General features: G+C 48.9%; 97 protein-coding genes (2 of these 97 only partly in view). 54 read left to right on the forward strand and 43 right to left on the reverse strand.

Annotated elements, in window-relative coordinates; translation table 11 throughout:
* Window positions 1–336, forward strand: partial view of an RNA polymerase sigma factor gene (locus H5715_RS13685; protein WP_075188233.1) — the 3' portion only. Its footprint begins 213 nt before the window's first position; 336 of the gene's 549 nt are visible here — the last part of the coding sequence; its start codon lies beyond the left edge, outside the window; the stop codon is at window positions 334–336.
* Window positions 337–1,347, forward strand: a complete 1,011-nt coding sequence (locus H5715_RS13690) for a FecR family protein (RefSeq protein ID WP_075188234.1) — start codon at window positions 337–339, stop codon at window positions 1,345–1,347.
* A 77-nt stretch (window positions 1,348–1,424) separates the two neighbouring features.
* Here H5715_RS13690 and H5715_RS13695 read toward each other — a convergent pair whose 3' ends face one another.
* From H5715_RS13695 to H5715_RS13720, 6 genes are all read right to left on the reverse strand, one after another.
* A complete protein-coding gene (locus tag H5715_RS13695; protein ID WP_075188235.1) occupies window positions 1,425–4,265 on the reverse strand; it encodes a TonB-dependent receptor domain-containing protein in 2,841 nt (946 codons plus the stop codon).
* A 195-nt stretch (window positions 4,266–4,460) separates the two neighbouring features.
* Window positions 4,461–5,675 (reverse strand): hypothetical protein, encoded by a 1,215-nt coding sequence (locus H5715_RS13700; RefSeq protein ID WP_075188236.1) that lies wholly within the window; start codon window positions 5,673–5,675, stop codon window positions 4,461–4,463.
* Between the two features lie 96 nt (window positions 5,676–5,771).
* Window positions 5,772–7,007 carry a hypothetical protein gene (locus tag H5715_RS13705; RefSeq protein ID WP_075188237.1) on the reverse strand — a complete coding sequence of 412 codons (1,236 nt, stop codon included), beginning with the start codon at window positions 7,005–7,007 and terminating at the stop codon, window positions 5,772–5,774.
* A gap of 501 nt (window positions 7,008–7,508) precedes the next feature.
* The gene (locus H5715_RS13710; protein ID WP_139309952.1) at window positions 7,509–12,017 is read right to left on the reverse strand and encodes a hypothetical protein; all 4,509 of its coding nucleotides are present in this window, start codon (window positions 12,015–12,017) and stop codon (window positions 7,509–7,511) included.
* Window positions 12,018–12,099: 82 nt separating this feature from the next.
* A complete protein-coding gene (locus H5715_RS13715) occupies window positions 12,100–15,369 on the reverse strand; it encodes a TonB-dependent receptor (protein WP_075188239.1) in 3,270 nt (1,089 codons plus the stop codon).
* 772 nt (window positions 15,370–16,141) lie between these two features.
* Complete coding sequence (locus H5715_RS13720) at window positions 16,142–17,971, reverse strand: ABC transporter ATP-binding protein (RefSeq protein ID WP_075188240.1); 1,830 nt, start codon at window positions 17,969–17,971, stop codon at window positions 16,142–16,144.
* 185 nt (window positions 17,972–18,156) lie between these two features.
* Between H5715_RS13720 and H5715_RS13725 the strand changes: the two genes are divergently transcribed.
* From H5715_RS13725 to H5715_RS13735, 3 genes are all read left to right on the forward strand, one after another.
* Complete coding sequence (locus tag H5715_RS13725) at window positions 18,157–18,564, forward strand: secondary thiamine-phosphate synthase enzyme YjbQ (RefSeq protein ID WP_075188241.1); 408 nt, start codon at window positions 18,157–18,159, stop codon at window positions 18,562–18,564.
* Between the two features lies 1 nt (window position 18,565).
* Window positions 18,566–19,297 (forward strand): M48 family metallopeptidase, encoded by a 732-nt coding sequence (locus H5715_RS13730; RefSeq protein ID WP_083608279.1) that lies wholly within the window; start codon window positions 18,566–18,568, stop codon window positions 19,295–19,297.
* Between the two features lie 70 nt (window positions 19,298–19,367).
* Window positions 19,368–21,797, forward strand: a complete 2,430-nt coding sequence (locus H5715_RS13735) for a M48 family metalloprotease (protein ID WP_075188242.1) — start codon at window positions 19,368–19,370, stop codon at window positions 21,795–21,797.
* 9 nt (window positions 21,798–21,806) lie between these two features.
* Here H5715_RS13735 and H5715_RS13740 read toward each other — a convergent pair whose 3' ends face one another.
* Window positions 21,807–22,154 (reverse strand): hypothetical protein, encoded by a 348-nt coding sequence (locus H5715_RS13740; protein WP_246434546.1) that lies wholly within the window; start codon window positions 22,152–22,154, stop codon window positions 21,807–21,809.
* A gap of 178 nt (window positions 22,155–22,332) precedes the next feature.
* On the opposite strand from H5715_RS13740, the gene H5715_RS13745 reads away from it, so the two are divergent.
* The 9 genes from H5715_RS13745 to H5715_RS13785 all read left to right on the forward strand — a co-directional run bounded on the left by H5715_RS13745 (window position 22,333) and on the right by H5715_RS13785 (window position 31,781).
* A complete protein-coding gene (locus H5715_RS13745; RefSeq protein WP_075188244.1) occupies window positions 22,333–24,114 on the forward strand; it encodes an ABCB family ABC transporter ATP-binding protein/permease in 1,782 nt (593 codons plus the stop codon).
* 54 nt (window positions 24,115–24,168) lie between these two features.
* Complete coding sequence (locus H5715_RS13750) at window positions 24,169–24,738, forward strand: SixA phosphatase family protein (RefSeq protein WP_075188245.1); 570 nt, start codon at window positions 24,169–24,171, stop codon at window positions 24,736–24,738.
* 532 nt (window positions 24,739–25,270) lie between these two features.
* Complete coding sequence (locus H5715_RS13755) at window positions 25,271–25,705, forward strand: type IV pilin protein (RefSeq protein WP_075188246.1); 435 nt, start codon at window positions 25,271–25,273, stop codon at window positions 25,703–25,705.
* A complete protein-coding gene (locus tag H5715_RS13760; RefSeq protein ID WP_075188247.1) occupies window positions 25,702–26,166 on the forward strand; it encodes a pilus assembly FimT family protein in 465 nt (154 codons plus the stop codon). The genes H5715_RS13755 and H5715_RS13760 overlap by 4 nt, the downstream gene beginning before the upstream one ends.
* The gene (locus tag H5715_RS13765) at window positions 26,144–26,575 is read left to right on the forward strand and encodes a type IV pilus modification PilV family protein (RefSeq protein WP_075188248.1); all 432 of its coding nucleotides are present in this window, start codon (window positions 26,144–26,146) and stop codon (window positions 26,573–26,575) included. Before H5715_RS13760 ends, H5715_RS13765 begins: the two co-directional genes overlap by 23 nt.
* On the forward strand, window positions 26,575–27,252 hold the full coding sequence (locus H5715_RS13770; RefSeq protein WP_075188249.1) for a hypothetical protein: 678 nt from the start codon (window positions 26,575–26,577) through the stop codon (window positions 27,250–27,252). Before H5715_RS13765 ends, H5715_RS13770 begins: the two co-directional genes overlap by 1 nt.
* A 30-nt stretch (window positions 27,253–27,282) precedes the next feature.
* A complete protein-coding gene (locus tag H5715_RS13775; protein ID WP_246434547.1) occupies window positions 27,283–29,295 on the forward strand; it encodes a hypothetical protein in 2,013 nt (670 codons plus the stop codon).
* Between the two features lie 217 nt (window positions 29,296–29,512).
* Window positions 29,513–30,238 carry a SapC family protein gene (locus H5715_RS13780; RefSeq protein WP_246434549.1) on the forward strand — a complete coding sequence of 242 codons (726 nt, stop codon included), beginning with the start codon at window positions 29,513–29,515 and terminating at the stop codon, window positions 30,236–30,238.
* A gap of 310 nt (window positions 30,239–30,548) precedes the next feature.
* Window positions 30,549–31,781, forward strand: coding sequence for an EAL domain-containing response regulator (locus H5715_RS13785; protein WP_246434550.1), 1,233 nt, complete (start codon window positions 30,549–30,551; stop codon window positions 31,779–31,781).
* Between the two features lie 146 nt (window positions 31,782–31,927).
* On the opposite strand, the gene H5715_RS13790 is transcribed toward H5715_RS13785, so the two are convergent.
* Window positions 31,928–33,379: an HD-GYP domain-containing protein gene (locus tag H5715_RS13790; protein WP_075188252.1), complete on the reverse strand. Its 1,452-nt coding sequence runs from the start codon at window positions 33,377–33,379 to the stop codon at window positions 31,928–31,930.
* 244 nt (window positions 33,380–33,623) lie between these two features.
* On the opposite strand from H5715_RS13790, the gene H5715_RS13795 reads away from it, so the two are divergent.
* The gene (locus tag H5715_RS13795; RefSeq protein ID WP_075188253.1) at window positions 33,624–36,353 is read left to right on the forward strand and encodes a cation-transporting P-type ATPase; all 2,730 of its coding nucleotides are present in this window, start codon (window positions 33,624–33,626) and stop codon (window positions 36,351–36,353) included.
* A 103-nt stretch (window positions 36,354–36,456) separates the two neighbouring features.
* Here the strand turns inward: H5715_RS13795 and ribA are convergent, their stop codons facing one another.
* The 10 genes from ribA to nrdR form a co-directional block, all read right to left on the reverse strand.
* Window positions 36,457–37,050 (reverse strand): GTP cyclohydrolase II, encoded by a 594-nt coding sequence (ribA, locus tag H5715_RS13800; protein ID WP_075188254.1) that lies wholly within the window; start codon window positions 37,048–37,050, stop codon window positions 36,457–36,459.
* Between the two features lie 28 nt (window positions 37,051–37,078).
* A complete protein-coding gene (locus tag H5715_RS13805) occupies window positions 37,079–37,732 on the reverse strand; it encodes a retropepsin-like aspartic protease family protein (RefSeq protein ID WP_075188255.1) in 654 nt (217 codons plus the stop codon).
* Window positions 37,733–37,758: 26 nt separating this feature from the next.
* Window positions 37,759–38,241 (reverse strand): phosphatidylglycerophosphatase A family protein, encoded by a 483-nt coding sequence (locus tag H5715_RS13810; protein ID WP_075188256.1) that lies wholly within the window; start codon window positions 38,239–38,241, stop codon window positions 37,759–37,761.
* Window positions 38,234–39,187: a thiamine-phosphate kinase gene (gene thiL / locus H5715_RS13815; RefSeq protein ID WP_075188257.1), complete on the reverse strand. Its 954-nt coding sequence runs from the start codon at window positions 39,185–39,187 to the stop codon at window positions 38,234–38,236. Before thiL ends, H5715_RS13810 begins: the two co-directional genes overlap by 8 nt.
* Window positions 39,188–39,196: 9 nt before the next feature.
* The gene (gene nusB, locus H5715_RS13820) at window positions 39,197–39,640 is read right to left on the reverse strand and encodes a transcription antitermination factor NusB (protein ID WP_075188258.1); all 444 of its coding nucleotides are present in this window, start codon (window positions 39,638–39,640) and stop codon (window positions 39,197–39,199) included.
* Between the two features lie 127 nt (window positions 39,641–39,767).
* The gene (gene ribH, locus H5715_RS13825; RefSeq protein WP_075188316.1) at window positions 39,768–40,235 is read right to left on the reverse strand and encodes a 6,7-dimethyl-8-ribityllumazine synthase; all 468 of its coding nucleotides are present in this window, start codon (window positions 40,233–40,235) and stop codon (window positions 39,768–39,770) included.
* A gap of 13 nt (window positions 40,236–40,248) precedes the next feature.
* Window positions 40,249–41,358: a bifunctional 3,4-dihydroxy-2-butanone-4-phosphate synthase/GTP cyclohydrolase II gene (ribBA, locus tag H5715_RS13830; protein WP_075188259.1), complete on the reverse strand. Its 1,110-nt coding sequence runs from the start codon at window positions 41,356–41,358 to the stop codon at window positions 40,249–40,251.
* 333 nt (window positions 41,359–41,691) lie between these two features.
* Complete coding sequence (locus H5715_RS13835) at window positions 41,692–42,354, reverse strand: riboflavin synthase (RefSeq protein WP_075188260.1); 663 nt, start codon at window positions 42,352–42,354, stop codon at window positions 41,692–41,694.
* 16 nt (window positions 42,355–42,370) lie between these two features.
* Window positions 42,371–43,462, reverse strand: coding sequence for a bifunctional diaminohydroxyphosphoribosylaminopyrimidine deaminase/5-amino-6-(5-phosphoribosylamino)uracil reductase RibD (ribD, locus tag H5715_RS13840; RefSeq protein ID WP_075188261.1), 1,092 nt, complete (start codon window positions 43,460–43,462; stop codon window positions 42,371–42,373).
* Complete coding sequence (gene nrdR / locus H5715_RS13845; protein WP_075188262.1) at window positions 43,459–43,929, reverse strand: transcriptional regulator NrdR; 471 nt, start codon at window positions 43,927–43,929, stop codon at window positions 43,459–43,461. Before nrdR ends, ribD begins: the two co-directional genes overlap by 4 nt.
* A gap of 256 nt (window positions 43,930–44,185) precedes the next feature.
* Here nrdR and rimK point away from each other — a divergent pair, with 256 nt between their 5' ends.
* From rimK to H5715_RS13870, 5 genes are read left to right on the forward strand one after another with little or no spacing between them, the layout of a single operon-like run.
* Window positions 44,186–45,091: a 30S ribosomal protein S6--L-glutamate ligase gene (gene rimK / locus H5715_RS13850; RefSeq protein WP_075188263.1), complete on the forward strand. Its 906-nt coding sequence runs from the start codon at window positions 44,186–44,188 to the stop codon at window positions 45,089–45,091.
* Between the two features lie 15 nt (window positions 45,092–45,106).
* The gene (locus H5715_RS13855) at window positions 45,107–46,132 is read left to right on the forward strand and encodes a succinylglutamate desuccinylase/aspartoacylase family protein (RefSeq protein ID WP_075188264.1); all 1,026 of its coding nucleotides are present in this window, start codon (window positions 45,107–45,109) and stop codon (window positions 46,130–46,132) included.
* The gene (locus H5715_RS13860) at window positions 46,129–46,692 is read left to right on the forward strand and encodes a mechanosensitive ion channel family protein (protein WP_075188265.1); all 564 of its coding nucleotides are present in this window, start codon (window positions 46,129–46,131) and stop codon (window positions 46,690–46,692) included. The genes H5715_RS13855 and H5715_RS13860 overlap by 4 nt, the downstream gene beginning before the upstream one ends.
* An 8-nt stretch (window positions 46,693–46,700) precedes the next feature.
* Complete coding sequence (locus H5715_RS13865) at window positions 46,701–47,771, forward strand: peptidase M42 (RefSeq protein WP_075188266.1); 1,071 nt, start codon at window positions 46,701–46,703, stop codon at window positions 47,769–47,771.
* 16 nt (window positions 47,772–47,787) lie between these two features.
* The gene (locus H5715_RS13870) at window positions 47,788–49,242 is read left to right on the forward strand and encodes a RimK family protein (RefSeq protein WP_075188267.1); all 1,455 of its coding nucleotides are present in this window, start codon (window positions 47,788–47,790) and stop codon (window positions 49,240–49,242) included.
* A 33-nt stretch (window positions 49,243–49,275) separates the two neighbouring features.
* On the opposite strand, the gene H5715_RS13875 is transcribed toward H5715_RS13870, so the two are convergent.
* The 6 genes from H5715_RS13875 to H5715_RS13900 form a co-directional block, all read right to left on the reverse strand.
* A complete protein-coding gene (locus H5715_RS13875) occupies window positions 49,276–50,082 on the reverse strand; it encodes an RMD1 family protein (protein WP_083608282.1) in 807 nt (268 codons plus the stop codon).
* Complete coding sequence (locus tag H5715_RS13880) at window positions 50,082–51,194, reverse strand: GNAT family N-acetyltransferase/peptidase C39 family protein (protein ID WP_075188268.1); 1,113 nt, start codon at window positions 51,192–51,194, stop codon at window positions 50,082–50,084. The genes H5715_RS13875 and H5715_RS13880 overlap by 1 nt, the downstream gene beginning before the upstream one ends.
* Before the next feature lie 100 nt (window positions 51,195–51,294).
* Window positions 51,295–52,170 (reverse strand): mechanosensitive ion channel family protein, encoded by an 876-nt coding sequence (locus H5715_RS13885; protein WP_075188269.1) that lies wholly within the window; start codon window positions 52,168–52,170, stop codon window positions 51,295–51,297.
* A gap of 12 nt (window positions 52,171–52,182) precedes the next feature.
* Entirely contained in the window at window positions 52,183–53,190 is a 1,008-nt protein-coding gene (locus H5715_RS13890; RefSeq protein WP_075188270.1) for a magnesium transporter CorA family protein, read from the reverse strand.
* 16 nt (window positions 53,191–53,206) lie between these two features.
* Complete coding sequence (locus H5715_RS13895; RefSeq protein WP_075188271.1) at window positions 53,207–54,256, reverse strand: DUF21 domain-containing protein; 1,050 nt, start codon at window positions 54,254–54,256, stop codon at window positions 53,207–53,209.
* A gap of 10 nt (window positions 54,257–54,266) precedes the next feature.
* Entirely contained in the window at window positions 54,267–55,604 is a 1,338-nt protein-coding gene (locus H5715_RS13900) for a magnesium transporter (protein ID WP_075188272.1), read from the reverse strand.
* A gap of 153 nt (window positions 55,605–55,757) precedes the next feature.
* Between H5715_RS13900 and H5715_RS13905 the strand changes: the two genes are divergently transcribed.
* Genes H5715_RS13905 through H5715_RS13915 form a run of 3 tightly spaced genes read left to right on the forward strand, consistent with a single transcriptional unit; the run spans window position 55,758 to window position 57,409 of the window.
* Window positions 55,758–56,009 (forward strand): hypothetical protein, encoded by a 252-nt coding sequence (locus tag H5715_RS13905; protein WP_075188273.1) that lies wholly within the window; start codon window positions 55,758–55,760, stop codon window positions 56,007–56,009.
* Window positions 55,993–56,826, forward strand: coding sequence for a mechanosensitive ion channel family protein (locus tag H5715_RS13910; protein ID WP_075188274.1), 834 nt, complete (start codon window positions 55,993–55,995; stop codon window positions 56,824–56,826). The genes H5715_RS13905 and H5715_RS13910 overlap by 17 nt, the downstream gene beginning before the upstream one ends.
* Before the next feature lie 10 nt (window positions 56,827–56,836).
* On the forward strand, window positions 56,837–57,409 hold the full coding sequence (locus H5715_RS13915; RefSeq protein WP_075188275.1) for an RNA polymerase sigma factor: 573 nt from the start codon (window positions 56,837–56,839) through the stop codon (window positions 57,407–57,409).
* On the opposite strand, the gene H5715_RS13920 is transcribed toward H5715_RS13915, so the two are convergent.
* From H5715_RS13920 to H5715_RS13930, 3 genes are all read right to left on the reverse strand, one after another.
* Window positions 57,406–57,843, reverse strand: a complete 438-nt coding sequence (locus H5715_RS13920) for an ATP-dependent zinc protease family protein (RefSeq protein ID WP_075188276.1) — start codon at window positions 57,841–57,843, stop codon at window positions 57,406–57,408. The genes H5715_RS13915 and H5715_RS13920 overlap by 4 nt on opposite strands.
* Window positions 57,844–58,318: 475 nt before the next feature.
* A complete protein-coding gene (gene rsgA, locus H5715_RS13925) occupies window positions 58,319–59,365 on the reverse strand; it encodes a ribosome small subunit-dependent GTPase A (protein WP_221892295.1) in 1,047 nt (348 codons plus the stop codon).
* A 95-nt stretch (window positions 59,366–59,460) separates the two neighbouring features.
* Complete coding sequence (locus H5715_RS13930; protein WP_075188277.1) at window positions 59,461–59,673, reverse strand: hypothetical protein; 213 nt, start codon at window positions 59,671–59,673, stop codon at window positions 59,461–59,463.
* A 163-nt stretch (window positions 59,674–59,836) separates the two neighbouring features.
* Between H5715_RS13930 and H5715_RS20615 the strand changes: the two genes are divergently transcribed.
* Window positions 59,837–60,082, forward strand: a complete 246-nt coding sequence (locus H5715_RS20615) for a PEP-CTERM sorting domain-containing protein (RefSeq protein WP_425507044.1) — start codon at window positions 59,837–59,839, stop codon at window positions 60,080–60,082.
* A 67-nt stretch (window positions 60,083–60,149) separates the two neighbouring features.
* Here the strand turns inward: H5715_RS20615 and glyA are convergent, their stop codons facing one another.
* Both glyA and H5715_RS13945 read right to left on the reverse strand, forming a co-directional pair.
* Window positions 60,150–61,415: a serine hydroxymethyltransferase gene (gene glyA / locus H5715_RS13940; protein ID WP_075188279.1), complete on the reverse strand. Its 1,266-nt coding sequence runs from the start codon at window positions 61,413–61,415 to the stop codon at window positions 60,150–60,152.
* 148 nt (window positions 61,416–61,563) lie between these two features.
* Window positions 61,564–61,962: a hypothetical protein gene (locus tag H5715_RS13945; protein WP_075188280.1), complete on the reverse strand. Its 399-nt coding sequence runs from the start codon at window positions 61,960–61,962 to the stop codon at window positions 61,564–61,566.
* Between the two features lie 194 nt (window positions 61,963–62,156).
* Here H5715_RS13945 and ettA point away from each other — a divergent pair, with 194 nt between their 5' ends.
* From ettA to creD, 4 genes are all read left to right on the forward strand, one after another.
* Window positions 62,157–63,818, forward strand: coding sequence for an energy-dependent translational throttle protein EttA (gene ettA / locus H5715_RS13950; RefSeq protein WP_075188281.1), 1,662 nt, complete (start codon window positions 62,157–62,159; stop codon window positions 63,816–63,818).
* Between the two features lie 119 nt (window positions 63,819–63,937).
* Entirely contained in the window at window positions 63,938–64,306 is a 369-nt protein-coding gene (locus tag H5715_RS13955; protein ID WP_075188282.1) for a PilZ domain-containing protein, read from the forward strand.
* Window positions 64,307–64,320: 14 nt separating this feature from the next.
* Window positions 64,321–64,668, forward strand: coding sequence for a PilZ domain-containing protein (locus H5715_RS13960; RefSeq protein ID WP_075188283.1), 348 nt, complete (start codon window positions 64,321–64,323; stop codon window positions 64,666–64,668).
* A gap of 132 nt (window positions 64,669–64,800) precedes the next feature.
* Window positions 64,801–66,126 (forward strand): cell envelope integrity protein CreD, encoded by a 1,326-nt coding sequence (creD, locus tag H5715_RS13965; RefSeq protein ID WP_075188284.1) that lies wholly within the window; start codon window positions 64,801–64,803, stop codon window positions 66,124–66,126.
* Between the two features lie 66 nt (window positions 66,127–66,192).
* Here creD and H5715_RS13970 read toward each other — a convergent pair whose 3' ends face one another.
* The 3 genes from H5715_RS13970 to ybiA all read right to left on the reverse strand — a co-directional run bounded on the left by H5715_RS13970 (window position 66,193) and on the right by ybiA (window position 68,827).
* The gene (locus H5715_RS13970; protein WP_175574352.1) at window positions 66,193–66,867 is read right to left on the reverse strand and encodes a DUF3313 family protein; all 675 of its coding nucleotides are present in this window, start codon (window positions 66,865–66,867) and stop codon (window positions 66,193–66,195) included.
* 108 nt (window positions 66,868–66,975) lie between these two features.
* Window positions 66,976–68,346, reverse strand: a complete 1,371-nt coding sequence (radA, locus tag H5715_RS13975; protein WP_075188286.1) for a DNA repair protein RadA — start codon at window positions 68,344–68,346, stop codon at window positions 66,976–66,978.
* Complete coding sequence (ybiA, locus tag H5715_RS13980) at window positions 68,339–68,827, reverse strand: riboflavin biosynthesis intermediates N-glycosidase (protein ID WP_075188287.1); 489 nt, start codon at window positions 68,825–68,827, stop codon at window positions 68,339–68,341. The genes radA and ybiA overlap by 8 nt, the downstream gene beginning before the upstream one ends.
* A gap of 83 nt (window positions 68,828–68,910) precedes the next feature.
* On the opposite strand from ybiA, the gene H5715_RS13985 reads away from it, so the two are divergent.
* From H5715_RS13985 to H5715_RS14010, 6 genes are all read left to right on the forward strand, one after another.
* The gene (locus H5715_RS13985; protein ID WP_075188288.1) at window positions 68,911–69,384 is read left to right on the forward strand and encodes a YchJ family protein; all 474 of its coding nucleotides are present in this window, start codon (window positions 68,911–68,913) and stop codon (window positions 69,382–69,384) included.
* 35 nt (window positions 69,385–69,419) lie between these two features.
* Window positions 69,420–69,959 (forward strand): RNA polymerase sigma factor, encoded by a 540-nt coding sequence (locus H5715_RS13990; protein WP_075188289.1) that lies wholly within the window; start codon window positions 69,420–69,422, stop codon window positions 69,957–69,959.
* On the forward strand, window positions 69,952–72,039 hold the full coding sequence (locus H5715_RS13995; protein WP_075188290.1) for a vWA domain-containing protein: 2,088 nt from the start codon (window positions 69,952–69,954) through the stop codon (window positions 72,037–72,039). Before H5715_RS13990 ends, H5715_RS13995 begins: the two co-directional genes overlap by 8 nt.
* A 238-nt stretch (window positions 72,040–72,277) precedes the next feature.
* Window positions 72,278–73,393 carry a DnaT-like ssDNA-binding domain-containing protein gene (locus H5715_RS14000; RefSeq protein WP_075188291.1) on the forward strand — a complete coding sequence of 372 codons (1,116 nt, stop codon included), beginning with the start codon at window positions 72,278–72,280 and terminating at the stop codon, window positions 73,391–73,393.
* A complete protein-coding gene (locus tag H5715_RS14005) occupies window positions 73,356–73,961 on the forward strand; it encodes a replication protein P (RefSeq protein ID WP_075188292.1) in 606 nt (201 codons plus the stop codon). Before H5715_RS14000 ends, H5715_RS14005 begins: the two co-directional genes overlap by 38 nt.
* Window positions 73,962–73,971: 10 nt before the next feature.
* On the forward strand, window positions 73,972–74,739 hold the full coding sequence (locus H5715_RS14010) for a glucosaminidase domain-containing protein (RefSeq protein ID WP_246434552.1): 768 nt from the start codon (window positions 73,972–73,974) through the stop codon (window positions 74,737–74,739).
* 98 nt (window positions 74,740–74,837) lie between these two features.
* Here the strand turns inward: H5715_RS14010 and H5715_RS14015 are convergent, their stop codons facing one another.
* Window positions 74,838–75,098: a PilZ domain-containing protein gene (locus tag H5715_RS14015; protein WP_075188293.1), complete on the reverse strand. Its 261-nt coding sequence runs from the start codon at window positions 75,096–75,098 to the stop codon at window positions 74,838–74,840.
* A 170-nt stretch (window positions 75,099–75,268) separates the two neighbouring features.
* The gene (parC, locus tag H5715_RS14020; protein WP_075188294.1) at window positions 75,269–77,518 is read right to left on the reverse strand and encodes a DNA topoisomerase IV subunit A; all 2,250 of its coding nucleotides are present in this window, start codon (window positions 77,516–77,518) and stop codon (window positions 75,269–75,271) included.
* 118 nt (window positions 77,519–77,636) lie between these two features.
* Between parC and H5715_RS14025 the strand changes: the two genes are divergently transcribed.
* Complete coding sequence (locus H5715_RS14025) at window positions 77,637–78,443, forward strand: GNAT family N-acetyltransferase (protein WP_083608283.1); 807 nt, start codon at window positions 77,637–77,639, stop codon at window positions 78,441–78,443.
* Between the two features lie 18 nt (window positions 78,444–78,461).
* Window positions 78,462–78,995 carry a TlpA family protein disulfide reductase gene (locus H5715_RS14030; RefSeq protein ID WP_075188295.1) on the forward strand — a complete coding sequence of 178 codons (534 nt, stop codon included), beginning with the start codon at window positions 78,462–78,464 and terminating at the stop codon, window positions 78,993–78,995.
* A gap of 4 nt (window positions 78,996–78,999) precedes the next feature.
* On the opposite strand, the gene H5715_RS14035 is transcribed toward H5715_RS14030, so the two are convergent.
* The gene (locus H5715_RS14035; RefSeq protein ID WP_075188296.1) at window positions 79,000–79,383 is read right to left on the reverse strand and encodes a DUF2750 domain-containing protein; all 384 of its coding nucleotides are present in this window, start codon (window positions 79,381–79,383) and stop codon (window positions 79,000–79,002) included.
* A 124-nt stretch (window positions 79,384–79,507) separates the two neighbouring features.
* On the reverse strand, window positions 79,508–80,155 hold the full coding sequence (locus H5715_RS14040; protein WP_075188297.1) for an MBL fold metallo-hydrolase: 648 nt from the start codon (window positions 80,153–80,155) through the stop codon (window positions 79,508–79,510).
* Window positions 80,156–80,284: 129 nt separating this feature from the next.
* On the opposite strand from H5715_RS14040, the gene H5715_RS14045 reads away from it, so the two are divergent.
* The 10 genes from H5715_RS14045 to H5715_RS14090 all read left to right on the forward strand — a co-directional run bounded on the left by H5715_RS14045 (window position 80,285) and on the right by H5715_RS14090 (window position 97,033).
* Entirely contained in the window at window positions 80,285–80,896 is a 612-nt protein-coding gene (locus H5715_RS14045; protein ID WP_075188298.1) for a histidine kinase, read from the forward strand.
* A 33-nt stretch (window positions 80,897–80,929) separates the two neighbouring features.
* On the forward strand, window positions 80,930–81,889 hold the full coding sequence (locus tag H5715_RS14050; RefSeq protein WP_075188299.1) for a sensor domain-containing diguanylate cyclase: 960 nt from the start codon (window positions 80,930–80,932) through the stop codon (window positions 81,887–81,889).
* Window positions 81,890–82,037: 148 nt separating this feature from the next.
* The gene (locus tag H5715_RS14055) at window positions 82,038–83,534 is read left to right on the forward strand and encodes a methyl-accepting chemotaxis protein (protein WP_075188300.1); all 1,497 of its coding nucleotides are present in this window, start codon (window positions 82,038–82,040) and stop codon (window positions 83,532–83,534) included.
* A gap of 124 nt (window positions 83,535–83,658) precedes the next feature.
* A complete protein-coding gene (gene glnE / locus H5715_RS14060; RefSeq protein ID WP_075188301.1) occupies window positions 83,659–86,622 on the forward strand; it encodes a bifunctional [glutamate--ammonia ligase]-adenylyl-L-tyrosine phosphorylase/[glutamate--ammonia-ligase] adenylyltransferase in 2,964 nt (987 codons plus the stop codon).
* 183 nt (window positions 86,623–86,805) lie between these two features.
* On the forward strand, window positions 86,806–87,732 hold the full coding sequence (locus tag H5715_RS14065) for a branched-chain amino acid transaminase (protein ID WP_075188303.1): 927 nt from the start codon (window positions 86,806–86,808) through the stop codon (window positions 87,730–87,732).
* A gap of 95 nt (window positions 87,733–87,827) precedes the next feature.
* The gene (gene msbA / locus H5715_RS14070) at window positions 87,828–89,591 is read left to right on the forward strand and encodes a lipid A export permease/ATP-binding protein MsbA (protein WP_075188304.1); all 1,764 of its coding nucleotides are present in this window, start codon (window positions 87,828–87,830) and stop codon (window positions 89,589–89,591) included.
* Between the two features lie 8 nt (window positions 89,592–89,599).
* Window positions 89,600–90,904 (forward strand): lipid IV(A) 3-deoxy-D-manno-octulosonic acid transferase, encoded by a 1,305-nt coding sequence (waaA, locus tag H5715_RS14075; protein WP_075188305.1) that lies wholly within the window; start codon window positions 89,600–89,602, stop codon window positions 90,902–90,904.
* A gap of 76 nt (window positions 90,905–90,980) precedes the next feature.
* The gene (locus tag H5715_RS14080) at window positions 90,981–91,850 is read left to right on the forward strand and encodes a delta-class carbonic anhydrase (protein ID WP_075188306.1); all 870 of its coding nucleotides are present in this window, start codon (window positions 90,981–90,983) and stop codon (window positions 91,848–91,850) included.
* A gap of 785 nt (window positions 91,851–92,635) precedes the next feature.
* Complete coding sequence (locus tag H5715_RS14085; protein ID WP_075188307.1) at window positions 92,636–93,853, forward strand: efflux RND transporter periplasmic adaptor subunit; 1,218 nt, start codon at window positions 92,636–92,638, stop codon at window positions 93,851–93,853.
* Window positions 93,854–93,856: 3 nt separating this feature from the next.
* Window positions 93,857–97,033: an efflux RND transporter permease subunit gene (locus H5715_RS14090; protein ID WP_075188308.1), complete on the forward strand. Its 3,177-nt coding sequence runs from the start codon at window positions 93,857–93,859 to the stop codon at window positions 97,031–97,033.
* A gap of 128 nt (window positions 97,034–97,161) precedes the next feature.
* On the opposite strand, the gene H5715_RS20275 is transcribed toward H5715_RS14090, so the two are convergent.
* From H5715_RS20275 to H5715_RS20285, 3 genes are read right to left on the reverse strand one after another with little or no spacing between them, the layout of a single operon-like run.
* The gene (locus H5715_RS20275) at window positions 97,162–97,629 is read right to left on the reverse strand and encodes an IS66 family transposase (protein ID WP_343044319.1); all 468 of its coding nucleotides are present in this window, start codon (window positions 97,627–97,629) and stop codon (window positions 97,162–97,164) included.
* A gap of 10 nt (window positions 97,630–97,639) precedes the next feature.
* Window positions 97,640–98,125, reverse strand: a complete 486-nt coding sequence (locus tag H5715_RS20280; RefSeq protein WP_075188310.1) for an IS66 family transposase — start codon at window positions 98,123–98,125, stop codon at window positions 97,640–97,642.
* Window positions 98,077–98,367, reverse strand: coding sequence for an IS66 family transposase (locus H5715_RS20285; protein ID WP_425507045.1), 291 nt, complete (start codon window positions 98,365–98,367; stop codon window positions 98,077–98,079). Before H5715_RS20285 ends, H5715_RS20280 begins: the two co-directional genes overlap by 49 nt.
* An 87-nt stretch (window positions 98,368–98,454) precedes the next feature.
* Here H5715_RS20285 and H5715_RS14100 point away from each other — a divergent pair, with 87 nt between their 5' ends.
* Complete coding sequence (locus H5715_RS14100; RefSeq protein ID WP_185906541.1) at window positions 98,455–98,844, forward strand: transposase; 390 nt, start codon at window positions 98,455–98,457, stop codon at window positions 98,842–98,844.
* 941 nt (window positions 98,845–99,785) lie between these two features.
* Here H5715_RS14100 and H5715_RS14105 read toward each other — a convergent pair.
* Complete coding sequence (locus H5715_RS14105; RefSeq protein WP_075186936.1) at window positions 99,786–101,069, reverse strand: RHS repeat domain-containing protein; 1,284 nt, start codon at window positions 101,067–101,069, stop codon at window positions 99,786–99,788.
* Window positions 101,070–101,136: 67 nt separating this feature from the next.
* Between H5715_RS14105 and H5715_RS14110 the strand changes: the two genes are divergently transcribed.
* The 3 genes from H5715_RS14110 (at window position 101,137) to H5715_RS14120 (ending at window position 102,873) form a co-directional block, all read left to right on the forward strand.
* Entirely contained in the window at window positions 101,137–101,334 is a 198-nt protein-coding gene (locus tag H5715_RS14110) for a PIN domain-containing protein (protein WP_185906542.1), read from the forward strand.
* A gap of 487 nt (window positions 101,335–101,821) precedes the next feature.
* Complete coding sequence (locus H5715_RS14115; protein WP_075186939.1) at window positions 101,822–102,250, forward strand: hypothetical protein; 429 nt, start codon at window positions 101,822–101,824, stop codon at window positions 102,248–102,250.
* Window positions 102,247–102,873 carry a hypothetical protein gene (locus H5715_RS14120; protein ID WP_075186940.1) on the forward strand — a complete coding sequence of 209 codons (627 nt, stop codon included), beginning with the start codon at window positions 102,247–102,249 and terminating at the stop codon, window positions 102,871–102,873. The genes H5715_RS14115 and H5715_RS14120 overlap by 4 nt, the downstream gene beginning before the upstream one ends.
* 342 nt (window positions 102,874–103,215) lie before the next feature.
* Here H5715_RS14120 and H5715_RS14125 read toward each other — a convergent pair whose 3' ends face one another.
* Window positions 103,216–107,481 (reverse strand): RHS repeat-associated core domain-containing protein, encoded by a 4,266-nt coding sequence (locus H5715_RS14125; RefSeq protein ID WP_075186941.1) that lies wholly within the window; start codon window positions 107,479–107,481, stop codon window positions 103,216–103,218.
* A 1,712-nt stretch (window positions 107,482–109,193) separates the two neighbouring features.
* On the opposite strand from H5715_RS14125, the gene H5715_RS14130 reads away from it, so the two are divergent.
* Complete coding sequence (locus H5715_RS14130; protein ID WP_075186943.1) at window positions 109,194–110,687, forward strand: SulP family inorganic anion transporter; 1,494 nt, start codon at window positions 109,194–109,196, stop codon at window positions 110,685–110,687.
* The gene (locus H5715_RS14135) at window positions 110,687–111,550 is read left to right on the forward strand and encodes a universal stress protein (RefSeq protein WP_075186944.1); all 864 of its coding nucleotides are present in this window, start codon (window positions 110,687–110,689) and stop codon (window positions 111,548–111,550) included. Before H5715_RS14130 ends, H5715_RS14135 begins: the two co-directional genes overlap by 1 nt.
* 24 nt (window positions 111,551–111,574) lie before the next feature.
* Here H5715_RS14135 and H5715_RS14140 read toward each other — a convergent pair whose 3' ends face one another.
* Window positions 111,575–112,027, reverse strand: coding sequence for a YaiI/YqxD family protein (locus tag H5715_RS14140; protein ID WP_075186945.1), 453 nt, complete (start codon window positions 112,025–112,027; stop codon window positions 111,575–111,577).
* A gap of 166 nt (window positions 112,028–112,193) precedes the next feature.
* On the opposite strand from H5715_RS14140, the gene H5715_RS14145 reads away from it, so the two are divergent.
* Window positions 112,194–113,531 (forward strand): MFS transporter, encoded by a 1,338-nt coding sequence (locus H5715_RS14145; RefSeq protein WP_075186946.1) that lies wholly within the window; start codon window positions 112,194–112,196, stop codon window positions 113,529–113,531.
* A 334-nt stretch (window positions 113,532–113,865) separates the two neighbouring features.
* Here H5715_RS14145 and H5715_RS14150 read toward each other — a convergent pair whose 3' ends face one another.
* Window positions 113,866–115,032: a glycoside hydrolase family 27 protein gene (locus tag H5715_RS14150; protein WP_075186947.1), complete on the reverse strand. Its 1,167-nt coding sequence runs from the start codon at window positions 115,030–115,032 to the stop codon at window positions 113,866–113,868.
* A gap of 212 nt (window positions 115,033–115,244) precedes the next feature.
* Between H5715_RS14150 and H5715_RS14155 the strand changes: the two genes are divergently transcribed.
* Window positions 115,245–115,343, forward strand: the 5' portion of a protein-coding gene (locus H5715_RS14155; protein ID WP_075186948.1) for a hypothetical protein. The gene runs 291 nt beyond the window's last position; the window shows 99 of its 390 coding nt (coding positions 1–99); its start codon is at window positions 115,245–115,247; its stop codon lies beyond the right edge, outside the window.

Genomic DNA, 115,343 nt, shown 5'->3' on the forward strand with positions numbered 1-115,343 from the left:
AACGATAGCTACCGAAAAGAGGGCAAACAGGAAAAACACGAAGCCCTCACCGAAGATATTGAATGCCCCATTCCTCAGCCCGACAAACAACTGGAAACACAACAACGGCTCCAATTATTTGTCTCGTGCCTTAACACATTGCCCGATGAAATTCGCCACATCATTGTCCTGCGAAAATTACACGGGTTATCCAATGCAGAGATTGGTCGTCGCCTGGGAAGATCAGATAAGGCGATCGAAAAAAGACTTAACCGGGCACTGAAAACCATCGAGCAATTAATGGCGACAAGTATTGCGCGACCTGCAGAGCACCAAACGCAGAAAAAGGCCACGTGAATGAATGTTGAACACAAACTTAACGAACAGGACGAGCAGCGCCTCTACCGCTGGTTAATTCACGGCGACAGGGAAGCTGCAGACGCATCTCAGCAGCGGGAGTTTACCCAGTGGCTCGCAGCCAACCCCCACCGGCAGCAGAAAGCCGACGCCATTAGCGGCGTCTGGAATTCTCAAGAATTCATCACCGCCTTGCAGCAGAGCGCAAGCGAAGAAGCGCTTTCCTCGCCGTCCTCGCTCACAAATACAAAGGCCGCCGCAGACCGAAGAGAAAACCTCTTCTCTCCAAAATGGCTGACTGCTCTGGGCATTGCCGCAAGCATTTTATTCGCCACTTTTGTGCTCGATTGGCAGCCGCACATGGAGCCGGTGATGCAGGTTTACCAGACTCAGCGCCAACAGGTGGACCAGGCTCTTCTCGAAGATGGCACCACCCTGTTGCTCGGCAGCGCCTCTCGAGTAAACGTTGCCTACCAAACACAGACGCGTCATGTCGAGCTGTTAAGCGGCGAGGCGCTATTTCAGGTGCAAAAAGACAAGACCCGGCCATTTGTAGTAGAAACAGCGCATGTACGCATGGAAGCGCTTGGCACCAGCTTTAACGTCTATCACCGGGAATCAGCGACAGAACTGCGAGTACTGGAGGGACAAGTGGCTGTCAATCTACTAGCACAGCCTGACAACCACCTTGTTCTCCACGCCGGAGAGCAGATATTGGTAAGCGCAAAAAAGCTCGGAGTAACCACCCATTTCGATCCTCAAAACAGCCGATCTTGGCGTCAGGGTTGGCTGCATACCAAAAACATGCGGCTGCAGGAACTACTCATCGAGCTAAACCGTTATGCGCCAAAGGACGTTATTGCGGGTAGCCGGGCGGTCGAAAACCTGCCTATTAAAGGTAGTTTCGATTTGGCCAATACCGATAAAAATCTTGAGATTATCGCCGCTCTCCACCACCTGGAAATACAGCGTCTGTCAGGTCAGATCGTACTGAAACTATCCGCTCACTAGGCGCGTTTAGCGCCCTTTAAGGTGTTTTTTTAGCGCAGACCCTCTTGGGCTGGTGCTAACGCTCCCGAACGCTGGAGTCAGAAGTCTGCAGCAAAAAGCAACGTTAGCTCCCGCCCACTACTGAACTGCAGAAAAGGTTGGCCCCCTTGGTCGTAGCGGTCTTCATCGTCCAACAGATTTTCGAGGGTAAATGTCACGGAAATATCCGTTGATAACGCACGGCTGTATGCCAGCCGAAGATCGCTGTGCGGCTCCCGATAAACCTCCGGTAATCCCGGTGTATCACTGGTGATAAATAGCTCGCGACCAACTCGCTTAAAAAAAAGCGACCACGTATTTTGGTCAAAGCGGTATTGTAGTTGCAGCGCCGCAATAATGTCCGGCTGCCCCTGCAACACCCGTTTTCCAGCATATTCAGCCTTTTGTTTAACGTGAACGTGTGAATAGACCTTCGCAACCCGCAACTGTGTCACCAGCTCTTGGCCTTTAGGCAGTTGCAGCATATGATCTGCTTCCAGTTCAGCACCCCAAACTTTGGCTTCGGCCATATTGCGAAAAGTGTAATTATTGTAGGGGTGCTTTTCGTCTTGCGGATCAAAAAAAACACCCTCAATGGCATTCCCAATAGATTTATAAAACACCGCCATATCCAATTGAACTCCCGCACCCTTATCGTAACGCCAGCGCACATCCCAATTGTCGGCATTGGCCACCTCCAGCAAAGGGTTCCCAACCACCGACACCCTTGTGTCCAACTCTTCATAGCGCATGGGCATCAACTCATTTACCGCTGGCCATACTACCGTTCGGCTATAGCCTAGCAACCACTGTTGTGTCTGCCGCGGGGCGTAACCCAAAGCAAACGATGGCAGGCCTTTGTTACCGTCCAAAAGTGTCAGTGATGTTGCAGGGGCGGTATTCCACATTTCTCCCTGTATAACGCGCGTCTCCCAGCGCATTCCAGCAACGAGATGCCAGTGGTCCAGTAATCGCGTTTCCACAAGCAAATATGATCCAAGGTGTCTTTGATTTACACGATAAAAACGCCCTGCCAGAGCTGCGGAATTGTCTTCGGGAGCCAAGTCGTCGACCAACAAAAATCCCGGCTTATCTGGCCCGCCAACAATATTGGCGTCACTGAGTATCCAGGTGGGGTTAGCAAGCTCGGTGATCCCCCGAACCTCCCCAGCCCCCCCCTCTGCGGAAAATGAATAGGGCAGGTCATAACCGCTTCGATCAGCCTCGTAGCGCTCCAAACCCGCTTTAAAGTCCACACGCGGCAGCCATTGATAATCCAATTGCATACTGCCGCTGGACGTATGTTCTCGCATTCTGCGCCAATGCAGCTGCAATTGATCAAACCCAAAACCCAACTGATAAGGAGCGTACATAGCCCTGCTCGTATAGCGGTAACTGACGTCAAACGGCTGCCTGTATTTGGATACCGCGTGAGAAAACTGCCAATTCAGCTTAAGCTGAGAGGAAAATTGGCTGAGGCCGTAAATCTGCTGCTGCTGCAGTTGTCGCTCGGACCAGTTGAACAGTCCACGCTTTGTAAGCGGGCCTATTGATTCATTCTGCTCATCCAACCAATGAGTATCAATCCATTCGGTGTAATGCCGACTCTGGCGCAGTAACAGCAAATTCAGCCCCAGGTAGTGCTCCCCGAAAGATACGCCGCTGGTGAATAAACCATTGGAATCAACAGTATTCACGACTCGATCATTACTCGCCAGTTGGTTCGCTCTTAGCCACCACTCCCCGTCGTTACTTCCTACCCGATTAAATAGTCGCGACTGTAGTAATTGACGCTGCCAATCGTTGCTGTAACCGAGCGAAAGACTCCCTCCCCACTGGTAATCGCCGCTTTCCCAGGAACGCCCAGCACTTAGGCCAGACAGCAAATTAGCATCTGCGCGGCCGTGATATATCCCCATATCAGCCACCACGGCCTGCTCGCCTGCCAGCTCTCTCTCTGCTTCGTTTAGGGTATCCAATCCGCCCTGTCGCGCCGCTTTGTGCAGTAACGAGGGCAGCGCGCGCGTACCATCATCTTGTCCCTGCCAATCGCTATTGTTGCGGTAACCTTGGAATACAGTTTCAAAACTGGTGCCCTCGATACCCCCGACCCCCGCCAACATCTGAAAAAAAGGCTCATCGGGAATGCGCATAGTTTCAATATTGATCATACCTCCAGTGGCGCTACCGGGAGCATCAGCCAATACCGATTTACGCAAATCCACAGCATTAAGAATATTCACGGGAAAAACATCTAAGGGGAATCCCTGGCCACTGGGGTCGAGGCTCGGGATTACACCACCGTTTATTCGCACCGCTTGATAACGGCCAGTCATACCCCGTATAACCATAAAACGGTTGTCTTCCACCTTAACACCCGAGACCAGTTCCAGTGCAGAGCCCAGAGAGGTAATTCCCAGTTGTTTCAACTGCTGCTGGTCAATCGTGAACTCAGAATCACCGGTAATACCAGCAAATATGGAAGTCGTGCTTTGCCGCTGCGGGCTTCCTGTCACCACAACTTCACTGTAATCCCAGGTGTTCATATCTGTGGCCACGGATGAATCGCTGGCGACAGGGGCAGCGACAATACGAGGGAATACAACCAAGGTATCCCCGACCAACTGATACTCCAGCTCCAGCGGTGGTAACAAGCGCACAAGCCATTGTGCCAGGGACGCACATCCCTCGCCGGCAAAAACCGCTTGCTCGGCGACCGCTTGCGGATCAGTCACAAGCTGATAAGTAAATACCTCTGCTAGATTCGCTAGCGTCTCGGCAATACCCGTTTCCGATGTTTGGAAATATCGTGCATCCGCCGCGGTACAATCTGCACCCCAACAATGGGCAGAGGCGAACACCAGCACGGTAAACCAAAGACAAAATATGCTCGCGCGCATATCAGTTCCACGTCACCTGTATTCAAAAAATACCTACAGACATTACCATGGAGATATGGCAAAAAAACGAACACTAAACACGCGATCAGTATTAGCGCGCGAAAAGAGGAAGACGTCAGACTAATACGGGGTTGCACATCGAGCACGGCTAACCATTAATGTGCCCGATATGATAAAACTACCGCGTGATGAACATTAACAACCAGGATTACCCTGCTCAGTCGTCCAGAAACTGTCGGTGCTAAAACCTACTGCAGTACTGTCGGAGGGCGGCAGCAAACCGTTGTCGTTAACGCAATCATAGCTGATGGTGGAAAAATCTCCGCTCTCAACCAGATGAGAACCTTCTTTGGTGCAGCGCTGCCACGCATAGCCGCTAATGACCATATTGGTGAATGTACCATCTGTACCGTATTTCAGGTTCAGCGGTTCACTCACATAAAGTCCATCTACAAAGCGGATCGATGCAGAATCGACGGTTCCGTTGCTTTCCGGAGTAGCGCCGTTATCCCTAATATTATTGGCTAAATCAAAAGCGCTGTCGGCAACGAACTGCTGCGTAATATTAACGTTCTGTACCAGACCTGTGTAGCCATATCGCCAGGCAACACTGTCATCCAGGTTACAGCTCAGCCAAGCTTTGTTCAGCCGTACATCCCCTCCAAAGAATTCAACACCATCACCCAAAGAACCCTGGATATGGATATCCGTAATATTAGTGCTGCTGCCAACAGCATACAGACTAAGGCCGTTATTGAGCTGCAGGCCTCTCCCGAGAGGATAATTAGGTGTAACACTACCCGCCTCGGCTATAACCACATATTTCATTTGACCGCTGCTCAATTGAGTATTGCTGCCGCCGTAGTAATAGCTTCCGCTACCAATTGTTTTAATAACGCACTCCTCTTCACCGCAGTCGTTACTTTCGCCAAAGCCGGCAAGTACAACACCGGCCCACTCACCTTTACCGGTAAAGTTATCATCCAGCGAGGAGAAAATAATGGGGCGAGTGGAACGACCAGAGGCGTAAATACTTGCACCACGGCTAATTACCAGTGCAGAACGCAAGCTGGCTCCAGCTAGACGAGCACCGGCCTTAATCGTTAATTCGGTTTTATCAACCGTTGCAGGGTTTGCACCTTCTACGTAACCGTTTCCAACCGTTACTACGCCATCCATTACCCATAAAATGGGCTGATCGTCTGCATTGTCTACTGCCAATTTCACTTCGTCATTAACAGCAATAAATGCGGGCAGTTGGCAGTAGACGTATTCGCTGCCCTGCCACGAATAGTCGGCAGTAATTGCAGTACCGTTATAATTACAGGCAGCGTCCAGACCAAGATCAGTTTCCGCTTTAACGGCTGTAGAAAACACCAGTGCGGCTGTGATTAAAACTATTTTTTTCATTGTTTTCTCCTATTTCAACATATTTGGAACAAATAATTAAAGAGAGGAAAAACGCGCAGGCAGTGCCTGCGCATCAAGGTAAGGGAGATAATTTAATTAATTACAAGCAGGCGCGTCTGCCCAGAAAGTTGGCGCTGAAAAACCGGCCTGAGAAGTAGAAACAGGCAGGAGGCCCGTTGCATTATTACAATCGTATAGAACACCGTTAAAGTCGGTTGTTGTTACGGAGTGTATCTGTCCAGGCACTTCACAATTAATTCCCGCATAACCACTGACAACCACGTTTTTAAAAGAAGCATCAGTACCTTCTTTTAATTTAAACGGTACATCAACCGCTCCACCAGCCAATACAACGGTAGCATTTTCAACGCTACCATTTGAGCGGGGTAAGGCGTTGTCATCGTCCGGATTATTAGCCAGTTCAAAAGCGTGATCCTGACCATTCGCTTGCACAACACTCACATTGGTAATATCACCGGTATAACCGAAATCCCAATCCACGCTGTCGTCACCGTTACAGGTTAACCACAAGTTGGTTACGTCAACATCACCACCAAAAAATTCAATACCATCGTCATCATTTTCGTTTACATGAACACCAAAAATCGAGGTGGTATCATTAACGGCGTAGAGTGTCAGACCGTTAATTTCATCACCGCTATTACTGTTGGGGTCTGGGTCACCGTCAGTGTCCACCTGTACTTCATGACCACCTTCGGTAATAACCACATAGCTCAGACTACCGCTGCTATGGGTCGTATCGGCACTACCACCGTAATAAAAGGTACCGTCACTAACACCTTCCATGGTGCAGGTATCGGCACCACTATTACAGCCGTTGGCCACACCAAAACCGGAAATAATCAGACCGCCCCATTCGCCAGCGCCGGCAAAGCCTTCATCCAGCGAAGAGAACACAACAGGATGGTTGGAAGAACCAGCGGCTTCAATAGAGGCCCCGCGGGTAATAACCAATGCAGAATTACCAATTGCTCCAACAATATTGGCACCACCTTCAATAATTAGGCGGGTATCATCAGCCGTCGCTGGCAGCGCTCCCTGTACTTGGCCATCACCTACCACTACAACCTGGGGTAAAACCCAGAGGATTTTATAGCCATCATCATTTTCAACAAGCAGCTCAACAGCATCGCCAACGGCAATATCCGCCGGCAGCTCACAGTAAACATAGCTGTCCCCGTTCCATGAGTAGCTATCGTCTACCAAAAAACCGTTATCCAAACAATCATCATCGCCAGTACCCAGTGTTGTTAGCGCATTCACACTGGCTGCTGCCGCCATCATTACTATAGCTAATACTAATTTTTTCATAATATACTCCGTTAGTTAACGACCATTACGAATCAATTTAAAAAAATATTTTTACCTTTCTAAAAATTACCCTTATTTCTAAAAGCGGATAACAAAAACATATAGTGGGCAAATACAATTCAACTGCACACTGAAAAAACCGGTAATTACCGGTTAACTCCGGATAGCCCGGATGCGTTTAATATCCTTTATTTTTATGACACAAGATGGGCGGAAACTATATTTATTATCTATAAATAGCTATTCACGCATAACAATAAAAACTAAACTTTTAATCGAATTGACACAGAAGAGTTTCGCTCTAACAAGGATCTTTCTAGCTACAAAAATAACTTTAACAAAAATTTTTAGCTTGAACCCACCTCTAACAAGAAAACGATTATTTAAATAAAATAAAAATCCGCCCGAGTAGCGGGTGGCTGTTTGTTAACAACAAAAAAAGGGCTTCTCTCAGCCCTTTTTTATATTAATTGGCAACGCTGTTCCCATTAGAGTTAACCATCAATCCACAATGGTTTCACCACCGTCCAGCACCAGGAAGTAATCCAGGGCACCCAGGTAGGAGGTATTAACAATAAAACTGCTATCGACTGTAGTGGACGTAGAGTAATCGATCGGGTGCTTGTCGGCTTCTGTGTATATACCGTCCGCGCCGTACACAATACTTTCTGCAGGGTAAGAACGGTTGTGGTTGAAGGGCACCGTTAGACCGGGGACAGCCCCGTCGTCGTAATCTGTCTCGCTGCTGGCACGAGAAATAGTCCAGTCTAATACGGTAATGACGTCTGAATTCCCGAAAGCCGACGAAGGGCTGCCGTTAGTGGAAAACCCACTCAAGGCACTATAGGCCACCTGATCAAATACAACTGCAGACCCCAGTAGATCCGTTACAGAGTCATCGAGTTTAGCGGCGTAATCCAGCAATTCGTTATCGTCAAAATAACGGTTATTCGCACCGATAACGCTGTTATAGAGAAACAGGCCCGAACCATATCCCAATTCAATATAACTGCTTTGCTGCTCGTATGGATCATACTCCCGGCCATACAGCGTAATATTGGCTAGGGTGGGCATAGAGCGGGGTAAGGCGTTACTATCTGTATTCGTATCACCTTCGGCAATATTAAAGCCGGAAATCAGCGGGTAAAGCGCCGTACCGTCGTTAAGTAAAGGCGCTTCATACTTTGCGGAGCCCAGCCGTAAAAACGCTCGGGCATAGAAATGCTGAATAGTTCCCTGGTAACCGTGGTTCCATTTAAGCATTTGTCCCCATCGATTATAGCTTGCGCCTATAGTGACGGTATCCATATTCACCGCACCGCCGTCAAAACTTATACGGGCGCTGCCAAGAAAGCTCCCACCGATTTCGTCGTAACGCCCTTCCATTAACAAGTTAAGCACGGCGCCACGGCCCACCGCATTAAAGTGAAGCGGCGCATTATCCACAATCAGATGACTGGCAAACAGGTTGTCGTAGTCATTATCGTAGCCGCCGTAATATCCGTATTCCCCGGCGATATTGCACACCTGCGAACCCGGCTCGGCGGTATCTGCCTGCGGGCATTGGTTATGGCGACCAAAACCATCGACAATAAGGCCTTTCCAGGGAAGGCAGCCTTCATCCAGGGGCTCGTTAACCGCACGATTTTTCGCCAGACTGTCCAGATCGTCTTCGTAACGGTATTGATCCACCCGAACGCCGTTGGGAAAATCCTCAGCAAGACCAATAAAATTGACGGGCGCGGATGTATTGTCATTGTCTGGGCTGTCATCCTCATCGACCCGTTCAAAATAGGGTTCGCCCGCCACCATCAACGCCCCACCACGGGTAATATGCAAGCCACTGTTCTCGGTAGCGGCCATAACTATGGCATTGGCTTCAATTGTCAGGGTTACCGGGTTCGCTTTCAGCTCGGTGATCTGCGCAGTATCCGTCAGCTCCATATGGCCCTTGCCGATATGGACCATACCGTTTAGCAACCATACCGTGGGCGCGGGAATAAAGAATTTTTCTTCCGTATAGAACATTACATCTTGATCGTCGGTGTAGTAAGTACCTCCAACCCTTTCACCGTTTTCGTAGGCGGCACGGTCGGCACCGGTATAACCAGGGAGGATCAAATCTTCCGTTACAGTTCCCCTCAAGCTGCAAATTTTTTGCAGCTGGCGAGCACTAGAATTAAATGTGCCTTCAGGAAATAAGGCCTTGTTATACTCAACATAAAAAGGATAATCCCCAGGGTCTTCAAGTGTCCCCAGGTAGTCACATTCCGGTGATAGCACTACCGACACAGAATCACTCCAGTGGCTATACCAGTTGTCACTGACATCGAACACCGCACCGGCGTAAGCCGTGTTTGCTAGGGCCTCGTAGGCTTGCGGCCCTAGCAGTGCATTATCCAGCGTCGCTCCGGACGGCACCTGTTCACCGGTAGCGATAAAATTGGTATCCAATACCGCTGGTGCCTCATAGACACTACCGCTTTGCTGGGTAAGGTAGCCATAATCTGCACCGGTATCTTCGTCTTCTTCCACCAGGGTGGCATCACAGTCCAGCACAACACTCTCGAAATAAATACCGGGCGGTTGGTTGCTCTGAAGTAGAGCCGTCGCCTCATCATCGATATCCAAGCAAGTTGGAAAATCGGCCATAACCGAGTTGTAGAGAATCAAACCAGAGCCCTGCTCAAGCAAAATGGCGCTTTTACTCGCGTCGCCACCAATAGCCGTAATATTCGCCAGTACGGGACGCGAACGCGGTAACCCATTGTGATTGTCTTCCCGGTTTTTACCGTGTAACGCGTAGCCGCTGTGCGCATCGTTTGCCTGCAGTATGCCGTACTGTATGGTGCCGGTATAACCGTTGCGCCAGCTCAATTGGTCTCCTCTCACACCGGAGACCAACAAGTTGTCCAGGTTTACTGCACCACCGCTAATGGCCACCCCGGCGGCGGCACCGCCAGCAATATCCAGATGGCTGAATTGATCGCCGGATCCAAGCTGATTTAGGCTCAGGGCCGGTTGGTCACCCGCTCCGGTATCAAACAATCGCAGATAACCAACCTTTACACGTGGTTTCTCTGCCTCGGCACACACCCCTGTATTCGGGCAGTCGGCAGTCCAGCCATTAATTTCCAACCCTCCCCAGGCCGATGTAATCGCGCCTTCGCCAGAGCTGACCGCTTTTATAGCGACCGGCGTATCGGCACTACCGAGAATATTCAGGTCTACACCAGGGTTTATCACCAGGCGAGCATTGGTGTCGTTTTTGGCCAATACCACCGATGAACCAAAAACCGTAAGCTTTTGCATCGCCTGTAAATTTTGTAACTGCTGCTCTGCTGTAAGAGCGGAAAAATCCGCACCGATGGTGACTTCGCCATCAATCAGCCAGGCCACGTTTTCCGCTGTGTAATCTAGGTTCTGATTGTGATCAAAATCGCCCTCGGTATCGAAGAAACTCCGTAATATAGCACTGGTATTAACCTGAGCGTCTAGCTGACATACCGTAAACTCGCCACCTTTTAGCGATAGTTTCTCTGCCAATGCCGTTCCTACGCCCATACATTCTGGGAATTCAAGCGTAAGCATGCTGTCGCCAAATGTCAGACCCGTCTTCCCCCAAGATATTCCGATTGTGTTATCGGGTACAACTATCGCTTCACTTTCCACGTGGAAAAGCGGCGACAACATTGGATCGACGGTATAGAGGTTGGTCGCCGCGTTAATCACATTTAGCGCATAGGTGTCGTTGGCGGCTTGGGTATTTTCGCAGTGGAATACGGTATTATTGACGGTCGCATTAACACTTGGGCCAGCTACCGCTAAGCAGGATGAAAACCCATCGATCACACTGCCGGTAACAGTCACCGACGCGGCCTCTCCAAGGGTCAATGCTGTACCTGCCGTCTTATTTTTGTCCACCAGCGTTAACTGTTTTAATATCACGCTGCCTTGACCAGCCGAAACAGCGGCGGCAGCGGAATCATGCAGTATTACCCCCGATAGCGTGCCGACAAAACCGCTGTCCCAGATGATAGAGTGGCCTTGATTGCCCTTCATCAGCAAATATTGATTGAGATAACCACCGTCACCGGCCCAGTAGCCACCGTGTAAGGCAATACCGTCGGTTGCACTGTAGTAAACGCCCTTTGGTAAGGTGATGGCGTAGGGCGCGTAGGCGGTAAGTGCAGCGCTTAGCACACCGCCCGAATACCCTTCTATATGTACGGCCAACGGCTGCCCAGCCTCGGCAATGCCACCTATAAAGCCCATAGGAATGGGGCTCCTCCCCGAACTAGCGGGATGAAATAAACTGCCTTCTGGAACGCGTTGGCCCTGGCCCAAGCCACCAAAATAGCCGTAAGGACCTTGAATATTACAAAAATTATCGGCGCTGGCATTTTCGGGGCAGTCCTGATGATGTCCAAATCCGTTTACAACAAAACCACCCCACTCGCCGCCGCCAATCGTATTATCATCCAGAGAGTGAATTACGCCTGCCAACAAAGCTGCGTTGCGGTGGACAATAACCACGCTATTTTCTTTGGCGTAAGTTGAATCGCCAAAATCAAACATTTGAATATCGGCTTCCAGCTCCGCCAGATTGGCATACTCCATACTTTGGCCCACTTCGTAGACACTATCTAACACCCAGACAAGAGGCTTATAATTCCAGCTGGATTTAAGCGTTGGTGTTTTGCGCTGAGAACTATTATCCGTCGCAATATTGTCGTGCGTTTGCAGCTGACCAAAGCCCAAGTTCAACTGACAGGCCGCCACGGTTTCCCCGTTGACCACCACAGGGTCTATTGGCGTGCCCACTTCCCCGTAAAACAGGATTTCGCATTGTTTTAACGTAGTTTCCGGCGATTCCTCCATCACAAGTTCGTCGGACTTGTCGCCACAACCAACAAATAAGAATAGCCCCCCAAACATAACGCCTGTGCGGATCACGGTATAAACTGCTTTACCCATGGATTTTCCGGCGTTGGTCGTTGCATTAAACATATCTTTGTCCTTCGAAAAATCGAATAATGTGTTAATAAATCTCTTTAATAACGAAATACTCAGCATGATAATTTCATCCTTTTTAAAATTCGTAACGGACTTTAACGCTGTAGCGGGTACCGGGCTCATAGGTTAAATATGGAGCCCCCCCCGTATTTTCGTACTCATACCTTTTTTCGTAATTGAGAAGATTGTCTACAGTAACCAAAACATTAAACTCGCTTTGAAAACGTTTGCTGTAAACCAGTTTTAAATCATTGTATGGTTCACTATAAACATTAGAAACATTATTACCCGTGGCCGGGGTTACCACACTCAGCTCTCTACCTTTACGGTTAAATACCAACGTTATCTGCTGATCGGTGGGTATATGGTCGTATCCCAACTGCAGGTTAACAATATAATCCGGCTGCCCCTGTAGTGGGCGGTTAAGGTCATACTCGTTGTAGTCAGGCGGCAAAGTCACTTCCGATTCAATATCAGTATAATTAAGCTGTGCGAAGAGTTCGTGAGTGGTGTACAGGGTAAAGTCCTGACGAGCATCCAGCTCCCAGCCGGTAACTTTTCCAGAATCGACATTAGCAAAGGTATAATAGCTGTAGTCGTCCCCTTTGCGATCAAAACGGTTTTCTATCGCATTCGTCATATCCTTATTAAATACTGCCAAGGTGACAGACTCATTTTCAGCCGGATACCATTCCAACCGTATATCGTAGTTTTTAATTTGTGCGGGTTTTAACTCTGGGTTCCCTTTATAGCTCTCCATGGTTTCAATATTGCGATATATACGCGGCAGTATTTCAAAGGTTTCCGGCCAGCTTACCGTTTCGGAGTAGGCGGTGCGCAATTGCAAGGCATCTGAAAATAAATAAGTTAAACCCACCGAAGGCAGGCTGAAGGATTCATCCAATAAGCCATAAAGTGGCTCCGGTTGCAGATAATACTGATCGGCAGCTATTGAGAAACTTTCACGGCGAACACCCAATGTCGCTCGCAGATTTTCCCAGAACTCAATTTCCGTTGAGAAATAACTAGCATCATACTCCTGCTCTACCTTGTAATGATCTCCCTTATCGATACCGACTTCCCAATCCGGGTTAAGGCCACCGGTGCTACTAACCAAGCCCTCCTCATATATACTCCCTACAATAATTTCATCAACGAAAATCAGTTTCGGATCATTTTGTTGTGTATATTCATCATAAACATCACTGCGACTTGTACCCCCATATTTATAACTGTAGCGATAGCCATCGGTATCATAGCCGTATCGATATAAACCCGTTTTCAGAGTGATCGGCGAAAAATTCCAGGCTGTAATAGGCAACGAAATATCTAACCGCCCTCCGGTATTTTCACCTTCCATTTTTTCCCAGCGTGAGTACTGTTCATCACCAAATCGGGCCTCGTAATTCCCTGCCCCCATACGAAACCACGTATAACGTTTGGCATCTGGTCTTTCATACTCAGTGTTGGCGGTCATAACCTGCCAGTCTAGCGAGAGCCCCCCTAACAGACTTGTCGGTAAATTAACTAGATGACTCCCCCACAACTGATGGCTAAACAACTGCTCTTCAATCCAGTCAATATCCTGGCGTTTCGCAGACTCCGTACTGGTATCATAGGGAAACTGTTCAGGATCCCAATTGCCCTCAGCCATTTTTTCTTGGGTATAGCCTGTAGGTGACGTGGTCATTTCTGCGGAATTGGTAGTATGACGTAACAACAAATTATTCAGGCCAAACTGGTGGTTATCATTAATTTTCCACTCAAAATTAAGCATGCCACTTATATCGATTATATTATTGGTATCGTAGGTTACTGAGGCGTCAACCAACCCAATTTTTTTCGCTGAACTCCCATCCTCATTTTTAACTTGTTTCCCATATTCATCTAAGACTGGAACCATACCAAAATCGTAATTGATTTTGCGGTCATTCTGCCATTTATTGCTGTAACGAAAAGAACCGACAAACCCCAGAAGCTGGTTTGCCGGTTGCCAGCTTTTACCACCACTTAAAGACAGAGAAGCATCGCCCTGTGCATCGCCAATATAAATACCGTAGTGATTAAACGATTCGCCCAAACGCTCTCTATCAATTCCGGGTGTTTCAACATCAGTGTTAATATATTGGCCTTTGACCTCTTGAACATATTCAGGCATATCGCGAAATCCATCGTCTATACCCAACCAATCGTTATCACCACCTTCCACCATCATCGCGTCACGTTCATGCATATCCCCATACCCGAAAGACATGGACATATTGAGAAACGCTTCTTCTGATGCTTGCTTTGAACGCATATCGATATGCGCAGCAGTTGCGCTACCAGGTATATCGGCAGAGGCATTTTTTTGCACGGACAGGCTTTGCATTACCGTCGTGGGGAAAATATCCATTGGCAGGTCACGGCGTGCTGGGTCGGTGCTGGGTAATACCGCGCCGTTAAAATGTACCGATTGATAACGACTCTTCATTCCCCGCACAATCGCAAAGCGGTTGTTCTCCAGGCTCACACCGACCACTCTTTTTAAGGCCGAACTTAAGGTGCTATCATCGAAACGCTTAACTTCGTCGAAATTAATCGCATCTAATACCGAGGTTGTCGCCAGCCGCTCAATATCTATTGGGCTTTTGTATCTCGCCCGCCCGAGCACCTGCACCTCCTCAATACTATTCGGGTAACCCCCTTCGGCCCCAGATGGCAGTAGGATGTCCATTTCTACTACCAGTTTTGCTGCCACATTCACCGGGGTAACCACACGTTGCTTATAGTCTGGATGAGTAATCTCTAATTGATGTGTGCCAGCAGGCAATTCCAACAAGTATTCGCCGTTGCGATTGGTGCGCGTAGACATCTGGGTTTCTCTCACAGAAACAAGCGCACCTGCAATAACGGTATTACTCTCACCCGTTACAATCCCCGATATTTTTCCGTTTACCACAACCGCTGTATCTACGCTTATTTTTTGCACTTTTCCGTCATCACTTCTGGTGACAGAAACACCTTCCAAGGGGACATAATGAATCGATTTTACATAATCGTTTTTACCTCTATCCTTAGCAAGGTAAATAAATGCCGCTTCACTTTCTTTTACAGAAAAACGATATGCCACTGTATCCCCCCCAGAGAACACACGCAGTGTGTGGCGGCCACCGGTAATACCAGCAAACCACAGCCTTCCGCGACCATCACTACGGCCAATGTCCTGGCCATCCAGAACCACGTCAATTTTTTGCGCTGGTTTACCGTCAATTACCAAATCCAGCTTTAACGCAGCGGCATAACCCTGGCTTACCGTCAACAGAGCGATACTGGCCGCCAGTATTTTTTTGTAAAAAACCCCCATAAAAAACTCCTAATCAATAAAGTTAGCTAACGAATTTCTCGTACACAGTCGCGGAATCCCTATGTTTTAATAGATGTTTTTTGGCACGACAGTTATCGACGCACAACACAAATCCGCACTACCGACATCTCGGTAGTGCGGTAATAAATTTGTCAAAATTGAGCCTTTCTATGTACAAAAACGCAAATGAACTTCTTATAAAGACGCGAAAAAAAATATTTTGCGACATTAACTTTTTGTGACGGACCAGTTTTATCTGTTCATCGGCATTAAATCTTTACAAAAGTGATTCTCGAGCAACGAGATAGTTGGGAGCGTCTGATTGAGCACCGGTTACAAGCGAGAACAATATCAACACCGAATAATGTGCCTGGCATCGGAATGAGGCCCGCACAAATTTGCGGAGCGAGACTGTTTCTCGTTCTTTCGCAGAAAATTTTAGATATGAAAAGACTGTAGGGGATTTGTTCAGGCGGAAATGTCAACCATTATTCACGTAACGTTAACGTAATAAAAATTTCGTGGTAAAGGTGGTAAAGACAGAAAAGTTAAAGACAAACCCCTAGCGCTTTCGATGTGGGCTGCACATTAGGATGGAGTATTAAAGGCCGCCAATTCGTTGATGAATTGGCGGTGCTGTAGGGAAGCATTAATGCGCTTTTTGATATCTCTCTCTGGAGGGGGGGGGGTAGCGAATTCAAAACTGCATTTTAGGGTGCGAGAAAAAACCGGGGGTTTATTGACGCATTGGTAGGAGGTTTTTAGAGCTCCCCTACACTTCCCCCAAAAAACCACCCGACTGCCGCGCCCAAAGCTGAGCGTATAAGCCCTGCTTTTCTAACAGCTCCCGGTGAGAACCCTGCTCGACAATACGCCCCTCCTCCAACACAATAAGACGATCCAATGCCGCGATTGTCGAAAGCCGGTGAGCGATGGCAATAACGGTTTTTCCTTGCATTAATGTGTAGAGATTTTCCTGAATGGCCGCTTCAACTTCTGAATCCAAGGCCGAGGTGGCTTCATCCATAATCAAAATAGGAGCGTCTTTTAGCAGTACGCGCGCAATAGCGATACGCTGGCGCTGACCGCCCGACAGTTTAATACCGCGTTCACCCACGTGGGCGTCGTAGCCACTGCGCCCTTTGGGGTCAGTCAACTCCGCAATAAACTCCTCGGCTTTTGCCTGCTCCGCCGCATGAATCATTGACGCCTCACTGGCATCAGGTCGGCCATAGACCAGATTATCCCGCACCGATCGGTGTAACAGGGAGGTATCCTGAGTAACGACTCCAATTTTTTCACGTAAACTTTCCTGTGTAACTTTAGCAACATTCTGTTCATCAACAAAAATATTACCTGCTTCCACGTCGAAAAAACGCAGCAACAAATTCACCAGTGTCGATTTACCTGCACCCGAACGACCAACAAATCCGATTTTCTCGCCCGGTTTAATATCCAACGAAAAGTTTTCAATTACACCACGACCTTTCCCGTAGTGGAAAGACACATCCTTAAAACTGATGCGTCCGCGACTCACCTGTAGCGGCTGCGCCTGCTCTTCATCCATAACTTCCTGTGGCTGCGCCACGGTATTCATGCCATCGCGCGCCGTACCGATACTTTCAAACAAGCTGTATATCTCCCACATAATCCACTGGGACATACCGTGCATACGCAGCACCAGAGCAATAGCTGCGGCAATCGTTCCAGCGCTTGTTTCTCCCTTTGTCCACAACCAAATCGATAGCGAAGCAACGGAGAAAATGGCGAAGACATTTAACACCCACAGCGACATCCCCAACGACGTCGCCAACCGCATTTGCGGATAGACCGTCGTTAAAAACTGCCCCATCCCTTCGCGGGCATAGTCGGCTTCCCTTCGTGAATGAGAAAACAATTTTACGGTGGAAATATTGGTATAGGTATCCACAATACGGCCCGTCATTTCCGAGCGCGCATTTGCTTGGTTCGAAGAGATGCTTTCCAGCTTGGGCAGGAAATATCTCATAATAGCCATATACAGAAATAGCCATACAACAAAAGGGCTCGCCAGACGAAGATCCAACGCTGCAACCAGCACAATGACACTGCCAAAATAGACAGCCACATAAACGACCACATCCAGAAGCTTCATCACGGTTTCGCGAACGGCTAAAGCGGTTTGCATAACTTTGGTTGCCACTCGGCCAGCAAATTCATTTTGGTAAAAGGCATAGCTCTGCCCCAATAAATACCGATGAGCCATCCAGCGAATAGTCATAGGGTAATTGCCCAGAAGGGTCTGATGCATTACCGTGGAGTGAATAAAAACGGTTATAGGTAATACGACCAATAGCACGAGCGCCATCAGCAACATCGCCCCACCTTTCTCCTGCAATAGGGTCTCTGGCGTATATAGTGAAAACCAATCCACCAACTCGCCCATAAAACCAACCAGCAAGACTTCAAGCACCGCAGTTAGCGCCGCAGTCACCGCCAAAATAATCAGGTAGACTTCACAGCCACGGGTGTAATGCAGTAAAAATGCAAACAAAGTATTAGGTGGCTGCAGAGGCTCTTGAGCAGGAAACGGTTTAATCAACTTTTCAAAAAATTTGTACATGTAATTCTCGATTGCATAGCTTGGGTTAAACGTAGTGAAACCCAACAACACTATTTAGGGTGCTCCGAAGCAACTAAGCTAGGTCGACCAGCTTTGGCGGGGACAAAAACCGGACTCGACTTGATCCGGTATAACATTATTACGCTGCTATAATAGCGCGGCACCATTCATTACCCGGTAACTCAATGATCTCTACACTTCATATTTCTGTGTCCGGCCAAGGCCTGCACAGCTTTACGCCGAAAGTTACTGCGCTAGTCACCAAAGCTCAGCTGCGCGAAGGCCTTTGTACACTGTTTGTACAGCATACATCTGCCAGCCTGCTGATCCAGGAGAACTACGACCCATCCGCCCAGCATGATCTAGAACGATGGTTAAATCGCCTGGTGCCCGAACGGGACCCACTCTATACACACACGCTGGAAGGAGATGACGATATGCCCGCGCATATAAAATCAGCTCTTACCGCCACCAGTATTTCCATTCCCATAGTTGATAGGCAGTTGGCACTGGGTAGCTGGCAAGGTATTTATTTGTGGGAACATCGCCGTATGGCGGGTTCCCGCAAAGTGATTGTGCATATAGGCGAATAGCATGGCCATATTTCGACGTCGATCCACAAGAGCGCAACGCAAAAGCAAGATGTGTATAGCCGGGCTAGATATAGCCGTTACCCGCAAGACAATGAAGTATTTGCGCTTGAAGATCAGCCCACCGGATGGCGCAGTGAGTATTTCGGTTCCCCATGCTACCAGCAATGCCAATATCGAAGCCATGGTGCGTGAGCGGCTTGTATGGATTAAAGAGCAACGGCAGAATATCCGCTCGCGCCCTTCGGTACCAGAGCCCCAGATCACAACCGGAGAATGTTATTCCCTTTGGGGGCAAACGTACTCGCTTGAAATAAAGCTAAGTGCAAGTAGAATCCCGGCGCAACATATAGAGAACAAAATCGTTTTATACTGTCGGGCGGACGATAACCTTGAACAAAGACGCCTGATACTAGAATCTTTCTATCGCCAGCAACTTCAACAAGTATTACCCGAGCTGGCGGAAAACTGGCAAGTCCAAGTAAAAAAAAGGGCTCAGTTCTGGGGGATTAAAAAAATGAAAACCCGCTGGGGAAGCTGTAACACCCAGCGGGCCAGAATCTGGATAAATCTGGAACTCGCCAAGTACCCTCGTGAATGCCTGGAGTATGTGGTGGTACACGAACTGGTGCACTTATACGAAGCCAATCACAGCCACCGGTTTTACGCACTGCTGGATAAGTTTATGCCAGGCTGGGAGAAATGGCACAGGCACTTGAAACACGGAGAACTGTGACAAGTAGCCAATAGCACAAAGGGTGTTCATGCTATAAAGTAGATTATTTACATGCCATTGAGGATTCACAATGTCCACGGCCAAGACCACTGCACATGATGCGCGCTTTAACTTGTTGCTAACGGGAGAAATTCTCGACGGCTACGATACCGCGCAGGTGCAATCCTGGCTTGCCCAAACGCTTAAAGTCCCCTATTCCACAGCTGGCACCCTATTGATCGGCACCAGTAAGTGCCTTAAAAAACAACTGTCTAAAATAGATGCCACCAAATACCGTCATCTATTCGAATCCCATGGCGTTGGCATTCGGCTACAGCAAATTCAATCGCCCGTTAAAAAAGCCATTAATGATCAGCCACCCATCGCCCCGGCAAAGGATCAAACCGCGCCGCTATCCACTTCGTTTCTTCGCGTGCCTGTCAGCTCACAGCCATCGGTGGCATTGCAGTTTTCTGCAATTCTCAGCTCGCTGTTAGCGTTGCTTACCACCTCACTGGGCTATATGCTCGCCTGCTTTCTTCTTTTATGGTTCACCACCAACCGTATTCTTGCCCTTATTCTCGACAGTGATTCAAGTACTACCGCGATCATTGTTTTTCACATTATTCCCGCTCTTGTGGCCACGGCCTGCCTATTAATGCTTTTACGGATTGTGTTCGCACGAGCAACAGCGCCTCCCGGGAAATGCCTAATCGACAACAACGAACAGGCTAAGCTACTCCAGTTTATCCGTGAGATATACGAACTATTGGGCGCTGAGCCGCCAACACAGATTTATCTTAACCACGATGTTCGGTGCAGCAGCACATACTCCTGCGATTTGGCACACCCACTATCTGGCCACAGAGAACTCACTATCGGCGTTCCATTATTCACGGCATTAAACAGCCGTCAGCTCGCCGGTCTTATTGCACACGAAGCGGCTCGTTTAAAACATCCCGCCAAGGCATTGATCCAGAGCGCGCATCACTGGCTGTATCAACAACTGCTTTCAGTGAGCGAACACACAGACAACTGGTCACAATTGGCAGAAACCAAAGCACACGGCGCCGAAAGTAGAATCCAGCATTTATCGGCTTACCTGATGATACAGGCGCTGCATGCGAGTTCAGTGATATTGCGGCCTTTTTCCCTGCTGTATAAAATCAGCGGTCGTTACGCCACACAGCTACAAACGTTAGTTGCCGACCATTACGCCACTTCACTTATCGGTTCCCGTGAATTGGCGGAGACTTTCACCCAGATACATGTGACAAACCACTGTTTTCACCAAGCCTACGAAAAGGTGTTTGGCAGCCTTGGCGTTGTACACCTTGTCGATAACTTGCCAGCACTCACCAAACACTTCGTAACAAATATTGATCAAAAAGCACTGAAGCTGCTTGCCGATGAAGTAAATCAAGGGCGAACACGAAAACAGCATGATTACCCTACCGATAGGACGCGAATTATTGCTGCGGAAGATCTAGACCTAAGCGGTACCGAATCCCAAAACCTACCGGCATCGGATTTATTGGAAAAGAGCCACGCGCTATTCCGGCAGGCGACCCGGGTTTACTACCAGAATCAAGACCTCACCTTTAGCACGGCGGATTTAGTCGACGTTAAAAAACTCTCCTCTCTTGCACAAAAGGATCAGTTGCGTGACCAGCTCAGCACGCATTACTTTAACCAGTGGTTTAATAGCCACAGCTACTGGCGCATCCCACCCCCAGAGCAGATTAAAAATTTAAACAAGGCCGAACGCATTGCACTGCTAAATGAAAACATTGCCCGTATTCGTCACGCCACCCCTGATTACCTGCAACTAATCGAAAGTGAAGAATCGAAAGAGGAGGAGTTTGTCCATTTTTCTGCCGCCAACGAAATTCGTAAAGCCGGTTACCGCTTTACCCCAGAAGAACTGAAACTGCTACCGCAACAGATAGAACATTTTCAGACTCACTACAATAAAGTGAAATTCAATTATCAATCCCGGCAAAAACGTATGCAGCGATTTTTTGAGCTGATGGGCACCCGACTTTTTCTCGGCATCGCCCTTCATCCACAAGCGGTACAACGACAACGGGGCGTTAGCCTTTTACAAATGCTGGTTAGCCTGCACAACCATCATCAGCGACTGCACTCGCTGCGCATTCGAGTTGGCTCACTACCCATTTTGATCGCACGTATCTCCGGGAAAAAAGAAACGGCATTATTGAAAAAAGTTAACCGTGTCACGCGAGATATTGGTGATTTTTGCGCATCGGCTCTGGCCACCTTTGACAACCATCACTGGGGGTTTCAGGATGATTTCACTACATTGGCCCAGTTTGTTCAGGCACATGTAAAACAGGAGTTTGATCACGAAAATGCACAACCGCTAGAATCAATCGATTATTACTGCGAAATTACCCATGGAATGAATGAGGCCAATCGAATGATAAACAATCAACTGGCACTCATTGCAAGAGATGCAGAACAAGCAAACAATATAACGCCCGTTAGGCTGACGAGCTAAAGTACTGAGTTACACAGCCTGGCCGCGAATAAAATCCCGGTATAGCGGGCACCACTGCTGAGCGGCCTCTACGCTGTTTAGAATATCTATATTCCAGCACAGATCGTCAGCGAGAAACTTGTACCAGGCTACCAGGGCATTCCCCGTTGGATCGGGGTTTACCAGCGAAGCCATTTTGGCGTAGGGACATATTTTACTGATAGGCCTCAAGCAGGCGACTAAGGCTTTAATTTCTTGCGGTGTTGCCTCCATTTTGGTCACACACGACCAATCCGATAAAATGAAACGCACCCGATCAAAGCGAATATCGCCACTTTTATGCAAGGCACCATTAATCAGCTCCTGGCCTGTCACCATTCCGGTATAACTGGTAACCAGTAGCTGGCTGCTGTAAAGCCAATAATCAGTAATCAGTAATCACATAAATCTCGATTGAAAAAGCTCTATTGAATTTAGTCTCTCCAGAGCGTTGCTTCAAGCTGGTAGCTAACTCAAATGCGGCTTATGCTATTTCAATTAAACCGTAAGGATTTTTATGCGCGGACAAAAAACCGATGTTGCTTTCGCCGACGTTAACTGGAAGGCTTTGCATACTCTTATTCCCTACCTGCTGGAATACCCCGGGAGGATCGCGTTAGCCCTACTGTGCCTCATCGGTGCAAAGGTCGCCTCGGTAGGCCTGCCATTTGTACTGAAACATATTGTGGATCACCTCGATACCAGTAGTGCTGCGGCCGAATTGGCTACCGTACCCCTGGCGCTATTGGTGGCCTACGGTTTGGTACGCTTCGCCAATGTCCTGTTTGGCGAGCTGCGCGACACCCTGTTCGGGCGTATTACCGAACGAGCCATGCGCCGTGTGGGGCTAAAAGTTTTCCGCCACTTACATTCCCTCGACCTCGATTTTCACCTTAATCGTCGTACCGGTGGCTTGTCGCGCGATATAGAGCGGGGCATACACGGCATTAGCTTTCTGATGCGCTTTATGGTGTTTAATATTGTTCCAACCCTGCTGGAAATTGCCCTCGTGGCAGGGTTGTTACTGATTAACTATCACGCAGGTTTTGCCTTAATCATACTGGCGGCGGTTGTCTCCTACGTTGGCTGGTCGGTATTCGCCACCGAGTGGCGTACACGCTTTATTCGTATGGCCAACACGGCAGAGTCGGCAACTAGTACACGGGCGGTCGACAGCCTAATCAACTACGAAACCGTGAAATATTTCACCAATGAAGAGTACGAGGCCCAGCAGTACGATCTCGACCTTGCCGATTGGGAGCGAGCCAAGCGCAAAAACCGTCTAACACTGTTTGCACTCAATGGCGGACAGGCCTTTATTATCGCAGCTTCCATGGCCTCCGCGATGATTCTTGCTGCCTACGATGTCGCTCAGCAGCGCATGACGCTCGGTGATTTTGTATTGATCAACGCCTTTATGATGCAGATTTTCATGCCACTGAATATGCTCGGTTTTGTCTACCGTGAAATGAAAGGTTCCATGGCCAACATCGAAAAAATGTTCACTCTTTTGGATCGACAACCGGGCGTAAAAGACTGTAAAGATGCCCCCGAAATATGCGTGTTACGGGGTGAAATTGAATTCTGTAATGTACACTTCCACTACCAGCCAGAACGCCCCATCCTGCGCGGCGTAAGCTTTAAAATCGGCGTTCATGAAAAGGTCGCAATCGTCGGTGCCAGCGGTGCCGGTAAATCCACCATTCTGAAACTGCTATTTCGCTTCTACGACACCACTAGTGGTGACATTTTGATAGATGACCAGAATATCAGCCACTATAGCCAGGCCTCTCTGCGCCACGCCGTTGGAGTGGTGCCACAGGACACCATTCTATTTAACACCAGCATTCAGGAAAATATTCGCTACGGCCGTATTGACGCCAGCGATGAAGACGTTGCGCAGGCCATTCGCCTAGCACACTTGGATGAGTTTATAGGCGCCCTACCCAAAGGTGCTCAAACCCTGGTAGGCGAACGCGGCCTGAAACTCTCTGGAGGTGAAAAACAACGCGTCGCCATTGCCCGAACCATTCTCAAACAACCACCGATACTCGTTTTTGACGAAGCGACCTCGTCGCTGGACAGCAAATCGGAAAAAAGTATTTTGCTGGCTCTGGAAGAGATCGCCCAGCACCAAACAAGTCTCGCGATTGCCCACCGCTTATCAACAATTGTGAATGCGGACAAAATTCTGGTGCTCGATAAGGGTACAATTATTGAGCAGGGAACCCACACGCAGCTGCTCGCTTTGGGTGGTAAATACGCACAGTTATGGCAGCTACAATTACAAACCGAATAAAAACGCTCTTACATAAGACTTTACTGATAACTATTTCGCACGGAAGCTGCATACATGCAAAAGACCAAAACGCTCTACCTTGTTCGCCACGCCAAATCTTTATGGAGCGATCCACCGCTTAGCGACAGAGAAAGGCCGCTGAACAAACGCGGGGAGCGCAACGCTCCCTTGATGGCGAAACGCTTAGCGGAGCATATTCAACAAGCGGACGGTCAATTTCCGCTGCCGCAAAAAATCGTCTCCAGCCCCGCCCGGCGGGCACTGGCAACAGCACGTATTTTCGCCGCGCAACTCAACCTACCCGAGACACAAGTCTATATGGAGGAGTGCCTTTACTTTAAGGGACTGTGCTCAATACTGGATAGAATTATAAAAGAGGATGACGACAGCGAAGCGATTATGCTGGTGGGCCACAACCCCGATATTACAGAACTGCACAATCATCTGAGTGGTATACAGGTCGAAAAAATGCCCACTTGCGCCATTACCACGCTGCACTTTCAATGCGAACACTGGCGCCAGCTGACACAAGGCAGTGGTAGCCTGGTGGACTTCGACTACCCTAAAAAAATCTCGAGCCAACCGCCAAACTCGTGTAGCGAGCCAGCTATCAAATACCTCTAGACGACAGCGTAAAAATGTCAACCTGACCCCATTTTGCGAGCACTAAACCTGAGAGGTTGCTCACTGTCGGGATCTTACTCCGTCGACGCCCCAGGCAGACAATGCATACACCAATTAACGCACAACCATCAAAACTTAAGACGTTTTCGTTATTTTAAAGATAAAACCCCAAATTTATCGGATAGATGGAAGAGACGCCAACTTTCTAAAATTATATACTTTCAGCCTAGAGACTAGTGGTTACAAAGAATGAACAACAAGCGATCATACTTTGACAATCACGCCAATCATGTGAACCAGTCCTGCTTATTAGATAATATTTTCATAATTGAAAACTATTAATTAGCAAAAAAACATATAAAAAATATCGTTAAAAAAACAGTCAGGCGTAATTTCATTGTATGGACGCGCGAGGAAAAACAGGGAATCATTAAAAGCTAAGTCAGAAAAACGGTATCAGAGCGCCAAATACCAGGTATGTTTTGTGCGGGATAAACAGGTTTTCACAATCTTTTTTTTAAAGGATCCGAAAATGCTGACGAATCTCGTTACCAACAACCCAAAAAGCGGCCAGAACAGCGGCTTTAGCTTGATCGAGCTACTAATTGCTTTAGCAATTGCCGCCATCATTACCAGTATCGCCCTCCCCTCTTATACAAACTTTGTCGAACGCAGCAAAATGCGGACGGCCCAGGCAGACTTGGTCGCTTTAACCGTCAATATTGAAAATGAATACCAACGCACACTGGTTTATCCCTCTATTGCCGATAGCGTCGACCTGTCGAGTCGTTACACCGGCTGGAACCCGACATCCGATGACTTCGACTATTCTGCTGTCTCGGCAGCCACCGGTTACACCATTACCGCCACCGGGAAAAACTCCCTCGCAGGCTGCACCCTCACCGTCAACGCCAATAACGCCCGCACGGCCACAGGCTGCCCCCAAAGCTCCGGGGACTGGATATGAAGCAAGGGGGCCTATCACTGATTGAACTACTCGTTGTTATCGCCCTCTTTGGACTCTTCTCCGTTGCAGGTATGTCATTTACCGATGGCTGGGTAGACAGTAACCGAGTCATGGCCGGCGAAAATATGATGGTCCAGGCCTACGGCATCGCCAAGGCCACCGCGCTGCGTAACGAACACGGTAAAACCGGTGATAACGCCGCCGCCGCGCTCTGTATAGCCAATAACGTGATAAGCGTAAGGGAAGCAACGACGGCTGCCGCAGCCAGCTGTAGCACGACGCTCGCATGGTCTGCCACTGTCAACGCACGGCTGTCGATTACGGCCGACAATACCGCCGTTACCTGCGCCTGCCTTAACAATCAGGGTCTGCTGACGACCACCGGTTGTAATAGCTGCCTCGCCACTAACGCTATCGTACTGAGCTCCGGAGCGACAAATGTCCAAACCTCCTTACTGTAAATCAGCGCGCCTCCGTCGAGGCCAGCAAGGTGACATGCTGGTGGAATCGCTGATAGGCGTTGTGCTCTTCTCCATTGCCGGTATGGGTATTTCCCACATTGCCTCCAAAGTAGCCGTAAGCCAGCGCGACGCCAAAGTCCAGCACCAGGTGATCAATGAATTGCGCAGCAGGGTGATTAATCGCTCAAACACCACAGACCTTTGCGATGGCAGCACAATAGAAACTCAAAACTTTACCACCGCTGTGGGTGTATCTGGTTGCTCAACCACAACCGCAATCGTGGACGGCCATACGATCACCGATGTGAGCACACCCGTCATTCTCTCCGCAACTATTGAAGGTATCGGCAATATCTCGGTTGGCGCCTCACCAGCGATAACACCAACTGACAACCAGGGCCAAAACTGATGCACACGCTCTCTCGTATCCACAGTCAGCGAGGCGTATCCATTATTGGTTTGATGATTGGCTCACTGATATCCATGCTTTGTATTCTTACCTGTATGACGATGCACAAGAGCCTGATGCAGATTACCGTCGGCTCAAAGACCGATGCGATATTAGACAGCCAGATCGCCAGCAGCCTGATGCAAATTCAGCACAATCTACACAACGCTGGATTAGGCATGGAGGTGACAACGGCCAACGATGTAGTTGCCGAGGTGGATGGTTCCGATGTCGGCCTCTATTGGCGCTATCGCAATGGCGGGGCTTTTTTCTGCCGCGGCGTACTCGAGCAGAACTATACCGATACCGCATCTAACACCACCGGTAGGAAAATAGTGCAAGTACAAGCCACCACTGACTGCAATGCCAACAGCACACTCACCGATCTGGAATGGACACCAACCAACACGCTGGCCCAGTTTCGCAACCAGAGCCATCAGCTATTCAGCTTTAACGTTATCCAGGCCTCATGCACACCTTACGGCTTGAGCGCAGCCATTACCGACCGCCTGCAGGTCAACGTAACGACAACCTCCAGCGCACAGCTAGCAGGCGCCAATGTCTCGGCGATCCAATATCAGTATTGTCTGCCGAATGCCTACACCACCGCTATCAATCCCAATGCCATTAGCAGCTAAATAGGTAATATGAGACCGCGGAAATTTCTTATGAAAAAAAATATAAAGGTAAAACGTTCTCCCCAACAACAGCAAGGTGTCGCCACCATTTTGGTGATCCTACTAATCACTTTGGCGATGACCGTCAGTGCTATTGGCGTGGTTTACTCCCTGCGTGGCAACCAAGAGCTACAAATGGCAGCTCATGCCAATACGCGAGCCCAGGCCAGTGCCTGGACAGGCGTGGAAATCTTCCGCAATTATTTATTTCAACTGTCCAATGATATAACCGCACTCGGCACCCTCGCGGGAACCCTGCCCATTACGGTCGAAACCATGGCCAACACGACTCTTTCGGCAGAAATTGTGGATATCACCGCGCCCGCGACCCAGAATGCCGACGACATCTACTTAATAACAGTGAACATTCGCGCGGAGGATGCCGCAGCCCAATCATCGTCGGTCGTCCAAGTGGTTTATCAGGTTTCTCCCTTTCTCTGTGGCGGGAACGGTGAACTGACATCGACACTGGATTTCCACCGGGATCTCTCCCTCGGGGGCGACATCTCCATCCTCAGCGATAACAATACTGCCTCTACCTTCTATGTGGATGGCGCAGTTAACCTCAGCAACGTTTCCGCCAATGGCGTTAGTGCCCTCTATGCAACCGGCGACATTAATATTGGCAGCTCGGCCTACGTACCAGAAGTACACTCCAACGGCAACATAAGACTCTACGGCGGTTCCTCGGTGGGAATAGTAAAAGCTGTAGGCAGCGTGACCACCGAAGGTGGAGCCTCGATCACCGGCTCTGCCTATGCCAACGATGAAATAATTCTCGGCGGCTCGTCGGTAGGGAAAATATACTCACGCAGCTATGTCAACAGAACCGGCTGGGCAGCAACGGGAGACATCAACGCCGGCGACTATGTCACCATCAACGGAGGCCCTATCAGCAATATCGCCGCCGTCGGCAACGTCACAATCAACGCCTCCACCAACGTTGGCGAAATTGTGAGTGAGGGCGATATCCAATGCCCCTACAACAGCTGGAACTCTTTTATATCTCTCCACGCGGGAGGAGCGCTAAACAACTGTTCTACCGGTGACGGAGTGGACTCACAAGCCTCGGAAAGCGTTTCTGTAACGACCATTGACGAACTGCAGCCCTTCACCATGGAACCCGTCATGGTTGATGCTTGGGCACTGAAAAGCCAAGCCAACTATACTTTTGAAATAGATGACGGCAAGATGCGTGTCACCGTCCAAAATATCAACAGTGTCGTCAATGGCGTCTATTACATAGGAAAAAAATCCGGGACCAATAGGGATTTTCTCTGTGAAGAAGTCGATGGCAACAGTAACTGTACCGCACCGACAGCCCCCACACTGACCATCTGCAACGGCCACAGCGCAAACAACGCCTGCTTTAGCTACGATTCCGATACCAGTACCTGGGGCATTGATGGCAAGAATATGGCTCCTGGCGTCGCCTGGTTTGAGGGCAACCTATTGCTGGGCAACGGCCAGTATTACAACACTTTTATTGCGACAGAAAATATTTCCACCAGCAGCGCCCATAAAACCTACGCGGTAAACTACATCGGCTACGAAGCTGTTTGCACCAACAGCTTCCCCTCAAATACCAGCGCCGACTTTGCCGGCCTCTACCCAACAAACTATTGCGACCTGAACGAGGGTACCCTCATCACCAATGCGGTAGGGAATTTAAGCCTGCTCGCCGGTGGCTATGACCCCAGCGATGAAACAACCTATGTTGGCGGCAATATTTCCCTGGGTGCGTCCACAGAGATCTTCGGCACCGTGATGTCCGGTGACTACCTCTATACCGGCGGCTCGACTACAGTACATGGGTTTATTACCGCATCCGGCCTGGGCTCATCAGGGGAAGCGACCGGTAACACTCTAGGGGGCTCGACTACTGTCGATTTGCAGAGCTTGCCCGTAAGCTACGAACCCGCCACCATCCCCAATATGGCAGCCGGTAGCTGTGACAACGCTAATACAGCCGTTTCCTGGCCGCTGTGGAGCCAATACCTCTAGAAACGCGGGCGGTGTAGGTGCACCGCCCACAAAGCTCTCCAGCACTCACTAACCAGTTTCATTTTCTCCATTTATACCTTTCCCAGCACAGAGCCGTTTGTTGATCGAGTAGGCTTTTGTCCAACATTAATCCCTGATAAGATCGACCCACTCTTAGGGTTGGCGTGTCATTTCGCGCCAACATGTTTATGAAGTCACTATCAAAAAGTAAATAATTATGGCTGCTCTCATGTTTTACCAAGAGCCAGTTGCTCTGGAAAAGAAAAAACACGTCGATATTAAACTCTCTCGCCAAAAAGATTACGCCTTCGCCAGCAACGTTAACTCCGTGCCCCTCAGCGGCATCGAGTTCTTCCAGGCAAGCCGTGATTTCCCTGTGTTGTTCATAAAGAACAACAAGGACGAATACCTGGCTATGGCCATTCTTTCGTTGAAATCAGAAAGCCACGATCTGGGCGACACTTGGGAAGGGGCCTATGTGCCCGCGTTTATACGCCGCTACCCCTTCGCGCTGACACCTGAAAAAGTGGTCATGATCGATAACAAAGCTCCCCACTTCGCAGGCGAAGAGGGCGAAGCCCTGTTCGAAGCCGAAGATAAGCCCACCGAAACGCTGAAGCAGATCATTGGCTTTCTGGAAGCCGTGGATAACAACTTCCATCGCACAGAAGAGTTCGCTAAGGCTGTCGCAGAAAAAGAGCTGTTCGAACCATACAATGCCACCGTGAAATTCCCGGAAGGCCAGATCCGCTTAAACGACCTGTACTGCATTAATGAGAAAAAACTGCACGAAAGCTTAAACCAGGAAGAGTTACAAGAGTGGTTTAAAAAGGGTTGGATCGCCTGGTGTCACGCACATCTACACTCCCTCGGTTCCGTTGGCGAATTAGTCAAACGTCAACGCAAAGCCGCAGAAGAGGCTGCTCCAGCCGCTAGCGAATAACTTTAACGCTTGCCGACATCCAAAAGGCCCGGTAATCACACCGGGCTTTTTTAATCCCCTCCACCACCCGCCCATTAAAACGCCTCTTTATCATTCGGCTACCTAACCCTCAAGCCTTGCTGGAAATCACTAGAAAACAGACAAATATGGCTTGGTGCGCCAAAGTAAGTAAACTAGCACTGGAATCATGGTTTTTTACTTTAAGCGCTCACCGACTAAGCCAGACACACTATACTTTCAACCAGTGTAGTGAAATTTAAGCTGTTTTCGAACACACCCAATTCGCTTTTTCAGTAGAAGGAATAAGGCTTTGGATTCAACAGTGAACAGCGATATTTCCGTATTAATTGTCGACGATTCGCTCGCCATTTGCGGCGTGCTAACGGCAATGCTGGCAGATCTTGGGGTGTACAAAGTAGAGAGTTGCCACAACGGTGAAGATGCCTACCACAAAGTCGAAGTAAATCCCGCTGCCTACGATGCCATGTTTGTCGATTTACACATGGAGGGAATGGACGGTCTGGAACTGATGCATAAGCTACACGGGCTGCGCTACCGCGGTGGCATTGTTGTTATGTCTGCGCTGGAAAAAAAGATTCTCGATTTCACCCTGGAAGTTATCAGCAACTACAACCTCCGCGTTCTTGGCTCAGCGGAAAAACCTCTGGAAAAAAATCTCATTGCCTTTATGGTAAAACGCATAAAGAGCTACTACCCAGTTATATCGCGCAAAGAAAAAGTATTGAAACGCCGTGAGGTTTACGACGCAATTAGAAATGACAAGGTTGTCACCTACTTCCAACCCAAAATTTCTGCCGTTAATAATTCTGTGACCGGACTCGAGTGCCTAGCAAGGCTCAAACTAAATAGCTCCGGCATTATTTCACCTGGTGCTTTTTTACCTGTCGCCGAGCGCTTCGACCTTATTGACGCCCTAACGGATGCCATCCTGAACAGTGCATTACCGCAATTTAAACTATTTTGTGAACAACTACAGGTAGACTGTACTCTCGCTATCAATATTTCTCCGCTGCAGCTTTATAACAATTTATTGCCGGAAACCATCAGCGAATACCTACATCGACATGGCGTCGCACAAAAAAACATTATTGTCGAAATCACGGAGAACCATGCCATTCGCGAAGAGATCCAGCTTAAAAATTTAAACCGGCTGCGTATCCACGGGTATCAATTATCACTTGATGATTATGGTGCGGGCTATACCAATTTACGACAGCTTAAAAATTTACCCTTTAATGAAATAAAACTTGATGCGCAATTGGTCAACGGTATCGCTAGAGATAAGGTTTTACGCGTTATGGTTGAATCCATACGCAAGGTTACTCAAGAAATGAATCTTAAACTGGTTGCGGAAGGTATTTCTGATTCTAAAGATCTCATTGTGGTGAACAACATCGGAGTCGATGCTTATCAGGGCTACCTCTTCTGCCGCCCCAAACCCATGAACGAGCTATTGCGCTGGTATCCGCTATGGCAGAAATCTATTATCCCCTGTAACGTTGTTAATTTGCGCGACAGCTAGGGCACATCTGGATAATCCGGTAGCCTAGCAGATTGTTGAAAAACGTAACTAAGGTCGTCAGCGCCAGGCGAAAAGTAAGGTTTATCGTGAATAAATGAGGATTTTTAACTCCGCACAGGCAACGCAGATAATTTTTCAACAGCCTGCTAGGGTTCTTTTATGGTTCTAATTTGAGTCAGCCAAAGCTTATGTAATTCGCTAGGAATAGTGGGCGACGGCTGACTGCTGAAGTTTTCCAGTGAAGCTTTTGCGGATTCACGATCACTCGCTACCGCACCGCCACCCTCAATAAGAGAGATGGATTTATTGGGCGCCCAGATAGGCGTAAGCTCTGTGATCGCACCCTGCTCCGTTTCGATTAGCTCGCCCAGGCGTAGCAAAAACCTCTGAATGTGATAAAGGATTTCCTGCATCATTAGAAACACATCCTCGGCCTCGCGATAGGCATGCTGCAAACGCTGCTCATCCACCAGCTCCAGCCAGCGTATATACGCATCATTGATCAATCCAGACTGATGCATAGAAACCGTAATATGCTCTAACAAACGGCTCAGGGAATAGATACGCGCATTGGCCACATACGCTTGGTTTTGCGCTACAAAAATTTCCGCCTGCTCGACGAAACGCTTGATATAGTAATGACGGTCCTTCACCTGCTTTAAAAAAAGCGGCATTAGCTCTTCCGGAACACTGCACGTTTTTGTAGCGGTTCCCTTGCGCAGAAGCAGCACTAAATCCGCCGCTGGCATTCCCGGGCGGGATAGTTTGTTCATCTGAATAATGGGGATCAGATCGTTGAGGGTTCGACCGCGGGTTTTAAAATGTTTCACATAGATCGCATGGGTACTATCAAGCAAGTGAATCAATTGTCCGAGCGGCCCCAGCTGTTTAGCAATTTTTCGATCTGGAAAGCCCGTGCCATCCACCTCTTCGTGGTGATCCAATACGGCGCGTGAAATACGTGTCGAAACAGCAGGTAAAAAAGCCAGAACTTCATAGCCAATTCTAGAATGCCGCTCCATTTGCGAATAGTCCGCTGAGCTCAACTCCTCCAACTCCTTTAGCGCAGTTGCCGGTAAAAAAAGCAGCCCTACTTCATGCATAAGACCGACGACAAAGGCTTCATATATTTGTTCCTCGCTTTTGCCTTTGCCCCATTCAAGCGCGACGGCAGCCCATGCGCAAAACAGCGAACGCTCGAACTGCCTGGGCAGGCAGTTCGACATCACCCAACTATACTGAGCCAATCCCGGTTGCTCACCCAATCGCAAGCAACTCGTTTCCAGTACATCTGTTATCTCTACTTTTTCAAACAGTTCAGATAAAACCCAGTCATTCTCAAAATAACGCTTTAGTCGCCCCAGTAAATCCGGGCCACTAAAACCATCCCCAATAACAATATTAGCCCCCAACGGCTGCGTTAGATTCTGGCCTTTTAATTGTTTTAATAGCGACGCATTCAAAGGTTGCCCGGCGGGTAATAGTACTTTCCTGGATACGGCCAATATATCAGCGGTAACGAGCATCTCATGTCGCGCTATAAGCGTCAGTAGATGCTCAATATAGACATCATTGAAACATGGCTTGTACTCAGACATACGGGCTAACCCCCAAAAAAGAAACAATCCCCACAAGTATAGTTGGCTAGGCAGAAGTCGACATAGTGCGAAAAGTACAGGATATTTCACCTAAGGTGGCGCGCTGGACTAGGCTTAAAGAAAGATATGGCAATTCTCCATTGCCGAACCATAGATAATTGAACGTTAACATTCACGGCTGATTATTACCCCCGCAAACTCTCCGCGTTACCATAGGGTCAGCTGTTTCGGAGTATTGGTCATTATGGATCACCGCAGATCGGAGCCCCCCCCCAAATCCCTGTGGCACCACCAGGAAGCACAGGACGTATTGAAATACTTGTCGAGCAAAACTTCCGGTTTAAGCCAGCAGGAAGCTTCAAGACGATTGTTAGAATTCGGCGCCAACCAACTTCCACAAACCAAAACTAAAAACCCCCTCTTACGCTTTTTTCAACAATTCAATAATGTTCTGATTTACGTTCTGCTGGTTGCGGGAATAGGTACGCTGCTACTCCACCACTTGATTGATGCCAGTGTTATCTTCGCGGTGGTATTCCTTAATGCACTGATAGGTTTTATTCAGGAGGGCAAGGCCGAAGACGCGCTGCAGAAAATTCGCCAGATGCTGTCTCCCTGTGCGGAAGTGATGCGCGATGGCCATCACCATACCGTCGATGCCAGGGAGCTGGTACCCGGCGATATCGTGATACTACACGCGGGCGACAAAGTACCTGCCGATATCCGGTTACTCTCTGTAAAAAGCCTGCAAGTACAAGAAGCGGTGTTGACCGGCGAATCAGTGGCGGTGGAGAAAGACCTCAACCCTGTCTCCCAGAACGCCGTGCTGGGTGATCGTCGCTGCATGTGTTATTCCGGCACACTGGTCAGCCACGGCCAGAGCACCGGTATCGTAGTCAACACTGGCGCCCATACCGAAATTGGTCGCATCAGCCATATGGTTGCCCAGGTACGCCCCTCAACAACGCCTTTGTTGAAGCAAATGGGGGAATTTGGCCGCTGGCTATCCGCCGCAATTCTGGTGATTGCAGCCCTCAACTTTGCTTTTGGAATCTGGATTCACAGCTATACAGCGTCTACGATGTTTCTCGCTTCCGTCAGCCTCGCTGTGGCAGCCATTCCAGAGGGGCTGCCAGCCATAATGACTATAACCCTGGCCATCGGCGTGCAGCGTATGGCCAGGCGCAATGCTATTATCCGCCGCCTGCCAGCAGTGGAAACCCTAGGCGCCGTTAGCGTTATCTGTTCCGATAAAACAGGAACCCTCACCCGCAATGAAATGACCGTACGCAACGCCGCCACCGCCGAGCACGACTTTGACTTTGAGGGCACCGGATACGCGCCGCACGGCGGCATCCGCCTGAATGGTTGCGATATAGAACCCGATCATGGGCCTGTTTTGTGGAAAATGTTGCACGCCGCTGTACTGTGCAACGAATCCGCTCTGGAAACTCACCCAGAAGACTCTAATCTTTTCCATGTTGCCGGAGACCCCATGGAAGGCGCTCTGCTGATCGCCGCGCTGAAAGCCGGAATTGAATCCGACAACCTCAACAAACAATTCCCTCGCACCGACTTAATACCCTTCGAATCCGAACATCGCTTTATGGCCACCCTCCACCACAGCCATAAGAATGAAGCATACATTTACTTAAAAGGTGCACCAGAAGACGTACTGGCGATGTGCGACTGGCAAAAAACAGTAGCGGGCGATGTGCAGAAACTAGCAAAAAGCTACTGGCTCGAAAAACTGGAGGAATATGCAGCCAAGGGCCAGCGGGTACTGGCACTGGCGATGAAGCCCGTAAACCAGAACCAACGCACACTCAACTTCAAGGATGTTGAAAAGGGCCTGATTATGCTCGGCCTGTTTGGTCTTATCGATCCACCAAGGGAGGAAGCCATTCGCGCGGTTGAACGCTGCCAAAAGGCGGGCATTCGCGTAAAAATGATTACCGGTGATCACGCAGCCACCGCTAAAGCCATCGCCAACCAGCTGAATCTCGCTAACACCGAGGAGGCGCTGATTGGCGAGGATATAATGGCTATGAGCGAAGACGAGCTGCGCAGCAAGGTCGAGAGCATTGATATCTATGCGAGAGTAGATCCCGAACATAAATTGCAATTGGTGAAGCTTCTGCAAGAGCGTGGTTTTATCGCTGCGATGACCGGCGATGGCATTAACGATGCGCCCGCCCTCAAGCGCGCCAACGTCGGTATTGCTATGGGGTGCAATGGTACAGAAGCCGCTAAGGAAGCCGCCGAAATGGTGTTGGCCGACGATAACTTTGCCTCTATCAGCCATGCCGTAGAAGAGGGCCGCACCGTTTACGACAATCTAAAAAAGGCGATTTTATTTATCCTACCCACCAATGGTGGCGAGGCGTTGATAGTTCTGGCCGCCGTTATATTTGGCTTTCAAGAGTTACCGCTCACCCCGGTACAGATCTTATGGGTCAATATGATTACCGCCGTTACCCTCGCCCTCTCGCTGGCATTTGAACCTTCAGAACAACGGGTGATGTCGCGACCACCACGGGACCCAGACAAACCCCTGCTTTCACCCCTGCTGATTTGGCGCATCGCATTTGTATCCTCTATTCTTGCCGCTGGCACCATCGGCTTGTATTTGTGGCAATTAGAGCAGCAACACAGTGTTGAAACGGCACGCACCGTTGCCGTCAACACGCTGGTCATGTTCGAAATATTCTATTTATTTAATTCGCGCTATATCCTGGCATCGGTGTTGAGTATTCAGGGCCTATTTGGAAACCGATTCGTATTGATCGCGATTGCCCTACTGATTTTTTTCCAGCTGTGCTTCACCTACCTATCGCCATTGCAAATACTGTTCGGCACAACCGCCATTAGTGGCCATCACTGGCTAGAGATCATTGCCATTTCCAGCTCTGTTTTTATTCTGGTTGAACTAGAAAAATCCATTATTCGCTGGCGGCGTCCAAACGCCGCGTAGATGGACAAGTATAACGGGCGCTTCAAGCACGCTCGTAAAAACGTATTTTCACGAATTTATAAAATATCTATCGCGGCGCAGTCGGTTAGTAAGAAAGTGAACGTTATTTTTTATCTAGCAAATGTCCCAGTTTGCCGCGCTTGGTATCGAGATAATGCTGGTTGTGTGGATTTCTCCCCGTTTCGTGAGCCTGCCGTTCGGTCACTTCTACTCCGGCGTCTTCCAGCGCTTTAATTTTGCGCGGATTATTGGTCATCAATTTCACACGTTTAATGCCCATTTTTTCGAACATGGGTTTAAGCATGGAATAGTCGCGAATATCGGCACCGAAACCGAGCTGCTCGTTCGCTTCAACGGTATCGGCACCCTTATCTTGCAAGTTATAGGCGCGGATTTTATTGACCAAGCCTATCCCTCGTCCTTCCTGGCGCAAGTAGAAAATGGCTCCTCGCCCTTCCACCGCAATCCGGTGCATGGCCGCCTGTAGCTGTGCACCGCAGTCACAGCGCAGAGAGAAAAGTGCATCGCCCGTCAGGCATTCTGAATGGATGCGAACCAGTACGGGCTCATCGGTCGCCACCTCTCCCATGGATAGCACAATATGCTCTTTATCAGTACTGTCATCGGTAAAACCGTGCATTTCGAACATTCCCCAGGAGGTGGGGAGCTTGGAGGATTCTACATAGTTAACGGTCACTCAATTACCTTCTGCTTCTTCATAGTATTCAATATTTGGCCTGCAGAATCAGAACGCCCTGCTCTACACGCATATTTACGCGACTTAAAAAACTGTTGCCCAATAAAATCTGGCGGGGTGAACTCCCTTCAATCACAACCGCTCGTACATTATTGAGGGTGATTGTGCCAACGATGACCTTGCTCAGATTTATCTCAAAGCCATTGACCATACCGTTGGCGGTGGAGACTGCTTGTCGGTTCCCGTGACGATACTTAACGCCCAAGCTCGTGGCCTGCTGAGAGCTGATAGCAATGGAACTCGCACCCGTATCGACCAAAAACTTAGTCGATCTCCCGTTAATACTTCCCGTGGCAAGGTAGTGGCCATTGTGGCCGCTGGGCAAGCGCACTATGGCTTTATCCGGGGTCTGATACTGCCCACCCACGGCACGAGATAAACGCAATTTATGCCGCTTGCCGTCTATTTCTACCAGCGCAAATTTACTGTTGGATTCGATTAACTTTACGCCTTCCGGCGACGTTTTACCCTGTTTTAGCAAACGCTGCTGGCCATCGATAACGAAAATTGCGCTACCTTTAAATAGGCCCTTAACCTCAACCGCAGGTGACGCCTCCACCACGACCACCTGTAGCAGCAGCCACGCGGCAAACCAATAGTGAGATTTGAATCGCTGAACCATGGTGATCCCTCAACAAAGACAAACGTTTACAGCATACCGTACGCCAGCAGCAACTGCAGTATTACCGCCGCCGCGATACCAGCCATAACGTCATCGACCATAATACCAAAACCGCCGTGTACCTTGCGATCGACCCAGCTGATAGGCCAGGGTTTGGCCATGTCAAAAATTCGAAATAACACAAAGCCCGCTGTCAGAGTTTGCCAGCTAAGTGGAACTGCAATCATGGTAATCCACAGGCCGACAAATTCATCCCAAACAATTCCTTTGTGGTCGTGCACACCCAATTTTTTTGAGGCATAGCCACAAAGGTATATACCAACAAGGGCAGCCGTAAGCACCAGCGCCAAGTAATAAGGCATTGCCAAGGGCGCCATTAACCAGAACAGGGGAACAGCCACCAGTGTGCCCATGGTGCCGGGCACGATGGGCGACAGGCCAGAGCCAAAGCCAAAGGCAAGCAATAAGCGTGGATCACGCATCAGAAGAGAAAACGGAGGATTATCCAAAATGATTATACCCTGTAGCTTGGATCGTAAAGGGTTTGCCCAGCAGAAGACAGTTCACCCCCTGCCCGTGAGTTATTTCACCAATAAGCGTTGCGTCCAGCCCCCGATCGATTAAGCCTTCCATCCCCACCAGATGATCCCGCGGCACGGTGAAACACAACTGGTAGTCATCTCCCCCGGCCAGCGCCCAGTTGTACTGCTGTGTGTTGCTGGCAAATTTGAGAACAGCTGGGGACATCGGTAGGCTTTCCACGTATATTTCGGCCCCCACCTGACTGGCAGCACAAATATGTCCAAGATCGGCCACCAGGCCGTCGGAGATGTCGATGGCGGCGCTGGCCAGTGGCGCCAGAGCGTGCGCTGCTTTAAAACGGGGCACCGGGTGATAATATCGGTTCGTCAGATAGTGGGAGGCTTCGTTATCGGTTTTCAGTGTGCTGTTCAATACGGCCAGCGCGGCAGCACCGTCGCCCAGTGTCCCGGTCACAAAAATCATATCGCCCAGTTCAGCGCCTCCGCGAACCAGGGCTTTATTTGGCTCAACGGCCCCCATGACTTGTATGCTAATCGCCAGCGGCCCTCGAGTCGTGTCCCCACCAACCAGCTCGCAATCGTAATCGCTAGCCACCTGAAACAAGCCTTTACTGAAGGGCGCAACCCATTGTTCATCTGCCACCGGCATCGTCAGGCAGAGGGTAAACCACAGGGGCTCAGCACCCATAGCAGCTAGGTCGGAAAGGGATACACAAAGCGCGCGCGCGGCAATAGATTGGGGATCACCGTTCGCAGGAAAGTGAACGTCTGCTACCAGAGTGTCAACCGAAATTGCCAGTTGCTTGCCAGCGGGCATATTTAGCAGTGAGCAATCGTCACCCACACCCAGAGCCACGGTGTTACACATCACACTGCGCTTAAAATAGCGATTGATTAGCTCGAATTCATTCATGCTGCTACGTTATTTTTTTTTTGCCTCGACTTCCACTTTACGCAGGTCTGCCGCAACCCTATCCAGTACACCATTAACAAACTTATGGCTGTCTTCAGCACCAAATTTTTTCGCCAGATTCACCGCTTCGTTGATCACCACTCGGTAGGGAACATCGACGCGATGTTTAAATTCATAACTGCCCTGACGTAATAACGCCAGAGTGACAGGATCCAACTGATCCACGGTCATCGCTTTCAGGTAGGGCTTAAAACACTCATCCAGCACACTTTTTTCCGCAGCCACTCCGTGAAAAAGTTCATGAAAATACTCTGTATCGACCTTAGACATATCGTTATCCGCATGAAACTCGGCTTCGATAACGTTAATCGGATTACCACTCATCTGCCATTGATAGATGGCCTGCATGGAAAAGTGGCGGGCGCGGCTGCGGGTTGCGGCTGAAACTTTCATTGATTAAAAACCTTAAAAAAACGGAAGATTGGGCTACGCATTGCTAGACCCAATCTGCGGGTATGAAATATGAAGGGAGGGCAGGCTGGATTCAGCAGAGCAAAATCCAACGATAGAACCCGATAAATTAAAGCTTAGCCATAAGCGATACCATTTCCAGCGCAGTCTCGGCAGCTTCACAACCTTTGTTGCCAGCTTTGGTACCAGAGCGCTCAATAGCCTGCTCAATAGAATCGACGGTAAGCACGCCAAAGGTGACCGGCAGTCCGGTGTTCAGCGAAACCTGAGCAAGGCCTTTAGTACATTCACCAGCGACATAATCGAAGTGAGGCGTTCCACCGCGAATCACTGCACCCAGGGCAATAATCGCATCGTATTTTTTACTCTGTGCCAGCTTTTGTGCCGCCAGCGGGAATTCAAAGGCGCCGGGGGCGTAGACAACTTCGATCTCACTATCGGCAATGCCATGACGACGCAAGGTATCCAATGCGCCCTCTTTCAGGTGCTCAACCACAAAGCTGTTCCAACGGCTTACCAAGAGCGCGTATTTTCCTGTGGCTGATTTAAAATCACCTTCAATAACGTTAATGGTCATAGTGTTTTCCGTATTATTCATTCTTCAAATATTCCACAACTTCCAGCTGAAACCCGGAGATTGCATTAAATTTCAGAGGCGCACTCATCAAGCGCATTTTCTTCACGCCTAAATCCTGAAGGATTTGTGAGCCGGTACCGACCTGTTTGTAACCCACATCCTGCTTCGGTCGCAACTGTTTGCCCGACAGCAACCAATCGATACTCTCTTCAATTTCGCTCGTGGTTTCATTATGGCAGATCAGTACCAGAATTCCGGCGCCCTCTTCCGCTACTTTGCGCATAGCTGCCTGAAAATGCCAGGAGGGGTATTCCTGGTTGGCACGTTGTATGGTGAGTACATCTCGCGCAGTACTGCCCACATGCACACGCACCAAGACAGCATCTTCGGGGTTGATCTCACCCTTCACCAAAGCGAAGTGCAGTTCGTCACGGGCAGAGTCTCTATACGTTTTCAGCAGAAAATCACCAAACTCCGTTTGTACCATACGCTCATTAACACAGTTTACGGTTTTTTCGTGAACCAAACGGTACTGAATCAGATCGGCAATGGTGCCGATTTTCAGATTGTGCTGCTGCGCAAATTTTTCCAAATCGCCGCGACGCGCCATTGTGCCGTCTTCATTCATAATTTCAACAATTGCCGCCGAGGGGTCAAAACCCGACATACGGGCGAGGTCACAACCCGCTTCGGTGTGACCGGCACGGCTGAGAACGCCACCGGCCTGCGACATCAACGGGAAGATATGGCCCGGTTGAACCACGTCTTTCGGCTTGGCGCCGCGAGCAACCGCAGCCCGAATGGTGCGCGCGCGGTCGGCGGCAGAGATACCAGTGGTTACACCTTCAGCCGCTTCGATCGACACTGTAAAGTTAGTCGCGTGAACCGCGCGATTATCGCGCACCATTAACGGCAGATCCAACTGGTGACAGCGCTCTTCACTCAGAGTTAAACAGATTAACCCGCGCGCATGGCTAGCCATAAAATTAATGTCTTCAGCCCGTACCTGATCGGCGGCCATGATCAAATCACCTTCGTTTTCACGGTCTTCGTCATCCATAAGGATAACCATTTCACCATGGCGGAAAGCGTCGAGTATTTCTTCAGTTGTATTCAGTTCCATAGTTCTTTACGTCGTTTCCCCAAAAGGGTATTCCAAAATTGGTAAATTGATGATGTCTGGTGAAGCATTACGCCTGTAACCGTCGGTGAGAAAAATACTGGCGCGAGCCCTCGGGAATGGGGTTATGGCGCGCTTCAAGAGTTAATCTGCGTCGCATATGGTCATTGACTCAAATCAGGCTTTTCGCCATCCGTCGCACAGGTTACTTAATGTCATTGCCGCCCGATACATTTTGAAGGCTGGGACCTAGTATTGGCAACTGCGACCCTCGCCACGAGAGGTGTACAGCACTCCCCAGCGATTGATCGTTGCGAGATGACAATGATTTCACCTCTACTTTAAATAACCATTCTCAGCCAAAAACGATTCCGTCATTGAGGCTTTGCCCCCCGATTCCGCAGCTTTGTCCCCCAACAATAAGCGCTCCAGATAACGGGCAATCACGTCTACTTCCAGATTCAATTTCGTTCCGGGCTGGTAATCACCAATAATAGTTTGCTGCAGGGAGTGGGGCACTATGTTCAAATCAAAATCGCAGCCATTTACCCGGTTTACCGTAAGGCTTGTACCATCAACCGTGATAGACCCCTTATGGGCAATATATTTTGCCAGCTCCTTGGGGGCGCGAATCACAAAGTGCTCCGAGCGAGCGTCTGCCTCGCGCGCGATCACTTCCCCCATGCCATCAACGTGGCCGCTGACAATATGCCCGCCCAGTCGTGATTGTGGCATCAGGGCTTTCTCCAGATTCACCCGGGTGCCGGGCTTCCAGTTACCCACGCAGGTGAGGCTCAGTGTTTCGAGCGAAACATCAGCCACATAGCCATCACCGGGCAACGCTACAGCGGTTAAACACACGCCATTGGTCGCAATAGAATCACCAAGCGCCACATCATCCCAGCTCATGCCGGCACTGCGCACCTGCAAGCGCACATCGCCACTGCGTCTTTCTAGACTGACGATTTCGCCTACGGCTTCAATAATTCCTGTAAACATACGTTTTCAGACACTCTTAGGCATCAGGGTCAGGCAGTGCGGTAAAGCGCCAATCTGGCCCAACGGCCCTGACATCGGTAATGGTTAAGTCCAGAGCCCCACCCATGGTGTTGATCGGCAGGCTCAATAGTGGCCGCGCATTGCTGCCCATTAGTTTAGCTGCCATATAAATAATAATCTCATCCACCAGCGCGCGCGCAACGAAGGCTCCAGCCAGTGTTGCGCCGGTTTCCAGTAATATCTCGTTGCAACCCTCCTCACTCAGCTTTTTGAGCAGGGCCCGCAGATCCACGTGGCCGTCTTTTTCGGGTAGCACCCAACAGTTCAGCGAACTTGAAGCAGCCGCTTCGGCATTGCAGGTAGCCACAATGGTTGTACCCGGCTGCTGAAAAATTTCGGCTTTTCCCGGCGAACGAAGCTGGCTATCGACAATCACCCGCAAGGGCTGGCGCTCGCACTCCGGCAGCCGCACCGTTAACAAGGGGTCATCCAATAATACGGATTCAACACCGGTAATGATGGCACAGGAGCGCGCGCGTAAACGCTGCACATCCAGACGTGCAGAGGGCCCGGTGATCCATTTACTGGAACCATCGGCCATAGCGGTTCGACCATCCAGGCTCATTGCCAATTTGCATCGAATATAGGGCAAGCCCGTTTGCATGCGCTTGATAAAGCCGGGGTTTAAGGCTCGCGCTTCATCTTCCATCAACGGGCCATCCACCTGAATGCCCGCGTTCTCGATACAGTCTAAACCGCGGCCTGCTACCTGGGGGTTGGGATCTTCCATACCATAGACCAAACGGGCAATCCCGGTATCAATTAGGGCATCGGCACAGGGGCCTGTTTGCCCTTGGTGACTGCAGGGCTCCAAGGTGACATAAGCTGTTGCCCCTGAAAGCAGCGATTTTTCTTTAACAGCAGCCAGTGCGTTGACTTCCGCATGACCTTCACCGGCCAGGCGATGAAAACCTTCACCAATCACATCACCCGCACTGCTGACCAGCACACAGCCGACCCGTGGGTTGGGTGTTGTCGTATTTAACCCCTGCTTAGCCAACAGCAGGGCGCGCTGCATCTGTTCACGATCAAAAGAGGAAAAACTCATTTGGATATTTTTTCCTGCGGCTCTTTCAGTCGATCAATTTCCTGCTGGAACTCGCTCACATCCTGAAAACTGCGATAAACGGAAGCAAAACGGACGTAGGCCACCTGGTCCAAGTTTCGCAACTCTTCCATTACCCGCTCACCAATCACCAGCGATTTCACCTCGCGCTCGCCCAACGCCTGCAAATAGTGGCGAACATTGTTCAGCGACGATTCGATTGCTTCAACGCTTACCGGCCGCTTTTCCAACGAGCGCTGTAAGCCATTGCGTAACTTCTGCTCATCAAAGGGCTCACGGGTGCCATCCTGTTTGATAACTTTGGGCATTAGCAGCTCGGCCACTTCGAAGGTAGTAAAGCGTTCGCGGCAGGTCTGACATTCACGACGGCGACGAACCTGGCCACCGTTGGCAACCAAGCGGGAATCGATAACTTTGGTGTCGGTTTCGTTACAAAAAGGGCAGTGCATGGAAAAGTCCAGAGGTGTAAAAATACGCGCGCATCTTATCACATATTACCCTGTACTTATCTTCAGTGCCGGGCGCTGATGACCGGCTGTATTTAATCCCAAAAATTTGTCTACCAACGGTGACTTTTCGCTTATCGCGTACGTCTATGAGTCACTTTTATTTATCCTGTTGAATCAAAACCTTTTTTATCAACCAGCGCAGCCACTGACAGCACTGGTTAACGCTAGCTGCCTGGCAGAAAACAGAGACTGAACTATGAAAATCGCAATCCTTTCCCGCAACTCAAAACTCTACTCCACTCGCCGCCTGCAGGAAGCAGGAATTGAACGGGGACACGAGGTCGATATCATCGACACCCTGCACTGCTACATGGATATCACCAAGAGTCGTCCAGCCGTTCGCTACAAGGGTGAGGAATTACCCCTATACGATGCTGTTATCCCGCGCATAGGTGCGTCGATAACCTTCTATGGCACCTCTGTTGTACGTCAATTCGAAATGATGGGCACCTTCTGCGTTAACGAAAGCGTGGCCATTAGCCGCTCGCGAGATAAGTTGCGCTCCATGCAGCTGTTGTCGCGTAAGGGCATTGGCTTGCCACGCACCGGCTTCGCCCACTCACCGGACAATATTAAAGACCTTATCCGCAACGTTGGAGGGGCCCCCGTCGTAATTAAACTGCTCGAAGGAACTCAGGGCATCGGTGTCGTACTCGGTGAAACCGCAAAATCTGCGGAAAGCATGATCGAGGCATTTATGGGCATTAACGCCAACATACTGGTACAGGAATATATTAAGGAAGCTGGCGGCGCAGACATCCGTTGCCTGGTGGTAGGTGGGCGTGTCGTTGCCGCGATGAAGCGGCAGGCAAAAGAGGGTGAATTCCGCTCCAACCTACACCGAGGAGGCAGCGCCGAAATTGTAAGGCTGACCAAAGAAGATCGCGCAACAGCCGTAAATGCAGCAAAGATTATGGGGCTGAACGTGTGCGGAGTGGATTTACTTCGAGCCAATAGCGGCCCTGTGGTGATGGAAGTCAATTCTTCGCCTGGTCTGGAAGGTATTGAAACTGCGACCCAGAAAGATGTTGCCGGCCTAGTGATTGAATTTATTGAAAAAAATGCAAGCCCTCACAAAAACCGCACACGCGGCCAAGGATAAGTGGAACAACGCACTATGGAAACATTGGTTATTGCTGGTAAAACCATTCAGCGCGGCACCGTCACCGAAATTGAAATGCCGGTAGCGCGCCTTTACACGGATACAGAAATATCCATTCCGATCCATGTTATATGTGGCCGACGGCCTGGGCCGACACTGTTTGTCAGCGCGGCCATCCACGGTGATGAACTGAACGGAATCGAAATCATCCGCCGTATTATCACGCGCAAAGGCATTAGAAACCTTCAGGGAACGCTGATTACCGTACCTATCGTGAATATATACGGCGTGTTGAATCAAAGCCGCTATATGCCAGACAGACGAGACCTGAACCGCAGCTTCCCAGGTTCGACCAAGGGCTCGCTGGCCGGTCGTGTTGCCAATTTGTTTTTGACGGAAATCGTACAGAAATGTGATTTCGGAATCGACCTCCATACCGGTGCGATTCACCGCAGTAACTTGCCACAAATACGTGCAGACCTCAGCGATGAGCAAACCCGCGCAATGGCAGAATCCTTTGGTGTACCGGTACTACTTAATTCAACACTACGCGACGGTTCACTGCGCGAGTGCGCGTGTGACTCCGGAACCAAAATACTGCTTTACGAAGCCGGTGAAGCTTTACGTTTCGACGAGCTTTCCATTCGCGCAGGGGTGAATGGCATTCTCAACGTGCTGTCGCACCTGGGCATGATCAAACGCAAGCGCAGCAGCACAAAGTCAGCGCCCTTTGTGGCAGATAACAGCGCCTGGATCCGCGCACCATCCAGTGGAATTGTTCGCGACCATAAAAAACTCGGTGATTTTGTCACCCGCGGTACCTTATTGGCTGACATTAGCGACCCTTTCGGTCGCCCCATCGACAAAGTACTGGCCAATCGCACCGGCGTCATTATTGGCAAGCAAAATATTCCACTGGCACAGGAAGGCGACGCCATGTTTCATATCGCTTTTTTTAACGACCCCGACGAAGTTGCCGAACACATTGAAATTATGCAGGACAACCTCCTGCCCGAAAACAGTGAGCACCCATCACAATGACCGCCATAATCCTTATCGTATTAATCACGTTCTATTGGCTCGGGCGCAAAGCCCTTGATCAGCTGGTACAAAAGATTGCCACGGAAAAGCGCGTTCCTCCGCACCGATCCCAATATATTGGAACCACCTTAAGAATCGGCTGGCTGCTACTGGCAATAAATGCTACAGCGATTGCGATAGGTGTTAACTTTAGTGATATGGGATTCGTTATAACCTCCATATTTGCCATGCTCGGCGTAGCGCTTTTCGCCACCTGGTCCATACTCAGCAACATTACCGCCTCGGTATTCGTGTTTTTCTTTTTCCCTTACCGCCCGGGCGACTGGGTAAAAATTATTGACGGTGATAACAGTATCAGCGGGATTATCAGCGAAATCACTCTATTCCACGTGATTCTTACCGGCGAGGAAGATGGCGTTATTCACACCTACCCAAACTCCATGGTTTTTCAAAAAGCCGTCTCTATTCGCAAGAACCTAAAACCTAACGATACACAAACAGCTCAGCCATCTGCACAACCTGCAGAACAAGAGCCCATTTCAAACGAAATACACAGCTGAGTACCACAATGGACTTGAACGGCAAAACAAACAAAATCCCTGAACCGTTTTTACGCCTGCTCTCCCATCTGGTGCGCCAGCCCTCAGTGGTTGGGGCGGAGCATTCATTTTTTCGTGTACTGCAAAGGGAGCTTGAAGAGCGCGGGGCACAGGTTACCTGGTACGAGGGCCTGCTAGTCGCTCAGGGGAAAAAGCCCGAAAGCCTAATGTTTTCAGCCCATATTGATCGCCACGGCTTGATATGCACCGGCCCCAATGAATTCCAGTACGCAGCCTTTGTTGCCGGTGCGCGCTCGGATTTACTGGGCAATTCAGTGGACGAGCAGCTAATGCGTAAAATCGTCGACCGCTTTCAAAAAACAAAAGTTTATGCCTACGAACCCTGGTCGGGTGCATATCGCGGGCAGGGGCAGATTAAAAATGCCACCATATGCGAATTCCGCAACAACCTTATTTTCGAACTCGAAAATTTGAATCACCTGGTAGCAGGCACTCCAGTTGCATTTACCGATTCCCTGCAAATCACAGAAGAAGCCCTAATCGGCCAACTAGATAACGTGCTAACCATTGCGGCACTAATTTATTTATATGAGCTGGGATTTGAAGGAACTGCATTTTTTACCGCCCAGGAAGAAGCCGGCAAAAGCTGGCGCTACCTACTTGAATGGTTCCGTCGTTTCGGCGGGTCAACCAATCAGTTAATTGTTGTAGACACCAGCCCCTTCCCCGACTTCGACGCCGCCTCGCAACAACATCTGGTACTGCGACACAAAGACGCCAATGCCAGCTTCAACCGCGAGCTGGACTTGCGCCTACAACACGCCTGTGCGGCGCATCAGTACAGTGTTATTTATAAAGATGAGTATGTGGAATCTAAAAATCAGGTACTGCTGGCTCAGGGTTTACCCACAATGTCACTGGGCTCCACCGAAATGGGTCGCATCATATCCGCATCTAACGGTTTGGTTGACGGCACCACCTTGCAAATCCCCACATCCGGCTACCACACTATGGAAGAGTCTGCGCCCATCGCATCGGTGCTTGCTTTTCTCGACATTCTCCAAGCGCTCGCACGTTAAAAGGTAAACGCTGAACATGTTGCAAACGTTGATTATTTTCGACACGTCTTCACACGCCGCATCAACGATTGACGGCGTTAAGCAAATTGAATTCAAGCGCTATTTATCCGAATACCCAAAACTCAAAGAAGGCAAGGTTAGGGTGGTAAATTTGTGTAATACCGATACTTACCTTAGCCGAGGATATTACTGCTCGCTATTGGCTGAAGCTCGCCGCCACAAAGTTTTACCCAGCGTGCACACCATTAATCAATTACGCCAGCTAGAGCAAAACGGCTACACCAATATCGCACTGCAACTACCGGAAAGTACTCTCGCGGAAAACGAAGAGACTCAATTTACGCTCTACTTTGGTTGGACAGCAAAAGTAAAATGGAAAAAACTAGCGAGGCAATTATTTGAGCAATACCCTACGCCGCTACTACAGGTTAGCCTGAAAAAAAGCGAACAGGGTATTGCGCTTGCGTTAAAACGACTATCGTTTAGCGATATATCTCCCGAACAACAACAGCTTGCCCAAGAGCGGTTGGCCAACTTCACCGCATCCAGCTGGCGAACTGCGACAGGAAAAAAACGTTTGCGCTGGGATATGGCAATACTGGTTAACCCGGAGGAAATACTGCCTCCCAGCAATAAACAGGCGATACAGTTATTTGTGAAGGCCGCTGCCAAAGTGGGCATTCAGGCCAATATTATCGATACCCCCAGGTACGGCACCATCGGGCAGTACGATGCCCTGTTTATTCGAGAAACCACAGGAATAGACCACCACACTTATCGCCTGGCATGCGATGCAGAGCGCGAAGGGTTAGTGGTCCTAGACGACCCCACCTCAATTTTGCGCTGCTGTAACAAGGTGTTTTTGCACGATGCCTTCAGCTACAGCCGTGTACCCTCCCTTAAAACGTTTATTACCATAGACGACAGCGAGGAGGAAATTGAAAAAGTAGAAACCGAGTTTGGGTACCCACTGGTTGTTAAAATTCCTGAGGGTTCTTTCTCCCGTGGAGTCTTTAAAGTAAACAACCGAGAAGAACTCAAAAGCACCCTCAAACAAGGTTTCACCTCCTCTACGCTACTACTGGTACAGGAATATATGTACACCGAATACGACTGGCGAATTGGAGTGCTTAACGACCGCCCCCTTTATGCGTGCAAATACCATATGGCGCGCAATCACTGGCAAATTTACAACCACCAATCTAAGCGCAATCAATCTGGAGGGTTCGAAACCCTGCCCACATTTGAAGTACCAAAATCGGTGCTGGATGCCGCCGTTCGAGCCTGTAAAGTCGTAGGCAACGGCCTGTATGGGGTGGACGTAAAACAACACGCTGGCGAAGCTTACGTAATAGAGGTTAACGATAACCCCAGCATAGAACACAAGGTTGAAGACGCCTACCTGGGTAACGAGCTGTATATGCAAATTATGACCGAGTTTGCCCGCAGACTCGAAAGTCGCGGGCTTTAACCGAGAACAGATAAGGGTTTAATTAAAAATCCCTTAAAAATGCGACGGTAGATTCAATACGATCTCGACGGCAATGAGCAGTATAATAATCCACTCCAAAAATGATGAATGCTTGTGGTTCTGTTCACTTGCCAGCATGTCCAGCAGGGTGTGAATGGTTTCCAGTTTGTGATTCAATAATTCAACTCTGGCGACCATATCGAGGTATTTGGCCACCGAAAGATAGTGCCCTTCCAGCTCCGGAAAATCCCAAAAAAATTCCGGAGTATCGAGCAGGTTAAAATTTAATAAAATGTCGCTGCGTGTATCAAATAACTTACCGCGCAATTTGGATAGAGATTTCCGCGATAGTGGAATTCGTCCGGTATCGGCCAAGACTTTCGATAGGTGGGCGTTGTCTGCAATAACCGTTTGCGCCACCGTTTCAAACACACTCAGCTTCGTTGACTGAGCAAAACCGTGGCTTACCGATAGGCGCAGTAAATAGCTATTATCCGGTAACGTTAGCTGATCGTTCTGCACCCTCACCGGGTTGCCCGGCTCAATTGAGAAAGGGAATTGCTCAAATACCCGCTCCGACATAGGCTCCACAATATAAGGCGAGAGCTGATTAAGTAGTTTCTGCTGATCGTTCTCGCTCACCCCCCAGCAAACCAAAACACCGTATTCAAACAGCCACACTTCACCCTCCATCATATGGATACGGAAGGCATCTCGGTAACGCACACTCTTGTAATTAGTTTGTAAAAATTCTTGGATATCCGGCGAACGGAATTCTCTGCAACACACTAAAACATCAACAACGTAGTTATGAAAATCAACAATATCAACGTTCATCATCACTCTCGCTTAATGGCGACTGCAGTGCGCAGCCTATGGTGACCAAATACAGACATCTTTTCAAAATCGTCGCGCGCTATAGGCATATATTGGCAATCCAGCGCTACCTGCGTTTTTTCGTCAAAGTCCGGATCGTGCATATAAAAACAAAATTCATCTACTCCGGTAAGCATTACCCAGTGCGGCGCCTTGCGGCCATCGAGCCGATAGGTGCTAATTAAAACAATCACCGCGTAACCCTGCTGCAACCATTCACTCAACATCTGCTGGGTAATGTCCAAATAGCAGATCTCTATCTTCTCGTTAATCGCCCTCTGCAGAAATTGACGATCCACAGCAATCATTAATTCTTTTTTATGTTCAGTACGTACACTATCAATAAAAAGTGGGTCTCGGGTGTTCAACGCCACACGCGTAGTGAACCCCCGCTGTCTCGCTGCCAGAGCCAACCCTAATGGGTGGCAACCACCGAGACCGGAAGTCATAAATATGGTCGTAGCCTCGCGCCAGATATCCAGCTCTAGCTCACGGCAAAAGTGCCACTGATCTCTCTGGCTGGCCATAGCCATCATCAGCGCGGCAGGCCCGCAGGTGAACTCTGTTGTTTGTGCATACCAGGGAAAGTGACGCGCATCGTCATCAAGGCGGCAGGCGCGAATTGATTTTTGCATTCGCAGCGCATTACTATGGTCTTCATAGTAGTTACAGTACTCCGCGAAAATTCGATACCCTTCACGCTCATATAGCTGGATCGCGGCTTTGTTTTCACTGGAGACTTCCAAACGCATAAACAGTCGTTTATGGTCAACAGCCAAAGCTTCCAACAACTGTAATAATTGCACCGCCAACCCTTCACCGCGATGTCGAGAGGCAACTGCGAGCGAGTACAGTCGCGCAAGCCGGGTTCCACGTTGAAGAATTACAAGTCCATAGCCTACAACCGAACTCCCTTTCTCCGCGACAATGAGCAAACCGTTTTCCGCATTTATCCAATGGCGAAAGCGACGGCGACTGAGCCTGTCACCGTCAAAACATTCCTGCTCTACCGCAAGTAATGCATCCAGATCCGAGAAAACGGCTGGGCGCAGAAGCAATTCTGCTTTCACCGGCATATCACATTTACTCAACGATTAAATTTAACCACGCTCCTCTTACTTCCGTGCCCACCCAATAGCGTATCCTCCGACTGAATTTTAAACGTTATCATCTTAGTTACGCTTCTGGGTTACGCGCTGAAATGGTATCGAAACCGCTGCGTAAGTGAATATCCCGCTGTGGAAAAGGAATTTCTATTTTGTATTTATGGAAGGCATCATCAATGGCCCATAGATAATCAGACGTGAGCGTAGTAGGCGCTTTAACTTGTTCCGGCGACACCCACACACCCAAAACAAAATTCAGGCTGTTATCACCAAAGCCGGTCATCCACACGATGGGTTCACGCCCTTTCTTTGAAAGGGTATAAGGTACGCTGATTGCGGCCTCGAGAACCGCTTTTTTAACCAAGCTTTTATCGGAACCGTAGGCCACACCGAATGGAATACGAAAACGACGTATATTTTCTTCAAGCGTCCAATTGGTAACCATACCGCCAATAAGCTCTGCGTTAGGCACCAATATATCGACATTATCATTCGTACGAATTAGCGTTGAACGCATATTAATTTCAAGCACTTCGCCCACGACACCCGCTGACAGCTCTATAAAGTCCCCAACCTTTAAACTTCGCTCAAGCAAAATCACCAAGCCAGACACAAAATTGTTAACAATATTTTGCAAGCCTAAACCGATACCAACACCCAGCGCACCGGCAAGTATCGTCAGCTTACTTACATTGACGCCCAGGGCAGATACGGCCATTAAAAAGCCAGCTGCCAAAATAAAGTAATGCAGTATGCGGCCCAAGGCATACAACTGGGCCCCTGTCATGGCCGCGCCTCGCCCATATAGACGTTTTAGCCCGCGCTGAACGATTTTTGAGGCAACAAACGTAACGATAATAATGAGAAAAAAACTGAGCAGCCGCGCCAAGGTAAAACTAAAATCGCCAATCCGAATTAGTTCAAACTCCAACCAAAATAATGTCATATTGAGCGCCCTCTATATCCAACTTTTACGTCTAAAAAAAAGCAGCAACGTTGCTGCCAAAAATGCCATTACCCCCAAAAGAACAAAATACGAGTAGCGATACCCCAGCTCTGGGATATACTCGAAATTCATTCCATACAGGCCGGCTAAAAAACCCAGCGGGATAAACACCGCTGTAATAACGGTCAATACACGCATTGTCACGTTCAGCCGATGTGACGCAATTGACAAATAGCCTTCTATTAAATCGCCACAAATATCGTAGTGCATTTGCACCAAAGTATAGAGGCGGACAAAGCGTTCGTGTAAATCATTTATCTCGTGATGAAAAGCCTGAAAACTCACCGAGCAAACATTTTCCGTTTCAACCCCTAAAGCTTCCGTAATCCCTTTATGGTAGTCAAAGACTCGGCGCAACTTCAACAAACGGGCCTTATACAAAGTTAACTCAGACAGCAATACATCGTCGCCATGAGCTTGCATTTCATCTTCAAGATCACTTAAACGGGATTCAAATTCCAGTACATTATCCAAATAGACAGAGGAAGACGCATGGAGAATATTCAATGCAATATGCATGGGCAGCAAATCATCACCGCTATCCATATTGAATTTCTTATGTTTTTTTAGCCTCTCTGGATCGTCGACTATACTCATAACCTCAGCCACACCTAGTGATTTACCTCGGTGCAGGGTAATCAAATAATTTCTCCCTATAAACAGAGAAATTTGCATATGACCAAACTCAAGATTGCCGGCTACAGAGGAAATACCCCGGTAAAGAATAAAAGCGTAGTCATCAAAAAATTCAATTTTTGGCGGATGCCTTTTTCTTAACGTGTCCTCTACTGCAAGAGAGTGAATATCAAAATCGTTGAGAACCGAAATCACCTCTTCATGCTGATCGACATTAATATCAACCCATAATGTCGCACCGCAATCGCGTGACCACTCATCACGAACACGACTGTAATCGATAGGCACCACCCCAGTTTTATTGAACAAATAGGCCGAATGCATAATATTACCCTCTATTTTAATGACCCGTGGCTTCAGCTTTTTCCTGCGCCGCGCCAATCCCCTTCATTAACCTGCCCAATATATCGGCTCCCGTGATGATACGACGCTGGTTTCCCGACCAGACTAAAATGATATCTTGATCGAGAACATCATCCGAGTGTGTTTCACTTTCTTGCGCATCTTTTAAGAATTGCATTGCACCACCGAGCGTTACTTTCAGATCTTCGATAACGACCGGGCGATGGCAATAACTATAGATATCAGTTTTCCCCGTATCCAATACTGCGGATCGAATAAACCCATCGGCATCCAGCACCAACCTTGGATATTCATTTTCATCTACCACCACAACCCATTTATGCCCAGACTGATGTATCACTTTCAGAAAACCATCAAACTCCTCTTCGCCTTGCTCGGGGAATATTGGCAGATCGAGCTTGCAGGGACGAGCGATAATACTGGCAGGATCTAGCGGCTCCCCCTCCTGGGTAACCGATATTTCATCTACAGAGAGAAAATTCAGTGCACCAACACCCTCCACATGAACAACTTCAGCTTCGTCCGCCTCCACGTGCGCAACGATAAGTGCTTTAAGCTCTTTCTCCCGGAAGTAAGTAATACCTTCCCGCCCGAGCCAGCCATCCAGAATCAGCGATGTAAACTTTGCCACTGGAAATAAAATAATCTGATAAAAACGAACTATAGGCGTAAGGAACGAAGCCACTTTAAGCGCATTACGAGAAAAATAGGCCTGTGGAAATATTTCACCTAAAAAGGTAATGGCAATTGTCGAGAATAGAAAAGCGTAAACACCCACCAAAACAGAATCGGAAAGCAGCGTAAGCATTACGTTAATCGAAACATTGCCCCAAAGAATCGTGGCCAGTAAGAAATTGGAATCCTCGCGCATAGCTAAAATTTTGCTGGCATTTTTATTACCGCGCTTTGACTCAACCTCCAACTGCAATCGGCTTAAGCTAAACAGAGCTAGGTTCAGCCCAGAAAAAACAGCGGACTGGCTAAGGCAAAACACGATCCCCATCCAGGCAAAAATCTCATGAGTCATTTTTATTCTCTTATAAAATTAGGGCGCCCAGCCCCAGAAATACCAAAAACCCCACAACATCGGTAACCGTTGTGAGAATAACCGAACCAGATATGGCCGGATCAATACTAAGCTTTTTCAACACAAACGGAATATAAGTTCCCGACCACGCTGCTGCCAAGCTGTTAATTATAATAGCCACACAAATAATTACGCCCAGCCACGCTGAATCAAACCAGTAAAACGCAACCAACGCAATTACCACCCCCCAAATCAAACTGTTAATCAGGGCAATATAAATCTCTTTTTTGAGTACCAATTTGATATTTGCATCGTTCAAATGGTTTAACACCAGACCCCGCACAGCAACAGTTAATGTCTGACTACCAGCCACCCCCCCCATACTGGCAACCACAGGCATTAAGACCGCAAGGGCAATAACCTCTTGCAGCGTTGCCTCAAACAACCCAATTACGGTGGATGCTAAAAAAGCGGTTACAAGATTAAGCCCCAACCAAATTGCCCGCCGGTAAGCCGCTACTGGCACGGGCGTAAACAGATCTTCCTCTTCGGAGTTCGATTCACTTACCCCTCTGTCGACAAGCTCCGTTTTAACTTCGTGAACAATGGCGCGAACAGAAATCGCACCCAACAGGGTTTTCTCTTTCACTACCGGCAACCAACCACCGGAATCCAGCGCATCTAGAGTTTGCATTGCATCTCGCAAGTCATCGTCATGAAGCAGGGCTTTGCAATCCTGAGCCAAATCTGACAACAGCTGCCCGGTTTCCGCCTGCAACAGTGCTGTAACCGCAACGCGCCCCAGATACTCGCCCTCTTCATTTACCACAAACACCGCATCAACATCATAGTTACTGCGCTTGCGAAAACGCCGTAACACCGACTCCGCAGCGGTTGCAGGTAGCGCGCTAATGACCCGAGAAACCATAAAACGACCGACCTCAGCCTCACCGTAACTAAGTGCCTGCTCAAGGTCTTTCAGTACCCGCCCGCCCTGCTCCTGGAGGATGGCCGAGACCATATAACGTGGCAACACTGACGCTAAACTTTTTAAATCGTCCGGGCTGGCGAACTGTTGCAGCAGCTCTTTCTCTTCTGCATCAAGCGACGCCACGAGGTTTCTCGCGGTCTCCTCCTGTAACAGGTGCAGCAGGGCCCAGTAAGACTCTGGGTTGAGAGTGCTCCAAACGGTATGACGTATGGCAACCGGTAATGATTCCAGCAGCACGCCCAGCTCTTCGTTTGGAACTTCTGCAAGGAAGTCCAGATCGGCAACTGCACCGTCTTCAAGTAACGAAACCCGGTCTAAAACACGGGAAACAACGTCATTGATATTGAATTCCATCATCGTATCAACCTCTGCATTACCCGCGAAGGGAGCTAAAAACCTACAAGTGGTTATGGACGAGGAAAAACGACAAAAAGTCACATTATTTTATTGTGACTTTTACACATAAATTTACGTCAGAACTAACAAATCCCGCTATTACCGAGCCCCTTCATGAACTCAGAGAAACAGCAAGACGACGCTTCCAGGCTGGAACAACAGCTCAAAGCGTTACCACAAACAAACAAGGTGGGCTTATCACCCCAGCAGCTGGCAGACACGGCTGAACGACAGGAAAAAACCACCGAATTTTTGCGCTTAGGCGCTTTCGGTCTGTACGCCCTACTGCTGTCCTTTTTTGCACCCTTCGCACGCACCAGCCCCCGCCCCGCCGCCAAAGGAACACAACATGACACAAGACATTAACCTCTGGTACACATCCCTGTCGGAATCTCTCACTACACTGCTAAACCAGTTTGCCACCTTTATTCCGCAACTGCTGGCTGCCGTAGTGATTCTGTTAATCGGTTATGTTGTCGCGAAAATACTGCGCTTTGCTGTCGCCACACTACTGACTAAAATCGGCCTTGATAAACTGGCCACCCACACCGGCATAGAACATCAACTACAGCGACTGGGAAACAAACTCTCTATTTCCGGCGCTATAGGTGTGCTCACATTCTGGATGGTCTGGCTGCTCTTTATTATTACCGCCGCTGAATCCCTCGGGCTGCCGCAGTTAAGCCAGACAATGGATCACTTTGTCAGCTTTATACCCAAGATAATAGCCGCCACTTTAATCCTGCTATTTGGTATTGCCGCTGCCAACTTGGCCCGAAATTTTGTTTACAACGGTGCCAAAGCCGCGCGTTTTGAATTTGCCAAACCCGTCTCTAGCGCAGTATACGGGCTAACGCTTATTCTGGTGATATCGCTTGCGATTAGTGAACTCGAAATTGAGACTCGCTTGCTCGACTATATCGTGAGTATACTGCTCGCATCTCTCGGTATTGCCGCCGCAATTTCACTGGGATTGGGCAGCCGCAATGCCTCCGAAAACATTCTCTATAGTGTTTACCTCACCGACTCCCTGCACCCCGGTGACAGCATAACCCTTAAAGATGGTCGCACCGGCAAAGTAATGCAACTTGGGCCCGTCGTTACCACCCTGGAAACACCTCAGGGCGGGCGGATTTTAGTTAACAACAAAGACCTTATTGAAGGCTTCACCATCCACCCCTAAACAACTTTTAATGACAGTAAAGGTGAAAACTAACCCACCAATAAAACTGGACGAACATAACGACCAGCAATTGGTGGAATACGCATTGCTGCGGTCGAATTATTCGTCTGCGGCATTCGCACACCTGTTCCATCGCTATCAGAATAAAATAGCCGCGTTTGTTGCCGCCCAAGTTTTTTATGATCGAGACGCCGTTGACGATATTGTTCAGGAAACATTTTTAAGCAGTTGGAATAAACTCGAGCAACTGAAGGACACCGCTAAATTTTTTTCCTGGACGGTCTCCATCTCTAGAAATTTAACAATGGATTACCTGCGAAACAAACGGAAAAACGCCCAATTACTTGACTGGCTAACGCAGCAGGAAAACGAAGAGATCGAAGCGCCCGCCGACACCAGCGAGCTAGAGAATATGCTGCTACTGCTGGACGAAGACGAACGTGAAGTGGCGGTTATGCGAGCGATCCTGGAGCTTTCCTTCGACGAAATTGCACAACAGCTAAGCATTACACTTAGCGCGGCAAAAATGCGGTATTACCGCGCCATAAAAAAATTGGGCGGCTTGGAACAGACGCACCGCTAACTCTCGCTTCTGTCGAGTAAATATTCCTCCCCAGGGTCAACCACTACACGGCCAACCATCGCCTCCCTTCCCAACAACATTAGGTAGGTCATACCGGAACGATCGGTAAGAGAGATTTCAATGGGCCACTCCCTGTCAGCAAGGCGTAGCAAAGTTTCAACAATATAGCGTTTTTCCCGCGTACTATTGGAACTCTTCACCGTCCGCTTCGCCAGGACTTTTGCTTCTCGACGAACAATAGCATCCACATTGTGGATATCCGGATGAATATCAAAACTTATCCAAAGCTCACCGTCATTATCGAACTCCACAATATTATCAACATGCAACGACGAAGTTTGCGCGCCGGTATCAATTCGTATATTAAGGCGTGTAATATTGAGTTCAGGAAGATCACAAAACTCCAAAGCCCCTAGCATCAATTTATTCATCATATAGACCAAACCATTCCAGACTCTCTGAAAATAATTTTTAAATTCGCCAATAACCCTTTTTAGCTCGAAGCCACATTGTGCGGCTTAAAGGTGGGCTAAGGGATCGATCCGAAGTTTACCCCGCTCCCGCATAGATGCTCGGCAACGGCCCTTTCTCATCAAGATAGGCACTTACTCCCCAAGCCTTCACTCAGGTCATTTTGCACGATACGCCCATCAATAATTCGCACCCCACGGCAGGCGATAGTGCGAAACCAAACATAGCCGTTGCGCCCGATTAACTCAAGACTTTAGTCCTCTTCCCCCACAATCAACCATCCCCCCCAAAAAAGCCCCCTCTAATTGTCGGCTATCATTTTTTTAAAATGGTATACAGTGGGCAAAACCTAAAGAAGGGAAGAGAAAAGTATTCTCTACTTCATAGCGTACCAAGAACGCCGGTAAGGGCGCCCAAGGTAAGCGACCTAAAAGAAAATTAACTCTCCCCCCGTTTATATTTATAGGATTCGCGCAGCACTTGTCGACACGAGCGAACAAACTGACGGTCATGCTCTCTACGCTCCGCAAGGCTAGCGGCATTCAGCGCCTGCTCCCTTAGTAGCTTGCGCCAATTTTTCAAACGTCGTTCATCCAGCACTCCCGTTGTTACGGCCTCTTGAACCGCACAGCCAGGCTCGGCGTTATGCTGACAGTCACTGAACCGACAGTCCTCGGCCAACAAGGCGATATCGGCGAAAGCATGGCTTACACCCGCATCGCAATCAGCAAGCTGTAACTCTCGCATTCCCGGAGTATCTAACAGTAAAGCGCCCTCTTTCATCGCGAATAATGATCGCCGGGTTGTAGTATGCCGCCCCTTGCAATCCGCCTCTCGAATACGGCTCGTCACTTGAATTTCCTCACCCAGCAAACGGTTGATGAGCGTCGACTTACCCGAGCCCGATGAGCCCAGCATTACCAGTGTTTTACCACTCGTACACCACGGTTTTAGCGCCGCAACACTCTCGGTACTCAGGCAATTGACGGCTTCAACCGCAAGCCTATCACCAAGGCCCAGCACCTGGAGACGAAACTGATCGACCCTGTCGCACAAATCGCTTTTTGTTAACACCACCACCGGCTCGACGTCGGCCTCATAGGCGAGGCATAGATATCGCTCGATACGATTCAAATTAAAATCGTCATTTAGCGAACAGGCAATGAATGCCGTATCTACATTTGCTGCAATCATCTGCTCTGTCAGTTTGGTGCCCGCTGCTTTACGACTAAAACAGCTTTTGCGCTCCAACATACGAATGAAACGATGATCCTTATCGAGTAACACCCAGTCGCCCACGGTTAACGGGGGCATAGAAGGCACGTGTGGAATTAATAAGCCACCGCTCTCGGTTTCCAGTTCAAACAATGATTTGTGCTGCGAGAATATGCGAGCGGGAACAGACAGATCCCACTCTTCAAGAGAGAGTTGTTGATAGAAAAAAGCCTGCCAACCAAGGCTGGCCAAAAAAGAATGATCGGTCACGATAAACCCCTGACGCTGATGCGTCACCAACTGAATTCAGAGGCATAGAATTGCCCCGGCGCTAGACCGGGAGAGATAAACGGAATACTGTAAATTTAAACCGTTGTTTTAACCCGGCGTGAGTTTCCGATAAACACAATCATAAACAACCCTCCACCGATAAGAAATGAATCTGAATAATAGCTCTGAACGTACTTAGGAACAATAGAAAAGACGGCCTGAACGTAAAACGCAAGCAAATCAATTTGTTTTGATGCCATCAGCCCTTTTTTATACTGATAATGGGTATAAATACGTTTGATCCGCACATCAACTCACCCGTATTACAATACCAAGCTGATAGTTTTCAGTTTATCTCTCTTTCAGCTCTTCGTAGAAACACAAACTGAAGACCACATGGCAAGGAGGTCAATGATGAACACGCATTTTTTAAGCAATAAAGCCCTATTTTTTTCAACGGCCATAACAGTAATGGCAATATGTATCTCGGATCCGGCTTTTGCCCGTTCCTGTAACTCCCGGAGTGACTGCCCCGCAGATGTAACCCGTGCAGACGGCTCTCGAACAGAGTATTTTTGCAGCGTTAACAAAACATGCGCGTGGATCACCGCTGGAGTTCCAACGGTTAGCATTCCAGAACCCAGTAGTCTCAGCCTGATGATTGCGGGTCTTGCTGGCGTATATCTACAATCAAGAAAAAAAGCCAAGCGAAAATAAAAAACGCCATAACACAGCAATAAAAAAGGCGCCGTATGTGGCGCCTTCTTCACAAACAGACTCAATATTAATTGCCGTAAACCGGGAAGCGGCCACATACTTCCAGCACCTTGGCTTTAACCTCAGTAATCACCTGCTCAGAGGTGCCGTTTTCCAGGCTTTCCAGAACGTCACACATCCAGTTGCTCAGATCCACACACTCCTGCTCACCAAAACCGCGCGTTGTAATAGCCGGTGTTCCCACACGCAAGCCACTGGTCACAAAAGGTGAACGCGGGTCGTTGGGAACGGCGTTTTTGTTAACGGTAATATTGGCAGCACCCAAAGCAGCGTCGGCGTCTTTACCGGTGTATTCCTTGCCGATTAAATCTACCAGCATCAGGTGGTTTTCAGTTCCACCAGATACAATCTTTATACCGCGCTCGATAAAGGTTTTAGCCATCGTTTTTGCGTTAACCACAACCTGCTTTTGGTAAGTTTTGTAATCGTCGCTCATTGCTTCCTTGAAGCAGATCGCCTTACCAGCGATTACATGCATCAACGGCCCGCCCTGACCACCAGGGAATACAGCGGAGTTCAATTTTTTCTCAATCTCTGCGTTCGCTTTGGCAAGGATAAGACCACCGCGTGGACCACGCAGTGTTTTGTGAGTCGTAGTAGTCGTAACATCAGCAATCTGCACCGGGGATGGATATTCACCCGCAGCCACTAAGCCGGCAACGTGGGCCATATCCACCAACAGGTAAGCACCTACTTCGTCGGCGATATCGCGGAATTTCTGCCAGTCCAGAACCTGGCTGTAGGCAGAGAAACCAGCAACGATCATTTTTGGCTTATGTTCTCTGGCCAGAGAAGCGACTTCTTCGTAATCGACCAGGCCGGTCTCCGAATTCAAACCATATTGGACGGCGTGGTACATTTTGCCGGAGAAGTTAACCTTGGCCCCGTGAGTCAGGTGGCCACCATGCGCCAGGCTCATACCCAGAACCGTGTCGCCGGGTGAGCACAATGCTGCGTAAACGGCAGAGTTGGCCTGCGAACCCGAATGTGGCTGCACGTTGGCGTAATCAGCACCGAAAAGCTCTTTAGCGCGCTCAATCGCCAGCACCTCTACTTTATCCACATACTCACAACCACCGTAATAACGCTTGGCGGGGTAGCCCTCGGCATACTTGTTGGTAAGCTTGGTGCCCTGAGCAGTCATCACCAGGGGACTGGTGTAATTTTCAGAAGCAATCAGTTCAATATGCTCTTCCTGACGAATGCCCTCGTCAACGATGGCATTCCACACATCTGGATCAAATTCTGAAATGGTCTGGGTTTTATCAAACATTGGCGTCTCCGCAAAGGGAATAATAGGAAAAGGAGAGGAAAATTAAGGGCGGGGATTGTACACGAATGCATCAACAATCTCATCCACCAACAAACGCGCCAGGGCAATTAATTCCCACGAATGTCATGAGAGATTATTCTGCACTTCTTTAGAGCGCGATCTTATTCCATAAATATTGAGGGTTCTGCAACCATTGAAGCGCTCCCGCTTCGTTGCGAAAAACTCTTACTGAATGCCCGGCATTTTGAGTGACCGTCTCTACAAAATCGTGTGAGCGGTCCTCAGGGTCGGTAATCATAGCCGCATAGTTTTCCACACGCAGATTCAACTCCTGTAACTCTTCACGGGCAAAATGATAGTTTTCACCAGCACCAGCGGTATTGCGAACACCTCGCAAGTCCACCAGGAACTTATTGATACCGAAACGCTTACCCTGCACCTCCATGGGCAGGGTAAATTCAACCGCGCTCGCGGGCGTTACATCCTGTAATACCTTGCAACCGACATAGCTTTTATCTTCCGATAAAAATAATGTAAATGCATCCATAGAAAAGTGGCTCCCTGCTAATTGACAACAATTTAACCGGCGATTCAATTCCACAAGCTAGCAAGCTTTCGTTTTGATGTTTTACTGCGCCAGAACCTCGACAATCATTGAATTTCACCGCCGTATCCGGTAACTTGCGCCTGTTTTCTTCCCCCTCAGAATCCCCAATTACCGCATCCGGAGCGAGAGCTGAAATGGCGCAATACGTTTATACCATGAACCGCGTAGGCAAGATCGTACCCCCAAAACGTGAAATTCTGAAAGATATTTCTTTATCGTTTTTCCCTGGCGCCAAAATCGGCGTGCTCGGCTTAAACGGTTCGGGAAAATCCACTCTACTGCGCATTATGGCGGGTATTGATACCGACTTTCTCGGTGAAGCCCGCCCCATGTCCAACATTAAAGTCGGCTACCTACCGCAGGAACCGCAGCTGAATCCGGAAAAAAATGTACGCGGCAATGTCGAAGAAGGGGTCCAAGAAGCCGTGAATGCCCTCGCCGATCTGGATAAAGTGTATGCGGATTACGCCGAGCCAGATGCCGACTTCGACGCCCTGGCTAAACAACAGGCCCGATGCGAAGATATTATCCAAGCCTGGGACGCCCACAACCTGAACCACACTTTGGAAGTCGCCGCCGACGCCCTCCGCCTACCGCCCTGGGATGCAGATGTAAGCAAACTCTCCGGTGGTGAATGCCGCCGCGTGGCCCTGTGCCGCCTGCTGCTATCCCGCCCGGATATGCTATTGCTGGACGAACCCACCAACCACCTAGATGCGGAATCGGTATTCTGGCTGGAGCAGTTTCTGGTGAACTTCCCTGGCACCGTGGTGGCCATTACCCACGACCGCTACTTCCTCGACAATGCCGCCGGCTGGATTTTGGAGCTGGACCGCGGCCGCGGCATCCCCTACGAAGGCAACTACTCCAACTGGCTAGAGCAAAAAGAGATTCGACTCGAGCAGGAAAAGCGCACTGAAGCCTCTCATATCAAATCCATGAAAGCCGAACTCGAGTGGGTACGCCAAAACCCCAAGGGCCGCCACGCCAAAAACAAAGCACGCCTGTCTCGCTTTGAAGAAATGCAAAGCCAAGAATTCCAGACCCGCAACGAGACAAACGAGATCTACATTCCGCCCGGCGAACGCCTGGGTGACAAGGTCATTGAATTCCACAACGTCAACAAAGGCTTTGGTGACGAACTGTTAATCGACAATCTTAGTTTTACCGTTCCCAAAGGCGCTATCGTCGGTATTGTGGGCGGTAACGGTGCAGGTAAATCTACCCTTTTCCGAATGATCACCGGTGAGGAAACACCCGATTCAGGCGAAATTATCGTCGGCGAAACCGTCCAGGTCGCCTATGTTCAGCAAGGGCGCGAAAACCTTAACGATGACGAAAGCGTGTGGGAAGCTGTTTCCGGCGGGCATGATATTCTTAAAATCGGCAACTACGAAGTCGGCTCCCGCGCCTACGTAGGCCGCTTTAACTTTAAGGGCACCGACCAGCAGAAACGCGTGGGCGACCTCTCCGGTGGTGAACGCGGCCGATTGCACCTAGCCAACACACTGAAGCAAGGCGCAAACGTGCTGCTGCTGGATGAACCCTCCAACGATTTGGATGTTGAAACGCTACGCGCACTGGAGGAAGCCATACAGAACTTCCCCGGCTGTGCCCTGGTTATATCACACGACCGCTGGTTTCTCGACCGCGTTGCCACCCACATTCTCGCCTATGAAGGCGAGAGTGAAGTGGTGTTCTTTGAGGGCGACTTCACCGAGTACCACGAAGATTTCGTCTCCCGCAAAGGTGACAACGCCCAACCCAAGCGCATGAAATATAAGCCTCTTAAATAGATAGGCGCCAACGTCTTTGTTGTCGGCCGCAATTAGCCGACAACAAAGCCTTATACTCCCGTGCAAGCCCTATTGCAGCCGACTACACTTAAAGTGACCCTGTTTCACTGGAGCACCTTATGTCGTTAACCGCTGAGCGAAGACGCTATTCTCGCATCGACTTCAATACCTCTGTACAACTCACACAGGGCGAGCAACAAACTACGGCCTCGCTGCTAGACATATCCCTCAATGGCCTGCTCGTTAAAACCCCCCAGCATTACCATATCGATGTAGCTCTCCCCATTTTTATCTCCGTCGAGCTGGCAGACGATGCCAACATCAATATGAAAACCTCGCTAGCCCATAGCAGTAGCGATGTATTGGGTTTTCGATGTGAAAGCATCGATATCGAAAGCATCGGCCACCTCCGTCGCCTGGTTGAATTAAACCTCGGAGACGATAACGCAGCGGAACGCGTACTCACTGAACTGCTACCCAATCAATAAACAACACGCCCTATATGCAAGTATCAAAAGAAGAATTCGAACGCCGCGTCAACGAAAGAATAGAGTACCGAGGTGATTGCTCCCTAAGTGTATCCAATACCACCCAAAGCGCTTACCTTATCAATTTGTCCGAATCCGGCGCACTAATCGCCTTGCTCGGCGATCACGAGCTAGAAACTAATACAACAGTCACCCTGAAGATCCACCTGGCAAATGACGATGTAGTCGTTACTCAAGGGCGCGTTGCCCACAGGAAAGATCACTTTGTTGGCCTGGAATGCAAGCCCACAACAAAACAAGACAAAGCGCGTTTACAGGCTTTTTTAAAAGCCGCGGGTCTGCCGCTCACAAACGCACCCTAACTCCCGCATCAGCGCCTGCCATAATTGCTCACAATCCCCGCACGTTTTCGCCCTCTTCACTGCTTACACTCCCGTTAAAGTCACTAAAGCATCACCGATTTTCTTAGTGATGCCCTCACGGGAGAACCCAACATGCAACGCGAACTCGCCCTAAAAACAGGTTTAATCTGTCTGATTGCCCTGCTGCTGCTAATACCTCTGAATATAATTTCCGGAAAAATCAGCGAACGAAAGAGCTATCTGCAGCAAGCTGAAACCAGCATTGCCAAAAGCTGGACATCCGCACAACAGCTGATGACACCTTTTCTGGTTCAGCCCTATGAAATAAAACGAGCCATTCATTCTGGCGACACAACAACAGATGTAATAGTGGTTGAGGAAAATCTGTTTATCCCGCTGGACGAGGTAAATGTTTCGGTCGACATCAACACGAGCCTGCGCCATAAGGGCATTTACTCGGTTCCAGTATACGATGCCACCGTAGCCATCAATGGAAAACTCACCCCGGGCACCCTCAACAAAAGGAGGGAAGAGGCTGAAAATCAGCACGGCTTTTTTCGTTTTTTAAAGCCACATATTACTATTTATGTCAGTGATGCACGCGGTATCACAGGCAAGCCAACACTGTCATGGAAAGGCGACAATTTGCAGGTTTCACCTGGCTCAGGAATCCAGGGCCCAGCCTCCGGCCTGCAGGCCGCTATCGAAATCCCCAACGAAATTTACAAGCCGCTCGAATTGAACCTTGCCTTTCAATTGCGTGGTATGTCGTCACTGCAGATTATTCCTGCAAGCACCAATACCGAAATCACAATGCAATCCAACTGGCCTCACCCGGAGTTTATCGGCGCTTTTTTGCCACTTGAGCATGGCATATCCAAAAACGGCTTCTCCGCCCAGTGGCGCATCAATGAATTTAGCAGCGATATTTCTAAAAAACTGGAGCAGTGCAGTAAGGGGAGATGCAGCTTCATAACAGAGCTAAAAACCGGCACCCACTTTTATCAATCGGTCGATATTTACTTACAGACAGAGCGAGCAGTAAAGTACGGAATTTTATTTATCGCCATTTCATTCGCGGCTTTCTTTTTGTTTGAAATAATTCGAGGCGCCCCCATACACCCAATCCAATACACATTTGTCGGACTGGCGCTGGCCATTTTTTATCTATTATTGGTCTCTCTTTCCGAGCATCTTTCTTTTCTAATGGCCTATGCCATTTCGACAGTAAGCTGTTTATTCCTGCTAACCGCCTATTTGGGAAAGGTACTCACAAGCTACAAAGCCAGCGCCTTGTTCAGTTTTTCACTGGGTGCACTATACGGTGTTCTCTACATTATTATTCAGATGGAAGACTTTGCATTACTGATGGGTGCACTGATGTTGTTTGCGATACTGGCATTACTGATGATGAGTACACGAAATATCAATTGGTACACAATTTCTCGTAAGCCATAAACCAAAAAAAGCCGACCTCTGCGGCCGGCTTTTTTGTTACCTGTTCAAATACTCTATCCCTACGGACTATTTGGATTTTTCCTGCAAGCGAATCATATTTTTGTTGAAACTTTTAGCTAACTTATGGAGTGATGTCTTCCAGGCTCGTCGGTGATTCGCGCGATTGTTAAGAACCCTTTCGCTCTCCACTTGAATCGATACCAAAAAATCGTCTTCTATCATAGCGACAACCGCCTTAGTGCGCGCGTCATAGATAGCAACTTGGTACTGTACGCTGGCAACTCGATTCAGGGCCTCCATACCCACTGTACCCAGAGCATTATCAATAAAAGCCTTAGGTGAAATTTCAATAGCCTTGTATTGAACGATCAACACATCATCACCGCTCGTTTTCGTCAAGCTGAAAGCATCACTATCGTCAAACACATCTTCAAATTCGCTATCAAAAAAAGTCACGACATCGGGCATACCCTCTTGCTTAAAATTACTCCAATTCCGCTCCATCTTTTTTTTCGTTTTCGGCGAAACAATCATTGAGCTGTAATCCAGGGGCAGAACAGCCATTTTTTTATACTTACTGAAATCCACGTTTTTATCGATAAAAAATCGATGATACTTTGTGTCTTTCCATAAGACAAAAGACTCTTCAACGTTTTTTTTTGCCAGAACAGTATTGGAAAACAGCAATGCAAATGCCAGAAAAGCTCCAAAAATGATACGCTTGTCTCGCATACAATTCATAATATTACCCATAACACCCTCGATTACTTTTATTTTATTTATTCAAACACTATTAGATCATAATTTTTTAATGCCATTCATTATATGATCCAGAACAGGTACAAAGGCTTAAATAGCCTCCAAGGCTTCACTCAATTTCTTCACCACCACAATTTCCATCCCCTCTACGGGTTCGCGCGGGGTGTTGCCATAGGGCACAATCGCCTTCTTGAAGCCATGCTTGGCCGCTTCACGAATACGCTCCTGGCCACTGGGTACCGGGCGAATTTCACCGGCCAGGCCAACCTCGCCAAACACTACCAGCTCGCGAGACAAAGGGCGGTCACGAAAACTCGAGACCAGCGCTAAAAGTAGCGCTAGGTCTGCGCTGGTTTCGACAATTTTTACACCGCCGACAACATTCACAAACACATCCTGATCGCCCACCATGACACCCCCGTGACGGTGCAGTACCGCTAGCAACATAGACAAGCGATTTTGCTCCAAACCCACCGCCACACGGCGCGGGTTACCCAAACTGGAATCGTCTACCAGAGCCTGAATCTCCACCAATAGCGGGCGCGTCCCCTCCCACACCACCATCACCACCGAACCCGAGGCAATCTCATCGGAACGCTGCAGAAAAATGGCAGAGGGGTTAGAGACTTCTTTCAAGCCCTGCTCTGTCATGGCAAATACACCCAACTCATTGATGGCACCGAAGCGATTTTTAGTTCCACGCAGGGTGCGGAAGCGCGAGTCGTGGGAACCCTCGAGCATTATCGAACAGTCGATAATATGCTCCAGCACCTTCGGCCCCGCCAGAGAGCCATCCTTTGTCACATGGCCAACCAGAATCAGCACCGTACCTGTCTGCTTGGCGTAGCGCGTCAGCTGAGCAGCACATTCACGCACCTGTGAAACACTGCCCGGCGCCGACGAAATTTCCGATTGATGCATAACCTGAATGGAATCCACCACCATAATTTTTGGCTTGACGGTTTCAGCGGCATAAACAATTACATCCACATTAGTGGCCGACAGCATTTGCAGCTTTTCGGTGGGCAGACCCAAACGCTTAGCCCGCATGGCCACCTGCTGTAACGATTCCTCACCTGTTATATAGAGCGCATCCTGCGTTTGCGCCAAGCCACACAAGGTTTGCAACAACACCGTGGATTTACCCGCGCCCGGATGACCACCAATCAACACCACAGAACCAGGCACAAAACCACCTCCCAGCACCCGGTCAAACTCTTCCATTCCAGAGGAAAAACGCGGTAACTCAGCCAGATCAATATCAGCCAAAGGAGTAACCTTAGACTGTAAATCACCGGTATATCCCGAACGAGAAGCGGAACTGGAAGCCTTCGAACCACCGCCGCCCAAGCGAAGCTCTTTTACCGAGTTCCAGGCACCGCACTCAGCACACTGGCCCTGCCACTTGGTGTAATCCGCCCCACAATCGTTGCAGACAAATGCTGTTTTACTTTTAGCCAATGTTTGATTCCTTATCCCCAGATTCCCGACGTAATTTTTTGCGTATATCCATCCAGATTTTACCCAGCATATTTTCCCCGCGCTGATCGCGACCAATCCCCCAGTAGTGATCGTATTGGGATATTTCCAGTATCAGCTGGTCGCCGGTCGCCAACAGCTCTTCTTTCACTACCGGGTACATTTGCACTTTGGTGTAGAGAGCCCGCGTCATCATTACCCTGCGCAGCTGTTTCCAGCCTTTCTGTTTGCGGCGGTACCATGCGCTGCCCAGGGTGTAGGCGTCTTCCCCTGTGGCTGCTCGTTTAATCCTTTCCACCAAGGCATCGCTACCGGCAATTTGAGCCTGAAAATAATGCTCGGCCGTTGTCCAGCTCTCACCCTCCAGTTCAATAGGATGAGGTGATACCGTGGATAACAGGTGTTGGTGGTCGAAATGCGAGAGTCGGTAGGCTTTTTCTATTTCCAGATCGTGGGCAAACATAATGGCAATGACAGCTTGGGAATGAGTAGGCTCGAGAGTTTAACATTCCTCCCAACATCTGGCTCAACTGATAGAATGCTCGGATGACTTCATGCTATTGCAACTCAAACACGCCCTACCGCGACTGCTGTGGCCGCCTCCACTGCGCGGCCGAACAGCCGGAAGGCACGATGCCGGAAATACTGATGCGATCGCGCTACTCTGCATTTTGCTGTGGCAATATCGACTACCTGCTGGCCACTTTACACTCAAGCCAACACGTACCGAATGATCGCGAACAGATCTCAAAGACCATTCACAACACCGAATGGCTGAGCCTGCGCATACTTCACGCACCCTCTAGCTCTGCCACCAGAGGCCAGGTAGAGTTTGTCGCCTTTTATCGAAACGCCAGCACGGAAGAGCCACCTCAGCAATTACACGAGCTTTCCGAATTCTGCTTTGAACAAGACCGCTGGTGGTACACCTCGGGTAAAATACTCACTCCAGTAAAGCTTGGTCGTAACGACAACTGCTGGTGTGGTAGCGGTAAAAAAATAAAAAAATGTCATCCCTAACCAAGGAAACGGCTCTCTCATCCGTCTAATACATAATGACTCGAGATTCGCCCCAACAAGAAGCTTTGATTAAAGCAGCCCAGGCCGGAGATAGCGCAGCCTTCGAATCCCTGTTGCAGATTCACTACGACAGAATGTACCGCTTCGCCTGCAAGTGGTGTGGCAACCCCACCGACGCCGAAGATATTACCCAGCAGGCGTGCATAAAACTGGCGCGTTCACTGGCACAATTTCACTTTAAGTCCGCCTTTACGACTTGGCTCTACCGCATTATCGTTACCTGTGCGATCGACTGGCACAGAGGGGAGGAGCGGCACGAGCATACAGAGCTGTCTGCAGCGGAAACCCTCAACCAAAGCAGCGAGCACTCCGGCATTTATCTCCAGCAAATTCTTAAGCGCCTGGAAAGCTGGGGCGAGGGCTTTAAAAGCACCCTGTTATTGGTGCTGGGAGAGGGCCTTACCCACGCCGAGGCAGCACAAGTGTTGGAGGTAAAGGAAAGCACAGTTTCCTGGCGGCTCCACGAAATACGCAAAAAACTCAGCCTTCTAGAAGGAGGCAATAAGTATGAATGACCACGATTTGAAAGAAATTCTCGACCAGGCCAGCGAGCGCTCACCAGACCCGCAGGCCAAACAGCAAGCCATTCGCATGGCCATGGCCGAGTTTAAGGCTACCCAAACCGAGCAAGCAAAACCTGCCGAAAAAATAACACAAAGAAATCCCCAAGGATTTCTCCACTGGCTACGTCTTACCTTCAGTTCCAATAAAACGAACCGGAGAGACGATATGAATAACCTGTTACACCAGAAATGGTTTTTAGGCGGTGTTGCTACCGCTTGTGTGGCTTTGTTTGCCGTAACGCTGACCACCTACAGCCCCAGCTTTAAACCCGAACCGAAATATTCCGAACCGGTGCCATTACACCTTCCAGAACCTCAAACCGACGGCGCGGTCATTTTGGAGGAAAAAGAAGTGACGATAGCCGGAACCCGAACATCAATTTCAAACGCAGCCGAGCTCAAACGTGAATACTCAGACACCGTGGAGACCATTAGCGCCGAAGATATTGGCACCCTGCCAGATCACGCCGCCGCAGAATCACTACAACGACAAAAAGGCGTAACGATTAGCCCGAGAGTTGTAACCGAATACGAGATCGCTCCGCAGGCTCCCATGCGCATGACAGCTGCCGGAAAACTGCAAAAGCCTGACGCCATAATGCAAGCACCAGGCTACATCGAAGAAGGCCGTGACCGTTTCGAAGCCTTCGAAACCAACCCAATAAAGCGCACCAGTGAAGAGCCCGTTTCCACCTTTTCCATCGATGTAGATACAGCCTCCTACAGCTTTGTACGCAGGCAATTAAACCACGGCCTGCTGCCGCAAAAAAATGCCGTACGCCTGGAAGAAATGGTCAACTATTTTGACTACGCCTACCCACAGCCCAACGATCGTAGCGAGCCTTTCAACCGCTCGGTATTGGTAATGGATTCGCCCTGGCACAAGCAGAAAAAACTGATTCACATTGGTATTAAAGGCTATGAATTAACCGAGCAACCCAAATCCAATATTGTCTTTTTGCTGGATGTAAGCGGCTCCATGAATGCGCCGGATAAACTGCCGCTGGTGAAGCAATCCATAAACCTGCTGCTCAGTAAACTGCGCCCGGACGATACCGTTGCCATCGCCGTGTATGCCGGTGCCGCAGGAACCGTTTTGGAGCCGACCAAAGTCTCCGAAAAACAAAAAATCGTTACCGCCATCAACAACCTGCGCCCCGGCGGCTCAACGGCGGGAGCCGAAGGTATTAAACTCGCCTACCAACTGGCCGAAACCTCTTTCCGCAAAGATGCCGTTAACCGCATACTTCTCGCCACCGACGGCGACTTTAACGTCGGCATTACCAACAACGACGAATTAAAAAGCTTTGTCGAACGCAAACGAGAGAAAGGCATTTTCCTCTCCGTATTGGGCTTTGGCAGCGGCAATTATCACGACGCGCTAATGCAACAATTGGCTCAAAACGGCAATGGCATTGCCGCCTATATCGATACCCTCAGCGAAGCGCAAAAAGTACTGGTGCACGAAGCCACCTCCAGCCTGTTCCCCATCGCCAAGGATGTGAAAATCCAGGTGGAATTTAACCCTGCCACCGTGTCCGAATATCGCCTGCTGGGCTACGAAACACGCGCACTGAAGCGCGAGGATTTCAACAATGATGCAGTAGATGCGGGGGATATAGGCGCGGGCCACAGTGTCACGGCCCTCTACGAAATCACCCCCGTGGGCTCCGGTGCAGAACTGATTGACGAAAGCCGTTACGCTAAACCGACAACGGCTGAGAGCAAAAGTAACGAATACGCCTTCCTTAAAATCCGCTACAAACTACCGGATGAAAATACCTCCAAGCTGCTCACCACGAGCATTACAACAGACACGCCCAAAGCCAGCAGCACCCTGCAACGCGAAGCGCACTTTTCCGCCGCAGTAGCTGGCTTTGCGCAATTGCTGAAAGACAGCAAGTACACCGGCAGTTGGAGCTTCGACGACGCCATCGCACTAGCCCAGGCCAACAAGGGTGAAGACGAGTACGGCTACCGCAGCGAATTGGTGCAACTCGTTCGTAAAGCGCAGGTGGCCAGCGAAATGTAAGCGCCGTTGCAGCGGGACGCCCAGCAACCCGAACACATTGAGGGCTCACGCCTGAAACCGTCGCTTGCAGGGAAGCGAGCGTCGAGCACCCATAGAGGGGGGGGGGGGAGTTTCAAAAGCGAGCCCTCAAAGTGTGGTAACACAGGCCACTCCACCATCCATACCGACAAGACCAGTATGAACCAGGTTTAAAAAGCGCTCCACAGTGGTAAAGTATCTCCCCCCGCAGAGAGGTACCATGAGCTCATCACTGATTCCCGAAAGACCCATCCTTATCTACCCTGGCCTCGCAGCAACATTGGGGCTGGAAGAGTCCGTGCTGCTTTCTGTTTTGTCGGATCTGGCTGCAGGCGCCGAGGTGCAGGCGGCACAAGGTTTTGAGTGGCGCCATATCGAAACGAACACGCTGCGCTCTGCCCTACCCTTCTGGGATGATCGCGATATCGTACGCTTGGGTAAAAACCTCCATGCGAAGGGCGTACTCTTGCAAGGGCCAAACCTCTTTGGCACCAGCTCCCACTATCGCTTCGCCTTTAACGAAAGGGTCGCTACCGCAAGCACACAGTTGCATAAAACGACGCAACAAAAAGTCACGCCTCAACAAGCGCCGGCGACCACAAGCGGGAAAAACTACATCGCCAGCAACTGGCAGCCAGACACCAATACACTGGCACAGCTCGCACAACACAACATCCCCGACAACTTCTCCTACGAGCAGCTACCCGAGTTCGTTACATATTGGCGCGATAGCGGCGAGGTACATCGCTCGTGGGGAGCCAAGTTTATATCCTGGGTTATTCGCAAATGGCGAACCTTTGAAGCCCAGCGCAATCGTCAGGATCAGAACAGCCCCATGCAGGCGAACTGGTGGCCCAGCGAGGATGCCATGGATGTACTCACCGTGCATGCGGGGATCAGACGGGAGTTTGTCGAAGATGCCATCCCGGAATTTATTCTGTACTGGAAAGAGCGCGGCGATTCGCTAAAGACCTGGAACAGCAAGTTTATTCAGCATGTACGTATCCAGTGGAAGAAATTCAATACCGCGCTGGAACACAGCACCGACCCCAAACCCATTTCGACCAACTGGCAGCCCTCGGAAGATGTTTATGATGTTCTACGCCTCGCGAATATTGATGTAAACTTTGCTACAGGGCTGATTCCAGAGTTTATTTTGTACTGGCGCGATAGCAACCAGATACACACAAGCTGGAACACCCGGTTTTTACAGCATGCAAAACGTGAGTGGGCGAAACGCCACGCAATCACCAGCCCTCAAGCGGGCAACGAAACCAGATCGACACGGGATATAACACTTGAAGAAGAACTCGCTGACAGAAGCTGGGCCAACTAAATCCCAGGGTAACGTACGAATCGATGCCATCAATCAGATTTTTGCGCTATTCAAACGTAACTATCACAACCAGTTTTTTAAAGCCTACAGCAACGAAACGGATGTAAACGCTACCAAACGCTTGTGGCTGGAAGCGCTGCAGCGCTTCGAACCGCGCGTTATGCTGCTAGCGTCTCGCTCAATCATCGAAAACAACGAGTTTTTACCCACACTTGCAGCCATGATCAAAGCCTGTGAAACCAGTAGCGATCTCGGCTTGCCAGAAGTTCATGCTGCTTATCTGGAAGCCTGTCGCGCACCCTCGCCCAAGGTCAGTCATAAATGGAGCCACCTGGCGGTTTACTACGCAGGTAAAGCCGCAGACTGGTATTTCCTGCAAAACAACGTTGAGCATGTCGCTTACCCCATTTTTAAGCAGCACTACCAGCAGGTGTGTGATCGAGTCCGTTTAGGCGAAACGCTGGCCGCCCCCAACAAGCCCGCACTACCGAAAGAAGTTAACAAACCGATCGATAGAAAATCGGCTCGCAACAAATTCAGCCAATTCAGAAAAACTCTCGACTTATAGAAAGACATTTATGATTTTTAAAAAACTTTTAGCGATTGCTCTAGTCGCCTATCTACTCTTTGCGCTTATCATAATCATTGTCGCAAGTCACCACAGGGCTCTGCATATAACGCCAGCCCCCTCCGTGGCGCAGGCACCAGATTTTGCCGAGATAGAAAACATTAAAGAGCGAAAGGCCGCTTTTTTTGCGTTCCTAAGACCACTGATAGAAACTGAAAACCAAAAAATTCTCGCCCAACGAGAGAAGCTTACAAAGCTAACAACACAATTCTCCGCGAATGGAAAACTCAACCACCGCCAGCAAACGCAACTTCTAAAGTTAGCAGAACAATTTTCTGTTAAGCCAAGCGAAGATACTCAAAAATTATTAGGGCAACTCAGTAAGCGGGTTGACACGTTACCCGCCGCTTTGGTGCTTGCGCAGGCAGCCAATGAATCCTCCTGGGGCCGTTCGCGTTTCGCTACAGAGGGCAATAACTATTTTGGCCAATGGTGCTTTAAAAAGGGCTGTGGCCTAGTTCCCAGTAAAAGAGCGGCAAAAGCGGGTCACGAAGTGCGCAAATTCGACTCGGCAGGCGAGTCCGTCGCCGCTTATTTTTTCAACCTAAATACACACCGCGCCTATAAATCACTACGCGAACTGCGGACCAACTTAAGAGTGCAAAATATAGCCGTAACCGGGCACGCTCTTGCAGGCGGACTTACGCATTATTCTGAGAGAGGAAAGGAATACATCGAAGAGTTACGCGTGATGATCAGGGTAAACCGGTTAGAGTAAATAGGATTCCCGGGAGCCTGCCAGACATTCGGGCTTTAGGCCTCGGCCCGCCCGCCCCTATACCCAATCGATAAACAAGCTAATGGAAAGCAGGGGCTTCAGGCAAAGGCCAAGCCCACACCATCTGCAGTAAGGCGCACGACCTTCATATTGGTTTCGGAAACATCGTTGCACTCGGAATAAAGCTTGGCTTCGAATTCATCACCAATAGCAATAAAGTGTACGAGCTCCCGACAATTGACAAAAACACCCGACTCGGAGATATCACGCGTTTCAGCCATTACGTCGCCAATATCGCGATGAGTAAGACGTACAACACATTTAACGACTGTACGCCCATGCTTACGGAATCCTGACATAATATTAGGCAAATTATTTAATAAGTGAACGACAACAACACGAGTTCAGCCGAGTCCCTGGCCCCGTATCGATCTTATTTCCCAAACTCAAAGTGTCGATATTTTTATCGATCTATTTTTTTTACCTTGTAACTTTTACACACCTCCGCCTGAGTTTTTGCAAAAGTCTGTCAGGATTCTACTACAACTGAGTCCACTTTTTGAAAACCACGTGGCAATTTATTACCACGACGGCCACGTTCCCCTCGATAGTGCTCCAGGTCCTTAAACTTAAGTGTTAAATAACGTTTGCCCGAATTAACTTTAATGCATTGAGTTTTATCGATAACAACTAATGCAATAATAAATTCTTCTCGCGACAGAACACGCGCTGCCGGAATATTCATAATTTTATTCCCTTTACCGCGAGCCAACTGAGGCAATTCGGTAATGGGAAATACCAGCAAACGACCTTCGTTGCTAATCGCTGCCAACCAGCTGTCATCCATGCTATTGATCATCTGAGGTTGCATCACTTTTCCACCCTTGGGCAGAGTTAGCAATGCTTTACCGGAGCGGTTTTTGGTGTACATATCAGCAAGGGTGGCGACAAACCCGTAGCCCGCGTCGGACGCAACCAATATCTGTTGCTTCTCGTCACCCATTAACATGCCATCAATAGTAGCGCCACTAGGCGGGTTTAAGCGCCCGGTAATCGGCTCTCCCTGAGAGCGCGCGGAGGGCAGGGAATGTGCGGGAATCGCATAGCTGCGACCGGTGGAATCCAGCAACAGAGCTTGTTGGTTACTCTTACCTTTAGAGACAGACTTGAAGCTGTCGCCCGCTTTATAACTTAGCGCTGTCGGATCAATATCATGCCCCTTCGCGGAGCGAATCCAACCCCGCTCCGATAACACAACCGTTACCGGTTCGCTGGTCATCAATTCAGTTTCACTAAAGGCCTGAGCCTCTCCGCGAGCCACGATTGGCGAGCGACGGTCATCACCAAAATCATCAACCGCTTGCTCCAACTCTTTGCGAATCAGCGTTTTTAAACGGCGGGCAGAATCGAGAATTTTTTTCAGCTCCGCACGCTCTGCTGCCAACTCATCCTGTTCCCCGCGGATTTTCATTTCTTCTAGACGCGCCAGCTGACGCAGGCGAGTATCAAGAATGTAATTCGCTTGGTCTTCGGAAAGCTCAAAGCGCTCCATTAATTTTTGCTTGGGATGATCCTCTGTACGAATAATACGGATCACTTCATCCAAGTTCAAAAAAGCGACCAGCAATCCGTCCAGCAAATGCAGGCGGCGTTCAACCCAGTCCAAACGACATTGCAGACGGCGGCGGACAGTCACCATGCGGAAGCTGAGCCAATCGTGAAGCATACCGTCCAGCGACCTCACACCGGGACGACCATCAATACCGATAACGTTCATGTTAATACGGTAACTGCGCTCCAGATCTGTGGTGGCGAACAGGTGGTTCATCACCGCATCCATATCAATGCGATTGGAGCGCGGCACAATCACCAGACGGGTGGGATTTTCATGGTCGGACTCATCGCGCAGATCAGCTACCATCGGCAATTTTTTCGCCTGCATTTGTGCGGCAATTTGCTCCAGGATTTTGGCTCCACTGACCTGATGAGGAAGAGAAGTGATCACAATATCGCCATCTTCTTTCAACCAGACTGCGCGCATCTTCATGCTGCCACGGCCGGTTTCATACATTTTCTGCAAATCGGTCTTGGACGTGATAATTTCGGCGTCGGTGGGCATATCCGGACCGTGGATATATTCACACAGATCAGCCACTGTCGCTTTGGGGTTTTCCAGCAAGTGAATAGTAGCGGCCACCACTTCGCGTAGGTTGTGCGGAGGAATATCTGTAGCCATACCCACTGCAATACCGGTGGTGCCATTTAACAATACATTGGGCACGCGCGCGGGCAGAATTTTGGGCTCGTCCAACGTGCCATCAAAATTGGGCAGCCATTCAACGGTACCCTGCGCCAGCTCACTTAATAACACTTCCGTATATTTAGACAGACGCGACTCGGTATAACGCATTGCGGCAAACGATTTAGGATCATCTTGTGAGCCCCAGTTGCCCTGCCCCTCCACCAACGGATAGCGATAGGAAAAAGGCTGCGCCATCAGCACCATCGCCTCGTACGCGGCGCTGTCACCGTGCGGGTGAAATTTACCAATAACATCACCCACGGTACGGGCGGATTTTTTGAATTTCGCGCTGGCTTTTAAGCCAAGCTCACTCATGGCATAGACGATGCGCCTTTGTACCGGTTTTAAGCCATCGCCCACATGGGGCAGCGCGCGATCCAAAATCACGTACATAGAATAATCGAGGTAGGCTTTTTCGGTAAATTCTTTTAGCGGAAGCTGTTCGTCTGCGAAGGGTATTACAGTAGATTCAGACATAAGATTGTGTGCGTATTTGTACTTATAAAAATAGTGCGCAGAATTCTAGCAGAGATCCCCGAATAAATGTCATGATTGCGATAAATAACGAAACGGTTCCAACAAGGCATAGCGCCCCATGAAAACAGAAGACCGACTGGGAAAACACTGCCCAATACAGTATCAAACCAATAATTTGGGCCAACCTGTAGGCCTGCCGCTCGCCTGGCAGACAGCCACCACCCCCGCACCGCTCACCATTAGCGGCCGGCACGCACAGCTACAGCCACTGGATGCAGACAGGCATGCCGAAGCCCTGTACCGCGACATACAAGGCCAACCACAGGAGGCCATCTGGACCTACATGCCCTACGGCCCCTTTCAGCGATTTGCCGATTACCAACAGTGGCTGCAACAGGCCTGCTCACATAATGACCCCTTGTTTTTCTGTATTACCAATGTCGATGGCGAAGCAAAAGGAGTTTTTTCCCTCGCAGCCATCGAACCACAAAAAGGCAGTATAGAACTGGCTCATGTTATGTTTATGCCATCGATGCAAAAAACAGCATTGGCAACAGAAGCGGTTTATTTAATATTGAAGTATGTCTTTGAGCTGGGTTTCCGCCGCTGCGAGTGGAAGTGCAATGCCTTGAACAGCGCTTCAAAAAAGGCCGCCCTGCGCTTTGGTTTTTCCTATGAAGGTTTATTCCGCAACGCCATGGTTGTCAAAAACCGGAATCGAGATACGGCCTGGTTCGGGATGACAAGTGAAGACTGGCCCGCCGTAATGCCAGCATTTAAAAATTGGCTATCGCCCGACAACTTCGATAGCGGGGGTCGACAAATACAGCCCCTATCACGCTATACTCAGCCACGGCATCGGCGCTTAATTATTGACCCACTGGGAACCAATAGCGAGACCGAAACTCTATTAACCACCCTTTGAACTTAGCGCTACAAACTCATGCTCCGAGCCACTACCAACCTTCGCATTGTAACCGCAGCCCTGCTGTGGCTTTTGGTCGCCAATCCATCACAGGCTGACAATAGCCCACAGCCACTCGCTGTTGGCATGACGGCTCCCAATTGGATGATGAGCGATATTGAAGGTGACATGCATTCCCTTTACGCAGAACTGGAGCAGGGCAACGAAGTCATCATAGTGTTCTGGGCAAGCTGGTGTAAGTTCTGCAGGGAGCTACTACCGGAAATCAACCTGTTCCAGCTCACGCTAACCAATGACCCGGTGAAAATTTTTGCCATGAACATATGGGAAGATGGCGACCCGGTAGGCTACTTCGACAGCCGTGACTTTAAACTGCCATTAATCCTTAACGCTGACGCTATCGCCCGCCGCTATGCGGTAGAGGGCACTCCAGGTGTGGTGTTTATAGGCAAAGACAAAACCATTCGCTATTTACGTCAGCCGGGGGAAGACTCAGTGGCCGTCATGCGACAGCTACAGGCCCTAGTACTAGAAAAGTATCTAAAAAAATAAGGCGCTAAGCGATATCCGCCGCTGCTTTATCGACATCCTCCAGCAGATCTAGTGGTTCAACTTCCTCGCCTTCCATTTCCGTATTCCAGTTTACCCCAACCAACAGCACATCTTCGTGCATACCCGGCAGCCACTCATCCAGCAACTCCTCCAGTGAAATGGGTACCACTTTGTAATCCTTCCACTCTTCCTTGCAATGCCACTTGGCGTATTCCGGCTGAGACCACATAGGCATTACCTCCAGCTCCTCGTTCTGCAGAGAGCTGCAGAGGGCCCAGCCATCACTGCCTTCCAAACCCCACACACACCCCGTTTCCAGAGCGTCTTCAATAAAGATATCGTAGTTTTCGTCGAAGTCTTCGCCAAGCATCTCGAGAGTGTCAGTCATCGTGGTCACCGATAGAGAGAGTTAAAAATAAAGAGGGTTGTAAACGGGAGGAGCAAACAACAGAAAAACAGCACTTATAATGTAGCCAAAGCGACTGAAGAACAATAAAAAATTTGTCCGTTGTTTAGCTGCTGACAGCATCCCTTACATAGGGGTTATGCAGACGCTCCTGCCCGAAAGTAGAGATAGGCCCGTGGCCGGGCACAAAGGTCACATCGCGCCCCAACGGCCACAGCTGGGTTTTGATCGCATTGATCAGGGCTGCGTGATCACCGCGAGGAAAATCCGTTCGTCCAATCGAACCGTTAAACAGCACATCCCCCACAAAAGCCAATTTACTCCCGCGCTCAAACAATACGATATGACCTGGGGTGTGACCCGGACACAAAAGGACTTCCAACTGCAACTTTCCAAGGGGAATGGTATCGCCGTTTTCCAGCCACTGATCCGGCTTAAACGCAGGCACGATGGGGAAGTTCATCATTTGCGACTGTCGATCCAGCATCTCTATCCAGAACAGGTCATCTTTATGCGGGCCGACTACCGACACACCCAGCAACTCTTTAAGTTGAGCCGTTCCCCCCACATGATCCAAATGACCGTGAGTCAACAGGATTTTTGTCACGTTCACACCCAGCTTCTCGATTAGCCCCTGTATGCGCTCGACTTCACCACCGGGGTCAATAACCGCCGCCTCCAGGGTTTCCGAGCACCAGATAACGGAGCAATTTTGCATAAAAGGGGTCACTGGAAGGATTTCATATTTCAACATGGGTCACTCTATACGGCCTAAACGCCCGATGAAGGCAGGCAAAATCATAAGTAAACAACAAATTTTCCGGCATTTTAGCGGCACACGACTAGAATAGATATTACGACGCAAATTTCTCGACCGACACCAATGAGTACAATACTAAACCTAAGTGAAGATCACCGCGACTGCCTGCAAGAGATAACCAACGTGGCGATGGGCCAAGCGGGGGACAAACTGGCACGCCTGCTGGACACCTTTGTCATCCTCTCAATTCCCCATATTGAGGTGATGGCACCGTCCGACATCGCTATGGCGCTACAGTCACTTGATGGCAACGATTCAGTCTCCGGCGTTTGCCAGGGCTTTATTGGCGGCGGCATTTCCGGCGAGGCGATGCTAATTTTTAACGACACCAGCTTTTCCGATCTCGCCAAGCTGATGAAATATGATGACGTACTGGACGCACAGGCGGAGCGCGAACTGCTAATGGACACTACCAACGTCTTGTTTGGCGCCTGTCTAAAGGGGATTGCCGAACAAATTGATATGGAGTTCAGCTACGGCTCACCCATGGTGCTGGGGCAGCATGTGCGCCTTTCTGATATATTCCAGAGGGAAAATAACCGCTGGGATCACGCCCTGGTAACCGAAATTAACTATCAATTGGAAGGCTACGATGTGAATTGCGACTTACTAATCGTAATGACCGACAGCTCCATGGATATCGTACTTAAAAAACTCGATTATTTGCTCGAATAGGCCTCGTTCCCGGAGTTAGAACTAAGAAGCCCAATGACGAAAACTCAAGATTTTCTCAATGATTTCCACTGGCTGATGGATGTCCTCCAGGATATCGATGTTGGCTTGGTGATCCTCGATAAGGAGTTTAAAGTCCAACTGTGGAACAGTTTCATGCAAAACCACAGCGCCAAAATGCCCGATGTCGTTCTCGGCCAAAGGCTGTTCGACCTGTTCCCGGAACTTCCCGAAGCTTGGTTTCGACGCAAAGCCGACTCCGTCTTTGTGCTACAGAATTCCGCATTCACTACCTGGGAGCAGCGCCCCTACCTATTTCGCTTCAACAGCTATCGGCCAATCACCAGCATTGCCGACTACATGTACCAAAACTGCACCATCATTCCACTAACCAACGCACGCGGCGAAGTGGAGCATATCTGCCTTATTATTTACGATGTTACCGAAGTCGCAGTCAACCGCTTGCAACTGCAGACCGCTAACGAAAAATTACATACGCTTAGCCGAACGGACGGCCTTACCGGCCTGCTCAACCGCAAATCATGGCAGCAAGAACTGGAACAGGAGCACCGGCGCTTTAAGCGTCACGGCCATGTCAGCTCGATGGTCATGTTCGATATCGACCACTTCAAGAAGGTGAACGACACCTACGGCCACCCGACCGGCGACCAAGTTATCCGTGAAACCTCAAGCACTCTGCGGAACAGTCTGCGCGACATCGATTTGGCAGGGCGCTACGGCGGCGAAGAATTTGCCATTATCCTAAAAGATACTGGCGCCGATGGCGCTATGACCCTGTCTGAACGACTGCGTAAAAGTATAGAGTCTATTGTTGTCGAGCACGAAGGGCACAATGTTCGATTTACCGTCAGCCTGGGTATTGCCGAACTCAACTCATCCGTAAAAACACCTGCAGATTGGATCGAATGTGCCGATAAAGCTTTATACAAAGCTAAAAACGGTGGTCGCAATTGCAGCGTGATCTACACCCAGTAGATCACGCTATTGGTTGCATTTTAACCACCATATTCGCGAACAAAAAAACAGCTTTAAACGCCACTCGTCTGACTCAAATTTCGACTAGACTTAGCGAGAGACGATAAAAAGTTACCCTTATTCGTGTTCCGGGGACAGGTAAACACTTATGATAAAGCAATCCCTTACAACCAAGCTGATGGCCGCTATGACCATTATGATTCTGGTTGCCGCTACTATTATTCTCTTTGTTAGCTATCAAGCCATTTCCAGCAGCCAGCAGGAACAATTCGAAACGAATGTCGAAAGTCAGATCGAACTGATCAACTCCTCCCTTCTGGAACCGGTATTCGCCTACGATTTCTCTCAAATCCAAGCCATCGCCACCTCAGCCGTAAATACAGCACTCGTGTACAGTATTCGTATTATCGACCACCGGGGGAAAGAACTGGCAAACGCAGCAGAAAGTACAGCGCTGAGCCCTAAGCTCAAGGAAGCACGCAGGGGCGTTGAGGTCGTCAGGGGCGGACAGATTATTGGCAGCTACGACATCACCTTCTCCAAGCAGCAAATGGAAAGCATCCTCAGCAGCCAGACTACCACCAGTATCATTATGGTATTGGCGCTGATGGCAGCGGCCCTGATCACACTCTATTTTCTACTGAAAAAAATTATTATTACCCCCGTCTCACTGGTTACCGATCGGCTTTCAAAAATTGCAGAAGGAGGTGGCGACCTGACGACTCGCTTACCCGTGCGCGGCAGCGATGAAATCGCAGATCTTGCAGAAAAATTCAATCAGGTTATTGACCAGATCGCGCAAATCATTCGCAACGTCATGACAGTGACCGATAAAGTTGGCGTAAACGTCGAAAATATGAGCAGCGCCACCAACAATACCGTGGAATCTACAGGTCAACAGCTAAAAGAAATTGAGCAAGTGGCAGCCGCGTTAAACCAATTGTCTGCATCAGCAGAAGAGGTCGCCCGCTCCGCAGGGGAAACTGCTGATAGAACTAAAGACACTAGCACAGCCGCCATCGAAGGCACCCAGGTGATGAAGTCGTCACAGGAAACGATTCAACGTCTAACCGGGCAAATTGAAGCCACAGCCGAAAAAATTCAGGTGCTGAAAAACAGCAGCGAAAACATTGGTTCGGTTATGGAAGTGATCCGCTCTATCGCTGAGCAAACCAACCTGCTGGCACTTAATGCGGCAATTGAAGCAGCCCGCGCCGGCGAGCAGGGACGAGGCTTTGCAGTGGTAGCGGACGAGGTACGATCGCTGGCCCAGAAAACCCAGGCCTCCACCGAAGAAATTGAATCCATCATTTTGCAACTTCAAAAGGCTGCCGACGAAGCTCATAGCTCGATGAGTACCAGTACTTCATCGGTACAGGAAACCATAGACACCTCCATGAAAGTGGAAGAAGCGCTGGAGATGATCAAGGGTAACGTCACCACTATCAACGATATGAACCACCAAATTGCCACGGCTGCCAACGAGCAGAGCTCTGTGGCCAATGAAGTAAGCAAAATCATTTCCGCCATCTTCTCCCTATCGGAAAAAGTCTCAGGCAACGCACACATTATTGCGGAAAACTCCGAGCAACTTTCGAGTGAAAGCGAGGAGCTAAAAAGTCAGATGCACAAATTTATTGTCTGAGCACTTAAGAAACACCTAATAAAGCCGGGCTTTTCGCCCGGTTTTTTTATTTCTGCAAGACGAGATTGACCACAACAGGTAAAATCCACACCCTCATTCAGGGTCTGTATCAGGGGATACAACAATGCTCCCTACCTTACTTAGGGCTTTACAGCAGCAAGGCTTTTCAGCAGAAAAATGTGCCAAATACCAACGCTTCCACGAAAATCTGGAGCAACAGCTCAACGCCGATTCCAGTCAACACTGGCTGGCGCAGGTACACAACGACGATCTGCTACGTGAAAAATTCCTGCGTGTTACCGCCAATAGCGAATTCGTGCAAACGCAGCTACAAAGACACCCGCACTGGTTACAGCATCTGCTTCACCAGGATGCCTTTGCACCACAGAATGAGTGCTATTACCAAAATGAATGCGAGCAGCGAACGACCAACTGCGTCTCTACCGACGAACTAAAGAAAGCGCTTCGCCAGTTTCGCAACCAGGCTCTGGTGAATATTATCTGGCGCGACTTCAACCGCGCCCTGGACACGCTGCAAATTACGCAAGAACTCAGCTGGCTGGCCGAAAACTGCATACAGCAAGCGCTTAATTACCACTATCGAGAGCTGGTCGAAAAGCACGGCGAACCGAAAAACAGCCGTGGCCAAATTCAGCCAATGCTGGTTATCGGCATGGGTAAGCTCGGCGCTGGGGAGTTGAACTTATCCTCCGATATCGATTTGATTTTCGCCTACCCCAGCACCGGCGAGACACAGGGAGGGCGGCGCCCATTAAGCAACCAGGAATTTTTTATTCGCCTGGGTAAGCAACTGATTCAAACCCTGGACACCGTAACGGCCGACGGCTTTGTTTTCCGCGTGGATATGCGCCTGCGCCCATTCGGGCAAAGTGGTGCACTGGTAAGCCACTTCGCCGCCATGGAAGACTACTATCAAACCCAGGGCCGGGAGTGGGAACGCTACGCTATGATCAAGGCGCGAGTCATTGCCTCCAGCATGAAGGGAAGCGATACCAGCAAGCACGCGATTAAAAACCTAAACCAGTTAATCAGCAGCTTCACCTACCGCCGCTATGTCGATTTTTCAGTAGTCGAATCACTACGCGGCCTGAAGCAGATGATCAACCAAGAAGTTGCTCGGCGAAAGCTCGGCGACGATGTGAAGCTTGGTGCCGGCGGCATACGAGAAATCGAATTTATCGCGCAGGCATTCCAACTGATTCGCGGTGGCCGCGATACCCAACTGCAAGACAACCGCTTAATGGTAATACTGCCGCTTCTGGAAGAGCTTAATTGCCTGCCATCCGGTAGAGCGGCGGAGCTTGCCGAAGCCTACCGGTTTCTTCGTAATACCGAGCACGCCATTCAGGGGTTTCAGGACAGGCAAACCCAGAAAATCCCGGACGATCAAGATCAACGCCTGGGCATTGCGCGCGTAGTGGGCTTCGAAAACTGGGACGATTTTTACCAGAAACTCGGACGTTACCAACAACTCGTCAAAAGCGAATTTGCCGCAGTTATTGCCTCACCCGATGATAAACAGGAAGCCGATTTCAGCTCCGGCTGCGATTGGCGCAGTGTCTGGCTCGACACCTTGGAGCCCGATGACTATATCAAGCTACTGGCAGAGCACGGTCACGAAGACCCCGTAAAAAGCCTCGAGCACCTGGAAGACCTGCGTATCAGCAGTAATATTCTCACCATGCAGCCCGCCGGGCGTCAGCGCCTGGATGCCTTTATGCCGCGACTGCTAGCCTCCGTGACCAAGGTCTCCAGCCCTACGGAAACCCTGCGTCGCATCCTGCTGCTAGTCAAATCCGTCGCCCGCCGCAGCGCCTACCTTCTGCTGCTGATCGAAAATCCCGGCGCACTAAAGCAACTGGTCTCGCTCGCCGCCGCTAGCCCCTGGATTGCAGAAGAACTGGCGGCGCGCCCGGCATTGCTGGACGAACTGCTGGACCCTCGCAGCCTCTATCACGCGCCGAAGAAAGCCGAGCTGGTAGACGAACTGCGTAGAACCACACTGCGCATTGCTGAAGACGATCTGGAAGAGCAGATGGAGGCCTTGCGCTACTTCCGCTCCGCTCACGCTTTGCGAGTGGCGGCCTGCGAAATCAACGGCTCTCTGCCATTGATGCAAGTCAGTGATTACCTAACCTGGCTGGCAGAAACCCTGCTGGAATATGTACTCAATTTCGTGTGGCAACAATTGACCCGAAAACACGGCTACCCCGATGGCGACGAACGGCCCAACCCCAATTTCATTATCGTCGGCTACGGGAAGCTGGGCGGCATAGAGCTGGGCCACGGTTCAGATTTAGATCTGGTCTTTATTCACAATGCCGATTCAATGGGCACGACCGATGGCGAGCAACGCGGTATGAGGCCGCTGGATAACCAAACGTTTTTTATGCGCCTAGGGCAAAAAATCATTCACATGCTGAACACCCGCATGGCATCGGGCGAGCTTTATGAGGTCGATATGCGCCTGCGACCCTCCGGCAATTCAGGCATGCTGGTCACAACACTCAGCGCCTTCGAAAAATACCAAAAATCCGAGGCCTGGACCTGGGAGCACCAGGCGCTGGTTCGAGCCAGACCCGTTGCCGGTGACGCAGAGCTGACTCAACAATTTAACGCCGTCCGCCAACGCATACTCGCCACTGAACACGATTCAACCAAATTGCGCACCGATGTAGTCGAAATGCGCGAAAAAATGCGGCAGCATTTGGGCAGCGATAAGAAAGACGACGGCATCACCGCCTTCCATCTAAAGCAGGATCGCGGCGGTATCGTTGACATAGAATTTATGGTTCAATACGCGGTTCTCGCCTGGGCGCACAAAGTCTCTGGCTTAACAAAATTTACGGACAACATCCGAATACTGGATAGCCTTGCGCAATCCAACCTAATGTCGGCTCAAGAGGTCGACGAACTGACAAACGCCTACAAAGTACTCCGTTCCCTTGGGCATCGCCTAACCCTACAACAGCAGTCCAACCGCGTTGAGGTTGAACAACTAGATGGCGAAGTAAAAACAGCCCGGGAACAGGTTGCGCGCTTGTGGAAAAACCTATTTGAGGGTTGAGATTGTTTGTCGCTTTAGCGCTACCGGTCTTGGGTATTCCCAAGGCTATAAAGAAACATTGTGCCAACGGCGAAAACTCAGTCGCGAGGCACAGAGTAAAGCCGCTTGCTCGGCAAAAACATAAGACGGTACATTTCAAAGCAAACGAAATGGCCCACAGAAAACATATTATTGGAGTTAAAAATGTCATTCGCTGACCGCGATGGAGTTATCTGGTTCGACGGAGAATTAATCCCTTGGCGCGACGCCAAGGTTCACGTACTCACTCACACCCTGCACTACGGCATGGGCGTGTTTGAAGGCGTGCGTGCGTACAATGCCGGAGAATACGGCACCAGCATTTTTCGATTGAACGAACATACCGACCGACTGTTCCGCTCGGCTCATATTATGAATATGGACATGCCCTGGAGCAAAGACGAACTTAACGAAGCACAAAAACTGGTCGTACGCGAGAACAACCTGGAAGAGGCCTACCTGCGCCCAATGGTCTTTTACGGATCGGAAGGCATGGGCCTGCGTGCCGACAATCTGAAATCCCACTGCATTGTCGCCGCCTGGAATTGGCCGTCTTATATGTCGCCCGAGGCCAAAGAAATAGGTATTAAAGTTCGCGTCAGCAGCTACACCCGCCACCACGTTAATATTTCTATGTGCAAGGCGAAAGCCAACGGTCACTACATCAACTCCATGCTGGCACTCAAAGAAGCGCTCGATTGCGGTTGCGAAGAGGCTTTACTGCTGGACAACGAAGGCTACGTCGCCGAGGGTAGTGGCGAGAATGTTTTTATCGTGCGCAACGGTATTATCTACACGCCGGAGCTGACTTCGTGCCTCGACGGTATTACCCGCAACACCATCTTCCAATTAGCGGAGGAATGCGGTTATCAAATTATCGAGAAACGAATCACCCGTGACGAGGTCTATGTCGCCGACGAAGCCTTCTTTACCGGTACAGCAGCAGAAGTATTACCTATTCGTGAACTGGACGGCCGCGCGATTGGCGCTGGTCACCGCGGCCCAATAACGGAACAGCTGCAAACTCTGTACTTCAAAGCCATTCGCGGCGGCTTGAGCCAACACGCCGAGTGGCTGGCTCCGATAAAGTAAGCGCCCACTCAATATTCAGGTAGTTCGCGAACGGCTACCTGAATATTTTGTTTTCACCCTATCTTTTGTCACCACCACGCCAAGCGCGAGAAAAAATGACAGCACAGCAATTACCCCCCAAAACAAACAACCTCTATCGCAGGCTACTCAGTTACGCTTTTGAATATCGAGGCTTTTTTATCGTCAGTATTATCGGCTTTGCCCTGTTTGCAGGGATGGAAGCCATTATGGCAATGCTGGTGGAATTTTTTCTCAACAACCTTGAAGGCCGCGAGACCGACTCGTTAAACTTTATCCCCAAGTCTATAACGACTTCACTCTACTTTGTTCCTGCCGCTCTAGTATTACTGGCCGCATTGCGCGGTGTTGGCGCCTTTCTTGGCAATTTTTATATGGGTCGCGTAGGGCTTGGGGTTGTCAATGATTTACGCAAGCAAATCTTCGGACACATGATTTTTCTGCCGCAACGTTTTTACGACGAAAAAAATTCCGGCGAGCTTGTGTCTTTGATTATTTACAATATCGAGCAGGTAACCGGCTCCGTAACCCGCGCAGTCAAAATTCTGTTTCAGGATGGTATGCAGGTTATTGTCTTTTTGATTTTTCTGCTCTACATGAACTGGCAACTGACGATTACCTTTATTGCTGTCACCCCTATTTTGGCCGCACTAATATATTTGGCCAGCCGCTATTTTCGTCGTGTCAGCCGCCGAATTCAGCTGACTGTGGGTCGCGTCACCCATATTGCGACCGAGAGTTTTCAAAGCATCAAACTGGTAAAAAGCTACAACGGCGAAAAATACGAAAACCGTCGTTTCAAAGAAGCTACCGATGAAAACCTACGCTTCGGTATTAAATTCGAGCGTGTTAGCGCTCTGCAAACACCCATTTTACATATTGTAATCGCCAGCGCTCTGGCAACATTGTTCCTACTGGTACTCTTCTTCTGGGAAGACACCTCGGCAAAAGCCGTAGTGTTTGTCACACTTGCAGGAAGGATCGCAAAGCCCTTTCGCCAGCTAAGCACCATCAACTCCGTAATCCAACGTGGGCTGGCCGCTGCCGAAACAATTTTTGAAACTCTAGATATACCCGCGGCGGAAAACCGTGGCAGCAAAACACTGGTAAATACCAAAGGTGCTATTGCGCTAAACAATATCAGCTTTCATTACCAGCAAGATCAGCTCGCTCTCAAACAGCTGGATTTAGCCATTGCGCCCGGCGAAACCATCGCCTTGGTTGGCGCTTCCGGCAGTGGAAAATCAACCATCGTTAATTTATTGCTCCGGTTTTACGAACCACAGCAGGGGAAAATCACTATTGATGGGAACGACATACGAGAGCTCAGCCTTAGCTCCCTGCGCGATAATATCGCCCTGGTAAATCAGCAAACCATCCTGTTTAACGACAGCGTGCTGGCCAATATTGCTTACGGCAGCGACAACATTGATCGTGAGCGCGTAATCGAAGCGGCTAAAAACGCCTATGCAGAGCACTTCATTAACGAACTGGAACACGGATTTGACACCGAAGTCGGTGAAGATGGCGACCGTCTCTCCGGTGGCCAACGCCAGCGCATTGCGATCGCCCGAGCACTCTATAAAGATGCTCCTATTTTGATTTTGGACGAAGCCACATCCGCATTAGACAACGAGTCGGAAAAGCAGATTCAGAAAGCGTTGGAAAACCTCAAACAAGGGCGAACAACATTAATTATTGCCCACCGCCTCAGTACTATCGAAAATGCCGATAAAATTGTTGTACTGGATAGAGGTGAAGTTGTTGAAGCGGGAACACATCAACAGCTCCTTCAGGCAAAAGGTTACTACGCCAAACTGCACAGCAGCCAACGGGAATAGACATAAAGATCATGCGTTATCTCTACACGCTTCTTTTCACACTGTGTATTCCGCTCATTTTATTGCGCTTATGGCTGCGCGGCAGAAAGCTGCCCGCTTATCGCCAGCGCTGGACAGAACGCTTTGGCATATTTCCCGCTCCCAACCAAAATAAAAACTTTATCTGGGTGCATACGGTTTCTGTTGGCGAATTTATTGCCGCCAAGCCGATGATCGACCAACTCCTGGCATTAAACAATTACCAGCTGGCAGTTACCACTATGACACCCACAGGCTCTGAGCGCGTTACCGCCACCTACGGTGACAAGGTCTTTCACGTATACGCGCCCTACGATCTACCTTTTTCACTTAGCCCTTTTTTAAATAAAATAAAACCCAGGCTCGCCGTTTTCCTGGAAACCGAGTTGTGGCCCAACACCCTTCACGCCTGCGCGAAACGCAATATTCCTACACTACTGGCCAATGCACGCCTTTCCGAAAAATCGGCGCGAGGCTATCAAAAAGTCAGCTGGCTGAGCAAGCCCATGCTGCAAAAACTATCGCTGGCCGCCATTCAAAACTCCGCCGATGCAGCGCGCTTTAAAGCCTTGGGATTAGCACAAGAGAAAGCTGAAATTATTGGCAATATTAAATTTGATATTGCCGTGAGCGACGAACTACGAATACAAGCGAGAAAACTAAAGCAGCAACTTTCCAGTGATGGCTTATACAATACCTGGATCGCCGCCAGCACCCATAAAGGCGAAGATGAAATAATTCTGGAAGCCTTCGATTTACTGCGAAAACAGCATCCTCTGGCACGACTTATTCTTGTCCCCCGGCATCCTGATCGCTTCAATAGTGTTTTTGAACTCTGCGAGAAAAGAGGCTTTAAAACACTTAGGCGCAGCGACAATCACTCGACCCTTAACTCAGATAAGTTCGATATTTATCTCGGCGATACGATGGGGGAAATGATGTTGCTCTTCGGCTGCGCCGATATTGCCTTTGTGGGTGGCAGCTTCGTCAATAACGGTGGACACAACACCATCGAGCCCGCCGTATGGCGCCTGCCCATACTCTCCGGCCCCAGCCAGTTTAACTTTCTCGATATATCCCGAATGCTAACAAAAGCTGGCGGGCTGATTACCGTCAACAACTCTGAACAACTCTCGCAACAATTAATGGAACTCTTTCACCAGGAAAAAGCCTTAGTTGCGGGCGCCGCCGCAGCGAAGGTGGCCGAACAAAACCAGGGGGCTCTGGCTCGGCTGATGGCTATCATTCAAAAACAGATAGCATCTGTACACGACCGCTCACAATCGTTTTCTTAACTCTATACCTTCGTGCCGCATCATTATTACTAATCGAAAAACGTTTTTACCAATCGACTACCTATGAGGTAAATAAATGAAAAATGCGCTACTTGCCTGTCTTGTTTCAGTATCCGCAGTGGCTCTTTATGCCAACGCTAAAGACAGCCACTCGAACGAACATAGCCACGTGTCTGACCAGGTTATTGTCAGTCAGCGTGCAATGCTTGCGAAGACCACGAAAGATAAAGGATTTGGCCCACAGGCACCACGCGATATTGACTCTGCAACGGGTAACAACCAAAGGCTTTTTGGTGCTGCGCCCGCTTACACAGAGATGAATCTCTGCAATATCCATTTCCATAAAAACGCCGAGCATAAGGGCGGTGAGTTTACGACCTATGCTGGCAACGGCGATGGCCACGGCTATCAAAGTGGATACCAGTATTCTGGTCATTTGAGCGCCGCCGAACGTAAACCGGTCGCAGGTGAAGTATGTCCAAGCAAACATGGCGATCTAGCCGCTGGTGATACGATTGAAGTGCACTACGTTCACACAAGCGCAAAGGTCGAGCCCGGAGCTACATTAGGCTCATGCTTAAGTGACTCCATTAAAAACCCGCAGTTGCGAGTGGAAACGCAAGTGTATGTGCTGGTTAACGATAGTAACGCTTTAGACTTCGGCGAACTGACCAAACACAGCGCGAAAAACGGTCTTCACCAAGCCTTAAATATACCTGGTAACACCGGTACTCCGGTTCAATACGCTGGCTCTACCACCGGGCCGGGTTACAATGAAACGGCCTCTCCTTTCCAGGTAACCTGGAGCGTCCGCCCCAAGGTATCAAAAGTGAATATTCAAACCGTTGGCAAATGGTGCGAAGGTAATATCTTTAACGAAGATCATGCACACGGTGTGCGAAACCTCGTCACCAACTCGGATCTTCTGTCAAAAATCCCGAAATAAGCAATTTGGACAACACGTTAGCCATCGCAAATAAATCCTTCAGCAGAGAAATCGCATGCGCAACTTTCCTGCTGAAGGCCATGCTTACACAGCCATCATTTATCAGAAAAATAAACGCGCTTAAGCCTACGTTATCGCAAACGATCACGGCGCAGAATAAAGCTTATTCAGGCGTTAAAACAATCATCCGTAGCAGACGCTCTTTTTTTTGTCACAATCCAAAATATCCAAGACACAAGTGAAGCAAGACTTCGCCGCCACACAGAAGCCAGTTTTCATTTAGCCAACCACAGCCATACTTCCGCGAATGAATACGGGCTGTTCGCCTGTTTATAGTTGCGAAATGGTCGCCGAAAACCGGGTCGCATTATTGGAGAGTATTACCTAGAGTGGCGTACCTCCCATGGCTAAGCCCTCGCTCTAGACGTAACAAACGGCCCTACACACGAACCCTCCCGCGCCGTTCACTCGACGGCGCGCTTGTGTTTCAAAATATTACAAAATGTTACGCTTGGCGTTCTTTCTTAGCGCCTAGAATCCACACCGCAACATACAACACCCGCCAGACAGGGGGAATACTGGCTCTGTTCAACACCCACTAGCTCTGTTCATTTTTTATGTCGCTTTCCTTAACAAATCTTATCGAATCTCGTCGTGACATTCGCGCTACAATAGCGCCCCTCAGTTAATTCTTCAGTGCCCATTTATTAACCTGCTGATCACCTGGCCTCTGCCACCATAAACCGCACAATTTTTAGGCGCTTATTATTCGGAGCTTTACGATAATGACCAGTACCACCAAACGGATTGTCTTTCCTATTGTAATTATTCTGATTGCCGCAGCCATTGTTGCCGCACTTGTCGCCGGAAAGAAAAAGCCTGAGCGTAAGAACGATACGAACAATGCGCCATTTGTTTCGGTAAAAACAGTCGAGTTAGCCCCCTTAACGCTGAGTGTAAAATCCCAGGGTTTGGTTCAAGCCAAATTTCAAACCCAACTGCTGGCGCAGGTAAGTGGTGAAATCACACAGGTATCGGAAAAATTCGTACGCGGTGGTCTGGTTAACAAGGGTGAGTTACTGGCGCAGGTTGACCCGTTTAACTATCAGGTAAAACTGCAACAAGCTAACGCCAGCCTGGCCAGCGCCAAAGCACAGTTTATTCTGGAGCGTGCTCAGGGCCGTGTCGCCGAAGCCGAGTGGGAAAAAATCACCAATGCCGAACCGTCCGAGCTGGGCTTGCGCAAGCCCCAACAGGAACAGGCTCTTGCGGGTGTGAAAGCCGCCGAAGCTGGCGTGCGTCAGGCCACAAAAGATTTGCAGCGCACTCGAATCATAGCCCCATTTGATGCGCTGGTAGCGGCCCGAAATGTCAGCCCCGGCACTTTTGCCAATATGGGCACGCATATCGGTACCGTGCTTGATGTCGAGACCGCCGAAATTCGTCTACCCGTTTCCAATAACGACTTGGCCTTTCTTGAGGCGGGCGGTATCAACGCGCCCGTTAACTTGGTCGCAACCCTATCAAACCGAATCGTAAGCTGGCAAGCCAATATTGTTCGCGACGAAGGCGTCGTGGATGACAAAAGCCGCATGGTTTATTTAGTTGCGCAGCTGGAGGACCCTTACAACCGCTCTGGCCAGAGTGACGCTCCTCGCCTACCCTTTGGCACCTACGTCACCGCCGAGATCGAAGGTCGACACATTGCGTCTGCCGCCTATGTGCCTCGCCAGCTGTTGCGCGATAACCGCTTGGCGCTTTATGGCAACAACAACACCTTAACCTTTGCCGAAGTCGAAGTGATTCGTCATGAAGGTAAATTCAGCGTTATTTCCAACGGCCTGATGGACGGCGACCTGCTGATCACCTCATCGCTGGAGTACCCGGTGGAAGGCATGGCGCTCAGTACTGAGGCCGCAGAGGAAGACGATTCAATGTCCGGCGCCCAACCACTAATAACGGCTGAACCCCAGGCAACAACACTGACCGACAAGGAGAGCTAAGCCATGTCGAGTCCAAACAACACCGCAGTCGACGCTCATTTAGATACCCAAAAAGGCCTTATTGCCTGGTTCGCCCGCAACCCGGTGGCCGCTAATCTGCTGATGGTCGGCATTCTGCTAATGGGCGTTTATTCAGCCATGAATATTCGCAAGCAGATGTTTCCGATGATCGAAAACACCTGGATTAACGTTTCTGCCACCTACCGAGGCGCCGCACCGGATGAAGTGGAAGAAACCATCACCACCAAATTCGAGGAAGCCTTTCAGAGTATCGAGGGTTTAGAGCGTATTATTACCCGCAGTAATCGCGGCTACGCCACCGCCGACCTGGAAGTGATGGATGGCTACGACGCCCAGGACGTGCTCGACGATGTAAAATCTGCAGTCGACGCCATTTCCAGTTTCCCTGCCGGTATGGAGCCTGCCCGCGTAAAACACGATAAATTCCGCCAAGAAGTGATGTGGCTGAATATCGCCGGGGACGTTTCCATTCGCGAGCTAAAGCAGCTGGGAGAAACCATCCACGACGAGCTGCGCGCCCTGCCGGAAGTAAACATTACCGAATTCTACAGCGGTGCCGCATACGAGATTGCCATCGAAGTCAGCCAGGACAAGCTGCGGGAATACAATCTCAGTTTTAACGATATCGCCAATGCTGTGCGCAATTTTTCGACCAACCGATCTGCCGGTGAAATTCGCGCAGACGCCGGCCATATTTCAGTTCGAGTGGAAGAACAGGCCTATATCGGTTCCGAGTACGAAAGCATTCCGCTACGCAACCTCGAAGACGGCACCCGCCTGGTTCTGAGCGATGTCGCTCATGTTAGCGATGGTTTTGAAGAAGGCGTGAACTACGCCAAGCTGGACGGAGTGAATTCTCTGACCTTTTTCGTGGGCGCTTCCCGCGACCAGAGCATTACCGATGTATCCAAAATCGTGCTCGAATATGTTAATAAGCGCCAGGCCACACTGCCTGAAGGTATTCGCCTAGAGCCGTGGGCCGACCTCACCTACTATCTGAACGGCCGCTTGAACATGATGCTAGAAAACATGTTCTGGGGCGGTATTCTGGTATTCCTGATCCTTACCGTATTCTTGCGTACCAAGCTCGCCTTCTGGGTCATGATGGGGCTGCCAGTCAGCTTTCTCGGCGCTTTAGCCCTGCTCCCACTGGGCATGATTGATGTCACCGTCAATGTCGCCAGTCTGTTTGCCTTTATTATGGTGCTTGGGGTGGTGGTGGACGACGCCATTATTATTGGTGAAAGCGTCTACACTGAAACCCAGTCTCGCGGCCTGTCTATGGACAACGTAATTCGCGGTGCCCAACGGGTTGCCGTACCCGCCACCTTCGGTGTGCTTACCACTATGGCTGCCTTTATGCCTATGGTGCTAGAGAGCGGCCCGCAGTCGGCCTTTCCCCACGCCATTGGTTATGTGGTGGTCCTCTGCCTGCTGTTTTCCCTGGTTGAATCCAAGCTTATTCTCCCGGCTCACCTGGCCGCCATGTCGCAAGAAAATGTTAATTCACGCAATCCGCTCACACGCTTTCGAAAGACCGTGGATACCAAATTACTTAACTTTATCGAAACAAAATACCGCCCATTTTTGGAAGTAACACTCCACTATCGCTACACCGTGCTGGCGGGTTTTATCGCCATGGTCTTGCTCACCGTCGGCCTCTTTGCCTCCGGTGCTATTCGCATGGTGATGATGCCCAAAATTCCTCACGACTTTACCAATATCGTACTGGAAATGAATCCGGATGCTCCTGAGAGCGCATTGCTCGACGGTATGTTTGCCATTGAGGACGTGATTCGCAAGGTGGAGAAAGACATCGAAACCGAGTTCGGCGCGCCTATGGTTGAAAAGGTACTGATGTACGATCAGGGCCGCACCAAAGCGCGTATTGAAGCCAAACTGGTCGAACCCGAGCTGCGCCCAATGGACGCCTTTGAACTCTCCCGCCGCTGGCGCGAGCAAATGCCGCCCATTTCCAATATGAAAAATATCACCGTGATCGACAGTATTTTCCATGGCGGCACCAGCGATGGCGATATCAATTTCCGTATTAAAGGCCGCAATATAGATGAGCTACAAGCAGCCGCAGCCGAAATTAAAACCGAGCTAGCAAAAATGAAGGGCGTTTCGGAAATCAACGACAGTGAACACCAAGCGGCCAAAGAAATTCAGTTCAAGCTTAAGCCTGTGGCCTACAGTTTGGGACTAACTACCGCCGATGTGGCCGGGCAAGCCAGCTTTAGCCTTTACGGCATTGAAGCGCAGCGCATTATGCGCGACAGGCAGGAAATTCGCGTAATGGTGCGCTACCCCGAAAACGAACGCAACACACTGGGCTCCATTAACAGTGTATTGATCCGCACCCCCGGTGGTGCCGAAGTTCCCCTGTCAGAAGTTGCCGATATCGAATTTACCGAGGGCGTAAACCAGATTTATCGTGAAGAGGGCAATCGTGCAATTAGCGTCTGGGCCTCCGTCGATTTCGAGCAAGCCGAGAGCTTCAAAATTGCCGACACTATAGAAAAAGAGGTCTTCCCCAATCTGCAAAAACGCTATCCGTCCATTCAGATTGAAGAAGCAGGTAAGCTGAAGGACGACCGAGAGGGCTTTACCACGCAGATACTAAGCATTCTGGTGATATTGCTGCCCATCTATGTGCTGCTGGCCCTGCCACTGAAATCCTACACTCAGCCACTGATGATAATGTCGGTGATTCCCTTCGGTGTGATCGGCGCAGTTCTCGGCCATGTCATTCTCGGAATGGACGTCAGCCGCATGTCGCTGTTTGGCATCTTCGCAGTGGTGGGGGTTGTGGTGAACGACTCACTGGTCATGGTGGACTACGTTAACCGCGCGCTGGAGCGCGGTGAAACCCTGATCGAAGCCGTTCTCCACGCAGGTCAAAAACGCTTTAGGGCGATCGCACTGACCTCACTCACCACTTTTACAGGCCTGATGCCCATTATGTTCGAAAGCAGCCTACAAGCGCAGATTGTGATTCCTATGGCTGTATCGCTAGCCTTTGGTGTGCTCTTTGCGACCCTGGTAACTCTGGTGCTGGTACCCAATCTCTACATGATTTCTGCCGATATAAGCCCCAAACACCGACGCGCTAAAAAAGCGGCGCGCGAAGCTTGGCTAGAAGCAGAAAGCACCTAAAGTTTTATACGAGGTTGTTTTAAAACACCTCATTCCTAGCCTGCCGGAATCTTTTTACCGGCAGGCTTTTTTTTGGCTATATTGCCTTAAAGTATTGAGAAAGAAGTACGCGCAAAACCAACCACGCCCTAGCTTAATTCAATATTCCAAGGTAACAATCCCTCAACCTGCTCAGCACTCTGCGCGCTGGGAAGCTCTTTAACAATGAGCTGAAGATAGTCGAACACATTAAGCCCATTGGCTTTTGCGGTTTCGATTAGACTGTAAAGATTTTCGCTAGTCTTGGCACCAGCTTCGCTTTTACTAACCATCCAATTCTTGCGACTAATGGTAAAGGGGCGTATGGCTCGTTCAGCCGCGTTATTGTCGATTGGGTAATTGCCATCACCTAAGTACGCAACCAAGCGATCCCTCTGGTTATGCAGGTACACCAGAGTTTCCCCAATTTTTGTTTTGAGAGCAACGGTTTGTAAGCTTTTTTCCGCCCACGTTGTTAGCTTTTCGAGTATAGGTTTCGCGTCCTTAAACTTACTACGCGCATGGGCCATGCGGCCAGAACGTTGTATTTGGTATTGATCGCAGGCTTTTTGATATATTTCTTAGCCCTCAGCCGTAATGGCGGTGCTGTCTTGACTGAGCAGGTTTAGAAGCGCCTTCTGACTGCGCGTATCGGAACACACATGATCGCCGATGACCGGTATTGCCCATAACCCACATATAGCTTTTGCTCTGTGCCGTTTTGCCGGGCTCGTCTAACACTTGTAAGGTTGTTCCATCCACGTGCAGGCATGGCTGTTTATGTGGATGATCAATCAGTAGATTAATTAGTGGCTGCACTAGTTCACCACACTTCACCATCCAGTCGGCCATATTGGTTCGACCTAGTTCAATACCGATACGCTTGAATATCTCACTCTGACGATATAGGGGCAAAGCATCCGCGTATTTCTGGGTAGCGATGTAAGAGAGTAAGCTTGGGCTGGCAATGCTCTTTTCGATGGGCTGTTTCGGCTTGCTTGCAGTGACTATGCGGTTCTCGTACTTTAAACGCTTGTGGCGTACAACTTTGATTTTGGCCGGAATGATGCCCAACTGTTCGTGATCTTCACTGCTAATGTTTTGAGTTCGGTGCCATCGTGCGGGCAGACCTTCTCTGCTTGGGGTAGATCGTTAAAAATTTCTTCACGAGGGAGATTGCTGACACGCGACGTGTGGGTACCGGAATGGTTTTTAACTGTTGTGCTGCCAGCTTCTTCGCATTCGGCTTCATTAAACAAGCCTAGCTGGTCAGGTGACGATTTTTCACTGGAAGAACCAAAACGTTTACAGAGAATCTGCGGTCAATATTGCCCAGTTTTAAAAGCGGAGATATTCTGCTTGGTGACGCCATTTATGGAAGCTATTTTGCGTAAGCCGAATGTATGGCACGATCCATAGATGTCGTTTTTGAGCAAAATGGAATGAGAAAGCGAAAAACGGATTTTCGTAAGGGCGTTAAGCTGGGAGCCAGAGATCACCTCATTCGTTTACCAAAGCCCAAGCAATGCCCAGAATGGATGAAGCAAGACGATTATCACGCGTTACCAGAAGAGTTGACGATAACGGAAGTCAGAATTGGAAACAAAATATTGATTACCTCGTTACTACGGCCTAACGATGCACCGCGAAACTCTTTGAAGGAGCTTTACCGTCAGCGCTGGCATGTAGAACTGGATATTCGAAATATCAAAACAACATTAGGAATGGAAACCTTGGTTTGTCGTACACCAGATATGGCTGAGAAAGAAATGTGGATATATTTTCTGGCATAGAACCTTATTCGAATTATCATGGCTCAATCTGCAACGCTGGCAAACGTACAACCTCGCGCTCTCAGTTTTAAACACACGCTGCAGTTATGGTTGGCCTGGAGTCGTCAAGTGGAATATTGTGATGAAAATCAATTGAAGCAACTGTTCAAGTTAGTCGGGGAGCAGCAGGCAGGTAATCGGCCTGGTCGCATAGAACCGAGGGCTGTTAAACGGAGGCCGAAACCTTTTTCTTTACTGACAAAACACCGGAAGTTAGCGCAGGCGGAAATATTAAAAAACGGGCATCCTCCAAAGCAGCGAGAATATAGAAAAACCGGAAATGCTGAATGATCTAGTTTTTGGCGGTCCTAAAGTAAGTGCCATTCCGGCCTGCCCCCGGGTTTTGTGATTTTGTTTTGGGGATTCAGGGCAAGCCTGCCAAACGGAGGGCTGCGTCCAAACTGCAAAAACAGATCGAGCAGATCGCATTATTGCCCAGAGCAAAACAAAAGTTTCGTCAACGAGATGCTCGATGCCCTTATCAAGCAGCAACAGGAGTCCTAAAAACAAAAACTAAAAAGCCCAGGTCATTTCTGACCGGAGCTTCTTGCCACTAGAGGGAAAACAATTAGAAAATAAAAATTATTTTCCTATTGCTCCGAACCTGTTGATTTCTTCGAGAACAGGTTATATCCGCAATGACTGCAGGCTGGAAGCACACTATAAAATATGCCAGATCTAAAAAATGGCATTTTACAGCTAGGGCAGTCCTTGTTAAAAACGAACACCCCCATCATTAAGAAAACAAGCCCATAGACCACTGAAAAACAAAAAGCTATGTCCTCCCCGAAAAACAGCACTGAAATACTTACGAAAACAGGGAAGCACAAAAACAATAACAAAACCCTCTTATACTGTGCTCTCAATATTTGACGTTCATTTTTCATCTTCATTCTACCAACTCAAAATATAGAAAAACTGCTCCCCGGTAGGGTTGTTAAAAAGCCTGGAGAACCTGGACCAAAATTCATTCCCATAGTTTTTCCAGAGGTTGTTTCACCATAACAAAAACCAACAGGTCCAGTATCGAGCTCTATTTCAAACCCATTTACATCTTTAGGCGGAGTATTCCCCGTATAAAATCCAAACTCTATCTCCGCTCCAGCTTCTACCCCAATAACCCCGCCAAAACTATCGATGGGACCAACACCATTTGATCCAATATAGAAACCCTGCACTAAGGAAATCCCCCAAACCAAAGAACCCTCGATGTTGCCTGTGACATAAAAATCCCATAATCCTTTTGGATCAATTCTACTCAACGGATTATCCCCCACATAAGCATAAGTATTAATCCCAGCCTCAAGCCCAATAGGATCACTCTGAACGTATCGTCCAAGACTGGGGTCATAACTCCGCATCCAATTGTAATGCGTCTGTGTCTCCACATCAAAATACTGCCCCGGAAACCGCAAATTATACGTAAACTGATTCAGCGCCTCGTCATTTGTTTCTCCAAACGCCTCGCCCTCCCAACGCCAAACAATAGTACCGGATGAGTTCGTAGCAAACCTCGGTGTGTACAAATGATCCGTATGCAGGAAAGAAACCGTCTCAGTGCCCGCCACAGAATCTATCTGCGCCACTGGGCTCATGCCATTCCAAATGTAATCCTTAATTAATTCACCGGTTGCACGAGTCTCTGTGATGAGCATGCCGTGGCTATCGTAGTGATAAATAACCGTACCGTCGGCGGTGATCTTTCTCGTTCGTTGCCCCTGGGCATTAAAAATATAGGTTGCTATGGGCTCGATAACACCCGGAGCGAACACCTGGTAACGGCGATTGGCATCGTTGTAGGTAGTGGCGCGGGCAACGATGGTGTTGAGGTTGGCAGGTTCGTCGTTGTCGAGCTTTTCGGTTAATAATAAGCGATTAGAACCCGCCAGATAAGTGTATTCCTCCTCGTTGAATTCGGCCTGGCCTTTACGCAAGCGGTTGCCACTGAGGTCGTAATTAAAGGTTGAAGACTGGGCATTGTCGATACTGTCGCCAATGAGCCGATCTAACGCGTCGTAGTGGTAATCACTGGTTTGGGGTGTGGTGTTGCGCGTAATGAGGTTGGAGTTGGGGTCGTAGGTGCGGCTACCAATGCTGCCGCTTTGGTAGACGAGGCCGCATGCATGAATAATCGGGAAGGCGCCTAAGGGATAAGGAGGACGACCAGAGCTAACAAAACCCAGCACTGACGGATATGTGAAATGTAAGACGCGACCCCGACTCTTGGTACGTTATCTGGAAGAACGGTTTCAGGTGGCTGACGATACCAGCGCCGTCACCAGCCAACTGGTTAAGCTGATGGGTGATTTTCAGATCGGCGGTAAGCAGGTGCATGATGCCAATATTGTCGCCACCATGCTGGCTTATGGTATTCCCTCTGTGCTGACGCATAACACGGCAGATTTTAAGCGTTTCGATACAATGATTGAGATTGAGGGAATCAGCCCATAACACAAATCCCAGCGCTTGGCTGGGATTTTGCTTAATTCACTCCGACCCCTTACCACTTTAATTAAAGAATTAAAGTGGATGTGCTATCTATTTTTCCCCAAGTAGTATCATATTTTGCCACCCAATAATGTATGGAAATGGGTGGCAACCCAAAGATATTCAATGAACCCTATAACTACTAAAGCCAGAAAAAATAGAATGCTAATGGAAATTCTTGTTTTTATGGATGTGCTATCACTTGCCATTCTAAAGGTAAAAAAAGCCCCAATAAATGGCATTGCAGCTATCAACAATCCCAAGTCATTTATGATCGATCTTTGTTCATCCATTACAAACACGAACAAGAAATCCAATATGCAAAGGTAAATTAAAAAGGCAATTGCCAATGACACATTACCTAAGATAATTGCCCGGTATCATCAGTAATATCAACGCATCACGGTCAATTTCTTGGGTATAAATATCATGATACTCATAAGGAATAATCATGACCAAAACAAACACCATTACCCGTTACTTTCAAACATCAGCATTTAGGTTATCTGATACAGAAAGCTTTCACTCACTGTCGTGTGTTAACCATATTATCACAGTGATGAAAGCGCATGGTTTAAGCCATGAGCTTGATGATGATTATATTGCTTTATCACTACCATCATCAGCATTCACTACCAGTGATTTCGATGATATTTCAGACAAGATTACTCGTGATGATTTGCTCAATATTGTTGAAGCAATTGAATTGCATATCCACCATGATGATGCCTGTAAACTAGTGTATGTTGAGTCGAAAATCGGCGAGTACTTTGATTGCTTTTCATCAACCATCGAACGCAATAACGCAGTGACCAGCAAGGTAGATTGCAGCCAGTTTAATCGGATTTCAAGAATTTCAGCAGAGGGTGTTTCATCATGAAATTTCTTGACCTGATGGAATCCGAGACAGACCAAAAGAGCAAACAACAACCTAATTCATCATTCATGAACATGCTTCATCATTTCGGTGAATTCATCACCAATATTGATGATGCGAAACCCGATTCAGAGATGTGCATTGATGCACTTGCCAATAAAAAAGAGCCAGAAGAATTACTTCAACTGACTCTTGATATTGTTCGTTGTATGTTTGAACCAAACCCCGTTGGTACATGGTTACTTAATGGCAATCCCGATTTCCTTGATGAAGTTATCAATGACAGCGGCAATATTGCTTACTCGTCATCATCACTATCAACAACTGATAACTGCAGCAATCACATTACCGAAACCATCATTCCATCACTGGAATTTCAAGGTTGTCAACCATCATCAAACCAACCCGTATACGCCATCATCACCACTCATAGTTCCAACTTAAACACTGAATCCATCGAAGCCACAAGCAGCGCAATAATCGATGCGTTTGATATAAATGATGATACTGCCATTCACATCGGTTACTGTCATGATGATGCCTTAGCCGACACTGTGAGAGTGTCGGTTATGGTTTCTTATGTATGTTGCACCTCAAAAGAAACGTCAAAACCAATGCCTGAATAACACCTAGCGTCACTAAAGAAGACCAACACATAAACCATAGGTGCTTCAATAGCTTTTGAGATTGGTAGTGCTCCGTTATAGACAGCACAAAATTATCATAATAAACCAAAGACAATAAATTGTGAGTGATAATGCTTACCACCCACCCGATAACAGCAGAGATTACTAGCACCACAAGGAAGTGCCACTTATGTTTAGATAATTTATTAATTAAGAGCCAAACAAGGATGGTCTGCAAAGGTATCGATAAATATGCAGGGTAAACTCTTATAAATGAATCCACCCACCAATAAACAAACGCAGTAACTAATAAAAACAATAATAGAACACGGTTGATTAAAATCATCCTCCATTCACCTTGGCGGCTCCAAATTGGTCTGAAAGATTTCCGGGCCAAAATGTATCTGGCTGCACCCCAGAAAATACCCCTGATGCATTTAATACACTAGATGCACTCATTGAACACCCTAAAGCACCTGAAGTAGGCGCACTAATAATGGCGCTTTGTATTGCCAGTTCTTGTGCTTTAGACGTATCCTTACATTGTGATTCTACAGTATCACCATCAGATTGATGATAAGCATTAAAACCATCAGTATTCTTCGCATCGACATACTCTCCACCACCATTTTGCTGACTATAGCCTCCGTTAGGGTCGTAGATAGTTCCTAGATTTGTCATCTGGACAGCAGAATGAACACCTAACCCAGCACTATTTCTAACCGTCAACAAGCATGTTTTTAGTCCATAAGGGTCAATTAAACTAATAGGATTCCCACCCACATAAGCATAGGTATTCATACCACCCGTCAAACCAATCGGGTCAGATTGCGTATAGCGCCCCATCTCTGGGTCATAGTATCTGTTGATGTTATACCAAAGCCCTGATTCACTGTCATAATATTGTCCCGGAAAGCCAATATTCATACCACCGATTTTATTGGTCACAACTTGTCGCTTAAAGCCTTGGGACTTGACTGCAAATACCACATCGTAAGTACTACCACTTGCAACATATACTAACTGTGGCCGACCCGTTTGATCATGCAGCACCGAATACAGCTTACCATTCATCACAAAACCTACCAGTACCGAACGGAAATAAATATACGTTTTATCTATAGCCGTCGAATCTGCTTTGGTTTCCGCACGTAATAAGCCTCTACTATCGTACAAATATCGATAGTGATTAATTACTGCGGGGCCGCCTTGATTCTTCCGCGCATACTTTGACACACGCTGATTGGCGTAATTGTATATATAGTTGGATTGACCAGTATCGTATTTATAAAATCCGGTCATTCGCTCCAAACTATCGTAATAATACCGATATTTTGGCGCAGCAGATGTTGTACTCCTGCGGTGCTCTTTCAGGTTACCTACCTCGTCGTAAACGAGTGGTTCCGAACCGATTTTGGTTATGTGGTTGCTGTCGGGATCAATAACAAAATCTTTCGGTGGCTGAGAACCAAGCTGGTAGGAATCGCGATTTCCATTGGAATCATAAACATAGGAATAGCTACCTGGCAAATAGGTTGTGTTGTTATATTTTTCACGTTTCAGCCGCCCGACATCATCATAAACATAATTATATTGACCTTCTGGCCCACCCACCACTTTTGAAATGGCGTCTCGATTATCATAGGAAAACGACTTGTTATAAAAATAGTTATTATATGCAACGAGCCTTCCGTCAAGATCAAACTTCTTAGTCGCGGTAATGTTGCCCCCCCCCCAAGGAGTTGCCCCCTGGCCATACTCCCAGACTTCTTCTCTCAGCCCTTGGGTCACCTCAACCAGTGGTAACCAGCTACCACCGTTAATTTGTACCATTACCTTGTTGGCATTCCCGGCAGTATCATAGCCGTAGCGGGCATTAACACCTCCCGGCAGGCTTTCTAAATAAAGCCGTCGATAACTATCATAGCCGTAATTAATGGAATACGTCGCCCCATCCACCTTGCTTGTTTGACGAGCGAGATTTCCGTCAGCCGTATAGCTATAACTCGTATAACCGGAATTATCAGTTACCGCACATAGGCGGGCCTTACCAAACTGACAGCTTTGGCGAGCAACTACATCGCAATAAGAATCGTAAGAGTAATCAATATTTTGAATATCACTCCCTTCAGCTTTCACGTTACCGCGTCGACCCAAGTTGTCGTAATCGTACGTAATCGTTGTATTGCTAGCTGTTTCAATCTTGCGCAATAGGCCCCCAGTAGTGTACTCGTACTCGGTTACTCCTGTATCTGCGCTAACCAACTGTTCGACTTCACCAAACCCGTTGCGATTATAGAGTGTGGAATTTCCAAGAGCGTCCTTGACCTCTTTAAGGTAGCCTAAACGATCGTAATAGTACCGGGTTATTTCATTTTCCTGATTTTTAGACCACTCCAGTTGGCCATAAGCATTGTAACTAAACGATACAACATGCCCCATAGCATTAGTAACGGTCTCTACATTACCGCCAGGCGTATAAGTGTAACTCTTCAACTGCTCATTTTGACCATGGTCGACGGTTCTATTCCCAAACTCATCATAGTCAGCATCAAGCGTAACAACGTTATTCGTTACTACGCCACTGGCTGTGACTAAGTTGGATTTAGACGAGGTTATATTGTTGAGTAAATCGTACTCGAACGCTTCTTGCCTAATAGCATAATTATTACCAGCAAATAGACTCTCGATGGTTTTTGTTCGCCGAGCTTCATCTAGGTTGTATTTTACGTAGTAACCTGCAGGGGCGGTGATTTGTTTTATTTGGTTATCGCCGTAATATTCTATTTTTGTAACTAAGCTGGAATAACCGATAACCGAGGTTTGCTTGAGCCTACCTCTAGCATCATAAGTGAAGTCTGTAGGAATTCCATTCGGATCGACCATTTGATATGGCAGCCCTGCATCTGAAGTACGATAATTGTATTTAACTACGTGCCCAGCCCCGTTTGTAACCTTCTCCAGATCACCATATGAATTGTATTCAGATATGGTTTTATCACTATCTCCGTCTTCTGGCCCATCAACAGTTGTCTTTTTCACAACGCCGCTATCATAAAACTCATAAGCAAATACATGCTTTCTCTCAGGAGTATAATCACCGCTACCATACTTGAGGGCTTTAGTAGTTTTATACATTAATCGACCAAAATACGCGGCGTCATCCTTTCCTCCATAGACATACCTGATAACTCTAGCAGGAACCAACTGCGTAGGCTCTAGGCATGAATCACCTACGGCACAAAGGCTTGGATTTCTCGCTCCATTCCACACTTTTAAAGTGCTCAGCTGCCCATTCACTCCCCACCAATACTCTTTCGTTACTCCATTTACATACTCGGATTTAACGTCGCCCCCGTTTTTCCAGTATGTGTAAGCTGTTCGTTTTCCGTTCCAATCCTCTTTAAATTTCACTTTGGATCGCGGATCGTCCTCACTGTAGTACTGGATTTCTTTTGCTGCTCCAGGACACACCCCCGTAGAATTTTTGTCCACACCAATCAAGCGCTTATGGTCGTCATAGGCATATTCTTTCACGCCACCTTTCGCATTTGTAACTATTCGCTTATTTGCCGCAGTACTAAATGTGGAGCGATTAATACCGCCAACGAGACCGCTGTATTTTACCCGACCATATTCATACTGGTAGTCCCCCCGTTTAACGCCATCGACATACTTGGCAACGATATTTCCATTTGGCTCCCAATCATATTTTAGGCTTCCAGTCCCTTCTGGATATACAACCTCTTTTAAAAAACGATTCGACAGTTTGGTAGATGACCCTATAGGCTCAATTACATACTTAACCTGCTTACCGTTGGGCAATGTTATCGCATCTAATACAGGGGGAAGACCGCTAACAGAAGAAGACTTCCAATTAAATACCAGTTTACGGCCGGAGCTATGTAAAACTTCTACTAAACTATTATTTTCGTATTGTAAACTCCATTCTTTACCGCTTTTATAGGGAATAATTTTTCCCAAGCGGCCAACGCTCGAAAACACATAGGAAGACTGGCCCGCATTTTCATATATCCAAGTACTACCACTTTTGTATATTCTCTCGCTATCATTCGGATCCCGGCTTGGATAGTAGTCGTTACTATATGGGCCAGAGATGATCCTCAAAAATCCACTTTGCTTTAGGTTTTTAATAACGCTAATAGCTATTGGCAGCCGAGAAGCATCGCAGTCGCCAACCGCACCTCTACCCATAACAAACCAGCAGGCTTCAGTTTTACTATAGTCTAGCCTTATCTGGGTATCTAATGTGGTAGACCAACTATTACCAAAGATACCAGGTATTTGCCAGGAGCCTATTTTACTCTGAGATAGGGAAGCGTATCCTCTTGAAATATTGAGCGGAAAACCACCTGTACCAAAATAGTCGCGCTCATGTAGAACTTTTTCCGCATCTCTAATAATGACAGGGCACGGTGATTTCTCACCCCCATCATCACTGAGCTCTTTATCTTTTTCCTTAGCGCTTTTTGCGTCATTGCTATACAAATCCGCCATTGAGGCGAAACCCTCTATCGCCCCAAGCCTCGCCAATAAATCGGTATTGCTTGCGTTAAGCAACAACTCATTTCTTCTGGCATCTCGCATTTTTTTACATCAGACAAGCTTGGCCCGGTGACTTTTACTACCTCTTCTTTTTTTGCCACCCTCATCGTCATCGTTCGGGTTGGGATCTTCAGTGCAATTTACTCGAACATCATACGATACAGTAGAATCACCCTCTAAAGAATTAACAACAGCCGTCGCTGATGTCTCACACTGGGAAAAAGCGGCATTTGAAAAAAAGCATATGCCCAGCAGAAAAATTAAACCTATTGCTGGACTGCACCGAAAAAAGTTAAGGTGTTTTTCATTATCATTTCCTTTTAATAAACTCTATTCACAACGACGTTAGGCCATTAAACTTAAAATTTCTCTGACAGCTTGGAGATACGCACTCCCTTTGGTTGGATATTTGCGGCACAATCGCTGACTATCACCCGTCTCAAATAAACTAGCCAAGAGACGGATTGTATTTATGCGGTAGAAATAGAAAGCTTTGAGATAGCGAACACTATAAATCGACCTGAAAAGATTCTTAGACAAGCTCTAAGCTATCGATTTTTCAGTTTGAATATTCACCGCTTCGTTAAATACCCAAATTGAAACGACTTTGCGTGTTAACGTCTGCATCCATGAGATATTATGATGCCTCGAACGAGATGGGTACCGGCACTAAAGAGTCAATAATAAACCGACCAACCCATCCGTTAGTATGAATTTAGATCAAATATCGACCGTACCGTATGATTTTCAATCAAAATGAATGTAACCGGATACACTGCAGGGTCTCTACTCAAACAAAAATTGTCACTAAATTTGATATATGCCAAATAAAAAGTGTGTATCTGTTGCATGCGCGATGCGGATCGCGGTTTGAAAAGTGGTTGGCTCATCTGGCTCTGTCAGTGCAAACTATCAAGAGCTAGAGTATTTATTTTTTGTTAGCGATCAGACAAGCTCCCTGTCCTGTTAGTTTCGATACCTCAAAATACATCCAGATGTATTTCGGGAATTCCAACAATATACTTTTCGTATTCTTTATTGATTCCTCGAAGGAAGGAGTTTCCCACTCGAAATTTTTTCGCTGTTTCAAATTAACGAATTGAATACTTTCCACATAGTCCCGCTTCCATAACTCATACAAGCTGCCATCGTTATAAGCGTTATTCCGGACAAGCCTCCACCTAATCCTCGGGTTTTAGTATTCTGGTGGCACGCGCACAAGAATGAATAAAGAACGACGATGCCCTAAGTACCCACTAGACCGCAACCATAAGCCTTTTGGTGGTATTTTCAGGCGGTGGCTTCCAAAGCCACCATGATATTAATCTCACCCGTAACCGTCCACCTGCTCGGGTGCTTAACTTACCCCCTGGGTATGTTTTAGCTCCAGGGGGGTACCTTCGAGGTACTCCTCACCCACCTCTGAACTATGCCTTGGGCATGCTTTAACTCCAAGGACGGCTCTTCGAGCTACCCCACCCCCACCCCCAGGCGACCCCTTGGCAATGTTTAAGCTTCAGGCGCGCTACCTTTTATACGAGGTTGTTTTAAAACACCTAATTCCTAGCCTGCCGGAATCTTTTTACCGGCAGGCTTTTTTTTGGCTATTTGTTACCCAGTATCGATTCAGGTAGAATCGCCGCCCTCTTCTGTCCCTCCTAATAATAACGCTACATAGACAGCTTACTCACGCCGATAGAATGTTAAGCCTCGACGGCTGTTCGGCCATATTCGTTGAATTTAAAGGAAACACTATGTTGCTCCATTCAACCAAGCAAGACTGGTTTGGCAATTTGCGCGGCGATATTCTCGCTGGGCTTGTGGTCGCTCTGGCGCTGATTCCAGAAGCCATCGCCTTTTCCATCATTGCTGGCGTAGACCCAAAGGTTGGCCTCTATGCTTCGTTTTGCATTGCGGTAGTTATTGCCTTTGTCGGTGGCCGCCCTGGAATGATCTCCGCCGCGACTGGCGCTATGGCGCTGCTAATGGTTACGCTGGTCAAAGACCACGGGCTACAGTATTTGCTGGCGGCGACACTGCTAACCGGGTTGCTACAGATTGTGATGGGCTATTTAAAGCTGGGCAGCTTGATGAGCTTTGTCTCGCGATCGGTCGTAACCGGCTTCGTCAATGCGCTCGCCATTCTGATTTTTATGGCGCAGCTGCCGGAACTGACTAATGTTACCTGGCATGTCTATGCCATGACCGCCGCAGGGCTTGGTATTATTTACCTGTTTCCCCATATTCCCGTCGTCGGTAAAAGCGTACCGTCGCCACTGGTGTGTATTCTCGCCTGTACAGCGTTCGCAATGACCACGAGTTTGGATATTCGCACCGTAGGTGATATGGGCGAGCTGCCCGACACGCTGCCGATCTTTCTATGGCCGGATGTACCGCTTACCTTTGAGACCCTGCAAATTATCTTTCCTTATTCCGCAGCACTGGCTGTGGTCGGTCTGCTCGAATCACTGATGACCGCCACCATTGTGGATGACCTTACCGATACTAAAAGCGATAAAAACCGCGAGTGTAAAGGCCAGGGTATTGCCAATATTGGCGCCGGTTTGCTGGGCGGTATGGCCGGCTGCGCCATGATCGGTCAATCTGTTATTAACGTAAAATCTGGTGGACGCGGACGCTTGTCGACTTTTATTGCGGGTACCGTGCTGTTGATACTGGTGGTCTTTCTCAACGACTGGGTGGCTCGCATCCCCATGGCTGCATTGGTGGCGGTGATGATTATGGTCTCCATCGGTACCTTTAGCTGGGAATCTATCCGCAACCTGAAGCGTTACCCCCTGTCCACCAATATGGTGATGATAGCGACCGTTGTGGTGGTGGTGTGGACGCACAATCTCGCCTATGGTGTATTTGTGGGCGTAATGCTCGCAGCTCTGATTTTTGCCAATAAGGTGAGCCACTTTATGTATGTAGAAAGCGAGCTGGACGAGGAACAAAGTATTCGCCGCTACGCTATCCACGGGCAGGTATTTTTCAACTCGGCCGATAAATTCCTCGCTCAATTTAACTTTAAAGAGGCTGTTGAAAAAATTATTATCGATCTTAATCGCGCGCACTTCTGGGATATTACCGCTGTTCACTCGCTGGATATGGCCGTTATCAAGTTCCGCCGTGAGGGTGCAGAAGTCGAGATAATAGGCCTGAACGCTGCCAGCGAAACCATCGTCGACCGCTTTGGCGTTCACGATAAACCAGAAGAACTAGAAAAAGTATTGGGGGGACACTAATGAGCACACAAAAACAACTGGTACTGTCCTGTATTGACGGCGCGCAATTTAGCTCTGCTGTATGTGACTATTCCGCATGGATCGCAAAAACGGTTGATGCACCTTTAAAGCTGTTGCACACCATTGAGCACAGCCCCGCGCCGGTAGTCGCCGACTACAGTGGCTCTATTGGTTTGGGCTCGTCGGAAGAGTTACTGAACGAGTTAACCAAGGTAGAGGCCGGTCGCAGTAAATTGCTGCTGCAAAAAGGTAAGCTAATGCTGCAGGCGGCAAAAGAAAAAGCCATCGCCGCTGGCGCAAGTGATGTGCGTATGTGTCAACGACACGGCTCGCTATCGGAATCACTGGTCGATCTTGAAGAACATATTCGTGTATTGGTCGTGGGTATTCGCGGCGAGCAACACGAAAGTAACGACAAAGGCATCGGCCAGCAGCTAGAAACCACAATCCGCGCACTGCACAAACCCATCCTGGTGGTAAACAACGCATTTGCTCAGCCTCAAACCATTATGCTCGCCTACGATGGCAGCGAAGCTGCACAGAAAGCATTGGATATGGTAACGACCAGCCCGTTGTTTAAAGCCGTTTCCTGCCATCTGGTACACGTTGTCGCTAAAGAAACAGAAAATGATAGCGTGCTGGTTGCGGCAAAAGAAAAATTAACCCGCGCCGGTATTGATACCACCAGTGTCTGCCTTGTGGGTAAAAACGAAGACGTGTTGCCTGAATACCAGGCCAAACACAATATTGATCTAACCGTGATGGGCGCGTTCAGTCACAATCGCGTACGCGATTTCTTGTGGGGCAGCTTTACCGTAACCATGCTGCGAAAAACTCAAAAACCTTTATTATTGTTGCGTTAAGTTATCGGTTGGGGTCGGCGTTGCTTACCCCAACGGGTTCTTTGCCAAGTAGCCGTCCAGCACCTTTGCAAACATCTGTCGATCCGCCTGACTCAGCGCCGGTGGACCGCCGCCATGCTCACCACTCGCGCGCATGGTCTCCATAAAATCACGCATATTTAAACGTGCACGGATATTGTTAGGCGTAAATTTTTCGCCTCTATGGCTCACCACCATACCGCTTTTTTCAATCACTTCTGCCGCCAGGGGGATATCGTTAGTGATGACCAAATCATTGGGGCTCACTCTCTGCACGATTTCATTATCGGCCACATCGAAGCCCGCCATCACCTGCAGCATCTTAACGCTGGGAATACTAGGCAGCGCTAAGCGCTGATTCGCAACAAACGTTACCTCAACTCCGGTGCGCTGCGAGGCGCGAATAAGTATTTCACGAATCACAACGGGACAAGCATCTGCGTCCACCCATATTGCCATACAAACGTTTCCTAAAAGTGCGCAGGCATACTAACACTAAAGCATCAGCCACTTGTTTTTTATCAATTCAGCTCTGGGTATAACGTTCCGCTACACCAAAATTTGATACTATCCCAGCACCTATTTAGAACCACAAATATAACAACACGAGAGAAAAGGTAAGCCAATGACTTCGACCGCTAAGACCAAACACCCCTTGCTTTGGGTGCCTTCCAGTTACTTTACCATGGCCCTTACCTACAACATGCTTACGGCAGCCGCTGTTGTAATGTTTAGCAACCTGGGGATGGATAACGCACGAGCAGCAGCATATGCCAGTGCGCTCGGCCTGGCATATACCGTTAAACCGTTATTTGCCGCATTTCTTGAAATGTACAAAACCAAAAAGTTTTTTGTATTGGCGAGCCAAATCATTCTCGGCGTAGGCTTTATTGGTGTTTCGCTAGTAATGAGCCTGCCAAGTTACATCTCCATTATGCTGGTTTTCTTTTGGGTGTTGTCTTTTGTTGGCTCAGCCCAAGACATTACATCCGACGGCGTATATGTTACCTCGCTCGACGCAAAACAACAGGCTCTCTTCTGCGGCTGGCAGAGCCTTAGCTGGAACCTGGGTAAATTGGCAATGATGAGTGTGATGGTGGTGCTCAGCGGTCTACTGCATCAGCATATTTTTAACCACGACCCACATGTATCCGGCCCCGAGTGGAGTAAATCCTGGCAAATCGTTTTCGCACTGATGGGAGCCATTATGCTAGCCATGGCCGCCTGGCACTGGAAAGTTATGCCCGAAGGTGCACGCGCCGAAAACACACCTAAAACCCCCGCTGAAGCCATTAGCACTCTTATGGATGCTTTTGTCACCTTCTTCCAAAAACGCGGCATTTGGATAATGATCGGCTTTGCCCTGCTGTTCCGCGTCAGTTTCGGTTTTTTGAATGCACCCAGCATGCTGTTTATGAAAGATGCTGTCGCCAATGGCGGGCTGTCTTTAACCAACCAGCAGTTCGGTATTATTTACGGCACATTCGGCCTTATTGCACTGCTTATCGGCTCTTTGGTTGGCGGCGCCTACGTTGCTAGAAGAGGTCTCGAAAAAGCTCTGTTTCCTCTCTGCTTTTGCGTCAACATACCCAACGTTACCTTCCTGTTGCTGGCCATCTACCAACCCGAAAGCCACGCCGTTGTGACTGCAGGTGTAGTAGTGGAACAATTCTTTTTTGGCATTGGCTCCGTAGGCTTTATGATCTACTTAATGCAACAACTGGCACCGGGTAAATACGCCACAACGCACTATGCCTTTGGTACCGCGCTAATGGGCCTGTGCATGATGCTAACCGGTATGGTAAGTGGCGCACTGCAACAAATTATGGGCTACGTTGGCTACTTTGTTTTTGTTATGGCCGCCACTATCCCCTCCTTCCTGATTTGCTGGTTTGCACCTTTCTACGTGAAGCACAATACAGACGAAGAAACTGAGGTTAGCGCCGAAGCCGCTACCGAATAAGCGTCGTCGATAATTCGATACCCGGCCACGATTCAATGCTGCCCCATATATCACTCATTGATTATGGGGCATTCACACCACTCACCGGGCTTTTAGAATACAAGAGCACCGTGAGCTAGCAATTCGATATTGGCCACGGCGCTACACCATCAATTCCCCCCTGTCGGCTCGAGGCCAGCGTCCATCGACAATTACTCCTGCAGTGTTCTAATGAACTACATCCGTGTAGTAAAGCTGGAGACGGTCGCGGTAGTAGCCAGATCCCTAGTGGAAAATTTTGTCGCGCAGCCCTAGGCCTTGACCGGTTTTTTGCTTATCAGAATCCATTGTTGATTTAGCTTTTTCTCAGCTTTAAAAAAACCACATCGTGACTATCGATATTAATCTCCATATTTTTATGGGTGGTTCCCACCGCCTTATTCTTCCACACATCCTTAATATTGTATGTCCCATTGAGGAAATCAAAGTGCTTCCAATTAATACGCAGGGTAAAGGCTTTATCTCCCGTGTTATGCCAGGCAATTGCCCATTCATCATTGGATAATTCTTTTACATAAATCACCTTGTCCAGGTGTTTCATATAGCGATACGCTTGCTTACCCAGCTTGTCCTGATTGATAGCAATGGCATCTTTGTTGGTAAGGATGGCGAGGGTCTCGGGCGTCATTTTGCGTAAATCATTGCCCGCCATTAGCGGAGCCGCCAACATCGACCACAGGGTAAAGTGTGAGCGTGATTCTGCAAGGCTTAAACCGGGGTTACCGACCTCCAGCATATCCGGATCATTCCAGTGCCCGGGGCCGGCATATTTTTCCAAGCCCTCCTGCAATTGGAGAATAAAACGCAAACCCATATCGTATTCACCCTGGCAGTTGTAGCAGTCGGTAATGTCGCCCGTGGTTCGCCACAAATGGCCAATATCCTGTGCCCACTCCCAGGGTTTGTTATTGCCCCATTCGCACAAACTAAACACCACAGGCCGTTTCGCTGCGTACAATGCATCGCGCATTGTCTTGTAAGTTTCCGGCGCATTGGCCGTCCCGGTTGCGCACCAGTCATATTTCAAATAGTCAACACCCCAGGAGGCATAGAGCCTAGCATCTTGATATTCATGCCCCCGACCACCAGGGAAACCATTACAAGTACGCGTTCCCGCATCGTTATGAATACCGAACTTCAAGCCGTTGGCATGAATATAGTCGCCCAACGCTTTCATACCGCTGGGAAATTTTTTGGGGTCAGGCACCAGGTTGCCGCCGTCATCCCGCTCTAAGGCTTCCCAGCCATCGTCTACAACCACGTAGGTATAACCCGCCTCTCGCATACCACTACTAACGAGAATATCGACCGTTTCTTTGATCAGTTTTTCATTCACCTCGACCTCGAATGTATTCCAGCTATTCCAGCCCATAGGGGGCGTGAGCGCCAAGCCTTCATATTTTTGCGCCTGCGCCAGTGCGGCCAGGCAAAGCACGGTGAAGGTTAGAATTATTTTTTTCATGCGATGCTCTCTTTGTCGAAAATAGTTTAACGGTTAACCCGGCAGTACCTATTGTCTGGTCAGTTAGCGGCACGGGGATGCTCCGCCACGACCTGAAAAACAATGAAAGCCCCTGAACCAGCGGCCGCTCTGTAACCGGTTACACGAACTTTGACACATTGTCTTTGTCATAGCTAGCGACTCACTAGAAATGCCTTTCAAGTCGCTATTTCATGGAAGAAAAACACACCACAAACAACAAGCCGGATACCGAAAGCTTGCTCGTTCCGCTAACGTTATCGGTGATCGTTCACCTTTCATTTGTCCCTTTG

Origin of the sequence: Teredinibacter haidensis (genome assembly GCF_014211975.1) — a bacterium.
Taxonomy (GTDB): Bacteria; Pseudomonadota; Gammaproteobacteria; order Pseudomonadales; family Cellvibrionaceae; genus Teredinibacter; species Teredinibacter haidensis.

Excerpts from the sequence above, each read along its gene's own strand:
- H5715_RS13690 (WP_075188234.1), top strand. The coding sequence starts at position 337 with ATGAATGTTGAACACAAACTTAACGAACAGGACGAGCAGCGCCTCTAC.
- H5715_RS13695 (WP_075188235.1), bottom strand. The coding sequence starts at position 4,265 with ATGCGCGCGAGCATATTTTGTCTTTGGTTTACCGTGCTGGTGTTCGCC.
- H5715_RS13700 (WP_075188236.1), bottom strand. The coding sequence starts at position 5,675 with ATGAAAAAAATAGTTTTAATCACAGCCGCACTGGTGTTTTCTACAGCC.
- H5715_RS13705 (WP_075188237.1), bottom strand. The coding sequence starts at position 7,007 with ATGAAAAAATTAGTATTAGCTATAGTAATGATGGCGGCAGCAGCCAGT.
- H5715_RS13710 (WP_139309952.1), bottom strand. The coding sequence starts at position 12,017 with ATGTTTAATGCAACGACCAACGCCGGAAAATCCATGGGTAAAGCAGTT.
- H5715_RS13715 (WP_075188239.1), bottom strand. The coding sequence starts at position 15,369 with ATGGGGGTTTTTTACAAAAAAATACTGGCGGCCAGTATCGCTCTGTTG.
- H5715_RS13720 (WP_075188240.1), bottom strand. The coding sequence starts at position 17,971 with ATGTACAAATTTTTTGAAAAGTTGATTAAACCGTTTCCTGCTCAAGAG.
- H5715_RS13725 (WP_075188241.1), top strand. The coding sequence starts at position 18,157 with ATGATCTCTACACTTCATATTTCTGTGTCCGGCCAAGGCCTGCACAGC.
- H5715_RS13730 (WP_083608279.1), top strand. The coding sequence starts at position 18,566 with ATGGCCATATTTCGACGTCGATCCACAAGAGCGCAACGCAAAAGCAAG.
- H5715_RS13735 (WP_075188242.1), top strand. The coding sequence starts at position 19,368 with ATGTCCACGGCCAAGACCACTGCACATGATGCGCGCTTTAACTTGTTG.
- H5715_RS13740 (WP_246434546.1), bottom strand. The coding sequence starts at position 22,154 with ATGGTGACAGGCCAGGAGCTGATTAATGGTGCCTTGCATAAAAGTGGC.
- H5715_RS13745 (WP_075188244.1), top strand. The coding sequence starts at position 22,333 with ATGCGCGGACAAAAAACCGATGTTGCTTTCGCCGACGTTAACTGGAAG.
- H5715_RS13750 (WP_075188245.1), top strand. The coding sequence starts at position 24,169 with ATGCAAAAGACCAAAACGCTCTACCTTGTTCGCCACGCCAAATCTTTA.
- H5715_RS13755 (WP_075188246.1), top strand. The coding sequence starts at position 25,271 with ATGCTGACGAATCTCGTTACCAACAACCCAAAAAGCGGCCAGAACAGC.
- H5715_RS13760 (WP_075188247.1), top strand. The coding sequence starts at position 25,702 with ATGAAGCAAGGGGGCCTATCACTGATTGAACTACTCGTTGTTATCGCC.
- H5715_RS13765 (WP_075188248.1), top strand. The coding sequence starts at position 26,144 with ATGTCCAAACCTCCTTACTGTAAATCAGCGCGCCTCCGTCGAGGCCAG.
- H5715_RS13770 (WP_075188249.1), top strand. The coding sequence starts at position 26,575 with ATGCACACGCTCTCTCGTATCCACAGTCAGCGAGGCGTATCCATTATT.
- H5715_RS13775 (WP_246434547.1), top strand. The coding sequence starts at position 27,283 with ATGAAAAAAAATATAAAGGTAAAACGTTCTCCCCAACAACAGCAAGGT.
- H5715_RS13780 (WP_246434549.1), top strand. The coding sequence starts at position 29,513 with ATGGCTGCTCTCATGTTTTACCAAGAGCCAGTTGCTCTGGAAAAGAAA.
- H5715_RS13790 (WP_075188252.1), bottom strand. The coding sequence starts at position 33,379 with ATGTCTGAGTACAAGCCATGTTTCAATGATGTCTATATTGAGCATCTA.
- H5715_RS13795 (WP_075188253.1), top strand. The coding sequence starts at position 33,624 with ATGGATCACCGCAGATCGGAGCCCCCCCCCAAATCCCTGTGGCACCAC.
- H5715_RS13805 (WP_075188255.1), bottom strand. The coding sequence starts at position 37,732 with ATGGTTCAGCGATTCAAATCTCACTATTGGTTTGCCGCGTGGCTGCTG.
- thiL (WP_075188257.1), bottom strand. The coding sequence starts at position 39,187 with ATGAATGAATTCGAGCTAATCAATCGCTATTTTAAGCGCAGTGTGATG.
- nusB (WP_075188258.1), bottom strand. The coding sequence starts at position 39,640 with ATGAAAGTTTCAGCCGCAACCCGCAGCCGCGCCCGCCACTTTTCCATG.
- ribH (WP_075188316.1), bottom strand. The coding sequence starts at position 40,235 with ATGACCATTAACGTTATTGAAGGTGATTTTAAATCAGCCACAGGAAAA.
- ribBA (WP_075188259.1), bottom strand. The coding sequence starts at position 41,358 with ATGGAACTGAATACAACTGAAGAAATACTCGACGCTTTCCGCCATGGT.
- H5715_RS13835 (WP_075188260.1), bottom strand. The coding sequence starts at position 42,354 with ATGTTTACAGGAATTATTGAAGCCGTAGGCGAAATCGTCAGTCTAGAA.
- ribD (WP_075188261.1), bottom strand. The coding sequence starts at position 43,462 with ATGAGTTTTTCCTCTTTTGATCGTGAACAGATGCAGCGCGCCCTGCTG.
- nrdR (WP_075188262.1), bottom strand. The coding sequence starts at position 43,929 with ATGCACTGCCCTTTTTGTAACGAAACCGACACCAAAGTTATCGATTCC.
- rimK (WP_075188263.1), top strand. The coding sequence starts at position 44,186 with ATGAAAATCGCAATCCTTTCCCGCAACTCAAAACTCTACTCCACTCGC.
- H5715_RS13855 (WP_075188264.1), top strand. The coding sequence starts at position 45,107 with ATGGAAACATTGGTTATTGCTGGTAAAACCATTCAGCGCGGCACCGTC.
- H5715_RS13860 (WP_075188265.1), top strand. The coding sequence starts at position 46,129 with ATGACCGCCATAATCCTTATCGTATTAATCACGTTCTATTGGCTCGGG.
- H5715_RS13865 (WP_075188266.1), top strand. The coding sequence starts at position 46,701 with ATGGACTTGAACGGCAAAACAAACAAAATCCCTGAACCGTTTTTACGC.
- H5715_RS13870 (WP_075188267.1), top strand. The coding sequence starts at position 47,788 with ATGTTGCAAACGTTGATTATTTTCGACACGTCTTCACACGCCGCATCA.
- H5715_RS13875 (WP_083608282.1), bottom strand. The coding sequence starts at position 50,082 with ATGATGAACGTTGATATTGTTGATTTTCATAACTACGTTGTTGATGTT.
- H5715_RS13880 (WP_075188268.1), bottom strand. The coding sequence starts at position 51,194 with ATGCCGGTGAAAGCAGAATTGCTTCTGCGCCCAGCCGTTTTCTCGGAT.
- H5715_RS13885 (WP_075188269.1), bottom strand. The coding sequence starts at position 52,170 with ATGACATTATTTTGGTTGGAGTTTGAACTAATTCGGATTGGCGATTTT.
- H5715_RS13890 (WP_075188270.1), bottom strand. The coding sequence starts at position 53,190 with ATGCATTCGGCCTATTTGTTCAATAAAACTGGGGTGGTGCCTATCGAT.
- H5715_RS13895 (WP_075188271.1), bottom strand. The coding sequence starts at position 54,256 with ATGACTCATGAGATTTTTGCCTGGATGGGGATCGTGTTTTGCCTTAGC.
- H5715_RS13900 (WP_075188272.1), bottom strand. The coding sequence starts at position 55,604 with ATGATGGAATTCAATATCAATGACGTTGTTTCCCGTGTTTTAGACCGG.
- H5715_RS13905 (WP_075188273.1), top strand. The coding sequence starts at position 55,758 with ATGAACTCAGAGAAACAGCAAGACGACGCTTCCAGGCTGGAACAACAG.
- H5715_RS13910 (WP_075188274.1), top strand. The coding sequence starts at position 55,993 with ATGACACAAGACATTAACCTCTGGTACACATCCCTGTCGGAATCTCTC.
- H5715_RS13915 (WP_075188275.1), top strand. The coding sequence starts at position 56,837 with ATGACAGTAAAGGTGAAAACTAACCCACCAATAAAACTGGACGAACAT.
- H5715_RS13920 (WP_075188276.1), bottom strand. The coding sequence starts at position 57,843 with ATGATGAATAAATTGATGCTAGGGGCTTTGGAGTTTTGTGATCTTCCT.
- H5715_RS20615 (WP_425507044.1), top strand. The coding sequence starts at position 59,837 with ATGGCAATATGTATCTCGGATCCGGCTTTTGCCCGTTCCTGTAACTCC.
- glyA (WP_075188279.1), bottom strand. The coding sequence starts at position 61,415 with ATGTTTGATAAAACCCAGACCATTTCAGAATTTGATCCAGATGTGTGG.
- H5715_RS13945 (WP_075188280.1), bottom strand. The coding sequence starts at position 61,962 with ATGGATGCATTTACATTATTTTTATCGGAAGATAAAAGCTATGTCGGT.
- ettA (WP_075188281.1), top strand. The coding sequence starts at position 62,157 with ATGGCGCAATACGTTTATACCATGAACCGCGTAGGCAAGATCGTACCC.
- H5715_RS13955 (WP_075188282.1), top strand. The coding sequence starts at position 63,938 with ATGTCGTTAACCGCTGAGCGAAGACGCTATTCTCGCATCGACTTCAAT.
- H5715_RS13960 (WP_075188283.1), top strand. The coding sequence starts at position 64,321 with ATGCAAGTATCAAAAGAAGAATTCGAACGCCGCGTCAACGAAAGAATA.
- creD (WP_075188284.1), top strand. The coding sequence starts at position 64,801 with ATGCAACGCGAACTCGCCCTAAAAACAGGTTTAATCTGTCTGATTGCC.
- H5715_RS13970 (WP_175574352.1), bottom strand. The coding sequence starts at position 66,867 with ATGAATTGTATGCGAGACAAGCGTATCATTTTTGGAGCTTTTCTGGCA.
- ybiA (WP_075188287.1), bottom strand. The coding sequence starts at position 68,827 with ATGTTTGCCCACGATCTGGAAATAGAAAAAGCCTACCGACTCTCGCAT.
- H5715_RS13985 (WP_075188288.1), top strand. The coding sequence starts at position 68,911 with ATGACTTCATGCTATTGCAACTCAAACACGCCCTACCGCGACTGCTGT.
- H5715_RS13990 (WP_075188289.1), top strand. The coding sequence starts at position 69,420 with ATGACTCGAGATTCGCCCCAACAAGAAGCTTTGATTAAAGCAGCCCAG.
- H5715_RS13995 (WP_075188290.1), top strand. The coding sequence starts at position 69,952 with ATGAATGACCACGATTTGAAAGAAATTCTCGACCAGGCCAGCGAGCGC.
- H5715_RS14000 (WP_075188291.1), top strand. The coding sequence starts at position 72,278 with ATGAGCTCATCACTGATTCCCGAAAGACCCATCCTTATCTACCCTGGC.
- H5715_RS14010 (WP_246434552.1), top strand. The coding sequence starts at position 73,972 with ATGATTTTTAAAAAACTTTTAGCGATTGCTCTAGTCGCCTATCTACTC.
- H5715_RS14015 (WP_075188293.1), bottom strand. The coding sequence starts at position 75,098 with ATGTCAGGATTCCGTAAGCATGGGCGTACAGTCGTTAAATGTGTTGTA.
- parC (WP_075188294.1), bottom strand. The coding sequence starts at position 77,518 with ATGTCTGAATCTACTGTAATACCCTTCGCAGACGAACAGCTTCCGCTA.
- H5715_RS14025 (WP_083608283.1), top strand. The coding sequence starts at position 77,637 with ATGAAAACAGAAGACCGACTGGGAAAACACTGCCCAATACAGTATCAA.
- H5715_RS14030 (WP_075188295.1), top strand. The coding sequence starts at position 78,462 with ATGCTCCGAGCCACTACCAACCTTCGCATTGTAACCGCAGCCCTGCTG.
- H5715_RS14035 (WP_075188296.1), bottom strand. The coding sequence starts at position 79,383 with ATGACTGACACTCTCGAGATGCTTGGCGAAGACTTCGACGAAAACTAC.
- H5715_RS14040 (WP_075188297.1), bottom strand. The coding sequence starts at position 80,155 with ATGTTGAAATATGAAATCCTTCCAGTGACCCCTTTTATGCAAAATTGC.
- H5715_RS14045 (WP_075188298.1), top strand. The coding sequence starts at position 80,285 with ATGAGTACAATACTAAACCTAAGTGAAGATCACCGCGACTGCCTGCAA.
- H5715_RS14050 (WP_075188299.1), top strand. The coding sequence starts at position 80,930 with ATGACGAAAACTCAAGATTTTCTCAATGATTTCCACTGGCTGATGGAT.
- H5715_RS14055 (WP_075188300.1), top strand. The coding sequence starts at position 82,038 with ATGATAAAGCAATCCCTTACAACCAAGCTGATGGCCGCTATGACCATT.
- glnE (WP_075188301.1), top strand. The coding sequence starts at position 83,659 with ATGCTCCCTACCTTACTTAGGGCTTTACAGCAGCAAGGCTTTTCAGCA.
- H5715_RS14065 (WP_075188303.1), top strand. The coding sequence starts at position 86,806 with ATGTCATTCGCTGACCGCGATGGAGTTATCTGGTTCGACGGAGAATTA.
- msbA (WP_075188304.1), top strand. The coding sequence starts at position 87,828 with ATGACAGCACAGCAATTACCCCCCAAAACAAACAACCTCTATCGCAGG.
- H5715_RS14080 (WP_075188306.1), top strand. The coding sequence starts at position 90,981 with ATGAAAAATGCGCTACTTGCCTGTCTTGTTTCAGTATCCGCAGTGGCT.
- H5715_RS14085 (WP_075188307.1), top strand. The coding sequence starts at position 92,636 with ATGACCAGTACCACCAAACGGATTGTCTTTCCTATTGTAATTATTCTG.
- H5715_RS14090 (WP_075188308.1), top strand. The coding sequence starts at position 93,857 with ATGTCGAGTCCAAACAACACCGCAGTCGACGCTCATTTAGATACCCAA.
- H5715_RS14100 (WP_185906541.1), top strand. The coding sequence starts at position 98,455 with ATGGCACGATCCATAGATGTCGTTTTTGAGCAAAATGGAATGAGAAAG.
- H5715_RS14115 (WP_075186939.1), top strand. The coding sequence starts at position 101,822 with ATGACCAAAACAAACACCATTACCCGTTACTTTCAAACATCAGCATTT.
- H5715_RS14120 (WP_075186940.1), top strand. The coding sequence starts at position 102,247 with ATGAAATTTCTTGACCTGATGGAATCCGAGACAGACCAAAAGAGCAAA.
- H5715_RS14125 (WP_075186941.1), bottom strand. The coding sequence starts at position 107,481 with ATGCGAGATGCCAGAAGAAATGAGTTGTTGCTTAACGCAAGCAATACC.
- H5715_RS14130 (WP_075186943.1), top strand. The coding sequence starts at position 109,194 with ATGTTGCTCCATTCAACCAAGCAAGACTGGTTTGGCAATTTGCGCGGC.
- H5715_RS14135 (WP_075186944.1), top strand. The coding sequence starts at position 110,687 with ATGAGCACACAAAAACAACTGGTACTGTCCTGTATTGACGGCGCGCAA.
- H5715_RS14140 (WP_075186945.1), bottom strand. The coding sequence starts at position 112,027 with ATGGCAATATGGGTGGACGCAGATGCTTGTCCCGTTGTGATTCGTGAA.
- H5715_RS14145 (WP_075186946.1), top strand. The coding sequence starts at position 112,194 with ATGACTTCGACCGCTAAGACCAAACACCCCTTGCTTTGGGTGCCTTCC.
- H5715_RS14150 (WP_075186947.1), bottom strand. The coding sequence starts at position 115,032 with ATGAAAAAAATAATTCTAACCTTCACCGTGCTTTGCCTGGCCGCACTG.